89 protein-coding genes, 2 tRNA genes and 1 pseudogene are annotated in these 94,245 nt (G+C 45.2%); 45 read left to right on the forward strand and 47 right to left on the reverse strand.

Annotated features, from left to right (window positions below; genetic code table 11):
• The 7 genes from QUB66_RS04115 to QUB66_RS04145 form a co-directional block, all read right to left on the reverse strand.
• Window positions 1-1,941 (reverse strand): tetratricopeptide repeat protein (locus tag QUB66_RS04115; RefSeq protein ID WP_332971204.1); only part of this gene is annotated, 1,941 nt, incomplete at its 3' end.
• Between the two features lie 345 nt (window positions 1,942-2,286).
• The gene (locus QUB66_RS04120) at window positions 2,287-2,646 is read right to left on the reverse strand and encodes a hypothetical protein (RefSeq protein WP_332966455.1); all 360 of its coding nucleotides are present in this window, start codon (window positions 2,644-2,646) and stop codon (window positions 2,287-2,289) included.
• A gap of 49 nt (window positions 2,647-2,695) precedes the next feature.
• A complete protein-coding gene (locus QUB66_RS04125) occupies window positions 2,696-3,124 on the reverse strand; it encodes a type II toxin-antitoxin system VapC family toxin (protein WP_332966458.1) in 429 nt (142 codons plus the stop codon).
• Window positions 3,121-3,390 (reverse strand): hypothetical protein, encoded by a 270-nt coding sequence (locus QUB66_RS04130; RefSeq protein ID WP_332966460.1) that lies wholly within the window; start codon window positions 3,388-3,390, stop codon window positions 3,121-3,123. Before QUB66_RS04130 ends, QUB66_RS04125 begins: the two co-directional genes overlap by 4 nt.
• A 221-nt stretch (window positions 3,391-3,611) precedes the next feature.
• Window positions 3,612-4,010 carry a hypothetical protein gene (locus QUB66_RS04135; protein ID WP_332966461.1) on the reverse strand — a complete coding sequence of 133 codons (399 nt, stop codon included), beginning with the start codon at window positions 4,008-4,010 and terminating at the stop codon, window positions 3,612-3,614.
• A 310-nt stretch (window positions 4,011-4,320) separates the two neighbouring features.
• Window positions 4,321-4,998 (reverse strand): DNA-binding response regulator, encoded by a 678-nt coding sequence (locus QUB66_RS04140; protein ID WP_332966463.1) that lies wholly within the window; start codon window positions 4,996-4,998, stop codon window positions 4,321-4,323.
• A 339-nt stretch (window positions 4,999-5,337) separates the two neighbouring features.
• Window positions 5,338-5,730, reverse strand: a complete 393-nt coding sequence (locus tag QUB66_RS04145; RefSeq protein WP_442923276.1) for a hypothetical protein — start codon at window positions 5,728-5,730, stop codon at window positions 5,338-5,340.
• A gap of 91 nt (window positions 5,731-5,821) precedes the next feature.
• Here QUB66_RS04145 and QUB66_RS04150 point away from each other — a divergent pair, with 91 nt between their 5' ends.
• From QUB66_RS04150 to QUB66_RS04175, 6 genes are all read left to right on the forward strand, one after another.
• Window positions 5,822-6,034: a helix-turn-helix domain-containing protein gene (locus QUB66_RS04150; protein ID WP_332966464.1), complete on the forward strand. Its 213-nt coding sequence runs from the start codon at window positions 5,822-5,824 to the stop codon at window positions 6,032-6,034.
• A gap of 143 nt (window positions 6,035-6,177) precedes the next feature.
• On the forward strand, window positions 6,178-6,318 hold the full coding sequence (locus QUB66_RS04155; RefSeq protein WP_332966466.1) for an EF-hand domain-containing protein: 141 nt from the start codon (window positions 6,178-6,180) through the stop codon (window positions 6,316-6,318).
• Window positions 6,319-6,394: 76 nt separating this feature from the next.
• Window positions 6,395-8,788 (forward strand): EF-hand domain-containing protein, encoded by a 2,394-nt coding sequence (locus QUB66_RS04160; RefSeq protein WP_332971205.1) that lies wholly within the window; start codon window positions 6,395-6,397, stop codon window positions 8,786-8,788.
• A 706-nt stretch (window positions 8,789-9,494) separates the two neighbouring features.
• Window positions 9,495-10,715: a DUF924 family protein gene (locus tag QUB66_RS04165; RefSeq protein ID WP_332966470.1), complete on the forward strand. Its 1,221-nt coding sequence runs from the start codon at window positions 9,495-9,497 to the stop codon at window positions 10,713-10,715.
• 597 nt (window positions 10,716-11,312) lie between these two features.
• Window positions 11,313-14,099, forward strand: coding sequence for a phospholipase effector Tle1 domain-containing protein (locus tag QUB66_RS04170; RefSeq protein WP_332966471.1), 2,787 nt, complete (start codon window positions 11,313-11,315; stop codon window positions 14,097-14,099).
• Between the two features lie 23 nt (window positions 14,100-14,122).
• Window positions 14,123-15,328, forward strand: a complete 1,206-nt coding sequence (locus QUB66_RS04175) for a catalase (RefSeq protein WP_332966472.1) — start codon at window positions 14,123-14,125, stop codon at window positions 15,326-15,328.
• Between the two features lie 165 nt (window positions 15,329-15,493).
• Here QUB66_RS04175 and QUB66_RS04180 read toward each other — a convergent pair whose 3' ends face one another.
• From QUB66_RS04180 to QUB66_RS04200, 5 genes are all read right to left on the reverse strand, one after another.
• On the reverse strand, window positions 15,494-16,765 hold the full coding sequence (locus tag QUB66_RS04180; protein ID WP_332966474.1) for an FAD-dependent hydroxylase: 1,272 nt from the start codon (window positions 16,763-16,765) through the stop codon (window positions 15,494-15,496).
• 54 nt (window positions 16,766-16,819) lie between these two features.
• On the reverse strand, window positions 16,820-16,972 hold the full coding sequence (locus QUB66_RS04185) for a hypothetical protein (protein ID WP_332966477.1): 153 nt from the start codon (window positions 16,970-16,972) through the stop codon (window positions 16,820-16,822).
• A gap of 4 nt (window positions 16,973-16,976) precedes the next feature.
• Window positions 16,977-20,483, reverse strand: coding sequence for a PAS domain-containing sensor histidine kinase (locus tag QUB66_RS04190; protein ID WP_332966479.1), 3,507 nt, complete (start codon window positions 20,481-20,483; stop codon window positions 16,977-16,979).
• A gap of 465 nt (window positions 20,484-20,948) precedes the next feature.
• The gene (locus tag QUB66_RS04195) at window positions 20,949-22,082 is read right to left on the reverse strand and encodes a serine/threonine-protein kinase (protein WP_332966481.1); all 1,134 of its coding nucleotides are present in this window, start codon (window positions 22,080-22,082) and stop codon (window positions 20,949-20,951) included.
• Between the two features lie 449 nt (window positions 22,083-22,531).
• Window positions 22,532-23,197 carry a glycoside hydrolase family 108 protein gene (locus QUB66_RS04200; protein ID WP_332966482.1) on the reverse strand — a complete coding sequence of 222 codons (666 nt, stop codon included), beginning with the start codon at window positions 23,195-23,197 and terminating at the stop codon, window positions 22,532-22,534.
• A gap of 99 nt (window positions 23,198-23,296) precedes the next feature.
• On the opposite strand from QUB66_RS04200, the gene QUB66_RS04205 reads away from it, so the two are divergent.
• The 3 genes from QUB66_RS04205 (at window position 23,297) to QUB66_RS04215 (ending at window position 26,886) form a co-directional block, all read left to right on the forward strand.
• On the forward strand, window positions 23,297-25,471 hold the full coding sequence (locus QUB66_RS04205) for an O-linked N-acetylglucosamine transferase, SPINDLY family protein (RefSeq protein ID WP_332966483.1): 2,175 nt from the start codon (window positions 23,297-23,299) through the stop codon (window positions 25,469-25,471).
• Window positions 25,472-25,726: 255 nt separating this feature from the next.
• Complete coding sequence (locus QUB66_RS04210) at window positions 25,727-26,311, forward strand: tRNA-(ms[2]io[6]A)-hydroxylase (protein ID WP_332966486.1); 585 nt, start codon at window positions 25,727-25,729, stop codon at window positions 26,309-26,311.
• A gap of 92 nt (window positions 26,312-26,403) precedes the next feature.
• A complete protein-coding gene (locus QUB66_RS04215; protein WP_332966488.1) occupies window positions 26,404-26,886 on the forward strand; it encodes a GNAT family N-acetyltransferase in 483 nt (160 codons plus the stop codon).
• Between the two features lie 90 nt (window positions 26,887-26,976).
• On the opposite strand, the gene QUB66_RS04220 is transcribed toward QUB66_RS04215, so the two are convergent.
• Both QUB66_RS04220 and QUB66_RS04225 read right to left on the reverse strand, forming a co-directional pair.
• Window positions 26,977-30,819: a PAS domain S-box protein gene (locus QUB66_RS04220; RefSeq protein ID WP_332966490.1), complete on the reverse strand. Its 3,843-nt coding sequence runs from the start codon at window positions 30,817-30,819 to the stop codon at window positions 26,977-26,979.
• A 196-nt stretch (window positions 30,820-31,015) separates the two neighbouring features.
• Entirely contained in the window at window positions 31,016-32,407 is a 1,392-nt protein-coding gene (locus QUB66_RS04225) for a malic enzyme-like NAD(P)-binding protein (protein ID WP_332966491.1), read from the reverse strand.
• Window positions 32,408-32,802: 395 nt separating this feature from the next.
• Between QUB66_RS04225 and QUB66_RS04230 the strand changes: the two genes are divergently transcribed.
• Complete coding sequence (locus QUB66_RS04230; RefSeq protein WP_332966493.1) at window positions 32,803-32,970, forward strand: hypothetical protein; 168 nt, start codon at window positions 32,803-32,805, stop codon at window positions 32,968-32,970.
• Between the two features lie 76 nt (window positions 32,971-33,046).
• Here QUB66_RS04230 and QUB66_RS04235 read toward each other — a convergent pair whose 3' ends face one another.
• On the reverse strand, window positions 33,047-33,442 hold the full coding sequence (locus tag QUB66_RS04235) for a hypothetical protein (protein ID WP_265234653.1): 396 nt from the start codon (window positions 33,440-33,442) through the stop codon (window positions 33,047-33,049).
• A 291-nt stretch (window positions 33,443-33,733) separates the two neighbouring features.
• Here QUB66_RS04235 and argS point away from each other — a divergent pair, with 291 nt between their 5' ends.
• Window positions 33,734-35,491, forward strand: coding sequence for an arginine--tRNA ligase (argS, locus tag QUB66_RS04240; protein WP_332966496.1), 1,758 nt, complete (start codon window positions 33,734-33,736; stop codon window positions 35,489-35,491).
• Between the two features lie 216 nt (window positions 35,492-35,707).
• On the opposite strand, the gene QUB66_RS04245 is transcribed toward argS, so the two are convergent.
• The 6 genes from QUB66_RS04245 to QUB66_RS04270 all read right to left on the reverse strand — a co-directional run bounded on the left by QUB66_RS04245 (window position 35,708) and on the right by QUB66_RS04270 (window position 38,767).
• On the reverse strand, window positions 35,708-36,121 hold the full coding sequence (locus QUB66_RS04245; protein WP_332966498.1) for a hypothetical protein: 414 nt from the start codon (window positions 36,119-36,121) through the stop codon (window positions 35,708-35,710).
• 17 nt (window positions 36,122-36,138) lie between these two features.
• Complete coding sequence (locus QUB66_RS04250; RefSeq protein ID WP_332966500.1) at window positions 36,139-36,543, reverse strand: type II toxin-antitoxin system RelE/ParE family toxin; 405 nt, start codon at window positions 36,541-36,543, stop codon at window positions 36,139-36,141.
• On the reverse strand, window positions 36,533-36,751 hold the full coding sequence (locus QUB66_RS04255) for a hypothetical protein (RefSeq protein WP_332966501.1): 219 nt from the start codon (window positions 36,749-36,751) through the stop codon (window positions 36,533-36,535). Before QUB66_RS04255 ends, QUB66_RS04250 begins: the two co-directional genes overlap by 11 nt.
• A gap of 62 nt (window positions 36,752-36,813) precedes the next feature.
• A complete protein-coding gene (locus tag QUB66_RS04260; protein ID WP_332966504.1) occupies window positions 36,814-37,656 on the reverse strand; it encodes an ATP-grasp domain-containing protein in 843 nt (280 codons plus the stop codon).
• Between the two features lie 81 nt (window positions 37,657-37,737).
• Window positions 37,738-38,427, reverse strand: a complete 690-nt coding sequence (locus QUB66_RS04265) for an ImmA/IrrE family metallo-endopeptidase (RefSeq protein WP_332966507.1) — start codon at window positions 38,425-38,427, stop codon at window positions 37,738-37,740.
• 16 nt (window positions 38,428-38,443) lie between these two features.
• Window positions 38,444-38,767, reverse strand: coding sequence for a helix-turn-helix domain-containing protein (locus QUB66_RS04270; RefSeq protein WP_172189318.1), 324 nt, complete (start codon window positions 38,765-38,767; stop codon window positions 38,444-38,446).
• A 252-nt stretch (window positions 38,768-39,019) separates the two neighbouring features.
• Between QUB66_RS04270 and QUB66_RS04275 the strand changes: the two genes are divergently transcribed.
• The 6 genes from QUB66_RS04275 to QUB66_RS04300 all read left to right on the forward strand — a co-directional run bounded on the left by QUB66_RS04275 (window position 39,020) and on the right by QUB66_RS04300 (window position 43,598).
• The gene (locus QUB66_RS04275; protein WP_332966511.1) at window positions 39,020-39,286 is read left to right on the forward strand and encodes a hypothetical protein; all 267 of its coding nucleotides are present in this window, start codon (window positions 39,020-39,022) and stop codon (window positions 39,284-39,286) included.
• Between the two features lie 128 nt (window positions 39,287-39,414).
• Complete coding sequence (locus QUB66_RS04280) at window positions 39,415-40,116, forward strand: hypothetical protein (RefSeq protein ID WP_332966512.1); 702 nt, start codon at window positions 39,415-39,417, stop codon at window positions 40,114-40,116.
• Between the two features lie 61 nt (window positions 40,117-40,177).
• Window positions 40,178-40,546, forward strand: a complete 369-nt coding sequence (locus QUB66_RS04285) for a hypothetical protein (RefSeq protein ID WP_332966515.1) — start codon at window positions 40,178-40,180, stop codon at window positions 40,544-40,546.
• A gap of 57 nt (window positions 40,547-40,603) precedes the next feature.
• Complete coding sequence (locus tag QUB66_RS04290) at window positions 40,604-41,581, forward strand: hypothetical protein (protein ID WP_332966517.1); 978 nt, start codon at window positions 40,604-40,606, stop codon at window positions 41,579-41,581.
• Window positions 41,582-41,743: 162 nt separating this feature from the next.
• Window positions 41,744-42,823 carry a hypothetical protein gene (locus QUB66_RS04295; RefSeq protein WP_332966519.1) on the forward strand — a complete coding sequence of 360 codons (1,080 nt, stop codon included), beginning with the start codon at window positions 41,744-41,746 and terminating at the stop codon, window positions 42,821-42,823.
• Between the two features lie 493 nt (window positions 42,824-43,316).
• Window positions 43,317-43,598, forward strand: coding sequence for a YiaA/YiaB family inner membrane protein (locus QUB66_RS04300; protein WP_265234666.1), 282 nt, complete (start codon window positions 43,317-43,319; stop codon window positions 43,596-43,598).
• Between the two features lie 78 nt (window positions 43,599-43,676).
• Here QUB66_RS04300 and QUB66_RS04305 read toward each other — a convergent pair whose 3' ends face one another.
• The 3 genes from QUB66_RS04305 to QUB66_RS04315 form a co-directional block, all read right to left on the reverse strand.
• A complete protein-coding gene (locus QUB66_RS04305; protein ID WP_332966523.1) occupies window positions 43,677-44,144 on the reverse strand; it encodes a ferredoxin in 468 nt (155 codons plus the stop codon).
• Window positions 44,145-44,222: 78 nt separating this feature from the next.
• On the reverse strand, window positions 44,223-44,609 hold the full coding sequence (locus QUB66_RS04310) for a DUF1257 domain-containing protein (protein WP_193974477.1): 387 nt from the start codon (window positions 44,607-44,609) through the stop codon (window positions 44,223-44,225).
• Window positions 44,610-44,649: 40 nt separating this feature from the next.
• Window positions 44,650-44,859, reverse strand: a complete 210-nt coding sequence (locus QUB66_RS04315; RefSeq protein ID WP_332966526.1) for a DUF2997 domain-containing protein — start codon at window positions 44,857-44,859, stop codon at window positions 44,650-44,652.
• Window positions 44,860-45,066: 207 nt separating this feature from the next.
• Between QUB66_RS04315 and QUB66_RS04320 the strand changes: the two genes are divergently transcribed.
• Window positions 45,067-45,288, forward strand: a complete 222-nt coding sequence (locus QUB66_RS04320) for a hypothetical protein (protein ID WP_332966527.1) — start codon at window positions 45,067-45,069, stop codon at window positions 45,286-45,288.
• Here QUB66_RS04320 and QUB66_RS04325 read toward each other — a convergent pair.
• Complete coding sequence (locus tag QUB66_RS04325; protein ID WP_332966528.1) at window positions 45,236-46,108, reverse strand: ABC transporter permease; 873 nt, start codon at window positions 46,106-46,108, stop codon at window positions 45,236-45,238. The two genes, QUB66_RS04320 and QUB66_RS04325, sit on opposite strands and share 53 nt — an antisense overlap.
• Window positions 46,109-46,240: 132 nt before the next feature.
• Here QUB66_RS04325 and QUB66_RS04330 point away from each other — a divergent pair, with 132 nt between their 5' ends.
• Both QUB66_RS04330 and QUB66_RS04335 read left to right on the forward strand, forming a co-directional pair.
• The gene (locus QUB66_RS04330) at window positions 46,241-47,569 is read left to right on the forward strand and encodes a M16 family metallopeptidase (RefSeq protein ID WP_332966529.1); all 1,329 of its coding nucleotides are present in this window, start codon (window positions 46,241-46,243) and stop codon (window positions 47,567-47,569) included.
• Between the two features lie 246 nt (window positions 47,570-47,815).
• A complete protein-coding gene (locus tag QUB66_RS04335) occupies window positions 47,816-48,844 on the forward strand; it encodes a C39 family peptidase (protein ID WP_265234671.1) in 1,029 nt (342 codons plus the stop codon).
• On the opposite strand, the gene QUB66_RS04340 is transcribed toward QUB66_RS04335, so the two are convergent.
• Complete coding sequence (locus QUB66_RS04340; RefSeq protein ID WP_332966531.1) at window positions 48,785-49,078, reverse strand: hypothetical protein; 294 nt, start codon at window positions 49,076-49,078, stop codon at window positions 48,785-48,787. The genes QUB66_RS04335 and QUB66_RS04340 overlap by 60 nt on opposite strands.
• A gap of 126 nt (window positions 49,079-49,204) precedes the next feature.
• Window positions 49,205-50,497 (reverse strand): hypothetical protein, encoded by a 1,293-nt coding sequence (locus tag QUB66_RS04345; RefSeq protein WP_332966533.1) that lies wholly within the window; start codon window positions 50,495-50,497, stop codon window positions 49,205-49,207.
• Between the two features lie 85 nt (window positions 50,498-50,582).
• Here QUB66_RS04345 and QUB66_RS04350 point away from each other — a divergent pair, with 85 nt between their 5' ends.
• Entirely contained in the window at window positions 50,583-53,186 is a 2,604-nt protein-coding gene (locus QUB66_RS04350) for a dynamin family protein (protein ID WP_332966534.1), read from the forward strand.
• Window positions 53,187-53,273: 87 nt separating this feature from the next.
• Here QUB66_RS04350 and aroF read toward each other — a convergent pair whose 3' ends face one another.
• The 5 genes from aroF to QUB66_RS04375 form a co-directional block, all read right to left on the reverse strand.
• Window positions 53,274-54,335 carry a 3-deoxy-7-phosphoheptulonate synthase gene (gene aroF / locus QUB66_RS04355; protein ID WP_332966536.1) on the reverse strand — a complete coding sequence of 354 codons (1,062 nt, stop codon included), beginning with the start codon at window positions 54,333-54,335 and terminating at the stop codon, window positions 53,274-53,276.
• Between the two features lie 367 nt (window positions 54,336-54,702).
• Window positions 54,703-55,179, reverse strand: a complete 477-nt coding sequence (locus tag QUB66_RS04360) for a PAM68 family protein (RefSeq protein WP_332966538.1) — start codon at window positions 55,177-55,179, stop codon at window positions 54,703-54,705.
• Window positions 55,180-55,349: 170 nt separating this feature from the next.
• Entirely contained in the window at window positions 55,350-55,619 is a 270-nt protein-coding gene (rpsO, locus tag QUB66_RS04365) for a 30S ribosomal protein S15 (RefSeq protein ID WP_265234678.1), read from the reverse strand.
• Between the two features lie 225 nt (window positions 55,620-55,844).
• On the reverse strand, window positions 55,845-56,465 hold the full coding sequence (ruvA, locus tag QUB66_RS04370) for a Holliday junction branch migration protein RuvA (RefSeq protein ID WP_332966539.1): 621 nt from the start codon (window positions 56,463-56,465) through the stop codon (window positions 55,845-55,847).
• A 168-nt stretch (window positions 56,466-56,633) separates the two neighbouring features.
• Complete coding sequence (locus QUB66_RS04375) at window positions 56,634-59,264, reverse strand: AAA-like domain-containing protein (RefSeq protein WP_332966541.1); 2,631 nt, start codon at window positions 59,262-59,264, stop codon at window positions 56,634-56,636.
• Window positions 59,265-60,233: 969 nt separating this feature from the next.
• Between QUB66_RS04375 and QUB66_RS04380 the strand changes: the two genes are divergently transcribed.
• From QUB66_RS04380 to QUB66_RS04400, 5 genes are all read left to right on the forward strand, one after another.
• Window positions 60,234-60,443 carry a hypothetical protein gene (locus QUB66_RS04380; RefSeq protein ID WP_332966542.1) on the forward strand — a complete coding sequence of 70 codons (210 nt, stop codon included), beginning with the start codon at window positions 60,234-60,236 and terminating at the stop codon, window positions 60,441-60,443.
• 254 nt (window positions 60,444-60,697) lie between these two features.
• Window positions 60,698-61,270 (forward strand): hypothetical protein, encoded by a 573-nt coding sequence (locus tag QUB66_RS04385; protein ID WP_332966543.1) that lies wholly within the window; start codon window positions 60,698-60,700, stop codon window positions 61,268-61,270.
• Between the two features lie 17 nt (window positions 61,271-61,287).
• Window positions 61,288-61,428 carry a hypothetical protein gene (locus QUB66_RS04390; RefSeq protein WP_332966545.1) on the forward strand — a complete coding sequence of 47 codons (141 nt, stop codon included), beginning with the start codon at window positions 61,288-61,290 and terminating at the stop codon, window positions 61,426-61,428.
• Between the two features lie 66 nt (window positions 61,429-61,494).
• The gene (locus QUB66_RS04395) at window positions 61,495-62,211 is read left to right on the forward strand and encodes a GUN4 N-terminal ARM-like repeat domain-containing protein (protein ID WP_332966547.1); all 717 of its coding nucleotides are present in this window, start codon (window positions 61,495-61,497) and stop codon (window positions 62,209-62,211) included.
• A 222-nt stretch (window positions 62,212-62,433) separates the two neighbouring features.
• Entirely contained in the window at window positions 62,434-62,994 is a 561-nt protein-coding gene (locus QUB66_RS04400) for a Uma2 family endonuclease (RefSeq protein WP_332966548.1), read from the forward strand.
• Window positions 62,995-63,049: 55 nt separating this feature from the next.
• Here QUB66_RS04400 and QUB66_RS04405 read toward each other — a convergent pair whose 3' ends face one another.
• On the reverse strand, window positions 63,050-63,367 hold the full coding sequence (locus tag QUB66_RS04405) for a hypothetical protein (RefSeq protein ID WP_332966550.1): 318 nt from the start codon (window positions 63,365-63,367) through the stop codon (window positions 63,050-63,052).
• A 218-nt stretch (window positions 63,368-63,585) separates the two neighbouring features.
• Between QUB66_RS04405 and QUB66_RS04410 the strand changes: the two genes are divergently transcribed.
• Together QUB66_RS04410 and QUB66_RS04415 are read left to right on the forward strand one after the other, a co-directional pair.
• Window positions 63,586-64,980 carry an NB-ARC domain-containing protein gene (locus QUB66_RS04410; RefSeq protein WP_332966552.1) on the forward strand — a complete coding sequence of 465 codons (1,395 nt, stop codon included), beginning with the start codon at window positions 63,586-63,588 and terminating at the stop codon, window positions 64,978-64,980.
• Window positions 64,981-64,988: 8 nt separating this feature from the next.
• A complete protein-coding gene (locus QUB66_RS04415; RefSeq protein WP_332966553.1) occupies window positions 64,989-66,566 on the forward strand; it encodes a tetratricopeptide repeat protein in 1,578 nt (525 codons plus the stop codon).
• 69 nt (window positions 66,567-66,635) lie between these two features.
• Here QUB66_RS04415 and QUB66_RS04420 read toward each other — a convergent pair whose 3' ends face one another.
• The 6 genes from QUB66_RS04420 to QUB66_RS04445 form a co-directional block, all read right to left on the reverse strand.
• The gene (locus QUB66_RS04420) at window positions 66,636-66,971 is read right to left on the reverse strand and encodes a DUF5615 family PIN-like protein (protein ID WP_332966554.1); all 336 of its coding nucleotides are present in this window, start codon (window positions 66,969-66,971) and stop codon (window positions 66,636-66,638) included.
• Window positions 66,968-67,201 carry a DUF433 domain-containing protein gene (locus tag QUB66_RS04425; RefSeq protein WP_015174497.1) on the reverse strand — a complete coding sequence of 78 codons (234 nt, stop codon included), beginning with the start codon at window positions 67,199-67,201 and terminating at the stop codon, window positions 66,968-66,970. The genes QUB66_RS04420 and QUB66_RS04425 overlap by 4 nt, the downstream gene beginning before the upstream one ends.
• A gap of 70 nt (window positions 67,202-67,271) precedes the next feature.
• Window positions 67,272-67,991, reverse strand: coding sequence for a DUF2786 domain-containing protein (locus QUB66_RS04430; RefSeq protein ID WP_332966555.1), 720 nt, complete (start codon window positions 67,989-67,991; stop codon window positions 67,272-67,274).
• 204 nt (window positions 67,992-68,195) lie between these two features.
• Window positions 68,196-69,410 (reverse strand): DUF790 family protein, encoded by a 1,215-nt coding sequence (locus QUB66_RS04435; protein WP_332966556.1) that lies wholly within the window; start codon window positions 69,408-69,410, stop codon window positions 68,196-68,198.
• A 15-nt stretch (window positions 69,411-69,425) separates the two neighbouring features.
• A complete protein-coding gene (locus QUB66_RS04440; protein WP_332966558.1) occupies window positions 69,426-69,887 on the reverse strand; it encodes a DUF3598 family protein in 462 nt (153 codons plus the stop codon).
• A gap of 235 nt (window positions 69,888-70,122) precedes the next feature.
• Complete coding sequence (locus QUB66_RS04445) at window positions 70,123-71,658, reverse strand: DEAD/DEAH box helicase (protein ID WP_332966559.1); 1,536 nt, start codon at window positions 71,656-71,658, stop codon at window positions 70,123-70,125.
• 352 nt (window positions 71,659-72,010) lie between these two features.
• Here QUB66_RS04445 and QUB66_RS04450 point away from each other — a divergent pair, with 352 nt between their 5' ends.
• The 6 genes from QUB66_RS04450 to QUB66_RS04475 all read left to right on the forward strand — a co-directional run bounded on the left by QUB66_RS04450 (window position 72,011) and on the right by QUB66_RS04475 (window position 78,086).
• Window positions 72,011-72,856 carry a class I SAM-dependent methyltransferase gene (locus QUB66_RS04450; RefSeq protein WP_332966561.1) on the forward strand — a complete coding sequence of 282 codons (846 nt, stop codon included), beginning with the start codon at window positions 72,011-72,013 and terminating at the stop codon, window positions 72,854-72,856.
• Between the two features lie 105 nt (window positions 72,857-72,961).
• Window positions 72,962-74,050 (forward strand): alanine dehydrogenase, encoded by a 1,089-nt coding sequence (gene ald / locus QUB66_RS04455; RefSeq protein ID WP_332966563.1) that lies wholly within the window; start codon window positions 72,962-72,964, stop codon window positions 74,048-74,050.
• A 320-nt stretch (window positions 74,051-74,370) separates the two neighbouring features.
• Window positions 74,371-74,452: transfer RNA gene (locus QUB66_RS04460), tRNA-Leu, on the forward strand.
• 74 nt (window positions 74,453-74,526) lie between these two features.
• Window positions 74,527-75,309, forward strand: a complete 783-nt coding sequence (locus QUB66_RS04465) for a TrmH family RNA methyltransferase (RefSeq protein WP_265234695.1) — start codon at window positions 74,527-74,529, stop codon at window positions 75,307-75,309.
• A 72-nt stretch (window positions 75,310-75,381) separates the two neighbouring features.
• Window positions 75,382-76,659, forward strand: a complete 1,278-nt coding sequence (locus QUB66_RS04470; RefSeq protein ID WP_265234696.1) for a glycosyltransferase — start codon at window positions 75,382-75,384, stop codon at window positions 76,657-76,659.
• Window positions 76,660-76,760: 101 nt separating this feature from the next.
• On the forward strand, window positions 76,761-78,086 hold the full coding sequence (locus tag QUB66_RS04475) for a condensation domain-containing protein (protein WP_332966566.1): 1,326 nt from the start codon (window positions 76,761-76,763) through the stop codon (window positions 78,084-78,086).
• A gap of 88 nt (window positions 78,087-78,174) precedes the next feature.
• On the opposite strand, the gene QUB66_RS04480 is transcribed toward QUB66_RS04475, so the two are convergent.
• Entirely contained in the window at window positions 78,175-79,530 is a 1,356-nt protein-coding gene (locus tag QUB66_RS04480; protein WP_332966567.1) for a cytochrome P450, read from the reverse strand.
• 110 nt (window positions 79,531-79,640) lie between these two features.
• Window positions 79,641-79,742, reverse strand: a pseudogene (locus tag QUB66_RS04485) (cytochrome P450); the annotation flags it as partial.
• A gap of 506 nt (window positions 79,743-80,248) precedes the next feature.
• Between QUB66_RS04485 and QUB66_RS04490 the strand changes: the two are divergent.
• The 3 genes from QUB66_RS04490 to mutT all read left to right on the forward strand — a co-directional run bounded on the left by QUB66_RS04490 (window position 80,249) and on the right by mutT (window position 82,392).
• Window positions 80,249-81,208 carry an RNA polymerase sigma factor, RpoD/SigA family gene (locus QUB66_RS04490; protein WP_332966568.1) on the forward strand — a complete coding sequence of 320 codons (960 nt, stop codon included), beginning with the start codon at window positions 80,249-80,251 and terminating at the stop codon, window positions 81,206-81,208.
• A 223-nt stretch (window positions 81,209-81,431) separates the two neighbouring features.
• The gene (locus QUB66_RS04495) at window positions 81,432-81,773 is read left to right on the forward strand and encodes a DUF760 domain-containing protein (protein WP_172187001.1); all 342 of its coding nucleotides are present in this window, start codon (window positions 81,432-81,434) and stop codon (window positions 81,771-81,773) included.
• 214 nt (window positions 81,774-81,987) lie between these two features.
• On the forward strand, window positions 81,988-82,392 hold the full coding sequence (gene mutT, locus QUB66_RS04500; protein ID WP_332966571.1) for an 8-oxo-dGTP diphosphatase MutT: 405 nt from the start codon (window positions 81,988-81,990) through the stop codon (window positions 82,390-82,392).
• 116 nt (window positions 82,393-82,508) lie between these two features.
• Here mutT and QUB66_RS04505 read toward each other — a convergent pair whose 3' ends face one another.
• Window positions 82,509-83,747 carry a histidine kinase gene (locus QUB66_RS04505; protein WP_332966573.1) on the reverse strand — a complete coding sequence of 413 codons (1,239 nt, stop codon included), beginning with the start codon at window positions 83,745-83,747 and terminating at the stop codon, window positions 82,509-82,511.
• 88 nt (window positions 83,748-83,835) lie between these two features.
• Here QUB66_RS04505 and QUB66_RS04510 point away from each other — a divergent pair, with 88 nt between their 5' ends.
• Window positions 83,836-85,524 (forward strand): DUF2079 domain-containing protein, encoded by a 1,689-nt coding sequence (locus QUB66_RS04510; RefSeq protein ID WP_332966574.1) that lies wholly within the window; start codon window positions 83,836-83,838, stop codon window positions 85,522-85,524.
• Here QUB66_RS04510 and QUB66_RS04515 read toward each other — a convergent pair.
• Window positions 85,481-85,654 (reverse strand): hypothetical protein, encoded by a 174-nt coding sequence (locus tag QUB66_RS04515; RefSeq protein ID WP_265234704.1) that lies wholly within the window; start codon window positions 85,652-85,654, stop codon window positions 85,481-85,483. The two genes, QUB66_RS04510 and QUB66_RS04515, sit on opposite strands and share 44 nt — an antisense overlap.
• 100 nt (window positions 85,655-85,754) lie before the next feature.
• Between QUB66_RS04515 and QUB66_RS04520 the strand changes: the two genes are divergently transcribed.
• Together QUB66_RS04520 and QUB66_RS04525 are read left to right on the forward strand one after the other, a co-directional pair.
• Window positions 85,755-86,942 carry a glycosyltransferase family 4 protein gene (locus QUB66_RS04520; protein ID WP_332966576.1) on the forward strand — a complete coding sequence of 396 codons (1,188 nt, stop codon included), beginning with the start codon at window positions 85,755-85,757 and terminating at the stop codon, window positions 86,940-86,942.
• Between the two features lie 284 nt (window positions 86,943-87,226).
• Window positions 87,227-88,471 (forward strand): MFS transporter, encoded by a 1,245-nt coding sequence (locus QUB66_RS04525; RefSeq protein ID WP_332966578.1) that lies wholly within the window; start codon window positions 87,227-87,229, stop codon window positions 88,469-88,471.
• Window positions 88,472-88,709: 238 nt separating this feature from the next.
• On the opposite strand, the gene QUB66_RS04530 is transcribed toward QUB66_RS04525, so the two are convergent.
• Window positions 88,710-88,783: transfer RNA gene (locus QUB66_RS04530), tRNA-Arg, on the reverse strand.
• A gap of 105 nt (window positions 88,784-88,888) precedes the next feature.
• On the opposite strand from QUB66_RS04530, the gene moaC reads away from it, so the two are divergent.
• The 3 genes from moaC (at window position 88,889) to QUB66_RS04545 (ending at window position 90,120) form a co-directional block, all read left to right on the forward strand.
• Complete coding sequence (gene moaC, locus QUB66_RS04535) at window positions 88,889-89,410, forward strand: cyclic pyranopterin monophosphate synthase MoaC (protein ID WP_265234707.1); 522 nt, start codon at window positions 88,889-88,891, stop codon at window positions 89,408-89,410.
• 88 nt (window positions 89,411-89,498) lie between these two features.
• A complete protein-coding gene (locus QUB66_RS04540) occupies window positions 89,499-89,756 on the forward strand; it encodes a 2TM domain-containing protein (protein WP_265234708.1) in 258 nt (85 codons plus the stop codon).
• Between the two features lie 61 nt (window positions 89,757-89,817).
• Entirely contained in the window at window positions 89,818-90,120 is a 303-nt protein-coding gene (locus QUB66_RS04545; protein WP_332966579.1) for a DUF3181 family protein, read from the forward strand.
• 75 nt (window positions 90,121-90,195) lie between these two features.
• Here the strand turns inward: QUB66_RS04545 and murJ are convergent, their stop codons facing one another.
• The gene (gene murJ, locus QUB66_RS04550) at window positions 90,196-91,812 is read right to left on the reverse strand and encodes a murein biosynthesis integral membrane protein MurJ (protein WP_332966580.1); all 1,617 of its coding nucleotides are present in this window, start codon (window positions 91,810-91,812) and stop codon (window positions 90,196-90,198) included.
• 292 nt (window positions 91,813-92,104) lie between these two features.
• On the opposite strand from murJ, the gene QUB66_RS04555 reads away from it, so the two are divergent.
• Both QUB66_RS04555 and sfsA read left to right on the forward strand, forming a co-directional pair.
• Window positions 92,105-92,764: a glutathione S-transferase family protein gene (locus QUB66_RS04555; protein WP_332966582.1), complete on the forward strand. Its 660-nt coding sequence runs from the start codon at window positions 92,105-92,107 to the stop codon at window positions 92,762-92,764.
• A 93-nt stretch (window positions 92,765-92,857) separates the two neighbouring features.
• Window positions 92,858-93,592, forward strand: coding sequence for a DNA/RNA nuclease SfsA (gene sfsA / locus QUB66_RS04560; RefSeq protein ID WP_332966583.1), 735 nt, complete (start codon window positions 92,858-92,860; stop codon window positions 93,590-93,592).
• 5 nt (window positions 93,593-93,597) lie between these two features.
• Here sfsA and QUB66_RS04565 read toward each other — a convergent pair whose 3' ends face one another.
• Entirely contained in the window at window positions 93,598-93,756 is a 159-nt protein-coding gene (locus tag QUB66_RS04565; RefSeq protein WP_332966584.1) for a hypothetical protein, read from the reverse strand.
• Window positions 93,757-94,060: 304 nt separating this feature from the next.
• Window positions 94,061-94,245, reverse strand: a 185-nt coding sequence (locus tag QUB66_RS04570; protein ID WP_332966586.1) for a DUF4351 domain-containing protein, incomplete at its 5' end; no start/stop codon positions are given.

Consider the following 94,245-nt stretch of genomic DNA (forward strand, 5'->3'; position numbering starts at 1 on the left):
CTTATAAACAGTTAAAGCAGCTTGATAAAACTCGATCGCCTTTTCTAAATTATCCGCCCGCGAACCGTTGATTCTGTTACTGTAGGCAATAGCTAGGTTATTTTGAGTCCCTGCCCAATCTTCGGGGAAATCCTCAAGGGTACGAACAGTTAAAGCAGCCTCATAAAAGCCGATCGCCTTTTCTAAATTATCCGCCCGCAAACCGTTGATTCTGTTACTGTAGGCAATAGCTAGGTTATTTTGAGTCGTTGCCCATTTTTCGGGGAAATCCTCAAGCGTAAGAACAGTTAAAGCAGCTTGAAAAAACTCGATCGCCTTTTCTAAATTATCCGCCCGCGAACCGTTGATTCTGTCACTGTAGGCAGCAGCTAGGTTATTTTGAGTCGTTGCCCATTTTTCGGGGAAATCCTCAAGCTTATAAACAGTTAAAGCAGCTTGATAAAACTCGATCGCCTTTTCCAGATTATCCGCCCGCGAACCTTTGATTCTGTCACGGTAGGCAATAGCTAGATTATTTTGAGTATTTGCCGATTGTTGGGGGAAATCCTCAAAATAAACTGTTAAAGCAGCCTTAAAAAAGCTGATCGCCAGTTCCAGATTATCCGCCCGCGAACCGTTGGTTCTTTCTTTGTAAGCAATAGCTAGGTTATTTTGAGCCATTGCCCATTTTTTGGGGAAATCTTCAAAAGTATAAACTGTTAAAGCAGCCTGACAAAAACCGATTGCCAGTTCCAGATTATCTGCCTCCGAACCGTTGATTCTGTCAGTGTAGGCAACAGCTAGAGTATTTTGAGTATTTGCCCATTCTTTGGGGAAACCCTCAAAAGTAAAAACTCTTAAAGCAGCTTGACAAAATCCGATTGCCTGTTCCATATTTTTTGCCCGCAAACCGCTAATTCTGTCTTTGTACGCATTAGCTAGGTTATTTTGAGTCATTGCCCATTTTTTGGGGAAATCATCAAAGGTATAAACTGTTAAAGCAGCCTGATAAAACTCGATCGCCAGTTCCACATTTTCGGCCCGCGAACCTTTGATTTTGTCAGTGTAAGCAGCAGCTAGGCTATTTTGAGTATTGGCCCATGTTTCACGGAAATCATCAAAAGTATAAACTGTTAGAGCAGCCTGATAACAGCTGATCGCCAGTTCCACATTTTCGGCCCGCGAACCATTGATTCTGTTAGTGTAAGCAGCAGCTAGGCAATTTTGAGTATTTGCCCAATTTTTAGGGAAATCCTCTAGGGTATAGACTGTTAAAGCTGCGTCATAAAACTCGATCGCCCGTTCCAAATTATCCGCTCGCGAACCTTTGATTCTGTTACTGTAGTCATTAGCTAGGTTATATTGAGTTTGAGCAAACTTTTGGCTTCCCGGTTCCCGATTACTTAAAACTATTTGATAACCAGTAATTGCAATTTCAAGATTATTTTCTCTATTGCCATAGGGATATTCACTAATATGAATACTCAAGTTTTCAATAAGGGCGACAATCAATTCAATTGTTTTTGGGTTTTCCGTAATTAATCTCTGGGATACTTGCTGTAAACTCTGGGCAAAACGACTATCGAGGAGATGTTGCCGTCCTTCGAGCATGGGGTATGTTACTTTAGTATAGCTAATATCGCCATTGCTAGCTTCTGCTTGCAATAATTCTAGGATAAATTTTGCATACTCTTGGGGATTTTCTCCTTCAGAGCGATCGCTATCTCCGTCATCGTTCGTATCCATGAATTGCGCTAGGTGACTGACCAGATTTCGGAGGAAGTTAGCTGCATTTTTGCCTCCTTGCTGTGTCAAGTTTTCTGCTACTAACTCGCAAGCTTCCAGAAATCCGCGATCTAATAATTCGGAGTTATCCTGTAATATCTGCGGTTCGTCTCCGTTGGGGCAATTCAGCAGGGTGTGAATTAGTTGCAGATAAGCTTGGGCGCGGGTTTCGTCCATTGTGGAGAGTTGTGAATAACACTGGAATTTATTTTATCATGATTTAGATGGGCTCGGTGGCCAGAAACCGGGTTTTTTTGAGATTCTTCGTTACTGTCGGTAAAAATCGTAAAAACCCGGTTTCTTATACCATTTTTCTAAAATCGTGCAACACTCTTCGACCCCCCCTAGCCCCCCCTTGTAAAGGGGGGGAACAAGAATACGCATTCTTTTTTAAAATTGGTATTAGATGGTGCGCGGGTGGCCAGAAACCGGGTTTTTTTGAGATTCTGCGTTATTGTCGGTAAAAATCGTAAAAACCCGGTTTCTTAGATCGTGCGCGGGTAGCCAGAACTTGACAAGTCACTATCCAGTTGTTACATTACCGACTTTTTCCTTAACTTGCTCTACTTCTGAATGGCTATCTCGCTGCAAAAACTCATCAAGTAACTCATAAAAACGATAAAAAGCTCGTTCTTGATTGTTAGTATAAAACTCGATTATTCTTGCCCACGAACCTGATGTTGATACTTCATATCGCTTTTGCAACCAGGGTTGAAAATCCCCATAAAATTCCATTTCTTTTTGTGTTGGTTCAAATCCCAACTCCCGTCTCGCCGTTCTATAACCGACTATAAACATAAAAAGATCGCTTGCAGAAGCGCGTCCGATATACATTCCTGGTTTTTTATGAATTTTACTCAATATCTCAAAAAGTCCGCTCATCTAAATACTCTCCATAGATAGATAGATAGATAGATAGATACAAATAACTTCAATCTTCAGGTCTAAACACTCGTTCAAAACCCTGATTTCGATAACGTCGATAAACATCAAAATCACTATCCAAAGTAGCAATTGCCGGAATATTCAGCCGTTCAGAAATAGCAATTAGAGACAAATCAGCAAAATCTCCCGGCAAATCTGCATACCGTTCATTCAGTTCAGCAATCCGCGAAAAATCTTCAGGAAGCAATGGGATACATTCATAAAGTTCCGTCGCAAAATCGCGAAGAAATTCATTTTGTGTACGCCAATCTTGACTAAGTAGCCACATAACCTCAGTGGCACAACTAGCAGTAGTTACCAGATTACTTGTACATCTTTCAAAGAAGACTCGCACCTGTTGATGATAGCTATCTTTTACACTGTAGTAAGCTACTAGAACTCCGCTATCTACAATAATTATGGGATAATAAGTCATTGGGGATGATATTCAGGATGTTTTTTCTCCAAATAAGCTGCGATCGCTTTTTTCCGATTTGCCCTTTCTGACAATCCGGGCGGCGCATCTTCTAACAGATGTTCGGGATGTCCCCCACGCCTTTCTACAATAGTTTGACGCGGTTGTAAACTCAGCCAGCGATCTTTAACTAAGCTTTTAATTAATTCATCGCTTGTAGTTTTCTCCATTCCTAGAATTTCTACTAAATAAGCTTCCGTTTCCTTGTCCAACTCTATACTCAGCATGACAATCTCCGAATTAATTACCCTAAATTATACATTCTCCCAAGCCCTGTTGCTGATATTCTTGTATCCATTGACGATACTTTGGAGTCAGTCTGTTATCAACCCACCACACCCAAATACGTTGTCGCGCTAAAGCGCCAGCTTTTATTATGTTTCATACTTCTTGTAAAATGCGACTATTCAAACGCTCATATTCATCCTCTAAGAGCCACATTTTAGCATCACAGGATCGCTTCATCATCCTCATCCAAGTCTAAATTCTCTGGAACTAATCCATCGAAGCTATTGCGGGTAGGAAGCTCAGGCAAATCTCCCAGCATAGCAACTGCTTCAGCAAGTAGATTAAGATTCTCTGGATCGGGGTGTTTTTGTGCCGCACGCACAGCCAAGATGACGACACGCAATCCTCCCCTTAGCCGATCGACATCACGGGCTAGTCCATACATTGCTTGAAAGTCACGTTCCTCAATAATGCGGTACTGTCCTGTTTTTGTCTGGAGGGTAGCAATGACACCATTGGCGATCGAACTGAGTGCTTCTGCGCCCTGCAAACGAAACTTCTCAAACGATGTCCAATTTGCACCGCTTCGCAACCTAAATTTTTTATTTGTAATCTGCATAGTTTCACCTCTTTACTATATCCTAACGTAAACCCAACGAAAAAACAACGGCTCTTGATTTAGATGGGCTCGGTGGCCAGAAACCGGGTTTTTTTGAGAGACTTCGTTACTGTCGGTAAAAATCGTAAAAACCCGGTTTCTTAGATGGTGCGCGGGTGGCCAGAAACCGGGTTTTTTTGAGATTCTGCGTTATTGTTGGTAAAAATCGTAAAAACCCTGACGGAATCGAAATATTTCGATCGCGCGCGGACACTAGGAATATAACCGCTGATTTTATACCTCTTAGGGATTAACTGAACCGTATCAATTTCTACCCAATCCCGTGCAAGAAATCGAAATTACCGTTTCCCGCAGACTTTTTGAGCGCATTGATAATTTTCGTTGTATTATCGTAAGGCCCTTCAATATAACAAGGTTTTCCATTACGACCGAATTTCAAGCCAATTTCGCTGGTTGATTCTCCTAAATGAGCCTTCGACTCCTCGAAATCGCGATGCGGTTCAAAGCCTAATTTTCGGGCATAGGCGATCGCACCCCAAACCAGGGCTTGTGCTTGCTCTAAACTAATCTCCTCGTATTGTCCCCCAAACGGCGAGTAACAATGCTCAATGAAAGTTTTATATTGGCTATCGTTGCAGTTACGTGGCGGCATGGTATCCTTAACTCCCAAACACCAGTAGTCGATCAAATAAGAGGTTGCAACAAAACGATTGTATCCCTTGGAACGGGTAACCATCACTAAACCCAAACCGCTCGCTTCAGAGGTTTCATTCCCTAACAATACCTTCGCAAAATTTACATCCACGAGACATTGAGCAACGGGCAATAACTCTCCTTTTTCGGCGCTAGCGAGGGCTGTTTGTTCTGCCTGAGATATCAGAAAGGTACTGACTTCGGATGCTTTCAATCCTAACTTTCGGGCAATTTGTTTGGGCGTTAATTGGCGATCGCGCAGGTTGAGAATCTCTTGTTCTTGTTCGGGTTGCATGGTTTTTTTACTGCTGTCAGGGCAGGGTTCGATCTGAGTGGATCATTGTACCGCGTTTTTGCGACCAACTTCGCAACATTGCAAAGATTGAGGAAAAAACCCGGTTTATTTGATGGTGCGAGTGGCGAGAAACCTCGGTTAGCACGATAGTCCGCCAGGGGTTTCAACCCCTGTCTCATAGCAAAAGTCCTCTTAAAGAGGACTAAAGAGTTTTTCATTTTTATCTTGGATTTTCAGTCGGTTTCAACCGACTTTCGCTATTAGCCAGGGGTTGAAACCCCTGGCGGTTGTGGCAACACCACTAGAAGACAAGCAACATAGGAAAAAACCGGGTTTCTTCTAATTTTGCGCTAATTCCGGCGGCCGCCCCATCAAGCCTGTCATCAAGCGCAAGGCTAAAAACCTAACTGGGGAAATTTTCCGCAAACACCACAATCCGAAGCGGCGAAATGCTACAATTGGCAGCCAAGTATTAGAAAATAATCTATCTAGAAAATCGGTAAATCCTAACACGATTAAATTTTCTTTTTTGCGCCAGTTGTGATACCGTTTTAAGACTCGCAAATCGCCGATGTCTTCGCCTTTTTGGTGGGCTTGCTGCAAGATTTGGGCGATCGCCCTTTTATCAAATCTCAGGGCGATCGTCTTTGTTACTAAAAATATTAAACGATAGATAAGCTGTTGTGCATTTAAATTGTATATTTTGATGACAATCAAAAATCCGATCCCCATCGGACCCTCTCCCTTTCTCCCCCTCTCCCCCTCAATCGCCATACACAATCTATATGAGTAACAGCTTACTTATCGTTTGTCAATAGGCAGAATGGGATTAGTTAGGTTCCGAATTCGAGAATTGGCTGATCAAAAAGGATTGACGCTCAAGGATGTGGCCGATCGCCCGGACGTTCCGTACAGCACAGTCAGGCACTATGCTCGTTCTGAAGGGCTGGCCGCGGTTGACATCACATCGATTCAAAAAATAGCTCGCACCCTTGATGTTTTGATTGAAGAGTTAATGAATGTTGTCAAAGAGTAATTTGGTGTTTGATAGGGCAGCAGTATTTTGAGGCTACTAATCAGAAAGCAATCCGTCAATATGCAGAAATTATCGCCATGACGCATGATGTGGATCGAATTGCTACTTATCTAGAGGTTTCAGAACCCGCTTTATAGAAATCTATGGATCGCGATCGAAGTGGAACGATCGATTTTGCAGAATTTGGCGAATTAATCCTTCATTGTGGCCTCCTGTCGGGATACACTGAGTTGGTCAGTTATGTTCTACCGATCGATGTTGACGATCGGCATTTCCGGCAATGAATACGGCAATCTCTGGTTTAGGAGAACCGCCTCGATCCAATAGTGACCCAATTAAAACATTAGGGAGGATTGATTCATGGTACCTGTGGGCCTTGAAAACAAAGTTGTGACTGAAGAAGAGGTGGCGAAGCTCTGGGAAGCTTTCAAAGTATTTGATGAAGATGGTAGCGGCGCCATTTCAACTGAGGAACTGGGGCAAGTGATGCGATCGCTCGGCCAGAGTCCTAGCGACATCGAACTCCGTGATATGGTCAAGGAGGTGGACATTGACTTGTCGGGTAGTATCGATTTTGAGGAATTTAAAACGCTAATTTTGTCCCAGCAGGGCGATCGCAAAAGCCGTCTCAAGCTGGCATTCAGTGTGTTTGACGAAGACGGCAGCGGTCAAATTACAACAAACGAGCTGCACAGCGTCATGAGTCAGTTTGGGCTGACTAATGAGGAACTGAAAAAAATGATCGAAGAAGTCGATGGTGATGGCGATGCCTCAATTGACTTTGAAGAGTTCATGAAACTCGTCCCCCATGAATCAGAAATAAGTAGTTCTCAAGATTCGCCAATTACCCTAACGAATCCTACTTCAAGCGATGCAGCCACCCTCACCGAAGAAGAAATACTGGCTGCCACTAACACAACCACTTTAACAACCGCCGAATCTCCAGTACAGGAAGCACTAAGCGACGATCCGGAGGTAGCGCGACTCAAAGAACTGCTCGCGCAACATCCACAGGAGGAAAAAGAGCGCGTTACCTCGCGCCTGCAAATGCAAATCGGTATGTTCCGTCTGATTCAAGGATCTGCCTACCGCTGCTTCCGCGAGAGTTTCTCCGCCAACCACGAAACTCACCTGCGCGTGAGAAACCTACCCTATAGAATCACCGACTTTGTGCAGTTTGTGAAGCAAGCGATCGCGCTTTACAAAGGCTTAGATATCGTAGAAAAAGCTTGCCATCCCCTGCTAAATGCAGTCGTTGAATCGATCGATTCTGAGTACGATCGACTGCAAAACCGCATCAAAAACTGGAACACCATCGAAAAAACACCAGAGATGCGGGCTGAAGATAAAGCGATGCTGGAGGCCAGTCGCAATTCAATCTCAGTCAAAGAGAAGTTTGCCGCAGGTGTCGAGTTCGCCATCACCATGAAGAAAAAGCAGTTCAGCTTTCGTGACATCGCTGAAGGCGTGCTGGCAATCAACGAACTCAACCGCTTGAGGCAGATGGAACTGAATGCAGAGCTTGCCCCACCTCCCCCCAAATCTGAAGGCGATCCCAAAGATTATTTGAAGCAGTGGAACCGCGTGATCATTTCCGATGCCTCAGAAGCAATCAAAGGTGCGATGATGCCAGTCGCATATTGGTATGAGGATTTTATGCCGAAGCTGCTAGCGGCATTCAGTGTCAGTACGGCGGCTGACATCCAAAGCAACACCGTACCTGACGAAGCGGCATTAGCTCAATGGTACGAAAACACCAAATCCGTTGGAGGATTTGGCCACTATGGGGCGGATGTGGCAGAAAACTTTCCTAAATGCAGCCCAAAACAAAAGCTGGCTATCATGCAGGCATGGCGTTTAACCCACCACTATCTGAATGGGGTGCAGAAACGGCGCGAACGCCAAGAGTTTGGGCGCGAGTCTGGGGCGCTTTCCCAGTATGTGTCATTCATTGATGTGTATTTGGGTCGAAGTGACATCAAAGACGCCCAGATGCGCGTCAGTTTCCCCTACTATATCGGCCCTGGGGTATGGCGCTTCTTCCACACTGCGGCGGAAATTGTCTGTACCAAGCCCCTAAAGCAGCAAAAAGCCTTAGTAGCAGTCTTCAAGGACTTCTTTAAGCTGTTTGCTACCATGTATCCCTGCCCTTACTGCCGCCACCACCTCAATATGTACGTTGTGCAGAACAAAGAGGTTGATATGTACCCGGTGGAGTATCTTTTGCTGGGGCGCGATCGCCAGCTTAATAACTTTGAGGTATCGATGGATGCAAAGCTGTCTACAGTTGTCGATGGTTCTGCCCTGCGTTTATTCTTCTGGAAACTACACAACACTGTCTCGTCATCGATCGCTCGATCGGAAGAATGGTATCACAAGGATGAGAAAGCGTTCTACACGACCCGCTACTGGCCTAGTCTGGACTCGGAACTTGCGCGCAGCAAAGCGCTCAAACACCTCAGCATCTCGATCGATCGCTTATCCCGCCTCTACGGGCTTCTCAAGCCAGCATCGCGTTTAGCAGGTGTCAGAGCAACGCTGCAAAAGCTGTTGGAGAAGGGCGACGAGCAAGGTATGAGAGAAGCTTGCACCCTAGCCCAAGATTACATCAAGGATTTGGAGGAAGCTGCGATCGCCGGACAATTCCTTCAGGAGACATACCGTTTTGACCCTGAGATTGCAGATAAAGTGCCCCACTTCACGCCTGAAGAGGAAGAGTTTGCCCGTAGCGGTGTGTTCGTAGAAGTCGCATAACTGTAGCGACCTGCCATACTAATCGCGATCGTCTGCAATCAAGACATTTTATAACCAGGATTATTTGCAACTCTAATTGTGCTTCAGCCAAGATTTATTGCAAATAATCCTGGATTAAATGCAACCAACTTGCATTCATCCCTTTTGACCCGGATTATTTGCAACTAGAAGAGTCAAGTAAACGAATGCTTTCTTGACTTTTCCGAAAACCTCTGTAAGCGATTCAGAATCTTCTATTTTCGTGTCAAGAAAGTCGTCAAAATTTTAAATGCAACCTCGCCTTGCATCACCACGAGTTTCTTGACCTGTGACAGGAACTATTACCTTGTTTCCTTTTCCCATCAGTGCTTTCAGCTTATTTGCAACTAATCCTGGTTGAGATGGATGATTGCGCTCAGTTGCGGCGTTGCGGAATATGGGTATGATTTCTCAAAATTTAGAGCGAGACTTCAACCTTTGAGCGGATTATGTTAAACTTGCATTCAGTAATGCCCAATTAATCCTGCGAAAAGGGTCGTGGTGCACAAGTAAGGATTGTTGCATTCTCGATCTTTATACAGCAAGGGTTATATCAAATTTTATCATTGCTTTTGCAGGACTATCGGCACCCTGAATCACTAAATCAAATCAATGCTTTCTTAGCTATTACAGCAAAAAAGGAGAACCTAAAATGAATCAAGATATACAGCAACAAATCATCCACTATATGTTCCTTCGGGATGCCACAGGCAAGCTCGATCCTATGGCGTGTCTGCAACTATGGTTTGGCAAAAGTCATGACACGGATAACGAAATTCGCAATCGGTATGGAGAACTGGTAAAGCAGGCGATCGCAGGTCAGTTAGACGATTGGATAGAAACCCCTCGCGGTTGTCTTGCCTTGATGATCCTGCTGGATCAATTTCCCCGCAATCTCTATCGCCACACTATCCATATGTACGACGGGGATAAAAAAGCAATGGAGCTTGTCGAGCGGGGACACGACTGGCAAGCGGAACTAACTCCAGAGGAGTGCCTGTTTATGCCTTGTCTAATTCTGACTCACCAGGAAAATCTCGACGCTCAGAAACATTGTGTAGTCTACTACGAGAAAATAGAGCCACATTTGCAGTCAGAATTCCACATCTTTCGCACTATCTTTGAAGAGCATCTGAAAATCATCAACATTTGCGGCGTCTTTCCCCATCGAGACCACTACTACGGACGAGAAACCTCCCCAGCCGGACGGCTGCTGATGGAAGATTCAACGCTGCGCTTTGATTTACCCCTCGTTGCCGAAAACGGCAGCGTGCGGTTTGGTACCGATTCAAACCGACTTTGGCAAGCGACGGCCCATGCCTATGATGTCCTCGATCGCCTGGATTCCATCGCTACTCAGCGCCAACTCACCCGTGAAGGTGCAGACACACCCATCAATATTGACTGGATGAGCGACGAGCAGATTGCTTTTTGCAAAGACACCTTCAGGAAATTTGATAAAGATGGTAGCAATTCCCTGTCTGCGGTAGAACTGGGCTCTGTATTGAAAGCCGTGGGTCGCCCGTATTCGCCCCAACGAGTTCAGGAAGCGATAGAGATCATCACAGGTCGCCCCAATAGCAACAGCATCAGCTTTGAAGAGTTTGCTACCTTGCTGGAGTCGGATCTGATGGACGATCAAGATAAACGGCTTTTAGAACGCTTTAAAGTGTTCGATCTCGATAGTTCTGGTTACATCAGTTTGGAGGAGTTGAGCATTTGCATCCGCAGCCTTGATGCATTGGTCACGAATGCCGAGGTTGAGGAAATGTTGAAGCGAGCTGATACCAGTGCTGATGGACAAGTTAGCTATGAAGAGTTCTACGAACTTTTTCAGACCTTCCAATCTCAAAAGGCTGTACGACCGCAACTTGACGTGGATGACAATGAAACCGTGGATTCTCCCTAATTGCCAATGAAAATTTTCTGGTTCTGTGCTTGTTTGTCATTACGTCACTCACATTGAATAAACAAAGGCGTATTCAAACAATTTGTGTTTTCTGTGGAGCCAAACCGGGTGTCAATCCTAATCGAGGTTGATGTTTACTTGAAATCCTCCCGTGTGATCGGCTTGCGCGATCCCAGGGTAGGACAGCCGTTGACCTGGAATCGGTTCATACTTACTATGCAGGACTACCATTGCAGGCTCAGTTGCAGTTAATCCTGGGAAAAAGAATGCGACGATCGAAGGATTGACCGTTTACGATCGCAGTGTAATACCATTTTAGATCGCAGTGTAATACCATTTTAGATTTTGGATTTTCGATGGGAGATAGGGAATGATCTATCACATAAGGGTTTGCAGCTTTCCTACAGTTGCATGGTTTTTTTGAACTGGTATAAATAGGGATTTAGACTATTGCGGTCAGCCCGTCATCTTTCAGGTTTTAAAGTTTTTCTTAAAACAGTTAATTACTTGGTAAAATAAATAGGCTGACGCAGCTACTCAACTTGTAAGATGCGTGGCAATGTACGCTACGCCGAGTTAAAGCTTTTGAGGTGGAACATGAAACGTCTGGTTATTTGCTGTGATGGAACTTGGCAACAGCTATCGAGTCCTTACCCAAGCAATATAGTTAAGCTGGCTCAATCTGTGAAACCGATCGCAAGTGATGGAGTTCCACAGGTAGTGTTTTATGACGAGGGCATTGGCACCGAGAGTCAAAAGATTTTAGGCGGAGCCACGGGACTCGGAATCGATCGCAACATTGAGGATGCCTATCGGTTCCTCAGTCTCAACTATGTAGATGGTGACGAAATTTATCTATTCGGGTTCAGTCGCGGTGCTTACACCGTCAGAAGTCTAGCGGGAATGATTTATTGCGCCGGTCTTCTATCGCGTCCTCACGTGACTAAAACCCACGAAGCTTACGAGCTTTACCGTCATCGAGAGGTTAAACCGCGAGATAAAATGGCTGCCGATTACCGCGACACCTATGGCGATCGCGTCCCGATTACCTTGATTGGTTGTTTCGATACCGTCGGTTCCCTGGGGATTCCTGGTTTACCTGCCTTCAAGCAGGTTCACGAACAACTCAACAAGCGCTACAGATTTCACGACACAACTTTAAATAAAGGGATTCAGAATGCGTTGCACGCCGTGGCGATCGACGAAATCCGCGAAGCTTTCGACGTAACTCCCATGAAAAAGCATCCTGATACTGAGAACCAGCGGGTAATTCAAGTTTGGTTTCCCGGCGGACATAGCTGCGTAGGCGGTGGAACGAAAGAATACAGTGGGTTATCAGATGCCGCCTTGCAGTGGATGTTGGATTCAACCCGTAACCTTGGACTGGGGCTAGAATTCGATCCTAGCGTCATTCCAACAGGTATCAATCCTAATTATGAGTGTGATTTTAATAACAATCCAGGGGTTTTTAAATTAGCAGGCATCAAGTTGCGTGAAGTGAGCGATGCAATTGAAGAACTGCATGAAAGCACGATTTTGCGGTTGCAAACCCGCCAGGATTACCGCCCCAAAAATCTACAACGACATCTCCCAAAACTTGATTCCATCCAGCAGGCTGAAAAGACTGCATCACAATCTGAAAAATTAGCAACATCACCACCTAGAACCGAGCAATACCGAGAACCTCAAAAATTAGCAGCATCACCTCCTAAAACCGGAAAATACAGAGAAAGAAAAACCATCATGGCAACCAAAAGAGATACTTCACGGGACGGATTTAAAAACAAACTGGAGACGGCAGCTTTAACTGGTTTAAAGCCAATTTGGAGCTTTATTCAAAACAATTCAGGTCTTGCAAAAAAAGTCAATAAAACGCTGATTAACAATGCCATCAATAAAATTCCGGTTCGTCCCTATCAGTTTAGCACGATGTCTCCCTACACATCTTGGGATTCATTGATCGATCGCTCCTACTCTGGGCTCCAGTTGCCGCCTTTAGATTGGAAACCCTTGACTAATGAAAATTACGTCGGCATTAATTTAGCGCCTACCGAAGAGTTTGAGAAAAATCTGCCGCCGATTAAGGATTTGGAAATTTTGTATCGCAAAGACGGGGAGACACAATACTCGCCCAAATCTTCACTGATGTTTCCCTATTTTGTGCAGTGGTTCACCGACAGCTTTCTGCGTACAGCCCGCGAGGATCACCGTAAAAATACTTCCAACCACCATATCGATTTGTGTAATGTCTATGGGTTGAACCCAAAGATTACACAGATGCTGCGATCGCACAAAGGCGGCAAGATGAAAAGCCAATTTATTAATGGCGAAGAATATCCTCCGTTTTACTACGATGAGGATGGACGAGCCAAAGAAGAATTCGCCGAATTACCTCATCTTTACACCGAAAATTCCATCCCAAAATCCGAGACATTCTCTCACGAAAAAAAACAAAGTTTATTCGCGATGGGGATTGAATTAGAACGGGCAAACGTGCAAATTGGCTATGTCATGCTGAACGTTCTTTGCTTGAGAGAACACAATCGCGTCTGCGACATCTTAGCAGAAAACTATCCAGCATGGGATGATGAACGTCTGTTCCAAACTGCCAGAAACATTGTAGTGGTTGAATTTCTCAGGATTGTGTTAGAAGATTACATCAACCACATTACTCCCTATCACTTCCAATTCTTTACCGATCCGCAGGCCTTCACTAATGAAAAATGGTATCGCCATAATTGGATGTCGGTAGAATTTAGTTTGGTATACCGCTGGCACAGTATGCTGCCTGATACTCTCATTCACAACGATCAGACAGTTCCCATGCCTGCCTCCATGTGGAACAACAACATGATTATCAGCAAGGGGTTAGGAGGCATCTTTGAAGAAAGTTGTTCCCAACCCGCCGCGCAACTGAGTTTATTCAATACGCCTGAATTTCTGTTACCAACCGAGTTAGCTAGTATTCGCATGGCTCGTCAATCAAAACTGAGAAGCTACAACGATTATCGCGAGTTGTGCAAGTATCCGCGCGTCACCGATTTCGATCAGATTAGTGGCAATAAAAGAGTTCAACGAGAACTGAAAAATTTGTACGGACACGTAGACAATCTTGAGCTTTATGTCGGACTCTATGCCGAAGATTTGCGTCCCAACTCAGCCCTACCTCCTTTAGTGGGACGATTAATCGGAATTGATGCGTTTTCTCAAGCATTCACCAATCCTTTATTAGCAGAAAATATCTTCAATCCAGAAACTTTTTCGCCGGTGGGCTGGGAAATTATTCACAATACCAAAACGCTTTCTGAGGTAGTACACCGCAACATTCCTCAAGGTCAAAATTATCGAATTTCGTTTTACCGCTACAATTGGAAACCCGTTTAATCAGCAAACGCATCAAGGCAAATATGAGCAATAAGTTGTTTACAGAATATCCCGAACAGAATGAACGCGAATATTGCGATCGCCTAGTCGAGCAAACCAATATCCGCATGGATAATCTTTATAAGGACAAGGAACGGGCGCTGCGAGATACCCACACCAAAAGCCACGCTGCTGTTAAAGGAACTCTCGAAATCTTTGACTTTGATGAGGAAGCGATTAAACGCGAGTTGAACAAACGCGCCTCGTTGACTTCTTCGCAACTCAATGCTATTTCCCTGAAGCAAGGCTTGCTCTCTTTGCCCAAGCAATATCCTGTTTGGCTGCGATTTGCCAACGGGGCTTTCCAACCTAAAAATGATTGCGAACCCGACACCCGCTCAATGGCAGTGAAAGTGATGGGAGTTGAAGGGGAACGACTGCTGCAAAGCTATGAGTCGAAAACCCAGGATCTGATTGTTCATAATTCAGCGTTTTTCTTTGTTGAAAACATCAAAGATTACTACGGCTTTTTTTCTGCCGTCGTTGAGTCGAAGGAGGCAACAAAGAAGTGGTTGTATCAACATCCGAGGCAATTCTTAGCACTCCTCAAGGGTACGAGTTCGACTCCAAAAAGTTTACTAACAGAACGATATTGGAGCAGTTCAGCCTCTGCTTTGGGTCTCAAACCCGATTTTGATGCTTCCAAAACGAGTCTAGTTCCTGTCGAATATCCGGCTGTGATTAAATATGCGTTTACTCCAGTTTCAGGCGAACCGCCGCACAACAAGATTGCATCCCAGTCTCGACCTGGGATTCCTAAACTTCCTTTTAGCGATCGCGCCAAAGCTTTAGGTTTAGATCCCAATAAACTCGACAATTACTACCGGGATGACATCATTCAAGCCCTTTTCCAACCTGATGCTCAATATTGTTGGGACTTTGGCATTCAATTCCAAACTAACTCCAAGATGTCGATCGACGATACCACGATTCTCTGGAAGGAAAGCGAATCTCCGTTCTTCACAGTAGGTCGTCTCACCGTCAAGCATCAAATCATTAATTTTGAGAAACAATACGATTTCTGTGAAAACCTGCGATTTTCTCCTTGGAACGGTCTAGCAGTCCATCGTCCGGTTGGTGCAATAAATCGGCTGCGTGGCATTGTTTACCCCGTTGTCGCCTCCTATCGCTATCAGAAGCTAGGTCTGAGCGACCCAATCCCAGAACCAACTGGAAACGAGACTTTTTGAAGAAGACTGGGCGGCATGGGGCATGGGGCATGGGGCATGGGGCATGGGGCATGGGGCATGGGGCATGGGGCATGGGGCATGGGGCATTGGGCAGACCTCACTTTTTTGAGAAGCGCTATAGACGCGCTGTAACAAATTTTGAGGGCTGAAGCCCTGACTGCGAACCTAGTTTTGCGCTAATTTTGGCGGGCGGCCCATTAAGCCGGTCATCAAGCGCAAGGCTAAAAATCGGACTGGGGGAATTGTTCGCAAACACCATAATCCGAAGCGGCGAAATGCGACAATTGGCAGCCATGTATTGGAAAATAATCTGTCTAGGAAATCGGTAAATCCTAACACAATTAAATTTTCTTTTTTGCGCCAGTTGTGATACCGTTTCAATACTCGCAAATCGCCGATGTCTTCGCCTTTTTGGTGGGCTTGCTGCAAGATTTGGGCGATCGCCCCAGCGTCACGAATACCCATATTTAAGCCCTGTCCGCCGACAGGATGGCAGCAGTGGGCAGCGTCGCCAATTAGCGCTAATCTGGGCAACACGTAGCGATCGCTCTGCATTAACTGCACCGGGAACAAAAAGCGATCGCTCTCCAACTTCAAGCGGCCCAAAATCCCGCCCGTGCGTTGTTCCAACAAAGTCAAAAACTCTGTTTCGTCCATTGACTGCAAATCTTTTGCCTCCGCGTGGGGTGCTGTCCAAACTACTTGACAACGGTTCCCCGGTAATGGTAAGACTCCCATCGGGCCGCTCGGCCAAAAGCGCTCAAAAGCAATATCATTGTGCGGTTTTTCTGCTTTAATGGTGATAGCAATGCAGGATTGCCAGTATTTCCAGCCGCGCGTGCTGATGTTGGCTTCGGTGCGGATGCGCGATCGCGAACCGTCGGCGGCAACTAATAATTTGGTGCGAATTGTCCGAGTTTCGCCGTCTTGTTTGATTAGAATTGCAGCCGAATTAGTTAAATATTTTACCTCGACTACTTCCGCAGGACAAACCCAATTAAAATTAGGGTTTTTTGCCAAAGATTCCTGCAAAGCTGATAGCATGACTCGGTGCTCGCCAACGTAACCTAAAGCTGTTTTTGGTACCGGCAATTTGCCAGTATTTCCCAAGTCTGGGCGGTGGAATTCGACGACACCGGGATAGTCGCCATCGCAGAGGCTAATTTGCTCGAAGGTGGTGATTTGTGGCAATATTTGCTCCCACACGCCGATACCTTCTAAAATCATTCCCGACAGTAGGGTAATTGCATAGGCTTGTTTTTTGGCTGCTGCTGCTGCGGGGAGTTGGGTTTCAATTATGGCGATTTTTAATCCTGAATCTTTGAGGGCGCAGGCTAAGGTGGCGCCGACTATGCCGCCTCCGACGATCGCGATATCATAGTCGAGTGTTGGTGTTTGGGTGGAGGCTGTGGTTGCAGAAAGTTGGTTTACAGGCATTTTCAAGGGGTTTTTTTAAGTTAATAATTATATTTACTATTTTATTGTAAAGAATTATTTCGATTTTGGGCGATCGCGCGACGGAGACGGGAGATGGGGAGATGGGGAGACGTTGAGAAATTTATGATTAATGACAACCATCAACTGCCAACTGCCAACTGCCAACTGCCAACTGCCAACTGTCAACTGCCAACTGTCAACTGTCAACTGTCTAATGACTAATGACCATTTCCTTTATATTTTCCGCAGCCAGGGCTAATACTTTCTGGGAAATCGGAATCTCTACGATAAACTCTGCACCTTCTCCGGGAGCGGAAACACACTGCAATTGGCCTTGGTGTTTGTCAACTATAATCTGATAGCTGATTGACAGTCCCAATCCGGTGCCTTTACCGACGGGTTTAGTAGTGAAAAATGGGTCGAACAACTTGCTAATGACTTCTTGATTGATTCCGCTGCCGCTGTCGGCTATCCGAATTGTTGCTGTGTCTGAATTCGCGCTGGTGCTAATCCGAATTGTGTTGGGATGAGCATATATTTCTTGGGAAGAACGCTGGCTGTTGTATTCTTCCAGGGCGTCGATCGCATTTGCTATAAGATTCATAAATACTTGATTGAGCTGACTTGGATAGCACTCGACTTTTGGAAAGTTGCCGTATTCTTTGATAATTTTAATAGCCGGACGACCTGCATTAGCTTTGATCCTGTGCTGCAAAATTAGCAAAGTGCTTTCCATTCCTTCGTGAATGTCTACTAGCTTCATCTGCGATTCGTCGAGTCGCGAAAAGTTCCGCAAGGATACAACTAAGTCGCGGATGCGATCGGCTCCTACTTTCATTGATTCCAAAATCTTCGGAAAGTCTGCCATTAAGAAGTCGATTTCAATATCTTCCGTTACTTCGGCAATTTCCGGGAGGGGATTTGGGTATTTTTCCTGGTAAAGGTGGAGCAAACTGAGCAAGTCTGTGGCGTATTCGCTGGCGTGGGTGATGTTGCCGTAAATGAAGCTAATCGGGTTGTTAATTTCGTGGGCGACTCCGGCGACTAGCTGGCCGAGTGAAGAGATTTTTTCGGTTTGGATTAGTTGAGTTTGAGCTTGGTGCAAGTCGCGGAGAGCTTTTTCGAGCTGGACTGCTTGCGATCGATATTGTGCGGCTGATTGTTCCATCGTTGCCAAAACTTGCACTCGATCGCTAATATCGGTGTGAGTTCCCACCCATTCGCGAACGATACCGCCGGCTTCCAAAACGGGGACGGCGCGCACCCAAAAGTGTCTGTAGCTGCCGTCTGCTGCCCGCAAGCGGTGTTCGATTTCGTAGAGACTTTTTGTTTCTATGGTGCGCGTCCAAGCTTGTATTGTGCGATCGCGGTCTTCTGGGTGCACTGCTTCTATCCAGTTGTCCGTCATCTCTTCCAAGCTCATGCCCGTGTAAGCCATCCAATCCGGCTGAGGTTTGTCGAAGAATCCGCTAGCGTTTGTCGTCCAAACCATCTGTGCGGTGGCGATTGCTAGCGATCGATATCTTTCCTCGCTCAGACGCACCAATTCTTCGGCTTCTCGGTTGGCTGTCACGTCGCGCAAAATAGCTGTGAATATGATTTCGCCTGCAACTTCGAGTTTGGAAATAGAAGCTTCGGCGGGAAATTCTGTACCGTCTCGGCGGCGTCCTAAAATTTCTTTGCGGTTGCCCATTTTTCGGGCTTGTTTAACGCCAGCCCCGAAATTACTGACGAGGTGGCTGTGACTGACGGCGAAAGCTTCGGGCAACAGCAGGCTTAAGGATTGCCCGATCGCCTCAGCAGCATTCCATCCAAAAATCTGTTCTGCACCTTGGTTAAACAGGATAATTTTTTGATCAGCATCCACGGAAATAATCGCGTCGTCGGCAATTTCTACAATGCCGGCGAAACGAGCTTGAGAGAGTTGCAGCGCTTGTTCAGCTTGTTTGCGATGGCTGATGTCGCGGACGATCGTGGAAATGTATCCGAGTTTGTCGCCGGATGCGGAGTGGGAGATGATGACTTGGCTGACGGGAATTTCCAGGCCCGATGCTGACACAAAGGTTGTTTCTCCGTTCCAAACGCCCCCGGAAGCTACAGTGGCGATCGCTTCATTCAAAGTGCTACGGGCTGACGCTGCTGTGAATTCTGCAATTTGTCGGTGGGATATATCTGCGTCTTCGTCGATACCCACCATTTTTCTGCCTGCTTTGTTGATGTAAACTGCGCGTCCTTCGAGGTCGCCGATACCTACAAAATCCGGCGTTGCTTCCAGAATTGCTACCAGATTGTTTTTGGCTACTTCGGCTTCTTTGCTCTCAGTAATATCCCGCGAAATGCTAACTATACCGCTGATATTTCCTTGCCAGTCCCGGTAAGCGTTTTTTGTAGAAAGAAATGTCCGCAAATTGCCTTTAACTGGCAGTTCTTCTTCTATAACTTGCGTTTTTCCTGCTGCCACTATCTGGCGGTCTATTTTCTTAATATTGCCTGCAATTTCCGCCGGAAATAACTCGCTATCATCTCTGCCGATAATATCATCTTCTGACTTGCCAATTATACTCGCTCCCGCAGCGTTTAGCATCGTGTAACGGCCATGAATATCTTTAACAAACAGGGCTGTTGGCATACTGTTGATGACTGTCAGGAACAGGTTGTAGTTTTTTTGGAGCGCCTGCTTTGTTGTTTGAGAATCGAGAATTTGTTGCTGCAATTGCTCGTTGGTAATTTGCAGTTGGAGAGTCCGTTTTTCTACTTGAGTTTCTAGGTCTAATTTAGCTTTTCTCAATCCCATTTCTGCTCGATGGCGCTTCCGGTCTGCCGTGCAAAGAGTCTTCGCATTCTGCCAAATCAAAACTGTAAAAATAATTACGTTTAATACACTTAATAGCGATAGTCCTAGCTCTGGTTCGTAGGCTTTAAATCGATCTCCTGAAATGATGAATAAACCCGCTAAAGGCGGGATAACAATCGCTTGGGGCAATAAGCGCCTCGCCATAACGCCGCCCGCGCGATCGCTGGCAATTACTGCTATAAATCCTCGCTCTGGATTGGCAAATAAAATTCCGAGGCTCAGCAACATAAATGCTACGGAAGTGTGCAAAGCCATTCCTGTATTATCGCCAATTTGGTAAAATAAAGCTTTGCCGTAGATGTAGCCTATCAAACCCAGAAATGCAATTAAAAATGCACAACAGCTTAAGATTTGAACCCGCAAGTATTTAGGCCGCCGTTCTGACAGCAGCAACTGGGCTGTTCCCAGCAATAAAAAAGCACCAGCAGTATTCGGCGCCATGCGTCCCGGTGTTGAGAGGCTTGTCAGGGTGTAACCTTCTTTAAATAGTAGTTGGTCAATGCCTAAGTCTAAATTAAAGCTATATTGAACGAGGGTGAGTAGGCTAATTAATATAAGTAAAAATGAACTGCTATAACTTAAAAAGTTATAGTTTTTTTGATATTTTGTTGTTGTTAATTCGCTGTGGCTGCGCTGTTGGAGGAACAGAGAAAGCCCGCCCAAAATAAAGCAGACGGCTGTATTGGCTTTCATTGTCACGAGTCCGGGCAGAATGCTTTTTAAGAGTTGGAGGTCGAATATCCAACCCAAAATGACTGTACAGCCGATCGCGATTACTGCAATTCCAGCTTTTTTGGCAAAAGACTGGAGTGCAACAATTGTGGTTGAGGGTGACTGCGCTGGTGCGGGTAAAAAACGTTCCAATTTCTCGATACCTCAAATTATTTGTTTTTCTACGTATCTAAGGTAGCAATAAACACTATAGTTATATTGTTGCCCCTTATACAAAGCTGCTTAAGATATTGTTAAAACTGCATAGCATAAAATATTAATTATCTTATCTAACTTGAGAGAGAGTGTCAACTGAAAATCAAAGGTTCTGGTGTAGAAGGTATTTGGCAGAATTCCATAATTTTTCTTGATTGTTAGTTAGAACCAAAAATTCCTTGTTCTTTGTTCCTTCTTGCGGGGAAATTAGCGATCGCCCGATTCATCCGTCCAAATAAGACTCAGCGGTTGAAACCGCGTCTACACAAACAAAGTCCGCCTTCGCGGACTCAAGAGGTCGTATTAAAACCGGATTTTGGTATCAAATCTTACATCAATGGTCTTGGGTTTCGTTCTTTAACTAATGACTAATGACTAATGACCAATGACCAATGATTACTGTCAACTGTCAACTGTCAACTGTTGAAGTGCTTCCAAAGCTTCGGTTGCTGATGGGTAACGTTGCGGGAAAGCGTACAGCACCATCTGGTCTAAAATGCTAGCAAACTGCGGGGTTACAGTTGCATTTTTCTGCCATATAAGATTGCCTAAATTATCGACTTTGAGTTGTTTGGGCCGCATCCCTGTCAAGGCTTGAATCCCGATGATTCCGACAGCATAGATGTCGCTGCAAAATTTCGGCGAGCCGATGGCTTGTTCGGGGGGAATGTAGTCTTGCTGAGTGCCTCCGCGCGATCGCGTTTGACCTGTGCTATTTTGGGAGCTGTTGATTTCTTTGACTGCTCCAAAGTCAATTAATACAATCTTGCCGTCTGATGCGCGCTCGATTAAGTTTTGAGGGTGAACGTCGCGGTGAATTACATTTTGTTTGTGAACGAAGGCTAGCACTTCTAAGATATCTTTTAACAAAGCAATAACGCGCTGTTCTTCCCAGGGTTGACCTTCGATTAATTCTTGATATAGGGGTTCTCCTTCGATGAATTGATAGACCAAATAAAAATATCCATCTTCTTCAAATCGAGCTAACAGTTCCGGTATCCGATCGTGTTTTCCCAAGCGATATAACACTCGCGTTTCTCGATCGAATAGCTGGCTGGTTCTGTCTGACTGGCTTTTTAGGCGCTTGACGAGACACAAAGGTCGATCGGGCAAATTTTCATCTTCAGCGAGATAGGTATCGCTGTACTCGGTGCTCGCCAAATGTTCTCGGATTCGGTAACGCATCCGCAGTAGCTTTCCCAATATCGGATCGAGAGATTGAGCTGGTTGCGTGTCTTTTTGTACACCTCTGATGATGCAGTCCCAAAGATTTGCTCCGACTACTCTTTCTTCTGGTTCAATAATTCCTGCTTGCTTCAGTACCTTGGTGAGGTCTTTCCACAAGTTGTAGCCGACATAGCGGCCCAGGTAGCCCACTGTGTAGCCACGGGCGATCGGATCGTTGTGCTGAATTTCTTGGTATGTCAAACCCCCTAAAACGCCTCGCGCGATCGACTGTTGCAACCGAGTTAGGCGTTTTTGGGTTTGTTCGTAAACCAGATTGTCTAAAAAATTTATTGCTTCTTCTACTGTCATAGTTTTATGGCTTAAGTTATACCAATTTCATAAAGTAGCGCTAGATATTACCCCCCCCAACCCCCCCTTACTAAGGGGGGGCTTCGGACTTCATCTATAGCACATATTTAGAAAAATGGTATTACTCGTGCTTGCGCTATAGGTTTTGTTTTTATATTTCTGTTATAGGCGGTTTAGTTGAAATTTACTGACCTTTTAATTTATTGAAATATATCTTGATAAATCTGACTTTTAGAAATCAAAATTATCACTTTTCTGAACTCGATTGACTTGACAAATGGTTGATGTATTAGCAAAATATAGGACGGCGGTTTCAACCGCGTTTTGTCTAACAAAACCTGTCGAAACTGGTTGAATATAATAAAAATCGGCGGTTTCAACCACCCTTTTATTTTCTTCGTCCGCGGAGGCGGACATCGTTTGTGTAGACGCGGTTTCAACCGCCGTGCTTAATTTTTCATCTTGTTAACGTAGCCCCACAAACTGTAATCGCGGCTCAGCCAACCCCGGAAAAAAGCCATTTGACTCGGATCTTCTTGCACCCGTTTGTAGCGGTAAATAATCCGTTCGTTAATCATTTGCAGCGCTGTATTTTTGTTATTAGCGGCTTTCAACGCTTCCCTGGTGCGTGAATCAAAAACGCCGCTTTGTGGCAATCCTAAAGCTTGCTGGAGAAATGTAATAGAATTATTAATACCGAAATTAACTGCGGTGTCAAACATGACGATCGCCAAAGCAGGCTGCATAGTTCCCGAAAGACTAGAATCCCAGTAATATTTATAAATTTCTAGGAGCTCTGCTTCCGACATTTGCGTCACGTCGAGGGGCGGCAGCCCGCGACTGTAGCGGTACGAGTTGTATTCTGTTTGGAGAACGCCTCGATAGGTTCTGCCGCCCTTATCGGCTGGGTGATTGCTGAATCCGCCCTCAAAATATAAGGTGAAATAAAGAGCAGTTTGAAATACTCGCTGCCGAAAGTTCGCTGTTTGCTGCTGTGCCAGAGTCTTTTGGGCAAAAGGCAAGGGGATTGCTAAGGCTAACAAGAGTATCCCCAGCAGGAGGTTTGGCTTCCACTTGATGTTAGGTTGGTGCTGTGTCGCTTGCTTGTCGCTCATAAATTCTCTGTGACGATCGCGCGTAATTCCGGTAAAACTGGTACTCTGCAAAATAATATAGATTCAACCTTTAACTTGATAGCACACATAGGCCGCCAAATGAATTCCGATTTTCGCAACCAATCCGAAACACCCCAATTTGAAGATGCTGCATCGCTGACTGTCGTTGCAGAAATGTATTACTCTGAAGGCAATTTAGCAGCCGCCGTCGCTGCTTGTCGCCGAGCTCTGGAATTGCAACCGGATTGGGCGGCGGCTTACGTGACAATGGGTAATGTGCAGCAAGCCAGCGGCCAAATTGAGGAGGCGATGCGGTTTTATTCGGAGGCGATCGCCCTAAATCCCGATTTTGCTGAGGCCTATGCTAATTTGGGCAGTATGCTCTACAAGCAAGGGCGTTTGGTGGAGGCGATTGTCAATTACCAAAAGGCGATCGAACTTAAACCAACTTTGGCTGCTGCTTACTGGAATTTGGCAAGCGCACTGAAGCAGCAGGGGCAATCGGATGCAGCCGTAGCCTACGAGCAAAAAGCCCTAGAACTCAATCCCCATCTGGCTCAGGTAGATTTTCACATAAATTTAGGCGATAAATTAGCGCGGCAAGGGAAGTTAGATGAGGCTGTAGCTGCATGGCAGCGGGCGATCGCTTTCAAACCCGATTTACCCGAAGCATACTGTCAAATTGGCATAATTTTGCGCCACCAAGGCAAATTTAAAGATGCCATACCCAACCTGCAAAAAGCCCTAGAAATTAAACCAGATTTTATTGCCGCCCACCAACATTTGTGCGGCATCCTCCGAGATACTAGCGATTTAGCTGCCGCGCGCCTCGCCGTACACGCATACAGCCAAATGTGCGCCGAAACCGATCCAATTATGACGGCGATTTACTACGTCAGCACCTATCAAGTGTCGGGATTGAATCAAATTGCAGGCGATCGATTTTTAGAACTAGAATCGTACTTGCAGAACAACTTAGAAACGGCTAGCCCGGTAGAAATTAAATCGCTTTATGCAAACTTGTTATTCAGCACGCCCTATCTGCGAGATGACTTGGCAGCTAACTCTCAACTTTACAAATTAATTGCCCAAAAGTACACCGAAAAATGTATCAAACCTAATTTTTCTCAACCCGCAAATTACAGTCTCAAGCCAACAAATAGCAAATTAAAAATCGGCTTTTTATCCAATCACTTCAGCCGCCATTCTGTAGGTTGGTGCAGCGCTGACATCATTCGCGAATTGTCGGAGCTCACACCCAATGTGTATTTATACGCTTCCGAAAGAATTGTTCCTGACGATCGCACTCAGCAATTTGACAGCTTAGGTAAACTGACTTTCCCAAAAACTTACCCCAACGGACTTGCCAATTCCGCAGAAATTATCAACCAAATTCAGCAAGATGAATTGGATATTTTAGTCGATTTAGATTCTCTCAGCGTACCAGTTCACGCAGATATTCTTCATCAAAAACCCGCGCCAGTTTGTGTTTCTTGGCTCGGATTTGATGCACCTTACATATCACCGGAAAATTACTTTCTAACAGACTGGTACTCGCACCCAGCAGGTAGGGAAAAATATTATGACGAGCAACTAATTAGGATGCCGGATTCCTTTGTAGCGGTATCAGGTTTTCAGAGGTATGGAGTCGATCCGGTGGCATTGAGAAAGTCGAATCGGATCGGTTTGGATCAGATAGTTTACCTGTGCGTCGCTCCGGGCAGAAAATTTAATCGCGACTTAGTAAAAGCACAAGTTGCGATTCTCAAACAAGTTCCGAACAGTATTTTAATTCACAAAGCTTTGGGCGATGCTGCGGTGTTTGAGGGTGCGTATCATCAAGCTTGCGAAGCTGAGGGAGTTAGCCGGCATCGAATTAAGTTTTTGCCGAGGTTTGCTACGGAGGAAGAGCACAGAATTATCTATTTGCTGGCTGATGTTTTGTTAGATTCTTATCCTTACAATGGAGGTACTCACACTTTAGAGGCTTTGTGGTTTAATTTGCCTGTGGTGACTCGCACAGGAGAGCAGTTTTTGTCGAGAATGGGTTATTCGTTTTTGCAGGCTTTGGGAATTGAAACTGGTGTGGCTTGGTCTTGGTCGGAATATGTGGATTTGGGTGTAAAATTGGGTAAAGATGGTGATTTGAGAAAGGCAATTAAATCACAGTTAGTGAAATCTAAAGACGCAGCTAATTTGTCGCCGCTGTGGAATCCGAAAAAGTTTGCTGGTGATATGTATGGGGTGTTTGAAAAGTTGTGTAAAATGGTTTGACGCGCTACCCGACTTATAGAATCTTGGAAAGAGTCGGCGGTTGAAACCGCCCCTACACAAACGATGTCCGCCTCCGCGGACTGAAGAAAAGAAGGGTAAGGTGCGTATCCTACTAACACGCCCGTAGGGTGCGTCAGACGAAAAATCAGCAATGCGATCCAATATGCAATCCTGACGCACCCTACAATGACTAACTACAATGACAACTGACAACTGACAACTGACAACTGACAACTGACAACTGACAACTGACTAATGACAACTATTAAGTTTTTGAAACAGCCGACTTCGGAAGTTTGGGTCGAACAGGCGATCGCCCATTTGGATACAATTTTGTTAGATCATTCTCACTGCGAGCGGAAAGCGGCGGGAGTAGCGTTAAATTTAATGTTTCGCTACCCAGCGCGGGAAAAGTTGGTGAGGATGCTAACAGCGATCGCCCGCGAAGAATTAGAGCATTTCGAGCAAGTCAACCAGCGGTTAGAAGAGCGCGGTATCGCTTTGGGGCCTTTGGCTGCGCCTCCCTACGGTGCCGGTTTGTCCGCCCAAATTCGCAAACAGGAACCGGAGAGACTTTTGGATTCTTTGCTGGTTTCTGCTTTGATTGAAGCGCGGAGTCACGAACGGCTGGGGCTGTTGGGCGATCGTTGTCCTGACGCAGAATTAGCTAAGTTTTACCGCAGTTTGATGGCTTCGGAAGCGCGCCATTATGGGGTATATTGGATTTTGGCAACAACTTATTTCGATCGCACTCTGGTGATAGAACGACTGGAGGAATTATCATTGGTAGAAAGTCAGTTGCTGGCAACTCTTTATCCTGAACCGAGAATTCACAGTTAAAAGTTGGGTGCATTTAACGACTGTCAAATGCGAGAAAATCAGTAATTTTACGGTTGCTAAAGTCAAAAAAATAATGTAAGTTGCAACAACTAATGAAAACCCAACATCTCGATTTTTTGATTCGTTCATGGGAAACGCGCGATCGGGCGGAGGCCTTCAATTTAATTAAAAATATTTTAGCAGAATACGGTTTAAACTGTGAGCCTTGCGGGGCCGATCGAGATGTCTATGATGTCGAATTATTTTATCATAAAAAGGGTGGAGAATTTTGGGTAGTAGAACGGCAAGCAGAAATCGTGGGTACCGCAGCTTACTATCCCATTGAGCGCGGTAAAAATGCTGTGGAAATTCGCAAAATGTATATTTTGCCGGCAGTAAGACGAAAAGGTTTAGGGAAGTTTTTACTGCAAGAGTTGGAAAGTATAATAATGGCTCGCGGCTTTGATGAAATCTGGATCGAAACTGCTAGCATTCTTAAGGAAGCTGTTATATTGTACGAAAATAATGGATATCTACCGACGACGGGTGTGGAAACGCCAAGGTGCGATCGGGTTTATGTTAAATCTTTAGGTTAGAAGCAAAGTCTAAAAAACCGGGTTTCTGAGAAAATCTCAGGGCAAAATATCTCGGAAGAAACCCGGTTTCTGGGAATTTTGCATTGGGTTTTAATTCGTTTTTTGCCGCAGCGGAATCTCGATCGCAAATTCCGAACCTTCTCCCAATACAGAATTGCAAGAAAGCTGGCCGCCATGTTTTTCTACGACAATAGAGTGCGAAATTGCCAATCCTAAGCCCGTGCCTTTGCCGACGGGTTTTGTGGTAAAAAATGGGTCAAACAAGCGCAGTTTCACGTCTTCGCTGATTCCGGGGCCGCTGTCAGTTATACGCATCGCCACGCAGTTATTGTCGGTTACTTCGGTGCGAATCGTAATTGTGAGATTTTTGCCCGTGCGAGAGAACTTATCAATTTCCATTTCCACAGCGTCGATCGCATTAGTCAACAAATTCATAAATACTTGATTTAACTGACCGGGATAACATTCTACTAAAGGCAATTTACCGTATTCTTTGATAAGATTAATAGGCGGGCGATCTGGTTTATTTTTCAGGCGGTTTTGCAAAATCATCAGCGTGCTTTCGATGCCTTCGTGAATGTCAACTTGTTTCATTTCGGCTTCGTCAAGTCTTGAGAAAGTCCGCAGGCTCAAAACAATGTCGCGGATGCGATCGGCTCCGACTTTCATAGATGTGACAATTTTTGGTAAATCTTCAATAATATAATCAATTTCCAAGTCTTCTCTGGCATCTAAAATTGCTGCGGTAGGCTGCGGGTATTCACGCTGGTAAAATTGCAGCATTTTTCGTAATTTTTGAGTGTATTCGCTAACGTAGCTGAGATTACCGTAGATAAAGTTAACTGGGTTGTTGATTTCGTGGGCGACACCTGCTACTAATTGTCCCAAACTTGACATTTTTTCACTTTGAATTAATTGAGTTTGCGTGCGTTGTAGTTGGTGCAAAGTTTGTTCTAGCTGTTGGGTTTGAGCTTGGGCTAATTGGGCGGTTGTGCGGCTTTGGGTGTACAATTCGGCGTGCTCGATCGCGATCGCAATTTGAGCAATTACTGCTTGCATCAGCTCGACTTCCGAATCGCTCCAATGGCGCGCGGACAGAGCCTGATAGCAGCTAATCGTGCCTATATCGCCGGAAGTAGTATGAACCGGCAGCGACAGCACTGAGTTAATTTTAAATGCTTGGAAAATTGCGCGCACTTCTACATCTTCAAAAAAGCTAACATCATCAACTCGCATAATTTGTCGGCCCAAAATCTGCTGCACTGCGGCACTAGATTGGTCATCTACAGCATAAGTACCAAGCAAACTAGGCAAATTTGCATTCTTTGCTTCGCAAACTATTTCCCACATTGGAGGATTGCTGTTGGGGCGATACCAAATGAAGATGCACCAATCTAGCTGCATCAGATTGCGAATTTCTTGAACGGCGGTTGCTAAAATTGTGTCTAAATCTAAAGAATTGCGGATTTGGTTGGCAATTTGATTCAGCAGTTGTTCTCGCTGAGCTTGCTGTCTCAGTGCTTGTTCCGATCGCACTAATGTTTCTTCGGCAAGTTTGCGATCGGTTAAATCTTGGACGACTGCTTGGATAATTTTTTCATTTCCAACTTCGATGACTGTCAGCACGACTTCTGCGGGAAAATCCGTACCGTCTAAGCGCTGGTGAACCCACTCAAAACGGTGGTTTCCCCGCTCAAAGGCGATCGCCATCATTTCGTCGGCTATGCTCAAAGAATCTCTGCCATTGGGTTGGAAAAAAGGCGACAGTTGGCCTGGTTTTTTGCTGTACAACTGTTGCGGGGCGGTGCAGCCAAATAGTTTTAGGGTGGCTGTGTTGGCATCTGCGATGCGACTGTCATATAACATAAAAACAGGCAAACTGGTTAATTCGTAGAGCGATCGAAATTTGGCTTCCGACTGTTGCAATGCCGCTTCTGTTTGTTTGCGATCGGTAATGTCGGCAACCATTGCCAAAGCGCCGACATAGCGCCCTTCTTTGTCTGACAAGGAATTAGTAGAAACCATCGCCCACAAGTCGCTGCCGTCTCGACGAAGGAACTTAAAATCGTGCTTTTCGCTAATTCCTTCACGGCGGCGGTTGAGATTGGCTTCGGCGATCGCCACGCCTTCTGCATCCATGAAAGCAAATAGCGACTGCCCGATCATTTCGTTGGCGGTACAGGCGAGCATATCGACCATTTTTTGGTTGACAAAAGTAGTTTTACCCTCCGCATCGATCGTCCAAATTCCTTCATCTGCTGTCTCGACAATGCACCTGTATTTTTCCTCGCTTTCCCGGAGGGCTTCTTCTGCTAAGTGACGCTCCGTAATGTTTTGAGCCATTAACAATCCGCCGCTGATTTCTTGCCGCTTGTTTCTGACTGGCAAAGTGTAACCGAGGTAAATGCGATCGCCGTAAGTAAATTCTGAAACAACGGTTTCTCCTGCGAGCGCCGCCCGATAATTCGGCTCGAAGATACTGCAAAAATCCGGCTCGAATACTTCCCAGATTGTCTTGCCTTCCATCAACTCTTTGGAAAGTCCCACAGCGGCTAATTCTGTACCTTCTACCAGGGTGTAGCGCATTTCTTTGTCAAACAGCATCACTGCACCGTTAGGAAAGTTGCTTGCCATAGTGCGGTAAAGCTGTTCGCTTTTTTCCAGTGCTACTTCAGCTTGTTTGCGATCGCTAATGTCAACTACAACTGCACCGATGCCGATCGCCTCACCGTCTTTGTCGAGCAGAGGAAAATAAGAGCCTGTAATATCTCGAACAACCCCAGGCTGCTTTGGACTTTCACCGCTCATATCTATGTTAATTAGGGGCTCTTTCGTTCTCAAAATTTGTTCGTACAAAGGCTCTACCATTGGAGCCAAATTCTGCAATATTTCGCTTACAGTCTTGCCAATATGTTCTGCTGGGTTCAGGCAATTTATTTCTGCTAGGTATGGATTAATTTGCACGTACCGCAATTGGGAGTCCAAAATGCAAAGTCCCACCGGCGCATCATTGAAAAAAGCATCAAAACGATCTTGTCTCTGTGCTAATTCTTGTTCTAAAGCTTTGCAATCGCTAATATCCCTGATGCAGCCCACACTCCCAAAGACTTCGCCACCAACATCTTTAACCAGAGAAATTGATAAGTGCGAGTAGAAGTCTTCTCCAGACTTGCGCTGCATAGTAATTTCTAGTTCACACTCGCCTGTTTTTTCTAGCGGTTTTGTCACCAATTCTAATACTAATTCCCGCTGTTTCGGCGGATATATTAGACTAACATCTTGACCAACAACTTCACTTGTTTCGTAGCCGTAAAGCCTTTGAGCCTCTTTATTCCAACTGGTGATTGAGCCGTTCGTATCCGTGCAAATTACGGCTTCGCGAATTTGATCTAAAATCTGATTTTGCAGCTCCAGTTTCGATTTTGCTTGTTCCAGTTCGGCGATTTTTTGTTGGAGTAGTTCCTGAGTTTTTGTCAGTTCGGCAGTCTGGTTTGCCAGCAATTTTTCTAGATGTGAATTGCAGTGCGGCGGCGCTGATTCCCGTGGCTGACTGTTTTCATCCCGATGATTTAAAATCTTTTCAGCACTCAGCCAAATCACGCATTCTCCATCAGTTGCAATTGCCCGCTCGGAAACTCGCACGGATACGAAATGGTTATTTTTATGTTTGTATGCTGCTTCGCACGGGCTAGTACAGCTATTTTTTGCTGGAATTTCTAAATATTTTTCTCTACCAACGCAATCTGTTTGCAGAATTTCCCAGTAATTGAGGTTGAGAGTTTCTGCAACTGTGTAACCGATAATACTTGCAAAAGCTGGATTGATGTCTAGAAAACTCCCGTCTGTCCGGCACAATGCCAGCCCTAGCGGGCACAGTTGTAACAATTTGCGGTGGGAGCGATCGCGCTTGGCTTTTCCTAACTGGCTTTGCATCTGACATAGCTGGACTTGGGTTATTTAATTATATCTTTTTATCTTGTTTATTGCTGTAACTTTTATAACTCAGTAAGGAAGTTCGGCAACGAGGCCGAACTTCCTTCTATCCCGTACATTGTTCGTTGGCCGAACATCTCTCTATCCGTTACATCCGTTAAATCTGTGATAGAATCCGTTGCTGAACTTCCTGCAATTAATCGCGAGCGATCCCTTCGGAGCGGGCGGCCAACTGCACTGCACCGGCGACGGCAATGGCAACTCTTTCGTCAAAAACAGACGGTATAATGTGCTCTTTGTCAAGCTGAGAAGAGCTGACTAAAGAGGCGATCGCATAAGCTGCACCCAAATACATACTTGTGGTAATCGTGCGAGCTTTGCAGTCCAAAGCACCTCGAAATATCCCCGGAAATGCCAAAACATTGTTAATTTGATTGGGGTAGTCGCTGCGTCCAGTGGCAATGATCGCCGCATCCTCCATAATTAATTCTGGCTGAATTTCGGGAATGGGATTTGCCATTGCAAAAACAATCGGATTCTCGGCCATCGATCGCACCATAGAGCGAGTGACCACCCCGGGCGCACTGACACCTAAAAATACATCAGCACCGGCCATCGCATCTTCCAAAGTACCGCCCGAAGCCACAGCAAATTCTAGTTTTTCTGGGTTCATATCCGTGCGATCTTTGCAGAGAACGCCTTTGGAGTCGCAAATGATGATGTTTTCGGCACCTGCTTTCCGCAACAAACGGGCGATCGCGATTCCGGCCGCACCAGCTCCGTTAATTACGATACACACTTCTGCGATCGTTTTTTTGACGATTTTTAAGGCATTAATTAATGCTGCCAAACTAACAATCGCCGTGCCATGTTGATCGTCATGAAAAATTGGAATATCTAAGGTTGCCCGCAATCTGGCTTCGATTTCAAAGCAACGGGGAGAAGAAATATCTTCCAGGTTAACGCCACCAAAAACCGGGGCGATATTCTGCACGGTGCGAATAATTTCCTCGGTATCTTGCGTGTCCAAACAGATAGGAAAGGCATCAATTCCGGCAAATTCTTTAAATAGCATGGCTTTGCCTTCCATGACTGGCAGTGCGGCGGCTGGGCCGAGGTTTCCTAGTCCCAAAACTGCGCTACCGTCGGTAACAATCGCAACAGTATTTTGTTTAATTGTCAGGTTGTAAACTTGTTGGGGGTCATTGGCGATCGCAGTACAGATGCGGGCGACTCCTGGGGTGTATGCCATTGCCAAATCAGATTGGCGTTTGAGGGAAATTTTGCTAATTACGCTGATTTTTCCACCACGGTGCAAGTCGAAAGTGCGATCGTACACATCGATCACTTTGATATCCGGTAGCGCTTTCACTGCTTGGACGATTTCTTCGTTGTGTTCAATGCTGTAAGCATCGACGGTGATATCGCGAATGGTAGTGGCGCGGCTTTGCTCGATTAAGTCGATTTGGCCGAAGTTGCCGCCCACAGATGCGATCGCGCTGGTGACGCTAGCCAGCATTCCCGGCTGGTTCGGCAGAGCAACACGAATCGTTAAACTAAAGCTGGGGTTCGGTGTCAGTTTTACCATAATGGCTTGATTGTAGATTTGAGAATTGCAATCTTTGATTTTATCGCCAATATTAGACAGAAAATTTAATAATTAAAATTTTCAACTGAAATTTTTAACAAATTCTATCAACTGGTGATGCGATCGCACTATATTTCCCCGTAGGGTGCGTCAGTTTCAATATGTTTAAATTGTGTCAAAACTTGGGACTGACGCACGATACTAACTACTAACTTTTAAATCCGTTACATCCGTTACAAAATCCGTTGCCGAACTTCCCTCTTTCTTCTTCCTTCGGTCAACTGTCAACTGTCAACTGAATCAACGCCTAATTCCTGCTGCTGTCTTTTGAAGGGAGACATTCAGGAGAGTTAGTGCGACTTGTTAGTGGCTGTGATTGGGGAGGTAAAAAGTAGATGCAACACTGTTTGATCGAGCAGGTAAAAATTAGATCGACTCACAAGCGGGCATTTCCTATGTATTCTGCTTGCTTGTTTAACACTTGCCAAGGATTGCGAGTGCAACCGGGCAAACGATCGAACTACCTGCACGCTTTGCTGGAGAATTCCAGCGACTGTTACTAATAAGGAATTTACCCCGCGCCAGTAAAAACAGAGGTTTAGCGCAGCACAGCGAGTTGCTGGTTGCTAACTGTCAATTTTAGCGATCAGTCGCAGCATCCGCACACATAATTGTAAAGAATTTGCAAGCGATACAATCGGGGGGAACTTTTTCTGAGTTTGGGAGATCTACAGGTTGTTCGTCTTCGCTGCCGGCGGGAAAGATGCACAGGCCCACTTGTTTGACTCCAGCCATGAGTTCGACAACTCGATCTAAAATGCTGTCGATTCTTTCAATTAGTTCATCTGCTACATCTAGACTCGGCGCGATGATGAAAAAGGTTTTGACTCCTTCGGGACAAGGGGCGAAGCCGAGGGTGCACTCTTCTAATAGTGCTTGAGTCGAGAGACTCAGAGGCTCATCGAAGCGAGCGATTACTGCTCGATCAAAGGCTTGTGTCAGGGAACGATCGCCAAAAACAGGTTGAGATAACATAACTACTTCCTTTCGTAGAATTTTTGGAGCATTGAAAAAATATTAACATACCTTAATGTAACTGATTTAACTAAATTGTATGGCGATCGCGATCATGACTAGATGTGATATTTTTTGATGTGTAGAGCGATCGGCATTGTGATAATCTGTAATCTCAGATACAAAACCCTGTGATTTAGATCAGGATGGAAAATATTTTCGAGGGGGTAATCCCCGGAGAAGTACAGCTAAAAGTTGCGATCGACCTCAACCTCTAGCGTTTAAAATAAATATCCAATCAAAATATTAAAGATGAACTCGATCGCCCAACAGTTAAAAACCAGATTTGAAAAAGCCTTCACCTCCGCATTCGGCGAGAGTTATGCCGATACGGATCTGATGCTAGCCCCTGCGGGAAATCCCAAGTTTGGGGACTTTCAGTGCAATGCGGCGATGAGTTTGGGCAAAAAGTTAGGTAAGCCGCCGCGGGCGATCGCCTCTACAATCATCGAAAACCTCGACATCGCCGACATCTGCGAAACCCCAGAAATCGCCGGCCCGGGTTTTATCAATTTGAAGCTCAAACCGGCGTATTTGGAAGCGCAAATAAGTGAGATCGCCGCCGACACCCGTTTGGGGATTGAACCGACAGAAACGCCTCAGAGAGTGGCGATCGACTTTTCGAGCCCGAATATCGCCAAAGAAATGCACGTCGGACATTTGCGATCGACAATCATCGGAGATGCGATCGCCCGCATCCTCGAATTTCAAGGCCACGACGTACTCAGAATCAACCACATCGGCGACTGGGGCACCCAATTCGGAATGCTGATCGCCTACCTGCGCGAAGTTTACCCCGAAGCCCTCACCACCGCAGACGCCCTAGACTTAGGAGATTTAGTCGCATTTTACCGCCAAGCAAAACAGCGCTTTGACACAGACGAAACCTTCAAAGAAACCGCCCGCCAAGAAGTAGTAAAACTGCAAGCAGGCGCAGAAGACACCCGCCGCGCCTGGAAACTGCTGTGCGATCAATCCCGCCGCGAATTCCAAGTAATCTACGACTTACTAGACATCAAACTAACCGAACGCGGCGAATCATTTTACAATCCATTATTACCCGCAGTAATCGCAGACTTAAACAAGTTAGGTTTGCTAGTAGAAAGCGACGGCGCGAAATGCGTATTTGTAGAAGGTTTCACCAACAAAGAAGGCGAACCATTACCGCTCATCGTGCAGAAAACGGACGGCGGCTACAACTACGCCACAACAGATTTAGCAGCCATCCGCTACCGCATCCAAAACGACAAGGCAAAACGCATAGTTTACGTCACAGATTCAGGACAAGCCAACCATTTCGCCCAAGTATTTGCAGTAGCCAGAAAAGCCGATTGGATTCCCGAAGATGTCGAAATTGTCCACGTTCCCTTCGGTTTGGTATGCGGAGAAGATGGCAAAAGATTAAAAACTCGTTCTGGGGATGCAGTGCGCTTGCAAGATTTGCTCGATGAGGCGATCGTCCGCACCCGCCAAGATTTAGAAGACAGATTAATAAAAGAAGAAAGACAGGAGACTGAAGAGTTTAAAGCTAACGTAGCTCACGTAGTTGGTTTGAGTGCAGTCAAATATGCCGATTTGAGTCAAAACCGGGCGAGCAATTACACTTTTAGTTACGACAAAATGCTCGCTTTGCAAGGAAATACAGCACCTTATATGCTCTATGTTTGCGCGCGCGTGCGGGGAATCGCCCGCAAGGGCGAGATTGATTTTGATAATTTAGATGCTGGTGCAAAGGTAATTTTGCAGTCGGATGCAGAGTTAGTTTTAGCCAAGCATTTATTGCAATTTAGTGAAGTTATCAATGCTGTTGGTGGCGACTTGTTGCCGAATCGGATTTGTCAGTATTTGTTTGAATTGAGTCAAAAATACAATCAATTTTACGAACAGTGTAAGGTGTTGGATGCTGAGGAACCGTTACGGACTTCGCGGCTAATTTTGTGCGATTTGACGGCGAGGACTCTGAAGTTGGGTTTAGATTTGTTGGGGATTCAGGTATTGGAGAGGATGTAATAAATTGTACTGCATTTAATATTTGTAGGGTGTGTCGCCATCAAAAATTCCTAAAGTGAATCGACAATCTCATGGCGACGCACCTTACACTTCGGGTTAAGAAAACAAGCAAAAACAATGTTAACTGGTAACGAGTAACTTTTTCAAGAGTACAGATGTTCGCGTAGGGAAACGGCACTGGCGTGTCCTCTATTTCGTGCCAAAGAAACGCAGATTTCATAACTCATTCAGTTTCATTTCCTGTGCCTTTCCTTCAGCAATTTCTTGTTTTGCGCGTTTGGCAGCAGCCACAAGTTGCTGTTGCGTTTTCTCGAAAGATTCGTCCCATTGAAGCTCATCTTTTAATTCTGCGATATACTCTTTCAAGTATGCTGCTACTTGCTGCTGTAAAGTTTCTGGCAGAGAGTGCATCATCTCGATCGCTGCATCAATGCCTTCCCACAGTTCAGAAAGCGGTACAGTTTCTCCTGTCATTGCTTCGTGCCACCCTTGACGAAAACAGTCTTCGGCTGACTTCAGCGGTTCCTCATCAGCAAGAACAATAACGCGGACTCTGTGTCCAGAAAATTTGGCTGCTTGGGCTAGAATTTCTTCCCACGTTCCCTCTACTTCTAGCAGTTGTGTTGTCATTTTTGTGATTTTAATTTTTAACCGTCAGGGCGATCGCTATCTTCTTCATCTTGTATTTCTTTAGGAATAGTGGCATCATTCAACTGACTAATAATTTGTAAAATTTGCTCTACAGAAATATCCACTTGTTCTGATTTTGCATAAATACTCATCAAGAAGATTGCTGTAGGCATCTGAACGTAATATATTAGTCGATAGCCAGCACTTTTACCCTTTTTGATATCGCTGTTTTTGACTCGCATCTTAAACACAATATCATTAATTCCCGGTATTCGATTTCCCGGCAATTCTCCCGCTTGAAGTTGTTCAACAATCGGCTGAACGTCAGAGCGAATGTGGCGGTACTTTTTGGACAGTGCGCGTAAATTGCGCTTAAATTCATCGGCAAAGTACACCTTAATTGAAGGAGAATCATTCTGCATCAATACCTTCCCACAGTTCCGATACAGGTCTAGTTTTTCCGGTTTTTATTTCCAGCCATGCTTGCCTAAAACTTTCTTCTGGAGATGGGAGTGCTGCTTCGTCTTCATCAGCAAGAACGACGATGCGAACTCTGCGTCCAGCGAATTTTGCCGCTTGGGCGAGAATTTCTTCCCACGTTCCCTCTAGTTCTAACACTTGTGCTGTCATTGCTTTTACTTTTTTAAAGAGTTGGATTTAGTTAATTATAGCGCATTCCTCAAATCGAGCATTCATGGCATTTTGTTAACAACCAAGCTATCCAGAATACCTTTAAACATTGTTACCACAATTTGGCGATCGTTATCTCTGACAAAAATATCATAATTGGGACTTGAGTTAATTTCAATCAGCCAATATGCTCCGTTTTTATCTAGCGCGATGTCAAGCCCCGCATAATTAATCGCAATTTCCGCAAAAACAGGTTTAACAAAATCTTCAATCTCAGATATGAGATTTGGGTTAATTATATGTTTAGCTTTTGCACCTTCCCAGTGCAGCGGGCTTAAATTCCCCGCAAATTTTGCCTGAGATTTGTCTTTTTCGTACAGCAAAACTAGCTTTTCTTTGCAGAATACAGCCCGATATTCGTGGGCAATTTCGATGTATTCTTGAGCGAGCGCCACATAGTCATAATCTTTGCTGTTGACGTTAAATATAATTTCTAGCGCTTCTTTAATTTGCTCTATCGTTTCACACAAAAAAACATTGTTGCCACCAGCACCGCGATTTCTTTTGAGAATCACCGGGAAAGAGAAATTTTTGTAGACTTCTAAAACTATTGATTCAATATCTGGGAAACTCAAATACTTTTTATACTTCTCCTCGCAGTGAGGCGAGACAAAACCGAGAGTTATGGGAGTATTTATTTTGCCGTTTAATAGTTGATAGGTATATTCTTTGTCTTTAAAAATCTCTGCTACTGACGCACTATTAAATGGCGTTATGTAATTGACAAAATAATATTCTTCGCCGCCCTGTTTGAGTCTAATCAAGTTTTGGCAATTATGCAGGATTTCGTAAGGGATCTTTAATTCCTCACAAGCTGCCAGCAGGATTTCAATATTGGTTAGCATAAAATGTAACTTAATTAGAAAGTAATTTTAACAATTTGAGAAGCGCGATCGCACTTCTCAAACTTCAAATTCAATCAAATTCTACCCAAACAGCCGCTGTTGCCCATTTGCCGCATCTTTCCCGGCATAAATCTCGCGGGTTCCCTTGGGAATATAAATCCAGCCAAACTCTTGCAAGCGGTTTGTTAAATTGGAAATGCTGACTCCCAATTCATCTCTCATTTTGTATAAATGCGACCATTTTGTTAAATCGCGTCCCTGTCTTTTATCTTCCAAAACACCTCGGGGCATTAACAAACAGCTTGCAAAATATTGGGCTTGCCATTCGATCGACGCAATTTTGGTATTCGCGATCGCACCCCGACACACAAACGGTTCTTCGACATCAGACGCTGTTTTTCCTCGATCGCCCAAGTTGAGTTCCAACTGTTCCACAGTACCGTCTGCTTCGTCTTGATTGACGTGGAGCACCCAGTGGCCGATTTCGTGGGCGATCGTCGATTCGATGAACCCCGGCGGTTTTTCGAGAATCAATTCGTTGATTTCGATTAACCGCTGCTGGGGTAAAATCCTGGCGGCGATCGCACCTTCTTCATCCGGCTCAATGTAGTCCCAAACTACGCCCAAGTCCAGAAAATCAGCAACAGTTGTCGCTTCAAAAGGCCATTTCGGAGCAAACTTTTGCGTTTTCTGCATCTGCATCAGGATGTCATTTGCCAAACGCTCGATCGATTCTTTGGGATAGAAGCAATACGGTTTAAAAATACTCACGCTTCAGGGGCCTCTCTTACGCTTCAAAAGATTGTTTGAGCCAATCTGGATTTTCTTGCATCCGGCGAAAAAGAGCCTGCATTTCCTTCGGATTCTGCTTCAGCAGCGCTTCGTACTGCTGAGGCAGTCTACCGGCAAGAAAAATCAATTCCTCTTCGTTGATGTCGAGATTCCGCGCCAATGCTCGAATTACGTCTTCTTTTGGCGCATAATCGGCGCGATCGTTCTCCAACTTCGACAAATAAGTAAAATCCACACTTAGCATAGCAGCAAGCTCACGTTGTGAGTAAGCCTTATCCTTGCGAGCTTGACGGATCAGTCTTCCAAATGTTTGTTCCACGGTTTTTCGCCTCCTGACAAGCATTCTAGCCTGTTTTGATGAAAACTTCAACAAAATACTTGACGGGAAAATCAACATACGTTACCATAAATTTAGTTGACGCTTTAGTCAACTCCTTTGACCACACTGCTGTGGTTGAAAGTGGAAATCAGCTAAAAAACACGTACATATAGCGTAGTTAAATTGAGAGGAGCGATCGCCACCCGGCATCTAAACCCTTGTACGCAGCCAATAAGGAGGAACAGATAGCAAATGCTGAGAACCTGGACAGACACGCATTACAAGCTCGAAGACGATGATTGGCTATACATCGCCACCCACGAAGAACAAAGCTCAGCCTCACTGGTTTGTCCGGGCTACGCGCGGGATGGCGAAGGCTTTAGCATCCACTTCACCCCAGCGCACCTAGAAACCTTAGAGCATTTGCTCACCGCGTTGCGGATTATTAAAGCTCAACAAGAGGCGATGCTTGAGTATACCTATCCAGAACCAAAAGCGACAACACATCTTATTAGGTAATCGGAAGGGGAGATGGGGAGAGGGGGAGAGGGGAAGAGGGGGAGAGGGGGAGAATTAGCCAATTACCGATTCCCAATTACCAATTACCAATCCTCAGTAAATCAATAAATAAGAAGGAAAAACTAACCATGACTACCACAAAAGAAAGACCTACATTTTCAGTATTTGGAGCCAAACCTAGCAACGCTTTGCTAGTACCAGAAATCCCGATCGCCGTTCGCAACAATTGCCAAAGTGGCCAGTGGGCGATCGGCGATACAGATTACGGTTCCAAATGTTCGATCACCATCCTCAAATTTGCCAAATTTTTCGGTTCCCTCGGTCAAACTTCCCACACACTTTGGGGTCAACTTTGGTTCGTCGCAGAAACAGGCGAACTCCCCCAAGGAGTTGTCATGGTGACATACATCAAAAACCGCAGCTTGAACGACTTTAACCGTTTAGTCGCATCAGTTCAATCGCGCGGCGTAGAGCCTGCTACCGGAATTTTTGTTCCCGAATTCGTAAAACATTCCGGTCAAAAACCAGACGACAGCGGAGTAGTCAAACCCATAAATTACTACAGTTTAAAATGGTCGTGGATGGAGCGAAAAGACTGGGCAGTTATCGACCAAGCAGCAGCAGTTTTGTCCGATACAAGCAATCAATCGCGGATGATTGACTTAGAAGGAACCAGGGCTATGATCTGTTTAGATAACCTACCAGCAGCACAAGTTGCGTCCTTGATGGCCGCTCACACTAGCGGTGAAAACGATGCGATTGCTTTGAATTCTAACGGCGGTATGTCGCTACCGTCAGCGGAAGACAGAGCAACTGCTGACTTGTTCTAATATTGTGGAAAAGGCGCGATTAAATCGCGCCTTTTCCGTAACTGTGACAACGAAGAGTAAAATGAAAAAAATTACTAAAATTCAAACCAAACCAAACCTGCAAGAAAGCCGTTTGAGAGAGAATTTCGAGATGCTCGATCGCATTCGGGATGATACAGTTAACGACATCGAAAGTCTTACCGAAGACTTCCAGCACATGACTTTAGTTGCCGAATCTATCCGGCGGAATTACCGAGCTTTGCTTGCGGAAAATCAACTGCTAAAAAACACGCTTTTAAGTATAGTTGAGGAGTGCGAATGCTGGCAAAGTAATCGGTGCGATCGCTGTCAAAAAATCCTCAAATCTCTAGACAGCAATAATCCAGAATTTCCACCGAATGCAGCCAAAGAATACCGAACTATTCTCAGCCAACTCAGGAACTTAGGATAGCTCAAAACGTCTCACCAACCAAGCCTGCAAAAGTTTTAATCAGGAGCCAAAAACCCTATGACACTAGCAACAGCAAAAGATAGCAAAACTAAAATTTTGCAAAGTTTTCAGCAGATTTTAGCAGACAAGAAAAAGATTGAATCTAAGGTCGAAACTAAGGAACAGTCAGCCGAAAAAGCCAAAAGCAAACAACTCCTCGAAGTTGCTTCTACCTACACAATTGACAGCATTGTTAAAGGCTTGGCAGATTTGCAATTAGATTTCGGTAGCATCACCAGCGGACTTTCGGAAAAACTGAAGGCGGAATCTTCAAAATTAGATGAATTAAAACGGGCGATCGAAATTGAAGCCGAACAATTGCAGGAGTTGCAGCAAGTTAGAGTTGTAGCAGATGCCCTCCACATTTTAACTCAAGAGCATCGAGAAAAATTGACCCTGCTGGAACAAAACAGCGCCAACCAGCGCGAAATTCTCGAAAAAGATACAACCCAAAAACGCAAGATTTGGGAAAAAGAACAGCAAGAATTTGATGCAGCAGTTCAAGAAGAGACTGCACTCACAACTAAACAGCGCCAGCAGGAAGCAGCCGATTATCAATACGAATTGCAGCGCGGACGCAAAATTGAAACCGACGAATATGAAGAAACGAAGCGCAAACTAGAACGGCAATTGCAAGAATCTTCCCGCGAAAAAGACAAAAACTGGGCGGAAAGAGAAAAAGCCCTCAGCGATAATCAAGCGGAGTTTGAAGAGAATCAAACTAAAGCCACCGGATTTGAAGAAGAACTCAAACAGGCTTATACGAAAGCCAAAGAAGAAGCAATTCAAGAAGTTTCCCGCGAGGCTAAAGTCAAGGCAGATTTAGCAGACAAGGAATGGGAAGGAAGCAAGCAGGGATATGAGTTGAAAGTGCAATCTTTACAGCAGACAATTGCGCGCCAAACTGAACAAATTGCTGAGATTTCGGCGCAACTGCAAGCTACGATGAAGCAAGCGCAAGATTTGGCAATGAAAGCTTTTGCAAGCAAAGCTTAAAACTCGGTTCGTAGTGAGGACTTTAGTCCGCATCCGAGTTCGTAGTGAAGACTTTATTCCTTATTTTCTCAAAACTTTCGGAATTCAGTCCGAACTATCGAACCTGGAAGGACTGAAGTCCTGACTACGAACCTAATTCAAACTATTAACAAATCAAAAGCCATGAACAAAAAAGTTAGCGACAAAAGCACCAAGGCTCAAATCTTAGAAGCGTACAAGGAAGCCGCAGAAGAAAAAGCTGCATTAGAATTGCAAATCAAACAGCTAAATGCTTCCCCAAAGCAAATAGCAGTTACTGAAAAACTTATTGTGGAGGCAAAGAAACCAATGGCTTTAACTGAAAATCAACAAAAAATGCAGTCCACAATCGATAATTTGATTTTGCTGCAATTTGGCTTTGGTGGCGCTGTCAGCGAGTTGTCTGAGAAGTTAACTTCCGAAGCTACTAAATTGGAAGAATTGCGGCGCGTTGTGGGCGAAGAAGTTCAACAACTGCAAGAGTTGCACAGTTTAGAAGATGTTGCGGAAGATACGCTGGATAATTTAATTCAGCAGTACGAAGAAAGTGCGAAAACTTTTACTGACGAACTCAGCGAAGGGCGCGAAACTGTTGAACAGGAGTTGTTGGAACTGCGGCTGGCTTGGGAAAAAGAGCAGGAATTGCAAAAGTTGGCAGTTAAAGAACGTAATGAGAATGAGCAAAAAAATCGCGATCGCGATGAGGAGTTGTATGATTACGATTTGAATCTTCAGCGAAATCTTGATATCGAAGAATACGAACAGCGCCAGCAAAGGCTTTATCAAGAAATTGAAGAGTTTCGTCAGGAACAGGAGAAACAGTGGGCGGAACGCGAAAAAGCTATTTCAGAACGGGAAAAACTGTCTGCGGATGTTAAGGCTAAGGTGGAAGCTTTCCCGAAGGAACTGGAAGCTAATATCAAGAATGGGAAGGATACTGGTCGCAATATTGGCAATTATCAAGCTAAGATTAAGGCGGATTTGTTGGCTAAAGATATTGAAGGACAAAAGCAAAATTATGAACTGCAAATTCAAGGGATGTTGCAGACTATTCAAAATCAAGATGGGCGGCTTGCTAGTTTGTCACAGCAACTTGATTCTGCTTTGAAACAGGTTCAAGATTTGGCGGTGAAGGCGATTGAGGGTTCGTCGAATTTGAGTTCTTTCCAAGCTGTGAGGGAAATTGCGATCGAACAAGCTAAGACTCAGCAGAAAAATAAGTAGCAGTTAACCTACCCGATTGATTAACCCAGTGAATGGAATTCGGGGAGTTTACGGGCACACAAATAAAGAAGCCCGCCGAATGGAATTCGGGGCTACAAAAACGAAGCACACAAATAAAGAAGCCCGTCGAATGGAATTCGGGGAGTTTACGGGCACACAAATAAAGAAGCCCGCCGAATGGAATTCGGGGCTACAAAAACGAAGTCCGCCTCCGCGGACTGGGAGAAGTAGGGTGCGCGTTGCATTTCATGTAACGCGCACTTTACGCTATTTTGAGCAAAAAGTCGCTTTCTTTAGTGAAGTTTCTAAATTGTCCACTCGCTGCGTGTCTTCTTTGACGGTCAAACCCTATTTACAGCGTTGTAGTTTGTAGTCAAAAGCCCGATCGCCCCGTGCACTTTTATAAACTGTCCCTAGCCTTCCTGAATCCTCGGATCGAACTTCTTATTCTTGAAGTTAATCAACCAAAAGATATATTTGGGGCTTAAAGATTATGTCACAACAAATTATACGTCAAAAAGATACTAATGCTTGGATTCTTCAGTGCTGGGTTTCTTTTATTGTTGCCATTTCTGCAACTACTATTGGTGTGATTTATTTACAGGTAGATCCCTGGCAAAAAGCTTTTATGGGTATGGGTTTAACTTTTTCGGTTGGCTCGTCTTTTACTTTAGCAAAAACCATTCGCGATAACAATGAGTCAACAAGATTGACTGCTAGAATCGACGAAGCGAGGGTTGAGAAAATTCTCGCGGAACATCATCCTCTCAAATAAACTTGAATTATACAATGTATATAAAAAACAGCCCGCGCGGGCTGTTTTTGTTGAGCTTGAGGTGAAAACCTGCGGATTTCAATGGCTACCTTTGAACTTACGATCGCCCTTAGCCTTCTGACGCTGGCGAATGCCGGCCTGAACCGTAGCCATATCTACGGGAAAACCAACGACAGGAATCACCTGATCCTTGCGTTCTTCTTCCAGATTCTTGAGTTCGGTGTAGTCAACCCAGTGAATGCAATTTACCGGACAAGTGTCGATCGCCTCAGCAATCAACTCTTCAGAATCACCGTCTTGTCGGACTACGCGCGATCGCCCATAATCCGGCTCAATGTAGAAAGTATTGCGAGCAACATGAGCGCAATGCTTGCAGCCAATGCAGGTAATCTCATCAACATAGACACCTTTTTGGCGAAACACACCGCCTAATTCCGGTTCCAAACCAGAGCGATCGGGCGAATCCCGCAAAAATCCGCCCAACTCCGGTTCCAAACCAGTGCGATCGCCTGCTGTATCTATTCCGAGTCCAGAAAGCTCAGACATTTAGATCCCTCACAATAGTAAATAAGTCCGCCCAAGCGGACTTGAAAGAGACAAGATTGCAAAAATCTCGAAAAACTCTTAAGCACACCAGCGCTGAACCACCAAGCGGATCGAACCGTCTTGATTTTGTTTTTGCTCAGAAACTTGGAAACCCTGCTTAGCGCTTTCATTTACCACAGTATGGTAAGCATAGCGCTGAGTCACCTTATTCAGAAAACGGTCAACAGACCAAGCTTGCTGCCAAAATTGCAAATCAGCCACCAATTCATACTCAGTCCCGTTCCAGCTAAAACCTAAGTCATAGCCGTTTTCTTGCTCAATTACAACCTCAGCAGTGCTGGTGAGGCCGCGATAGCCGCGCACCTCAGTCGGGCCCGACTTCCAGTCGATACCCAAATCAGTTAAAGCAGCTTCCAAAGAATTCAAATTGCGGATCTGGGTCTTAATTTGGCTAAAGTGTGACATGGTGGTTCCAAAAAAATTTAAGTGAACTAAACAAAAAAGATTACCAATCGCTAAAAGCCACTTGGGCCGTCGCTTCGGCTGACTGATTCAGCGCAAGCGCGAAATATTCAGATGTTGACTCTTGATGAAGCACCACGCCAAGCTGGGCTTCAATAGCAGCAGTTACCTCAGCGCAGGAAGCACCGACAATGCCGGTGACTGTTTCCTGTACGCGGCCATCTGGATAAATCACAAATTCTAGTGTTTCCATAATCCGGGCTGACTGAATAGGAACGATGAAATCAGACACCGACGCCAGCAAGCTTGGTACGATGCCTCCTGAAGTCGCTTATTGAGAGTTGGCTGACTCGCCACTATATCAATTTTGACTAATTGATAGGTTTTGAGTCACAACTTAACAGAACTTATTAATAGGTGGGATCAATACGTCAGTGTTATGTAAAGTTTCGCGTACATTGTGACATCAGTCAAGTCATCTGAAGGAAGAAAGAAGGAAGAAGGAAGAGGGAAGAAGGAAGAGGGAAGAAGGAAGAAGGAAGAGGGAAGAGGGGATGAACCGCAGAGGGCGCAGAGGGCGCAGAGGGAAGAAGGTAAAACGAAAAAGTATAAATTCCCCCACTCCCCCTCTAATTCCCTCTGGGGTCTAGAACGTCTCGCAGGCCATCGCCCAAAAGGTTGAAACCCAGAACTATCAAGGTAATCAGCAAACCGGGAAACAAAATAGTCCAAGGAGACGAAAGAGCGTATCCGCCTTTGAAAGCGTCCGAAAGCATTGTCCCCAACTCCGGGGCTGGTGGCTGCGCGCCCAAACCGAGAAAACCTAAACCGGCGGCTTCTAGTGTGGCTGTACCAGTGGAAAGAGTTGCTTGTACTACTAGCGGTGGGAGACTTCCCGGCAAAATGTGGCGAAAAATAATCCGTAAGTCGCCAGCGCCCAAGGCTTTGACTGCTAAGACAAATTCTTGTTCTCGCAGCGATAACACCATGCTGCGTGTGAGGCGGATGTAAATGGGAATTTGTACGACGCTGACGGCGATAATTACGCTTTGCAGGCTGGGGCCGGTGACGGTGACAATGGCGATCGCCAGTAAGATTGAAGGAAACGCTAGCAAAATATCCGCTAAAGTGCCGATCGCCACTTCAGCCCATCCGCGAAAATATCCGGCGAAGAGTCCCAACAGCCCTCCCACAAACAATCCCGCAGCCACAGAAACCAGGCTGACGAGCAAAGATATCCCCAATCCGTGCCACACTCGCACCAACAAATCTCGCCCCAAACTGTCGGTGCCGAACCAATGTTGGGCGCTAGGAGCCACTAATCGGGATAAATAATCGCGATCGACCGCCGGATTGTAGGGGGAAAGTAGGGGAGCTAACAGAGCCGAGAAAATCAGCGCTACAGTCAAAATTAAGCCGATTTTCCCGGAGGTCGATCGGGCGAATCGCTGCAAAGCAGGCTGTCGAAATATTAAATTTTGATGCAATTTGGGATTTTCCATCTTTAAATCCTGTCAAAAAAACTAACAGTTGTGCCCGATCGCAGTTTTTATACCAATGGCAGATGCCCAATGACCGATCCCTTCGTTAAAGACGCTTTAAGATAGAAAAGAAAAGATAATTTTAAAACCCTAATGACATCAACCCTGCTCAAATCATCCTCCCGATCGCCCCTGAACGCTCCAACAGTGCGCCATTTCCCCAACGGCCTCACAGTTATAGCCGAACACTTACCAGTCGATGCCGTCAACCTCAGCGTGTGGATGAATTTAGGCTCAGCCGTAGAATCCGACGAAATCAACGGTATGGCTCACTTTTTAGAACACATGATTTTTAAGGGAACTCCCAGTATTCCCAGTGGAGAATTTGAGCGGGCGATCGAGCAACGTGGCGCTGTCACCAATGCAGCCACCAGCCAAGATTACACTAACTATTACATCACCACAGCCCCTAAAGATTTTGCTGAACTAGCCCCGCTGCAAGTCGATGTCTTGCTCAACGCCAGCATTCCTGACGATGCTTTCGATCGCGAACGGCTGGTAGTATTGGAAGAAATTAGACGATCGGAAGACAATCCGCGCCGGCGCACCTATCAGCGATCGGTGGAATTAGCCTTTGAAGTCCTGCCCTACAAGCGACCGGTACTAGGTCCGACTTCCGTCATCGAACAGCTTACCGCCCAACAAATGCGCGATTTCCACAGCAGCAGATATCAGCCAGGGGCGATGACAGCAGTCGCTGTAGGTAATTTGCCGGTCGATCGACTAATTGAAATTGTCGCCGAAAGTTTTGCCACCAAAAGCACAGCACAAAACAGCACCATAAATTTACCCGCTGTCAGCAACTTTCACCCAGAATCCGAAATTCTGAACTACGGGAAAGAATCGCCATTTACAGAAACAGTCCGCCGCGAATTTGTAGACTCAGCCCTTCAGCAAGCTCGACTGATCGTGATGTGGCGAGTCCCCGGTTTTGTGGAAATGTCCGAAACCTATGCCCTCGATGTGTTAGCGACAGTATTGGGCCACGGGCGCACAACTCGTCTGGTTAAGGATTTGCGCGAAGATCAAGGGCTAGTCTCGTCAATTTCCGTCAGCAACATGACTCAGCGACTCGGCGGTGTATTTTCGATTTCTGCTCAACTAGCGACAGAAAACTTAGCAGCAGTCGAAGCAGCCATCGTCGGACATATTCGTACTCTGCAAACCGAATTGGTGACAGATGCCGAAATTTCGCGCATCCGCACCCAAGTAGCAAATCGGTTTATCTTCGGTAACGAAACTCCGAGCGATCGAGCAAGTTTGTACGGTTACTATCAGTCGATGGTAGGAGATATCGCTCCCGCCCTCAACTACGCAGCCTGCATTCAAGCGCTGACTGCGGAGGATCTCCGGGAAGCCGCTGTCAAATACCTATCTCCCGATGCGATGGGTGTTGTGATAATTCGCCCCGAAGCAGCATAAACCCGACTGCTTCCTTTCCAGGCGCAATCCTTTGCTTGTCAAGCTAGGGAGACTTCCCACAGCACAAAGAAGGTAAATCATCGCCTTCTTTGATTTGAGAATACTGTGTCAAAGTTCGATCGCTCGCAGCCTTAAAGGTTTTGTATCGAATCATGAATTTAAAGCTTTTAAGGTACGGGCGATCGGTAGAATTGCCATAAATTTCTCATAGTATAAACTTGGAATCGTTGAAGTGTGCAGGGAAGCATGAAATTACAAAACTTTCTCAACTCAAAAATTAGGTACGATGTCAAAGCAATCGCTGCCGACAACGAACTCAGCCGCCAAGTTCAAAGCCGCCTCATTGACCTGGGTTTACTGAAACCTCCAGTAGACGGCGCTTTTGGCCCACTTTCTACCGCCGCCCTCCACCGATTTCAAACCTTGATGAAGTGTGGCGAACCGGGTTTTTTGGGAGCAATTACAGCCAAAAAGCTGATCGAAGCCAAACCGGCGGACATTCCCACACCTCGCCCGATCCTGAAAATCCTCAAAGACACCATTTTTAAATCAAAACCGCTGGCGTCTTCTCAACTTCAGGAATCAGAAAAACAAGTAATCCCAGCGGGAAAAGAGTTTGAACTCCTGGCTTTTGTTCCAATTCGCGGTCACATTAGGGTTGCTCTCCGCAATGAATCTTTCAAAGGTTCAGGGATTTGGTATGTTTACGGAGGACACGCTCAAGTGACTCTAGATGGCGTTTTGCTGTATCCCAAACCGAATCCGCCCACTGTCAGACTTGGCATTCCTTATCGATCGCAATTAGATAATTTTTACAATCCTACAGGTGCTTGTAATGTAACTTCCATAGCGATGTGTCTGGACTTTTTGAGAGTGCCGCGGCGCAATAGAAGCGGACAATATGAAGATGAACTCTACGAATATGCGATCGCCAAAGGTTATAGTCGCTGGGATCCCTATGATTTAGCAAAGATTGTTAAAGATTACGGCGCTCAAGATTACTATACTGAGAATGCAACGATTGATGATGTTCAAGATTGGCTAGCTAGCGGAAATCCGGCTGTGATCCACGGATACTTCACGTCTTTCGGTCACATTATAGTTGCGGCAGGTTACGACAGCGAAGGATTCTTTGTTCACGATCCCTATGGCGAGTGGTTCCCAAGTGGTTATGACACAAGTGTCAGCGGTTCTTATTTGCACTATTCCTATCGTTTAATCCGCAGCGTTTGTATGGCTGATGGGAATTTTTGGGTGCATTTTATCTCCAAGTAATAATTGGGAATCGGGAATCGGGAATCGGTAATCGATAATATCGTTTCCGTAGGTTACTTGTTCTCTATTTGGATTGATTTGTTCTACTCGGTAAAAATCCTCTAGGTAGTAGACTCGGCGACTGTTACGCAGTTCGACTTGCCCAATAAACTTAATCAATGGTTCGTCCTGATTTAGTTTAGCGATCGCACTTTTGTAACTTCTCCCTGTAGCATTAAGGTGGGCAATGCCCACCTACCTACAGATAGAGTTTGCGCGTAAGTTCTGTTCGTGTTTAGTAGAAAGAGAAGGGTTACGAAGTCTCCATAGTTTATAGATTGAGAAATTGAAAATCTGATCCTGAAATTTGCCGATTCAACTTCAGGCGTTAACTAATTCTGATTCTTCCGATTCTTCCGATTTATCCCGGACTCGGAAGTAGTAAAAGAGATTAGCAACAGCCAAATCTGAGGCTTTTTCCAAATTCGACGCTACTAAACTTTTATGACCTGCTATTTCCCCTTGCTCAATAATATAATTTTCATGCTCTTTTCGTTGCTGCGGATCGAGCATAAATTCCAGTTGAGTGCGAAGCGCATAAAAATGAGACTTCGGCCTCAAATTTTCATAAAATAACTGTTCGTCGGGTATTGCTAAAGCTATTGTTGCTGATTTTTTATCTTCAATAACCCCCAAGTTTGATTTGCTGAAATCAGCATCCTGCAACTGATTGAACTCACTTGGTGGCAAAGCTTTAGTCCATTCAATCTGATTAAGCCAAATGTCTAAAGCGGCTAAATCGTGATTGTGAATTCGCGTGATTTCAGGAAAGAGAAAATCAAGCTCTTCATCGGAGTCACAGCATTGTATGATATCGAGGCCATCTTGACGGATTTGTTGTTGAAGTTGAGAAATGCGATCGCCCGCAGCACCAAATTCATTCTGCACCTGATACGTGCCAATGATACTTTGCTCGATCGCCCAACTGCACTCTAACCGGCGCAACTGTCCCGCCGCACAAGTTTCTGCTAATAACTGCGGATTTTTGTAATCTGCCAAAGCCTCAAACAACATCCCCCGCGCCGCATCAATTTCAGCATTGCGGCGGTTGATATCTTGGAGTTGCAAAGCCGATCGCATTCGTTGAATTGCTTGCGTAAATAACCCGTAAGCCCGCACTAATACTAGGCGATGATTCTCAAATGTCATCTTTTCGACAACTTCCGAAATTTGTTGCTTAATATCCGCGCCTTGGTATTTTAAAAGTTGTTCTAAATTGATGAAACCGTTTTCTACTTTAACTTCCAGCCTTTCTACAGCTTTTTTTAGTTTCAATGTCTGGTGCAAGTTCACCGCTGACAAGGCTACCCCAGCAACAGTTCCCACACCTATGACGGCTGTAGTCGCTTGCAGTACCCCCAAAGTGGCTTGGATGCCTTGAAAGCCCATGTGCATTTGCTGCATCTGCAAGCCGCCCATGACGAACTGCATAGGAGACACTAAGGGCGATAAGGGGCTGTTGTTGACAGCCGCGCCAACCGCGTGGGCCATAAACTGTCCCGTCACTGCATCCCTCGCCATGCCGATCGGCACTCCGGCAGAGTTAACAACTTGTAAATACTTGCCAGCCTCGATCGCAGCCTGTACCGCTGCGGGAAATACAAAGTTCATCATTGATTTTTACCCCGGTAGCATACCCAAGAATAACTTATCTATTATGATAGGTTAAATAAAAAAAAATTATCAGTGGGCTCCGCAAATGGACACTTCGCTAATTAGTTCGCAAACGGTTGAGCTTGTTTCGCGCCTGACAGGGCAAAGACTTCGTAGGGAGGATATTAGTCCCCCGATCCTGTTTCTGGCGGGGCTGATAACGGTGTTGCTGGGAGTCATTCATGCCGACGGTACGGTAAGTGCTGAGGAAATCCAGCACCTGCGGACAACTTTGACGGAACTTATCCCCGCTAACAACAGTTTGCGACAATTAGCGATGCTGATGGCTAAGGGCGTGCGGGAACATAAAATTTACGATAAATTGCCGGCGTTGCCGATGCTGACAGCCTGTTTTTCCGAGGAGGAAAAACTGCTATTAATTAGTTTTGGGTATCAAATGTCGGCGGCAAATGGGACAATAGAGGAACCAGAAAAAGAGTATTTGACGATCGCCGCTAATAGACTCGGAGTTGATGCGCGATATTTGACTGTTTTGGAGGCTAGTTTTAGCAGTAGGGCGATCGCAGATACAGCAGCTTTAGCAGAAGTACACAGGTTACTCGATCCAGCGCAATTTCAATCTCTCGATTCTATGTTTGTCCGTGCTGCCAGTCACATTATCGGACATTTACCAGCAAAACCGAAACACAAAACAACTCAAAACAAATCAGTTTCGTCCTATCAGGAGTTGAAAAAGTTTCAGGAGTATCGGCAACAACTGAATGCTGTTTGTCACCCACTATATTTAACTCTGCAAAATGGAAGCGATCGCAACGTGCTATCTCCTACTTTAGCAGAAGAAATAACCAAAGTATCTCTGAGATTGCAATCTCCATGTTTTCGCCTTGCTGTTGTCGGTGAGTTTAGTAAAGGCAAATCAACCTTACTAAATGCTTTACTCGGTGAGGAAATCCAACCAGTGCGCGATATTCCCTGTAGCGGTAATGTGACTATTTTGAAATATGGTTCGCAGCGCCGGGTTATTTGTCGCTACAAAAATGGACGTGAGGAAGAAATTTCACCTGCACAGTATCAAGAGAAAGCTTCGATGTCGGAAGAAGCAGCTTGTGGTTCTTATACCGATGAAATTGCCTCGGCAATTGCCGAAATTGTTTTTGAACATCCCGAATTAGAGTTGTGTCGCAATGGGGTAGAAATTATTGATTCTCCTGGGTTGAACGAACAAGCCGAACGCACATTAGTCACCCAACAGGTTCTCAAAACAACTGATGCCGTTATTTTCTTAACTCATGCTCAAAATGCTTTAACCGAGAAAGAGCGGGAACTGCTTTTGTATTTGAAAAAAGAACTAAACTATGGTGATAACGAAGGCGCGAGTAATATTTTTATGGTTGTTAATTTTTTCGATTTGGTGCGGCGGGAAGAGAGTCGCCAGCAGGTACGAAAAAGAGTGGAAAAGATTGTTAAGGATGAAAATTTGATTGCTGGTGAAAACCGGATTCATTTTATTTCTGCTCAATCTGCCTTGGAAGCGATTTTAGAAGGCAATGAAAATGATGGTTATCTAAAATCTTTTCAGGATTTTACAGATTCGATTGAGAAGTTTCTGACAGTTGAACGGGGGGCGATCGCACTTCGGCAGTCCGCCGCCGGAATTCAGCAAATTATTGACACTGGTTGTGAGGAATTGAATCAATGGCGGAAAATATTAGAGGGAAAATTGACAGTTTCTGAAGGAGATAAGCCGAAAATATTTGAACAAATGGCGGAAGTCAGCGGTCGCGAGGTTAAAATTAGATTGTTAGCTAATGAATTGAGGGATCAGTCTTTAGAAGAATCTCTTGAATCTTGGCATGAATGGGCGGAAGAATTGGCAGAACGTTTGCTATCAAAAAGTCATCGCTGGACTTCCGAACACGGACACATCATGAGTCAAGACAAGTTGACTAAAGATTATGCCGATCAATTTATACGAGACATCACCAAAGAAATTGATGACTGGGGCAATCAAAAAGTACAGTCTATTTTAAAACAAAATATGGGAGTGCTAGACCGCCAAATCGGTGAAGATATTGATGCAATACGGCAAGAATTTCAACAGTTTGACCAGCAACTCAGCACTAGCCTTGTCGCTCAATTCAATAACTTAGCAACAGCACGTAGCTTAGGCGGATTTGGCGCAAGTGGAAGTGGAATTGCTTCATCAATTAACGCAAATATTGGTAGTGATGAAAGTTTAGGCGTTGGTTTGGGTCTCGGTGCATTAGTAGGTGCTGGGTTGCTATTTTTTACAGGACTTGGTTTTATAGGAGTTATTTTAGGTGGCTTAGCTGCTGGCGCTGGTGGCGGTTTTGGCTTTAGTTTTTTAGATGGCGATGCTGTTAAAGATCAGATTAAGGAAAAAGTCGTTGAATTAGGCTTTGAGAAATTTGCCGAATCGGCAGAGTCTATTTTTGAGAAGGTACAAGAAAGGATTATTGCAGTATTTGACGATCGCACTAACGCGAATAGCGATGCGATGTCAAAAGCGATCGCGCTGTGGGAGAATTTGTTAGAACAGGAAGAAAAGCGCGATCGCCAAAATCAAGCAGAATGCGAAGCCGAAAAGGTTTGGCTGGCTGAAAAACGCCGGGAACTTGAACAAGTACAGAGTCAAATTGAAACAATCTTAAATCAAAGTGCTGGCTAACTCAATGAGTAGATGGTAAACGCAAAAAAACCATAGTACCTTGTAGATACTACGGTTTTTTGGGCGATCGCCTACTGATTGATATTTCTATGCCAAAACTGGCACAGGTTGCGGCCAACGTTTCATGACTTTGCCAATTACAGCCAATTCTTCCATCAACTTGTCGAACTGATCCGGTGTTAAAGATTGCGGCCCGTCAGACAAAGCTTTTTTCGGATTCGGGTGCACTTCTATCATCAGCGAATCTGTACCAGAGGCGATCGACGCAAACGCCATCGAAGGTACAAACTGCGCCCAACCAGTCCCGTGACTGGGGTCAACCATAATTGGTAAGTGAGTCAGGGTTCGCAGCACTGGAACAGCCGACAAATCTAGCGTATTCCGCGTATACTGCCTGTCATAGCCGCGAATTCCGCGCTCGCACAAAATCACGTTGGGATTGCCCGCAGCCATGATATACTCGGCAGCCATCAACCATTCTTCAATAGTTGCGGAAATGCCGCGCTTCAGCAAAATCGGTTTGTCTTGAGCTCCGACTTTCTTCAATAGCGAGAAATTCTGCATATTTCGGGCTCCGACTTGAACCACGTCGGCTACTTCTACGATCGCACTTAAGTCCGCCGCATCCATAACTTCGGTAATAATTCCCAAACCGCTAGCTTCCCGCGCCGCCGCCAGCAACCCCAAAGCACTCTCGCCGTGTCCTTGGAAAGCGTAGGGAGAGGTTCTCGGTTTGTACGCTCCACCGCGCAAAAATTGAGCGCCAGCAGCTTTGACGCGCATTGCCGTTTCAACAATCATTTCTTCGTTTTCGACCGAGCAAGGGCCTGCTACGACGGCGATCGGGTGATTTAAGCCGATCATTACAGTTCCTAAAGGAGTCGCAACCGCTACAGAGCTCGGTTCACCTTGGCGGTATTCCAGACAAGCGCGTTTGTAGGGTTTTTCCACTCGCAGAACTTCCTCAATCCAGGTGCTCATTTCGCGCAGTTGCATCGGTTCGAGCTCGGCGGTGTCGCCTACTAAACCCATGACGACTTTGTAACGCCCGACGATTTTTTCTGGTGTCAAACCCCAGTTGGTGCGGAGTTCTTCGTCTAGTCGATCGATCTCGGCTTCTGGAGTGCCGGCTTTCATGACAATAATCATATTTTTTTCTGTTGTGTTGCGCTCAGACACGCATTATGACACGGATTTAGTGCTAAAAATAGATGCCGTGCGATCGAGCTTCTATTTATAGTCTTGGACGTAAGCGTAATTAGAAACCGGGTTTTTTTACAAAAATCCTGCGTTGTAGCCTTGAGATTAGGTGAAAAACCCGGTTTCTTTAGTCTTCATACGTCCATGACTGAACTATTGCAAAAATATCTAGGACGGGCTAGAAGCCCATCCCACAAAAATCATTTTTTCTTGTGGGGTGGGCTTCGACGCCGCCCGAAAATTTGATTAAAAGGACTTTTGCAATCTTGTCCACTGAACTATTAAATGTTGACTAATGACTGATGACTAATGACTTCTAACTTTTGGGTTTAGCCGCGCGCCACGCTTCTCGCATCCGTCCAAAATTAGTATTAAATTCTTCCCACCCCAGAGTGCTTCCTGAATTGTCTTCATCCCAGGAAGCCGAGAGAACTCCGTAGCTTAATCCCAGTACACCTAAACCAAAACAGCCCATGCTTACCAGCAATACTGCTGTGTTGGGTAAGTCAAACAGGCCTTTGCTGACTATCAAATAACTCACAAAAAATGTGGAAATTCCCAGGAGTGTCGGCGCGCCACAGAATACCGCTATGCGGGAGATCATGCGTTTGCTGACTGCTTCTGGGATGGATTGCGCCTGCGGGCCTGTTTTTTTTGTGGCTTTGGGCTGCTTGTCTGGTTTTGGTTCTTCTGTGACTGGCTTTACTTCGGTTTCTGGGGGCTTTTTAGCTATTTTTTTCCGATTTGAGGCAGGTTCAAAGGGTAGGCGCTGGGTGGGTGGTTCGGAGGACATATTTTTTGTTTAACCTGAAATCTCGAACAATTATTCAATAAATCTTGGCGAGGGTTTACGCAACTCTGATGGTTAATCAACGGTTTGAAACGGATTTGTGATCAGTGCGTAAATCCTGCTGGCGATTGTCCAAGATTCTTGAATATTGTCGCAAATTTTCGCTTGGCTGTTTAGCCGCGAATGCCTAGACGGGCAATTAATGCTCTGTAACGATCGACATTTTCCTTTTGCAGGTATGCTAGCAAGCGCTTGCGGCGGCTGATCATCATCATCAAACCACGCCGGGAGGCGAAGTCTTTTTGGTTGATTTTCAGGTGGGCGCTGAGTTTGCTGATGCGATCGCTCAGCATGGCGACTTGGACATCTGCTGAACCTGTGTCGGTTTCATGGGTTTGAAAATCGCCCATGATTTCTTGTTTGCGTTGTTGTGTAAGAGCCATGAATTGATTTTATGCTTTTTTGTACGATTGTCACAATCCCATATAGTATCACAGGGGAACCGTGAAGGATCAAATTTTTCGCACGGATGAGTTTATTTTTTTGAGCAGCATAGACTTGAATTGCCAACAGACTTAGGACGGGCTGGACATCCCACAATTTTTTTTCCTGTGGGATGTCCCGCCCATCCTGGGTGTTTATTCCCGGTTGCTGGATGTAGTAGGTGATTATCGGCTTAAATGCCCGATCGCCTCACGAATCCAATCTTCCGCACCTTTACCCGACAAACTATCGTCTTGACAGAGATTTTGCAGCGCATCCAAGACTTCCGCCCCAGTGTATCCCATCGCCAGCAAGACCATCTCCACTTCTTCTTGAATAGCTGGGGGGACTCCGGCGGCCATTGAAGTTGTCAAACCTGCTTCCTGTCTCCATTCCGAGAGTTTGTTTTTGAGTTCGAGGACAAGGCGTTCAGCCGTTTTTGCGCCCACACCGGGGGTTTTGGCGAGGACACGGGTGTTAGCGCCGACGATCGCCTGTACTAAGTCTTGCATTCCTAGAGTATCAAGAAGTGCGATCGCCAATTGAGCACCAACACCGCTAACACTCGTCAACTGCCGAAACAAATCGCGTTCTGCCGCGCTACCAAAACCATACAATATGATTTGGTCTTCCTTAACTTGCTGGTGAGTAAAGATTTGGGCGACTTCGCCGGATGTTGGCAATTGACCAGTCACACGGGGCAAAATCTGGATTGCATAGCCAATTCCATTGACTTCGAGAATCAAGATGACGCGGTTGCTGCCTTTGCTGATATCGGCGACTGTCCCTTTGAGATAGCTGATCATATTGTTTTTGACTGAATACTACTATACTTCTGTATCGCTCTCATTGTTTTCTAATTCAAAATAAGCACAATTAGTAGGGTGCGTCAGTCTGGAAAACCCTAGTTTTTGATAGTAACCTGAAAACAGACGCACCCTACAACTATACTTCTGTATCGCTGTGCTGATTTTTCAATTCAAAATAAGATGCTCTTTAACCAAAGACAAATCAGTATTGCTAAAATTCACCACAAAAGCCACATTTAAATTTTCCAACGATTTGACAAACCACATAATTTCATCAGAAGCTTTACCTTCATAGTGGTTGAACAAAACAGAAAATCGCTTTTCCAACTCAGGTTTAACTTTACCCGAAAGCAGTAATATTTTCAGCAGTAAACCCATTGTCCGGCTGGGGCCGAGGTTGTATACCAAGTCGTAAAAAACATAGTGGCTGGGATGTTGAGGATTTTTCACTACCAAAAAATTGAACAATTGGTTGCAAGTCCGAGCTAACAATATATGATTTAATTTCGCCGAGTCGTTTTCGGGAAATATATTTTTGATGAACTTGTACAAGCGTTCGTTAAATTGACGCCCGCCATATTCTGGCTCGATCGACGAGATTAAATATTCATATAATGCTACTTTAAATGAGCCGTAAGATGGAATTTTTCTAGCATCTCTCAGAAAATATTGAGCCGATTCTTTGTAACTGCGATCGCCTGCTACTTTCCCGGCAAATTCTCTAACAGCTAAGTGCAGTTCCGCATCATTCAAAAGTGTGGGATTTGGCGCCGAATGCACAATTCCTATTTCTGTATTTCTCGGTTCAACTAAATAATTTAAATATTGAGACAAGTTTTTTTCAAATTGTCGCTGTCTTTGAAATTCCAGTTTTTTGATAGTTTGGTGGTCTTCCTCAATGCTGCCTTTGCTCAGCAAAGAATGCCCGTACAAATAAGGATACCGACAAATTAATTCACCCAAGGGAGCATGACTATCTTTTTCCTGCGGTTGCGGCTCTTGCTCTACGGCTTTTACTAAGCGCTCTAGAGTCTGAAATTCTTCACTTTGAGTAAAGAATGTTATTTGTTCTTGCAAGCGCTTGACTATGTAAAATTCCATCCCGAATCGGGGAGAAGTCTGCTTAAATAAAGCTACTAGATTGGCGATCGCAAATTTGTGCTGTGAGTGCAATTGCCAACGGTTGATCGGGATGTAGCAGCAGCGGTGGAGGATATATTTAAACTCCCGATCCGATCGCTTGACGGAGATGATATTATACAAAGTTGCTTCAATTTCGCGATCGGGATAGCCCATGCCGTCGATAAATAGCTTGCGGAAGCGCTCGATCACCTGTGCGGGTGATTCTTGTTCCACGCAGGAGACGATGTGATCATACAATATCTGTTCGTTGCTGCCCGATAAAACAGCATCTGAGGGCGGGGTGAGAATACTCTCTGCACCACTGTCTGAACTGCTTTTTACAACTTGTGCGACAGCGACTGTGGGTTTATTTTGAAAATTCCCGGGATTCAAGAACCAATAATGTTCTTGGCTTAATTGTTTGTTTGCGGCCCAATCCAAAGCTGACTGCAAACTTTTCCCGGTCAACAACTGCGATTTATCTTCGCGATCGGAAGCCAGCCATGCTGCCAGCGCTTCGCGGTACGGAGCGAGATTTCCCAGTTCTTTTTCCACCCAAAACTGATTGAAAACAGATTGATAAATTAGGTTGGCAACTATTAATTTACCCTGAATTTTTACCACCAATCCTGACAGTTGTAATTCGATTTTTTCGGGAGCATAATCGGCAGCAACTCCCGGCGCTTCTTCCGGCTTTTTGGGATCGGGCGGTTGCAAAATTTGCTGGTACAGCGTTAACAGTCTGGTGAGATCACAGCGGTTGTGGAAAAGGCGATCGCGAATTGCTGTCAAATGCTGGGGTTCGTCCCATTCTTCCCAATTTGTAATAATTCTGTGTTTGAGCAGTTGTTCCACCTGCTGGGCTTCGCAATTTCTGCCAATGAAATTCCCGTATTCAAGTACCAATTGGCACAGTCTTTGAGTCAAAAAAGGTTGACCGTCCGTCCAAGCTAATATTTCTTGGAGCACTTTTTGCGGGCGAAAAGCTTTGAGTGCCAATCCTTTTGTTAGTGGAAAACTTTCGTCCAGTTGCAATCGACTTAAATTAATTGACCGTCCAATATGAAAAGGGTTGCAGCTTGGATCTCGGATCAATTGTGATGGGGTTGCTACTCCGAAAACTGCAAAATTCAGGCGATCGTATTCTGGTTGCTCTGCCCGCTTGGAGTAACAACCCCGGATCAATGCGAAAAAATCGCTGGTACTGAAATTTAGGCTACTGGTGCTGTCAATGTCGTCTATCAAAATTACCAGATTTTGCCGCAGAGACTTGAGCAGAACTTTTTCGATGAATATCTCCAATCGCTGCACGGGTGATAGCACTTCGCGATCGTTCCACCATTTGAGGGCATCAAACCTATTTGTGAGGCGTAAGCTGCTGGCGATGCGGTACACGATCGCGGCATACCATTTTTCGAGGGAAATTTCTGGGCTGCTGATGCTTCTCAAATTGATGGCGACAAAAGCTGTACCTTCTGCTTGCAACCTTTTGGCAGTTTGCACTAGCAGGCTGGACTTTCCCATTTGTGGCGAACTCAACACGTAGCAGAATTGTCCGGCTTTTAGTCCTTCGTAGAGTTCGCTATCTGCCGATCGCCTGACATAGGTGGGCGCATCGGCAGGCAAATATCCTCCGACTTGATATTGGTTGGTTGAGTTGACGTATGCTGTCATCTGCGAATTCATCAAGATCCTGCGCCCCTATACTGTGCGATCGAAAGGTTACAAATTGCAATAATTATTATTTCCAGCTTCCTATTATGGAAAATTTTTGTGCATCTTTCTCTATTGTCTACTAACTGACCTTTCTGTTGCTCAATCTTTACCGTATCTTTGCAACTGTTGACCTCAAATCTGGTTTCGCGGGCGATCGGACTCCGACACTTGATTCTTTACACTCGTTCACATAACGATATCAATTTTTGCTCGATCGGATTGAGAACACCAAAACGCCCTTGAGTTCATATTTTTTTACAATAATACTTTAAAATTCACCCGATGGTATGATGTTGCCAGGGAAACTCATAACCGCAATGGCGTCAACCTTCTGCCTCCGGCTGCGGAATGCCGCAGAAAAAGGCTCAGCAATGAGTAGCAATAAAAAACCTCAGCGTTTGGCTGAGGACTGCTTGAGTGGGAGATATCGTTAATCTGCGTTTTTTTTGTTGACTTAGATTGCATGAAATTCCATGCTGCTGACACTTCCCCAGCTTTCGCGTGCGGGAATCTTTAAGGACAAACTTTTGGGGATGAATCCACAAAAAGTTTAATTCTTAAAAGCGCTGTCAGTGCGCTGCTAGCCACTGGCTCAACGATAAAAGTTAAGTCTGTGGCTAATTTGTAGAAGATGCGCCCTGATGAATTAACTACCCGATAGATGAGCACCCTGATGGCATAACTCCCTGATGGATCGACGCCCTGATGGCCTTAGCCCCACTACCCAAAAAAATCTGGTTGGTGGATGATCGTGGACATTAGTAACACGTCACTTCCGGCGTTTCCGATCGCAAGCGGGTGTGCCTGTCTGAACTGATTATGGCAGGCAGATTTATCAGAAGACAAGTGGGCTATTGCATCAACCCACTTCTCACAGATCGGGTTAGCCAAAAAGGTGTCTATCTACTCAAATCAGGGTCATCGAACATGAAAAACAGCATCTTAGTATTAGCGGTAGTTGCCACCGGTGGCATGAGCCTTTTCCATACGGGCAGCGCCCGCGCTTCTGCGATCGTCCCACAATCTTCATCAGCGAGCAGTTTGACTGCGGGGGAGAGTCGTCCCGACTTTAACTACACTGGAACGAATGAGGATGGGGAGCAAGAAGACGTAAAGACAGGTAAAGGCAGGAAATAATTGGCGCTGTCACTGGTTCGCTCATAGCGGTTGTGGTTGTGGTTGTTGTCGCAACAGCCTTGGCTCAAGGGGGTGAAAACTCGCTCGGAATATTCATTCTACCTAATCCGAGGGGTTGAAGTCAGAACGGTGAATGGGAAAATAAACAGGTAAGGCGAGTCTGTCGGTGGAGTTTCCCCGCCTATGAACTTCCTTATCTTCTGATGTTCGGGATTCGGATCTGGCACAATCGTATTTCATCTCGTAAAAACCCAATGGAAAATATTCTCGAAACTACCCGCAGACAGCGCGTATTGACAAGAACCCAGGAACGGCGTCAGGCGACACCAAAAGAAAAACAGTTAATTCACCTGCTGGCCAATATGGCTTGCAGTTTGATTAAATACGACTACAAACACGCAGCGGGGAAGGGAACCATCCCGCCTTCGGAAAGCAAGCGTTTAGCGGAATGGCACTACCTGCGAGTTCAGCAAATTCGCCGGATCGAACGCTCATTGGAGCCCGTAGCGACCCTGAAGCGCGTCTACTACAAGAGCATTCTCAGTCCGAGGGATCTGAAGTCTTTGAAGCTTTTGTGGCTTGAGGAGGACAAAAACCGCGTCAAACGGGTCGATCCTGAGTTGGATGACATCCTCAGCGAAGCTTTGGATCGGGGGGATACTTTGAAACAGCTATTTCACTCGATCGAGTCCAAAGAACGGATCTTTGCAGAAACTCCTCGCCCGGGCGTTGTACCGCTGTGGGTGAAAGAGTGGGAAGACTCGGAATATGACATCAACTATTTTCCGCCTTCTTTCTCTGCATGGGTTTCCATCGTGGACGATTAGGTTCGGCAAGAAACTCTTTGACATGGCATCGATCGCAAAAATCAGATGGTAAAGCTATTTGCGATCGCTGCGATTGGCGAGGAGTGCACGGGCGATCGGCATTAGGTCGGCCTTGCGCCCAGGCATCGGAGTACAGAGAAGTGAATCAGAGTCAGTAGCATTGTACAATGGGGGAAAACCAGGGCTTCAGCTAATAGCTGATAGCTGATAGCTGATAGTGTCCCATGACTGACTCGATTTCTACTTCTCCTTTAGACTCGGCGGCCGATACAGCCGAACTACGCTCTCAGTTGAGGTCTGGTTCGGAAAAAGCTCAACTGCAACTGCTGCAACAACACATAGCAGATGCCGGTTGGGATGTATTGATGGAATTTTTATTAGAGCGCAAGTCGCAGGAACCGACGGCGGTAATGGGTAAGGTTTACCAAATTCTTTATAGTGCTGACTCTTCGAGGGCTACGGAGTTTTTGCAGGCGAATTTTCCGACTGGAGTTGTGCCGTTGCGATCGGACTCTAACATTGACTACACTCCGCTGCAACAATTATTGGCGATACAGGAATTTCAAGAAGCCGATCGCTTGACATTAGAGAAGCTTTGTGAATTGGCAGGTGGAACAGCTTCGGTGAGAAAGTGGCTATATTTTACCCAAGTTGAGAGTTTGCCGGTGGCAGATTTGCAAACAATGAATACTTTGTGGAAAGTTCATTCCGAAGGCAAATTTGGCTTTTCGGTGCAGCGGGAAATTTGGCTGAGTTCGGGCAAGAATTGGGATAAATTGTGGCCGTTAATTGGCTGGAAGAAGGGCAATAATTGGACGCGCTACCCGCAAGAGTTTATTTGGGATTTGAGCGCGCCGAGGGGTCATTTGCCGCTGTCAAATCAGTTGCGGGGAGTGCAGCCGTTTTCGGCTTTGATGGCTCATCGGGCTTGGGCGAAGTAAGACGTACGGTTGAAACCGCCCGGTTTTCTTTTGAGGAATGTTGGGAAATTTTGTATAAGATTGTGTCCGGTGTACGATCGTAACAAAAACGGTTCGTAGTGCGGACTTCAGTCCGCTCTTATTGCGGACTGAAGTCCGCACTACGAACCAATCTTAGATATGTCAATCGATCGGACACGATATAATTGATATTTGAATTAATTAGCGAGAGGGCTACGAGTCATGGTAGGCATCGGAACCAAACTCACTTTAGAAGAATTTCTAGCTTTACCCGACGGAGATGTATATTATGAGTTTGTAGATGGTGAAGCAATCCCCAAAGTGTCTCCTAAATATTTTCATTCGACTTTACAGTTTGCTTTATGTCGCCTGATTGGTGTGTGGTGTAAAAGTCGCGGGCGAGTTCTTCCAGAATGGGCAATTCTGTTAAAGCGTCTGGGTAAAGATTGGGCACCTGTTCCTGATTTGACGTATATTTCCTATGAACGTCTGCCGAAAAGTTGGCGGCGGAATGAAGCTTGTCCTGCAATTCCTGAATTGGCGATCGAGATTATCTCTCCCGATCAAACCATGAAGGAATTTGAAGAGAAGGCGCAGGATTATTTGGCGGCGGGAGTTCCGCGAGTTTGGGTTATAGATCCCGAATTGATCTTAATTAGAAGCTTTTTCGCTGATGGTTCTAGTCAGGTGTATACGGATAGAATGGCGATCGCGGATGAGTTGTTTCCTGGTTTGGAGTTGACGACTCGGCAAATTTTTGAAGAGGCCCAGTTGATTGACTGAGGGCGATCGCTCTTTTTGGGTAGGTGGAGCGATCGCAGCTAGTGTAAGATGTCACTTATACTTCCATGCGGATTTTGACGGTAGTACCAAAGGCTTTGCTGAAGGCTGATTCAATTTCGGGTAGTTTTTGAATTGCCATTAGCAAAAGTGGTGTTGACGAAACTTGAATCCAGGCTTCCCCATCATTGAGAGCTATCAGTTTACCGTGCTGTCGCATGAGTTCTTTAGTGCTGCGTGCTGATATGTGACGCAACACAGTTTGCCATGTCGGACTTAGCATTCCTTGGATTGCTTCTTCCATTTGTTTGAGGGTGTCCATTTTTTTAGGTAAAACGCCTGGTAGTTCCAGTTGAACGAAATTTTGTGCTTGCATAGTCTTACTCCTGATAAAGAAGTGATTGTTTTAAGTGGGAAATGAGCGATCGCCCTGCGCTTGCTTCCTATCTCTATATTCCTTGAACTGCAAAGGCTTGACAGCTCAATTTCAACGCACCTCTGGCGCTGTCTCCAAAAGTGAGCCAAAATTGAGCCGCGCCAGAAATGGGCAGATGTTATAAGTTAAATATGGTTAATGAAGGTTAAAAAATCAGCATGGCAGCTACTCTTAGAGCATCGGAATCTGGGCTGGAAATTGTCGATATGGCAAGAAATAAGAAAGGCTGGAACAAAGACGCTCTTAGCTGGTACGACAAGGCCCAAACTTCAAAAGCAACTTTAAAGCGGTTTTGGCGGGGAGAGGCTATTCAACAGGGGGTTTTTGTCGAGATTTGCGAGGCTGTAGGAGTGAATAACTGGGAAGATATTGTTGATAATAATCCCTTGTCTCAGACAGATTCGAGAGTAGAGTTTTTTGCTTGTGACGATGCCTGGGTAGGTCGAAAAGACCTGATCGCTCAACTCGCAGAGAAAGTTCAGGGGTCGTGTCGCTTGTTAATTCTTCTTGGCATACCGGGAATTGGTAAAACGGCTTTAGCTGAAAGATTAGCGGTAGAGTTGCAAGACGATGGTCGTAAGTTTCATCAGGAGAATTTTGAAAACGAGCAACAAGCTTCGGATTTTGCTAGTGTCGCGATTCGATGGTTGGAAAAGTGGGGAGAACGGATTACGCCAGAAGACCGTAAAGATACACAGCGGTTGCTGAATCGATTGGTCAAGCGATTGCGAGAAAATCGGTATTTAGTGGTGATAGATTCTCTGGAACTGATTTTAAAAGGAAATGAAGAAACAGGCTGGAATGGTTTTCAGGATGATTGGTGGATAAAATTTTTTGAAGTTTTTTTGGCAGTAGAATCTTGCCAAAGTCGGATCGTCGTAACATCGCAGGATTTGCCAGAGCAAATTCCGCCTCGTTATCAAAATTTCTGGTATTGTCAAGAATTGAGGGGACTGACAGCATCAGAACAGTTAGACTTGTTCGATAAAACTGGACTAGAGGTTGAAATAGATTCACCAAACAGACCCTATTTAGAACGAATCGGGGCTGCTTATGAAGGGCATCCATTGGCTTTGCGGGTGATTGCTGGGGAAATTGGCAGTAAGCCTTTTGATGGCAACGTGGCGGGTTATTGGAAGAAATACGGGCATGAAATTGAAGAAGTGGAGAAGGCAATTGAGGAAGCTAAAACCAAAGGAATAACGGCATCAGCAGATGACAATTGGCGACTCGATCGATCTACTCGCGGACTGCGAAAAAATGTGCGATTGCGGCTGGAAAAGACGTTTGAGAGATTGAAAAATGATGTGCTGAATTCCTATCGATTGCTTTGCGAAGCTTCGGTGTATCGCTGTGCAGTACCGGAGGAGTTTTGGCTGAGTCATTTGGAGGATTGGGATTGTGATGAGGAGAAGCAAGAGTTGGCGTTGGATGCGTTGCGCGATCGCTTTCTGGTAGAAGATGAATTAATTGACGATGAGATACACTTGCGGCAGCACAATTTAATTCGCAGTGTAGCATTAGAGCATTTGAAAAATTTGACAGTGAGGTAGTGGACAATATGAAGAGTTATTTTGCTGAATTTGATTTAAAAAGTCAAAATGGTTTGGAAGTTGACATCACGCCACCGGGAGATTTGGTGCTGGCTAATCTGGGAATTGATCTAGCAGCACCGGAGTTTAGGGAACTTCCCCCTTGTAAACGCGCTCAGTACAGAGCAGTTAAAAATTGGCTGACGAAGTACAAACCGAAGCGGGATGCTTCCAATCTTGAGAAAGTTCGGGGATACTTGGAAGCATTTCACCATCTCTGCGAAGTGGAAGACTGGGAAAGAGCTTGGGTAATCCTTTTGACTCGCCTCAATACTCCTACTAAAGAACAATTACATAATCATTTGAATACTTGGGGGTACTATCAGGAACAAGCGGATATATACGATACGCTTCTAAAAAAAATTAACAATCCTAATTTGATGTGGGATTCTAATTGGCTTGAATTAGGTAGCTCCATTAATATTATTTTAACAGGATTAGGCAATTCTTACCTTGGGATTGGCGAATATGAGAAAGCAATTGAATATTATCAACAGCGTTTGAGACTAGCACCAAACACCAGAGATTCTAAAGGTGAGGCATGGGCTTTGGCAAATATAGCCCTGGCTTATAAAGGTATGAGCAATTACAACGAAGCTATCAATTGCTTACAGCAATCTTTAGAAATTGTAAAAGAAATCGGAGACGGGCCAGGAGAAGCAGCGTGTTTGAGGAATTTAGGGCTTGTATACAAAGATATTTACGAGTATGATGAAGCGATTAAATATCTACAAGAAAGTTTAGAAATTTCGGAGGATATTCCCGACAGTCATGGACAAGCTGCAACCCTAATAGCCTTGGCTAATATTTATAAGGTTCTCGGTAAATATTTTGAAGCAACTGACCACTTGAAAGAAAGTCTAAAAATTGCACGAAAGATTGGATACAGACAACTGGAAGGTACAGCTCTGGGAAATATGGGTAATATTTATTATGACCGTGGAGACTTCTTTAAAGCATTAGAATACCATGAGCAACATTTAACAATCACAGAAGAAATTGGCGACCTTCATGGGAAAGCGAATGCACTGGAAGCCTTGAGTAATGTCTCCTTCTCTCAAGGAAACTATGCTCAATCAATTGATTATCGTCGGCAGCAGTTGACGCTCGCAAAACGAATTGGTGACAGAAAAGGAGAAGGTAATGCCTTTGGCGGTCAAGGAATTGCTTACGGTTGTCAAGGTGAATATGACCAAGCCATTGAATATCATCAGCAGCATTTAGTAATTGCAGAGGAAATAGGCGACTTGAGAGGACAAGCAACCGCTTTGTGCAATTTGGGATGTGGTTTATTCCAACTTGAGCAATATTCTAAAGCTGAACTCTACTTTTGCAGAGCATTGAAAATCTCTCGAAAAATCCGCGATCGGTCTCTGGAAGCTTACGCTTTCAGGAACTTAGCTGGCATTTATCAAAAATTAGGGAATAGCCTTCTAACTCTTGAGTATTGCGATCGCGCTTTATCCATCGCTACAGAATTAGACATCCCGCTAGCCAAACACTGTCAGGAACTGAAGGAACAATTACTGAGCAAACATAACCTATGAGGTATCGGTATCTAAAATGTGTAACGTATCTGTGGTAAGCGCTCGATGAGCAACGCTTTTTCACTTCCATTAAAACAAAGTGATAATTGCCGTATTAGGAGTCTCACTTAAAGTTGCGATCGCACCATAGTTTTCTCTTAGCATTCTCTCTATATCCCCTGTTGAACAATTTCCGCGACGTATCCAAATTACCTTTGGGGGAAATCCCAACAATAGACTCAATTCACTAAAATCCGCATCCTTGGTAACAATAATATAGTCATGCTGACGAGCATAATCCCAAACCTCGCGATCTGGTATAGTAGCTAATCCAATCCCATCAACATGAACTGAACCAGGGTAGATATCTGCGAGGCGATCGACAAGACGAGGAGAGAGATTTTGGTCAAACAAAAGTAGTCTCATGACCCAACGACTAACATAAACTGTTCGCGTTTAGCGGCGAAACTCAAGCAAGCTAAAATATCCTGTTGGGTGAGATAGGGAAAATCATCTAGAATTTCTTGATAAGTCATCCCAGAAGCAAGATATTCCAGCACGTCATAGACTGTAATTCTCATGCCTCGAATACACGGTTTACCACCTCGTTTACCGGGTTCGATCGTAATTATATTAGCGATATCTTGGTCTGACATGGCTCTCTTCTGTTAGTTTCTGTTTTTAATTCTAACCTAGGAAGCTGATTTTCACGATCGCACGCCCTACTCAAACACATTCATTAAGCTGTTTTTGTTCCCCTTCCGGCTGCACTTGCTTTTGCAAACTAATTTTGTCGCCCACTTCATACCCAGAATTAAAGCCAGCCTCACTGCTGACTTGAGAATCTGTTCTAGTTTTAACTTTAACCCCTCGGCCTTTTAAATAATCGGCGATCGCCAGTTGATTCTTCTCAAACATCGATCGCACTACAATAGCAGGAGTAGCCCCCGTATCAGCCGAACCCGGAATCCCCGACTCCTCCATCTCCCGCTTTTGTTCCAGCAATCGCTGTCTCAGCCTTGTGGCGCATCCCACCCGAAAAGCATTCAGATACGCCAATCCCCGGCCATTTCCCTTGCGGTATTTCGCCCTTTTCTCGATCGCAGAACTCAAATACTCGTAAAGGTGCTTGCAAACAATCAGATTTGTAGAGCTTCCCACCAAAAACATACTACCAGTATAAGTGTTCCGCATACCAGTACAACCGTTAGCTTCGGCAATTCCCGACAGCAGCATCATTTTCCAAGTGACAAATTTGGATGTTGTTTCGACTCCGCTTTCATCAATCTCTTCTTGGTGATTCGGGCCTAAATCGGCGAGGCCCAGATTGTACTGCGCCAGTAAAACCGAAGCTTTTTCGGCCGCCGCCGTCGATTCGTTTTCATTGGATGAGGTGGCGAGGGCTAGCAGCTTTTTGATTTTTTCGACAATACTTGTGTCTGCCATTGTTCGATGGGTTGTGGGTGAGGGTAGGCGGTGGTATGGATTTGGGGATATTTGTATTTTACTGGAGTTTGGAATGTGCGATCGTCTTTTTAGGATAATTTAATTGATAGAAGAGGTTTTTTGAACCGCAGAGGGCGCAGAGTTCACAGAGGAAGAGAGGAAGAGAGGAAGAAAGAAGTTTGCAATTGATGGAATGATGGCATACTATTCGAGGACTTCTAGGACTGATTTAGGCTGCAATTTATCTTTAAACCAGACTATTTTTGCAGGAACATCTTTGATATTTACCCCAGCTTTTTCTAAATTCAGCCGTTCGGAAATAGCTAAAATCAAGTTATCACATCCAGATTTATGTACTTGTGCAAATTTCTTTTGTAAATACTCCGGCCGCCAATAGCCGACTATTTCTAAGATAAACACTCGCCCGTCGGGATGTACTAACCGAAAGTCGGGAATCATCACGCTTCCTGGAATTGGGATCAAATCAACTTCTCGTTCGAGTTTCCACTCGCTTTTTAAGCTATCCCACCTACTAGCAAATGCTGCTTCTAGCATACTATCATAGGGTTTGCCGGGGGGATAGTGGCTGACTAAACCGCAGTCGGAATTTAGGGTGAATTTACCTATTTTTACAACCCCGCTAAAAGGATCTTTGGTTTGCAGGGTTGAGTGCATACTCCACTTGGTGACGTGCAGCAGTGCGGGCAGCATTTTTGCGAGGGCTAAGCCGTAGCGGGTGCTGGGTTTGAACAAGCTTGTAGGGCCGTCTATTGTCAGTGTAAAACCGTGGTCTGCATCGCCTTCAATATAAGTCATTAATTGAAATAGTTTCAGATAGCGAAATAAGAGTTTGTATTCTCCTGGATCGTTGCGGTGGGCGGTCAATTGGACTTGACTCGCTCGGTAAAATATGCCTTGAACTTGAGAAAGATTGTATCTGTGAAGCAATTTTTCGGGTGTTGGTGCGTCAAATTGGGTGAGGATTTTGTTTTCGTTTAAATCGGCGTATAAACCTGTTTTGATTTCCTCGGTAACAACTTCTCTGTTTAAGTCTTGGCTGAGCTCTGTGGCTACTGTTTCGAGGGTTAATTGGGTGGATTGCGGGCTGGGAGTCGATCGCGCGGACAAGGCAAATACTCGCTGTCTCAAGTCCGAGGGTTCTAGGGGGCTGATGACTTCCAAGGTGCTGAAACCGCCTTTGAGGAGGTGCGCTAATCCCCGTTTCAGCCGATAGTCGGGGCTGTCGCCTTCTAATTCTAGCAAGCGTCCGTCGAGTTCGCCTTGGGTTTTGCCGATCGCCTCTTGGAAACAGTCGATCGTTTCCTTAGCTGCTTCTAAGTTTTTTGCATCTATCTTTAGGCGGAGAGGAATGATTGATTCGCCGTTTTGGCGGTGACTTAGTAAGTCGGTTGGTAACATAAGCAGTAAAAACTTTTACTCAATTTTTTGTTCTACAATCACCATAACTCCCCTAAGTTTTCCCTCTTCTGTCAAGCTTTGGGTAGTCCGAATTCGCCGATTGTCAGTGACGAGATTGATTGTTTCAACGGCTCTGAGAATGTTAGTTGCTTTATCCCATATTTGAAAAACTATCAGATGATCTCCAACTTCTGTCGCTAGTGTCTTGTAGTTAGAAAATATAGAATCAGGACTTTCAATTTCCACTTGTCCTTCACCGACAACATGACCCACAAAAATTTGGGTTTCAGTCTTGCCATTGGCATAGGTTTGAACGTTAGTTTGCCTCCACTGGTTGTCAACAATTTCCTGGGTTAACACTGCTGTAAACTTCTGCATTTCTTTGCAGTCAGCATCTAGTATTGTCCAGCTTCCCTCCCAAATTCCAGTATGTTTTGGAAAGACTTTAAAGTTTCTTATTTGTCTGGTATCGCTCATTTGTAGGTAATCTAAATTAATTGATTATGAGATCATACACTAAATTGGCTATATTCAATATTTATTTTGGTCATCAGTTTTGACCTATTTTCTTGCTGGTTCTGCTGATTTTTTTGTCGCCTCTAGGTTGACTTTGTAAATTGATTTAAAATTTTAAAGAAACCTAGAAGTGATTTAATTATATAGCAATCCTTTCCTTAAAACTGCCATCCCACAACTAACTTCTTTAAGCTTGTTACCAGGGAATGTCATCATCATCTCCCCATTTTGCGGGTGATTCTGCGGCTTTTTTTGTGGTTTCTCGGTTGACTCCGTAAATTGGTGTTGGTTTGACAGTTTCTAGTTTCGGATATGCTGTGGGCGGCGGTTCTATTTGTGTTTTTGGTTGGGCTTTTTGAACTTGCATTCCGCCTCGGCGACGCTGCGATGTTCTTTCTTCACTGGTGTCTTCGGTGACGACTTCGTAGAGAATTGCTAACTTATTTGCATCGCTGCTTTTGCGGAGAACTCGACCTAATCTCTGGATGTATTCGCGTTCGCTTCCCGTACCTGATAATATGATCGCAATTCTCGCGTCTGGTACGTCAACTCCTTCGTTGAGGACGTGGGAAGCGACGAGGGTTTTGTATTCGCCGCTGCGAAATCTATCGAGGATTTCGTGTCTTTCTTTGACTGGGGTTTGGTGGGTGATTGTGGGGATGAGAAATTCTTGGGAAATTCGGTAGACTGTGGCGTTGTCTCCGGTGAAGATTAAGGTACGCTGGGGAGAGTGTTCGGCTAATATTTGAGCTAGGATTCTCAGTTTGCCTTCGGTACAAAGAGCGATTTCTTTGGCTTGGCGGTGGGCAATCATGGCGCGTCTTCCTAATGGCGATCGCGCGCTGGCCATGATAAACTGTTTCCAACCTTCGAGGCTGGATATTTTGATGTTAGACTGTTTTAAGAAGTCGTTGCGAATGTTCATGGATTCGGCATAGCGATCGGTTTCTTCTTTTGACAGTTTGACCATGATTTGAACTATTTTATGGTCGGCTAATGCGTCGCCTGCTAAATCTTCTGGTTTTTTGCTATATACTGTCGGGCCGACGAGGAAATGTAAGTCGCTGTGGCGGCCGTCGGTGCGATCGGGTGTTGCTGTTAATCCGAGTCGAAAAGGCGCGATCGCATATTCGGATATTACCCGATAAAAGTCCGTTGGTAAATGGTGGCATTCGTCAAACACCAACAAGCCGTATTTATTGCCCAAGGTTTCGGCATGAATGCTGGCGCTGTCGTAAGTTGCGACTAAAATTGGCGTTTTGTCCCGCGAACCTCCGCCCAACAATCCAATTTCGATGTCGGGAAAAGCTGCTTTTAAATTAGCGTACCACTGGTGCATTAAATCGAGAGTCGGTACTACAATTAGTGTACTGCGACCTGTGACTTGCATGGCTAATTGTGCCAGATAAGTTTTGCCGGAAGCGGTGGGGAGGACGACTACTCCTTGGCTTCCCGCTTCCTGCCAAGCTGCGAGGGCTTCTTGTTGATGCTGGTAAGGCTGCATTTCAAGGCTGGGCACGAGTTCAAGTAGTTCGTATCCCCTGGCTTCGTCGGTGAAGTTAGTACACTCGGCTTGGAGCGATTCTACCAGCGGGCGGTAGTGAATGGCCCGAATGCGGAATTTTTCCACGCGATCGTCCCACGTAGCAAAGTCCGCCCAGTCTCTGCCTTTGGGCGGCGGGTGCAACAGGAGCGTTCCGCGATCGAATGTTAGGGTTGGTATGCGGGGCATTTGTTTTTGAGACGCGCTGAGTGCAAGCCTGTTAAATTATAGGCGATCGATCAAATATATTGACAGCAGACTCTCTATAAGTTATTTTTTTTCTAAGCAAATCTATAGAAGCACAATCTACTTTATACTGTTACAGGTTGTTTGTTGAGATTTTTACCCTTTTTTTGGCAAACTTATTTGCCAAAGTGTCAAAATTTTGTAGTAGGGACTTTAGTCCTTGCCGCTGACGGGGAAAGAAAAGAATGAAGTCCTGACTGCAAACGGCTTGGGAAAGAAAAAACTGAAGTCCTGACTAAAAAGGGGTTTTTATCGAGTTTCTCCATGCTTTGAGCTCACTTACCCTCTGAATAATATGTTAGACTTTATCAAATACAAACAAAATTTCTTAGAATCGACTAAAGACTGGGATAACGAGAAATGGAATAATTTTAATGACAATCCATTGGTGCTTGTTTCCCCAATTCTTGACAATTGTCATGTCAAAAATTGCCGCGTGGTTAATAACCGTTTCAAAATGTTGGAATATTTACCTAAAAATGCTGTGGTTGCTGAGGTTGGCACTCAATACGGTCAATTTGCCGAGGCAATACTTTCTATTACAAAGCCCAAAAAGCTGCATTTGCTCGATTATAACTTTGATTTATTCAAAACAGAAATCAGCCAAAAAGAAAAAACGATATTGCAAGAAGGGATAGCCAATGGAACGGTAGAGCTTCACGAAGGCGATTCTTCGACAATTTTAAGCAGCTTTCCTGACGAATATTTCGACTGGATATATATCGATGCCGACCACGCTTATGAAGGTGTATGTAAAGATATTCAGCAAGGTTATCCTAAAGTCAAGCCCGACGGAATGATGATTTTTAACGATTATACGAATTGGTCGGTATGCGAGGTGATGCCTTACGGTGTGGCGAAAGCAGTCAATGAATTTTGTATTGCAAATAACTGGGAAATAGTATTTCTGGCGCTTCATGGTCTAGGTTATCACGATATTGCGCTCAAGAAAAACACTGGGGAAAAGGAGGTGCGAATTCAGTTGCAGGAGGCTAAGTCGGAATTAGAAAACTCGCAGCTTCAGATGCAGCAGCTTGAGTTAAAGTTGGAACAGGCTAAAAGCGCGATCGACTTTATGGAAAATGATAAATTTTGGAAATTGCGATCGCACTGGATGAAAATCAAACAAATATTCTCCTAGCCCCGCCCGATTCCCAAATCTAAAATCTCCAAGAGTATTGTCCCGGTGGGGCTGGTTTTTAGGTTAAATTCGATCGACATAAGCCTGAGATTTAGAGTATCACGTATGGAAATAGGCGTCCCCAAGGAAATCAAGGATTTGGAGTTTCGAGTCGGGCTCAGCCCCACCAGTGTCCGGGCTTGTTCGGACAAAGGCCACACAGTTTTTGTGGAAACGAATGCTGGTGCTGGGGCAGGTTTTACCGACGAGGACTACGTTCAAGCCGGGGCGAAGATTGTCTCCAAGGCTTCAGATGTCTGGAATCGGCAACTAATTGTTAAAGTTAAAGAACCGCTGCCCGCTGAGTATCCGCTGATTGAAAAAGAGCAGTTGCTGTTTACATATTTGCACTTAGCAGCCGATCGTACATTAACCGAGCACTTAATCAGCAGCGGAGTCCAGGCCATCGCCTACGAAACCGTCGAACTCCCCGACAGGAAATTGCCGCTGCTAACGCCGATGAGCATTATTGCAGGGCGTTTGGCCATGCAGTTCGGTGCTCGGTTTCTGGAACGGCAGCAAGGCGGCAGAGGCGTACTTTTGGGCGGCGTAGCGGGGGTAAGACCGGGCAAAGTTGTGATTTTGGGCGGCGGAATCGTTGGCACAGAAGCAGCCCGTATTGCTGTCGGAATGGGCGCTAGAGTCCAGATTTTAGATGTAAATGTCGATCGACTCGCTTATCTAGAAACTCTGTTCGGTTCCAGAGTAGAATACCTCTACAGCAGTCCTTTGCAAATTGAAGCAGTTATCCCCGATGCTGATTTATTAATCGGTGCAGTTTTGGTGTTGGGCAAAAAAGCTCCGGTGTTGGTTTCTCGCGAATTTGTTGCCAAGATGCACCCCGGTTCTGTGATTGTTGACGTAGCCGTTGACCAAGGCGGCTGCGTGGAAACTTTGCGAGTAACTTCTCACACAAATCCTACTTATGTTGAGGAAGGAGTTGTGCATTACGGTGTACCAAATATGCCCGGTGCCGTGCCTTGGACTGCAACTCAAGCTTTGAATAACAGCACTTTGCCTTATGTTTTGCAGTTGGCAAATAACGGGATTAAAGCTTTAGAAATTAATCCGAGTTTAGCGAAGGGATTGAACGTGCAGAATCACCGATTGGTGCATCCGGCGGTGCGCGAGGTTTTCCCCGATTTGCCTGATTAAATTTAGTAATCCTGTAGGGTGCGTCAGGTCGTAGTTTCTCGATTAATAAACTAACACTTTGCTGACGTACCCTACAAGATTACTAAATTTTGTAGTTATTGAATAGCCTGGTGCGTCGCTGTTAGATTGTCGCTCTTTCTTGAGGATCGAGGGTTAATGGCTGACACATAGGTAGCCGAGGTGAGAACTATCTGCCAAGACAATTTTAACATAATGGGCATGGGGCATTTAAATTAATCGCATCCCCGAATTAAAATTTAATTGCAAAAAACACTTGACAGATTCCCGAAGATATGGGACAGTAGTGATTCGTGACCAATGCGGAACTGGCGGAATTGGTAGACGCGCATGATTCAGGTTCATGTGGTGCAAGCCTTCCGGGTTCAAGTCCCGGGTTCCGCATTCCCAAGGCAGAAAAAAGTTTGGGGTTAACCCGATACAGGCAATTAACCCCATTCGCTCTGCTGAATTAAACAATGATTACAAGTATTCAAAATCCCCTAGTTAAAGAAGTCCGCAGGCTGCACAGCTCGAAGGGACGCAGGGAACAACAATTATTTTTACTAGAAGGGACGCATTTGCTCGAAGAAGCTTGCGCGGCAAAGTACCCGTTAGAAACAGTTTGCTGTACTCCCGAATGGCTGGATCAGCACGAAAAACTGTGGGATCAAATTCTTAGTTTAGCCGATCGCACAGAATTAGTAAGTGCAAAAGTCTTAGAGTCGATCGCCACCACAGTTCAACCAGACGGCATTATCGCCACCGCACCCCGCACCGCCACCGCGCCCGCAGAAATCTCAAATTTAGGAATAGCCCTCGAAACCATCCAAGATCCCGGCAACTTAGGGGCGATCGTCCGTACGGCTGCGGCTGCTAATGCCGACGGTTTACTGCTGAGCGCAGACAGCGCAGATTTAGACCATCCAAAGGTGCTGCGCGCCTCAGCAGGAGCTTGGTTTAAACTGCCCATAGCTGTCACTCCAGATTTAACCGCCGAAGTCTCCAGGTACAAAAATCGGGGAATGCAAATATTAGCAACCGTCGCCGACGCCAGTTTAACTTATTGGGAAGTAGATTTGCGAGTGCCAACTCTGATAGTTTTGGGTAACGAAGGTTCTGGATTGTCGCCAGAATTGAGAAGTTTGGCCGATCGACAAATCCAAATCCCCCTCAGTCGCAGTGTAGAATCATTAAATGTGTCGATCGCCTCTGCCCTAATCTTGTATGAAGCTCAACGGCAAAGAAGTCAGTCGATGTGAGATTTGAGACTTCGATTTGAGATTTATCTGATGTCCGGTGGATTGACCTTTATCGCATCTGGCTATTTATTTATGACTCATTTTGGTCTGATTTGTCCCGCATCAACTGGTCATCTCAACACTATGTTGCCCTTGGGGAAAGAACTGCACCGGCGAGGTCATCGCGTCACCCTATTCGGGATACTCGATGCTCAAACCAAGACACTAGCCGCAGGATTGGAATTTCAAGCGATAGGTGAATCTGAATATCCCCTTGGATCAGTAGCGCAAGTGCTTACCCAGCTAGGAAAACTGAGCGGCATGACAGCATTGCGATATACCCTTAGCTGGATAGGGAAAACGGTGACCTTGTTTCTGCGAGAACTTCCGCCAGCATTGAAAGCCGCTGGCGTAGAAGCCTTGCTAATAGATCAAATTTCACCAGGCGCAGGGACGGTGGCAGATTTCCTGGGGATTCCCTTTGTTACCATTTGCAGTGCCGTAGTTGTGAATCGAGAAGCAACAATTCCGCCTTTTTTCACAACTTGGGGCTATAATCCGGCTTTGTGGTCAATATTGCGAAATCGAGCAGCTTATTCTTTTTTCGATCGCATGGCGCAACCAGTTCAAGATTTAATAGATGAATATCGCAGAGAGTGGAAGTTGCCTCTACAGTCACACCCCAATCAAGGTTATTCGCAACTGGCTCAAATCAGTCAACAGCCTGCTGAATTAGAATTTCCCCGCCAGCAGTTGCCCCAATGCTTCCATTTCACAGGGCCTTACCATAGCGCAACAGGTAGGCAAATCGCCGATTTCCCCTTTGAAAAGTTGACTGGGCAACCGTTGATTTATGCTTCAATGGGGACGATCCAAAATCGCCTATTAGAAACTTTTTATAATATTGCTGAGGCTTGTGTGGGTTTAGATGCTCAATTAGTGATTTCTTTGGGCGGTTCAGCCACTCCCGACTCGCTGCCTAATTTGCCTGGTTCGCCGCTGGTTGTAGAATATGCACCGCAATTGGAATTGCTTCAAAAAGCTACACTTACTATTACCCATTGTGGCATGAATACTACCCTAGAATCTTTAACCAATGGTGTACCGATCGTAGCAATTCCAGTTACTAACGATCAACCCGGAATAGCAGCGCGTGTTGCTTGGACGGGTGCGGGTGAAGTCGTTCCCCTTGCTAAGTTGAACGTTTCTAGATTGCGAACTGCTGTTAAGCGGGTGCTGACGGAAGATGCTTATAAAAAGAATGCTTCCAGGTTACAAGCAGCTATTCGTGGGGCTGGTGGGGTTAGTCGGGCTATTGATATTGTGGAACAGGTGATATCTACAGGAAAAACTGTATTATTTCAAAAATAGAAAAACAGGAATTTTTCACCCTTAGTCATCAGGCATTTGTATAATGGGCTTGAGCGCTGTGCGTAAGTCCTGATTATTTTACATTCTCCCATTCCACTAATATGAACATCCTAAATAGAAAACTTGGTCTGCTCGAAAATCTATTTGAAATTATCCACGAGTTGGGTGGAATGATCGATGTAAATGTTGCTAGAATCGAAGGTGAACTTACACCTGATATCCTGCAACAGGCTCTCGATTTGATACAGAAGCGTCATCCAATGTTGCAAGTTCATATCGTTAATGCAGAAGATGGCAATTATTTTAAATCGGAAGGAACACCGAAAATTCCTTTGCAGGTTATAGATAAGCAATCTGAGAATCAATGGATTGAGATTGCTGAAGAAGAATTGCACAAAAAATTCCCTGGTGGCACAAATCCTCTTTGTAGAGTGACGTTTATTCGTGCTGCTAAAAGTAACGAATTCAGTGAAATTATTGCCACATTTCATCACGCTATCATTGATGGTATGTCTTGCATGAATTTCATCAATGAACTATTGTCCTATTGTCACAAAATTCCAGATGGAGAAAATATATCTGAAATCCCTACGATGAAACTTCTACCGCCACTAGAAGAGATGCTAAACAGGAATCTCATCAGTCCAAATAACCTTGATGAAGCTGAACAAAAACCACTTCAAGAATTTCCCAAACCTCAGTTAATTATTGAAACCGAAGCACCTCCAAGTCAGCGACGCACAAATCTTGTGACTCGAATTTTCAGTAAAGAGATGACTCTAAGACTGAAAGAACGTTGTAAACAAGAACAAACTACCATACATGGTGCTTTATGTGCAGCAATGTTATTGGGAACAGCAAAAATTGCTTTTAAGGATACATCTCTGAGTTTATCCTGCGGCTCAAATGTAAGTTTAAGAAAGTCTTGTCAGCCTGAAATAACTCCTGAATCTATTGGTTGCTTTATCTCGATCGTGGAAGAAATTCACACCTTAGAAGAAAATACTAGTTTTTGGGATTTGGCAAGGGAATGTAAATCAAAAATCAGTAAGTCCATTAGTCTAGGAATTCCGATAGCTCGTTTTTGTAATGAAAGTTTGCAATATGTAAATGAGGATATGATTATCCAACTTTCTAATCAGAATATGGGACGAAAAAATACAATAGAGATATCAAATCGTGGTCAATTTAATTTAGCCGACAAATATGGCGAATTAAAACTGAAAGAGTTATACTTTGCGACAGGACAGCATTGGCTTGGTGGTTCTTTTTGGTTAGGTGTAGTAACTTTCCATGAAGAGCTATTTTGTAGTTTTGCCCATGTAGTTCCTTTAGTAAGTGCTCAGACTGCACAATTGTTAGCAGATTCTTTTATAGACACTGTTGAGCAAGCTTGTATATCGGAATCAAATCATAAAATAACTTGATTAGCCTTTGAATCTAATTACACCATTGCTCACGGATTATTTTAACATCTTTAAAAACAATCGAGCTAGTTTTGAGAATTCCCTGATTTTAGGATCGCATCCCATTTGCAACCATCTTAACACCTTCTGACGGTCTTAATAGAAAGCCCCCACGAACCGGCTGCACAGGCTTAGTATTTGCAAGTTCCATCTGCCAACTAGATAAAACTTTTGCCAGCACCACTTTCATTTCAAATTGGGCAAATGCCATGCCAATACAGCGCCGATTGCCGCCGCCAAAGGGAAAATACTCATAGGTGGCAAATTGACGCTCTAAAAAACGTTCTGGTTTAAACTGTTTTGGCTCAGGATATAAATCTTCCCGATGATGGGTGAGATAAATACAGGGAATTACCAAAGTACCTGGTTCTAAACAATACCCCATGATTTCTAAAGGTGATTTCACAACTCGATTTAATGCCAACATTACTACTGGGTAAAGACGCTGTGTTTCTTGGCAAACAGCATTCAAATAGGGCAGCTTTAAAATGGCATTAGAATCTGGATTTTCACCCAGGGAATCTAATTCTTGCAGCAGTTTCTCGCGTACTTCTGGCAGATAGTGAATCCAGTATAATGCCCAGGCCAAAGAAGTCGCCGTAGTTTCGTGACCCGCAGCTAAGAGGGTAATCAACTCATCGCGTAATTCCACATTCGTCATCGCTTCACCAGCTTCATCACGAGCCGCCATCATCAAAGACAAAATATCAGTCCGAGAGGGATCTGGTTGTGCTTTGCGTTCCTGAATTTCAGCATAGATTAGATCGTCAATTTGCTGCTTTAACACTATGAACTTTCCCCAAGGACTCCACGGGCCTAAATCCCGTTGTAATGACGGGAAAAGTAGCATTAATCCCATCACAAAAGGTTGTTTTGGATTCAGGATTTCGATCAGAAGTTCTTTAAGTTTTTCATAACGTAGCCCTTCCTCCAGACCAAATACAGCTTTTAAAATCACCTGAAAGGAGATTTCTTGCATGGAAGAAAGGACTGAAAAAGGTGCGCCGATCGCCCATTGCGCCGTCACTTGCTGAGTGATATCAGCAATTAACTCACCATAAGCCCGCATCCGTTCTCCATGCAAGGGAGGAGTCAACAGCTTGCGCTGGCGTTGGTGCGGTTCCCCCGCCAGAGCAAGCATTGATTGCTGTCCCAACAAAGGCGATTTAATACCCGCCGATTCCCCAGAGTCTAATTGTTTGGGATCGGTGCTAAAAATCTCCTGAATTGCCTGGGGGTTGCTAACGAATACTTGAGGCGTAAAAACAGGGCCAATGCGGAGGGTGAAAATATCACCATAGCTTTGGGAACAGGCTTCCATATATTCCAGAGGTTTAGTCATCCACTGGAATGTCTGTCTTAAGGGGGATGTTTCGGGGCCTTCAGGCAGTTTGTTGTAGGGCATTTTTTATTTATTTTAAAATTCTTTGTTTTAATAATAAACTATAGCATCTGTCCAAATTTATGGTACATAACACCTAAACAGTCAGAAAATTTGTCAGCGATTACTTACTGAGCAAATCCCATGCCAATAGAGCGCCGGTTGCCGCCACCAAAGGGAAAATATTGGTATGGGGAAAATTGCCGTTCCAGAAACCGCTCTGGTTTAAACTCCTCATCTCCCCCTCACCAGATCCTGACTGGTGTAGGTTTTTTGGTAAACGTCTTATCCCATAAAAGTTTAAAATTTGTGCGAAACCAAAGCTTAAAACCGTTGCAATATCTAGGTTTGCAGTTTTTTTTTGCAAAAAACTTACACCTGTCATTCCCCCATTTCCCTCTCTGATATTTCCGGGATTTTGTTGAATACGATGCAACTGTGAAGCTAGTTTGCCGGTACTCTCGTACCAACAGTGCAGGCTTGCAAGAAATAAATGTGAAGAAATGTAGCCAAGCGCTCTCACAAATGTTAAGATTCTTAACACAAGTAGTATTTTGCACCCCCCAACCAAAACCTAACCTGAGACGGTGCTGAGTGGGAGTAGCAGCTAGCTACCATAAAACGAAGCCTCTTTAAATGGAAGGAAAGCGCAAATCCCCGCCCGCTTTCCTTCCTTACTAAAACTAAAGGTTTGCGGTAGTCGCAAACCTTTAGAGGCAAAGATCCTCAGCGGGAAAAGCTCATGAAAACTCTTAAGTCCTCAGATACAGATTCTGTTCGTGCTTACTTGCGGGAAATCGGCCGCGTTCCCTTGTTGACCCATGAGCAAGAAATACTCTACGGGAAACAGGTACAGCGATCGGCGGCACTGCATCAGGAGAAAAAGATTTTAGCCGAAGAGTTAGGCCGCGACCCGACGGCGGCTGAATGGGCACAGGCAGTCGGGCTGTCTGAGGCACAGTTGCAGCGGACGATCGACCACGGGGACAGGGCAAAGCGCCAAATGGTGGAAGCAAATCTCCGCCTGGTAGTGTCTGTCGCCAAAAAATATATCAAGCGCAACGTAGATTTACTCGACCTCATTCAGGAAGGGACGATCGGGATGCAGCGGGGAGTCGAAAAATTTGACCCTACAAAGGGCTACAGATTTTCAACTTATGCTTATTGGTGGATTCGTCAGGCAATTACGCGGGCGATCGCCGAAAAAGGTCGCACCATCCGCTTGCCGATCCACATCACCGAAAAGCTCAACAAAATTAAAAAGGCTCAGCGCCTGCTAGCTCAACAGCTCGGCCGCGCGGCTACTGCTGCTGAGTTGGCGTCGGAGTTAGATTTGACTCCCAAGCAAATTCGCGAATATCTCGATCGCGCACGCCTGCCACTTTCCCTAGACTTGCGTGTGGGAGACAATCAAGATACCGAGTTGGGCGATTTGTTGGAAGATACGGGTACTTCTCCGGAAGATTTTGCCCTGCAATCTTCCCTGCGGACTGACTTAGACCAACTAATGGCAGAACTGACTCAGCAACAGCGAGAAGTGCTCGCCTTGCGGTTCGGTTTAGAAGACGGGCAAACCTTAACTTTGGCAAAAATAGGCGATCGTCTCAACATCAGTCGGGAACGAGTGCGACAAATAGAACGGGAAGCTCTGACTAAACTCCGCAAGCGCAAGCAAGATATCAACGATTATCTAGCCAGCTAGGTAGATTGGGGATTTGGCGATCGGGCTGTTGCCCGATCGCCATCCCCAATCTAAAATCGTAAAAACCGCCGCCTTTAATTCGGTTGTGCCCACTCGGTTGCTAGGACTGTCCTGCTACATTAGTAATTACTTAGTAATAAAGATCGGTAGCGATCGGATAATGGTTATTTAATTTAACCACCCGCGTCTAAAATAACAAGCTGTCTCTGAAACGGAGGTACTCGTGAGTAATTCATCTAATAAATCCCCAGAATTCTTTGAAGAAGATGGAGAAAATGCCAATTTATTATGGCAATACGTGCAGTCAATGGCTCCCGACACTGTTTCTCAGTTGTCTAAGCCGACTTCTCACGAAGTGTTTCAAGTAATGGAGCGAAATATTGTCGGGCTGTTGGGGAATTTGCCTTCGGAACATTTCGGGGTGACAGTGACTACCAGTCGCGAACATTTGGGTAGATTGCTCGCCTCGGCGATGATTAGCGGTTATTTTCTCAAAAATGCCGAACAGCGAATGACTTTTGAAAAGTCGATCCAAGCCAGTGAGAGACACGGCTCGGACGATTAGTAGATTCTTAACATTTAAGTTGTAAAAGTGTCAAGCCCCCCTCGGAAGATGGGGGCTGAATATTTGAGATTTGAGATTTGAGATTGTTGATTTGAGATTAAATTACTCAATAATTATTGATATTATTCTTAAATTAGCAATTAGCAATTAGCAATTAGCAATTACCAATTACCAATTACCAATTACCATTCCCAATTACCCATTCCCAATTAATATGTCTCTTACTCCTGTGGCCCACAAAGTTATCGGCGTTGCTGCGATCTGGAATGACCGACAACAAATTTTGATTGACAAGCGCCGACAACACGGACTGCACGGGGGTTTTTGGGAGTTTCCTGGCGGTAAAATAGAGCCTGGGGAAACGATCGAAGCTTGTATAGAACGGGAAATTATGGAGGAGTTGGGGATTGTCGTAGAAGTGGGCGATCGCTTGATTACAATTGACCACGACTACACTAAATTTACAATTAGGCTCTACGTGCACCACTGCCGCCACGTCAGCGGGGAACCGCAAACGATCGAATGCGATGAAATTCGCTGGGTGACACTCGACGAAATTGACCAATTTACTTTTCCCAAGGCAAACGAACAGATTATTGCTGCACTGCGGCAAAGTTGAACTGTGATGTCAAATTCGGTTGCTACTGTCAACTGTTAACCGTCAACTATCAACCGTTAACTATCAACCGTCAACTGTCAACCGTCAACTGTCAACCGTCAACTGTCAACTGTCAACTATTTTTGAATAGGCAGAACAAAGTGAAAACAACTGCCTCGATCGGGTACGGAGTCTACCCAAATTTGACCGTAGTGGGCGCGGATGATGCCTTGACACAGAGACAGTCCAATGCCGTAACCGTCTGTTGATTTATCTCGCTGCAAGCGAAAGCTGTCTTCAAAAATGCTCGCGCAATTTTCTTCAGGAATTGCCGGGCCACTGTTGCAAATGCTGACTTGAACTTTGTAAGCGGTGCGGTGGAGCATGGAAATACTAACAGTTCCTCGCTCTGGCGTGTACTTGCTGGCGTTGTCAAGCAGGTTGACAATGACTTGTTTGATGCGATCGGGATCGGCATAAACCAAGGGCAAATCTGTGGGAATGTCTGTTTCCAAGTTGAGACTTTTCGCCTGAAATTTGTCTTGAAATTGCAGGATTACATCTTGACAAATCGCCCCCAGTTCGATTTTTTGGGGTTGAATGTGGAGTTGAGCGTTTGTACCCCGGGCTGCTTCCAGGATATCTGTAATCATCCGATCGACAATCCGGATTTGGCGGCGGGCTTGTTTCATCAAATGAGCCGCCAGAGTCGGTGTCAAACGGGACTTTTGCCCCTCCTTCACCTTCTGATTTGACTCCAAAGTCTCCAAAGCCAAAGATGCGGCTGTCAAGGGATTGCGCAAGTCGTGAGCTAGCATCGCAATAATCCGGTCTTTCAACTGCAACTGCTCTTGCAGGTGTTCTTTTTCCTGTTTGAGGCGAAAAACTTCATCGGCAAGCTGCACGAGTTCGGTGGCGCAAGCAACCGAATAGATAGGTTTTGGGTCGGGCAGAGCTGCAGCCAGAGCTGGGGCAGACTCCTGCTGAGCTGCATATTCTTCTACAGAACGCTGCCAGCGGGGCCACCAGTGTTCGAGTTGGGCGATCAAATTGCTGCCGGCGAGAGTTTGTCGCGGCTCAGGATGAATTTTGAGCAGCGAGGGAGTGGCTACAAGTTTAAAGTGTTCGGCTAAATCCGGCTGTTCTCCTACATCGATGACTTGAAGATCAAAGTCGCACTCTGCCTTCAAATCCTGTAGAGACTTGCGGATGTGTCTGGTCTGTTCCCGGGAAGAGGAACGCTTGTCTACGAACAGCAAAAGCTGTAAAAGCGGTGGGGAATTGGCCGGCTGTTCGGGAGAACAGTCGGTGTCGCTGGTGCCGGATGTTGGATGGACGCTGTTGAGCTTTTCGATCGGGTGAAAATAATTGACCATTGCCGAGCCGAGTTATTTCACTTCTACTTTAATTTAATAGTTACTTTAGATTTATGCTATTGTCCGATGATTTCATTACGGCGGGCAGATGATATTTTTGAGATGGAAGAAAAATGAGTCGCTGCGGGTGGTGATTCAAGTAGCGATCGCCTTTTTTGTGCTGTGCCTGTTACTGACGCTACACCGCTACTACAGCTTTTACGCTACATACGACCAAGGCATTTTCAATCAACTTTTTTGGAACGGCACTCAGGGTCACTTGTTTGAGAGTTCCCTCTCTTCGGCTTTATCCACCAATGTCGTCCATCACAACCAGCTCCCGTCCGTATCTTATTACCGGTTGGGGCAGCATTTCACCCCGGCGCTAATGCTGTGGCTGCCAATTTACTCGCTATTTCCCTCGCCCGTGACTCTGACTGTGTTGCAGGTGACTTTAATTACGGCGGCGGGAGGAGTGCTCTGGGCTCTCGCCAGACACTATCTAGAGCCACGCTTATCGGCGACAATTGTTGTCAGCTATTACTGCGCTAACGCGGTCATCGGCCCGACTTTGGGCAATTTTCACGATGTTTGTCAAATTCCGCTTTATGTCTTTGGCTTGCTGCTGGCGATGGAGAAGCGCTGGTGGTCGCTGTTTGGGATTCTGGCAACTTTAATTTTGGCTGTGCGAGAAGATGGGGGAGTTGTTTTATTTGGCGTGGGAGTTTACCTGATTTTCAGTCGGCGCTACCCTCGGACTGGTTTGGCCGTCTGCGCGCTCAGTTTTGGTTACATGATCGTCCTGACCAATCTGATTATGCCTTTGTTTTCTGCTGACATATCCCAGCGGTTTATGATCGAGCGCTTCGGTCAATATGCAGATGGAGATGAAGCTTCGACTCTGCAAATTATTTGGGGAATGGTTAGCAATCCCGGGCGGTTGGTGGCTGAACTATTTACGCCGTTTTTTGGTAAAATCAAATACTTACTAGGTCAGTGGTTGCCGTTAGCTTTGGTTCCTGCCGTAGCGCCCGCCTCTTGGATGATAGCTGGCTTCCCGCTGCTGAAGCTATTTTTAGCGAAAGGAGAGTCGGTGCTGGCGATTAATATTCGCTATGCGATGACTGTGGTTCCAGGGCTGTTTTACGGGGCAATCCTGTGGTGGGCCGGGCGCCAAAAGGAAGAGGATAAAATTAAAAGGGGAGAACAAACAATCTTGCGTTTTCCGAATGCCGTTTTGCCTTTCCCTTCGTCTTCAAAGTTTCGCCGCTTTTGGGGGTTTTGCATCTGCTTATCGCTATTTTTTACCTTCACGTCTAACCCAAATCGGACTTTTTCGTTTATTTTACCGGATGCGATCGCCCCTTGGGTGCAGGTTCCTCTGATCAGACAGTGGCAGCACGTTTCTCAAGTCCGGCCGCTGTTGGCTGAAATTCCTGCTGATGCTAGCGTGGCTGCAACGAATACTATTGTGCCGATTTTGTCAAGCCGCCGCGAAATTCTCCGGTTTCCGATGTTTGAACTGCGGAATGATGCTGGGAAAGCGGTGAAAATGGAATATGTGATTGCCGATATGTGGCAGTTGCAGCAGTATCAGGCTGCGTTTCGCCGGGAACGGGGACAGTTGCAGGCGATCGTCCCGCAGATCGATCGACTATCGAAATCGGGCGAGTATGGCATTGTTGGCTTTGAAGACGGCGCGATTTTGATGCGTAAGGGTGCTGTGTCTGACTCTGCATCGGTGGCTGGTTGGGCTAGTTTTCGCCGTGAATTGGAGCCGATTTTGAAGCAAGGGTAGCGCTGCGCGATCGCCCGAAACTGACGGTGTAGCCCAAATATTTTAGTTTCGGGCGATCGAGCAATTGCCTGCAAAAACCCGGTTTCTGCATAATTTTCCGTCCTGGTTGCTGCCAAATGTCAGCCTTCACGCATAAATTTGCGATCTACCAAAATTTCAGGCTAGTTATTATACAATAAAGTAGTCAACAATACACATAAAGATTTATAAATTTTTGTGAGGGGGAAAAAATGAAAATTTTGGTATTGGCGTGGGAGTTTCCTCCCAGAATAGTAGGCGGTATCGCCCGCCACGTATCGGAACTGTATCCAGAATTAGTGAAGCTGGGCCACTCGATTCATTTAATTACAGTAGAGTTCGGCCACGCGCCGATGTACGAAGTGGTGGAAGGAATACACGTGCATCGGGTGGTTGTGGGACACGCCAGGGACTTTTTTCACTGGGTGGCGAACCTCAACCAAAGCATGGGCCACCAAGGTGGCAAACTGATGCTGGAAGAAGGCCCCTTCGATCTGATCCACGCTCACGATTGGTTAGTGGGAGATGCGGCGATCGCCCTCAAGCATACCTTTAAAGTACCCCTAATTGCCACCATCCACGCCACCGAATACGGGCGATTCAACGGCATCCACAATGACGGACAACGCTACATCAACTCCAAGGAAAATAGCCTAGCTTACAATTCTTGGCGAGTAATTGTGTGCAGCGATTATATGCGGCGGGAAGCCGAACGGGTACTATCGACTCCCTGGAACAAAATAGAGGTAATTTACAATGGAATTAGGTCAGAAAAAAAGCCCCGCAGAAACGAATTTGACGCGATGGGTTTCCGTCGCCAGTTTGCAGCCGATGACGAAAAAATAGTTTATTATGTAGGAAGAATTAGCTATGAAAAAGGCATTGCTGTATTTCTGAATGCTGCACCTAAAGTTATTTGGGAAATGGGGGGGAAAGCCAAAATAGTAATTGTTGGTGGCGGCAATACAGATCATCTCAAACTTTTGGCTTGGAATTTAGGAATTTGGCATAAGTGTTATTTTACGGGCTTCATGTTTGAGGAACATCTGGACAAATTCCAGACGGTGGCTGACTGCGCGGTTTTCCCCAGTCTTTATGAACCTTTTGGGATTGTGGCGTTAGAAAGCTTTGCTGCTAGGGTGCCGGTGGTGGTGTCGAATGCGGGCGGCTTGCCGGAGGTGGTGCAGCATACTAAAACTGGCGTTGTTACTGAGGCAAACAATCGGGATTCTTTGGCTTGGGGAATTTTGGAAGTGCTGAAAAATCCGGGTTACGGGCGGTGGTTGGTTGACAATGCTTATGAAGATTTGGAACGCCGCTTTAGTTGGCCGAAGTTGGCGATGGAAACCGAGTGGGTTTATCAGCGGGTGGTGGAGGAAAGGGCAGAAGTTGAATGGTGAAACTGACAGTTGACAGTTGGCAGTGGGTAGTTGACAGTGGGCAGTTGACAGTGGGAGATATGGCAATTCTCAAGTTAGTGAATTGGTAATGGGTAATGGGTAATTGGTAATGGGTAATTGGTAATGGGTAATCATAAAGTATAGCAACCGCCACATCGGTGAGGACATAAATAACTTCATGAATAGAGCCGATACCCGTACTGCATTAATGGTTTGATTCCCGTTATGCAACTGTCCACGGTCCACTGTCAACTGTCCACTGCTATACAAAGGGAATTTGCATCTTGAATATTTTTAGGGACATCGAACCCCAACGCAAACGCAGCTTGCTGATTTTATTTACCGCAGGCTTGCTATTCTGGTGTAGTTTGGCTTCGCTGCTGCCAACTTTGCCACTTTATGTTCAATCTGTGGGCGGTACAAAACAGCAAATTGGCTTTGTGATGGGTGCATTTGCGATCGGGCTTTTGCTATCGAGGCCGCAGTTGGGTAAAATAGCCGACAGCCGGGGGCGAAAACAAGTTTTGCTGCTAGGCGTGTCAGTGGCTGCACTTGCCCCCATCGGCTACGTGTTCGCTCAATCTGTCCCCTTACTGTTAGTTCTTCGGGCTTTTCATGGGATTAGTATCGCCGCTTTTACTACAGCTTACAGTGCTTTGGTCACAGATTTGTCGCCCCCAGGAAAGCGGGGTGAATTAATCGGTTACATGAGTTTGGTAAGTCCTATCGGTTTGGCATTTGGCCCGGCGATTGGTGGATTTGTGCAAGCTGGGGTTGGTTATACAGCTTTGTTTGTGATGTCGGCGGCTTTCGCCACAATAGCTTTATTTATTACCACCAAAATTGCGGAACCGAATTTTGCTGAGTTAACAAAGTCTGACTCGCTATCTGAGGACAAAAATACCCAAAAATACTGGCAAATGCTGTGGAATCCCAGGGTGAGGATTCCGGCTTTGGTGTTATTGCTGGTTGGTTTGATATTTGGAACTTTGAGCACTTTCATGCCTTTGTTTATCCAAGAAACTCAGGTTAATTTGAATCCGGGATTATTTTATTCTACGGCGGCTGTGGCTAGTTTCGGTGTGCGGTTGTTGACGGGGCGGGCTTCGGACAAATACGGGCGCGGTTTGTTTATTTCTGGCGGCTTAATCTGTTATTCTGTGTCGATGTTATTGTTGTATTTTGCTAATACCAGCAATGCTTTTTTACTGGCAGCTTTGTTTGAAGGTACGGCGGGCGGTACTGTTATGCCGATGATGGTGACGCTGATGTCGGACAGGTGCGAACCTCAAGAAAGAGGCAGATTGTTTTCGCTTTGTATTGGCGGGTTTGATTTGGGGATTGCGCTGGCTGGCCCGACTTTAGGCTTTGTGGCTGAACAAGTCGGTTACAGAAATATGTTTGGTTTGGCTGCGGGACTTGCTGTCTTGGCTTTGTTGATTTTCGCTACTCGGTGTAGCAAGGATTTTTCTCATTCGATGAGATTTGCGATCGGGCGTGGCAAAGATGTTTATGCTTTGAATGAGTGACAGGATGGGGCCGGAGAGCCCGTTTTAGCTATTTTTGCAATCTTGTCTATTGTCCGATACAGTTTAGATCAGACCGTCAAGCGAGTAAAAGCAATGTGAAAAATAGACTCTGCGATTGCTTCGTTCCTCTCTGCGGACAATTCTAACTGAAAAGTATTGGTCTATTGTCGATCGCACTTTGCAATTTTAAACAACAACGCACCCTACAAAATATTGTAGGATGCGTCGCTTTTGATAATGGGCTTGGAGGGATTCGAACCCCCGACCTCATGGTTCGTAGCCATGCACTCTATCCAACTAAGCTACAAGCCCGTGTTGTTTTTACTGTTGCTTTAAGAGTTAAAATTTCAGATTTAATCTAAAATTGAACAATCTCTGTCCCGCACAGAATCTAACACTAACACCATTCTCAAAATAATGCAAGACATTTCCGAAACTTTTTCTAAATTGCCCGATCGCGCGCAGCTAACTCACCTCGACAACAGCGGGGAAGCTCAAATGGTGGACGTTTCGGCAAAAGTGGCAACTGTGCGGCAAGCTGTGGCTGCGGCGCGGGTGCGGATGCTGCCGGAGACATTCGCTGCGATTGAAGCCGGGAATGCGCCGAAAGGTGATGTGTTGGGTACTGCAAGGCTGGCTGGAATTATGGCCGCGAAGCAGACGGCTAATCTGATTCCTCTGTGTCACCCTTTGCCCATTAGCAGCGTGGAAGTGCAGGTGATTCCGGATGCTGGGTTGCCGGGATATCAAATTCGGGCGACGGTGAAAATTAAGGGGGAAACTGGGGTGGAAATGGAGGCGCTGACGGCGGTTTCGATCGCGGCGCTGACTCTGTACGATATGGCTAAGGCTTTGGAAAAGTCGATCGTCATTGAATCGATTCGACTGATCAGCAAAAGTGGTGGCAAGTCAGGAGACTATGAAAATTTAGAGGACTAAATTTCCTGTCTTGAGAGGGATGCAGAATTCAAAAAGCTGCACTTATGATTAAAATAGGCAGAGAACTACTAACATCAAGTGAAAAACTATGCCTCCTCGTTGGCCCCGCAAACCCGATCGCCAAGACCCAGAGTACCGCCAATTAGACGATCGCATGAATTTTGCGATTCACGTCGGTCTTTTTTCTGCTACCAATTCTGGTTTGTGGTTTGTTCAAAATTTGCAAAAGGCTGATTGGCCTTGGGCAGTTACAGTAACGGGTGTCTGGGCTCTAGTAGTTTTAGCCCACGCAATTTTCATTTTTGCGATCGCCAATTATTCGCCCCTCACCAAAGATTCTGGCTGAAGGGAGTTATCGGCGATTTGTTAACTGTTTTGATTGATAACAAATAAGTTTCTTTTTTAATATGGCTAATACTACGCTGGCGATCGAATCCTTAGCAGCCGAAATCGGCGAAAATGTCTACATTGACATTGCTAAGTGGCATTTGTATCTGAGAGATGCTCACCTGCATACCGTTCTTGCCGAACAACTTTACCCGATGATGGCAGATGGCAATTTAGATGATGACAAAGTTGGACAAGTTTTGCAAGGTATTTCAGTTAAGTTGGGCGGTGGTAAGCGGGAAGTGCCGCTGGCAGATTTGATTCCGATGCAGTCTCTGGTTCATTTGATGGATGTGCTTGAGGAATTTCAGCGGAAGATGTAAAGTAAAGGGCGGGTTTTGTGCGTGGATTGTGGGCGCTATGTCTGGTATTTCATGCTTAATCCGCCCCCTTAAATTTTATTTTTTACCAAAACGGCCGCGAATGCGATCGACAAACATATCAACTTCCGGCAACTTCATCTGACTCACAAAAATGGCAAAAACTCCCAACCCCGTGAAACTTGCCACACTCAACTGCACTAATTGAATTACCAACCCTTCAGTACCCAAAACTCTTTGACAGCCTTGCAGAGTAGCCAAAGACACGAAAGCAGTGAGAGAACTTCCACAAGCTAACCCCAGAAATGGCAAACTCCACTCCCCCCAAGGCAAGCCACCCAGCTTTTTATCTAATAAGTACAAAAACATAATCATCGAAACCAGATTCACTCCCACCGTCGCCAAAACTAATCCGGGCGCGCCGAAAGCTCCTACTAACAAATAATCCAGAAGTCCGTTCAAAAAGATATTGATAATACTGACGCGAAAAGGGGTTTCTCCATCTCCTAAAGCGTAAAATACCCGTACCAAAACATCGCGGGCCAAATAAACAAACATTCCAATACTGTAAGCCATCAATACCGGCGTGACAAACTGGGAAGCTGACTGATTAAAAGCATAGCGTTCGTAAACAACGCGGACGATCGGCCCGGCAAGTGTTAGCATTAAAGCACTTAGCGGTAGCATCGTAATCCCGGTCAAAATTAAAGCTTGACGAATTTTATCTTTTAATTCCGGCCAGTCTTTGGGTTCGGCAAGGCGAGAAAAAATTGGCAAAAATGGTACTAAAATCACATTAGAAACAATGCCTAAAGGAGTCATTATCAACAAGCCGCTGTAGCCCATTGCAGATGCAGCTTGAGGGATGTACGATGCGAAAAATAGGTCAGTATAGACATTAATTTGCAGCATTCCCGATGACAAGGTAGCAGGAACCATCACCTTAATTACTTCTTGTACTCCGGGGCGTTTAAAATTAAACCGCAAACGCAATTTTCCCAAGCCCGCCCGCCACTGCGCCACCAGTTGCACCAACCACTGCAAAACTGCTCCCGCTAAAGTTCCCCAAGCTAACACTAAGCCGCCCATTAGTGCGTATTTTGGCTGAGTAATTTTGTCTCCGAGTTGCAGTGCGAGAATGCCCAAACCGCCGACAAGTGCAACGCTGGAAAATAAAGGGCTAATCGAAGGAAGCCAATACATATCGGCGGCGTTGAGAGTGCCGAAACCAATGCCGATTAAGCCTGAAAGTAATGCCATCGGTGCCATAATCCGAAATTGTTGGACGGCAATTGCTTTGATTTCTAAACCTTCTGCTGTTCTATTTAATCCCGGTGCTACCAAATCGATCGCCTGATCTGCAAAAATAATTAAAGCGATTGTTACCAACAGCAATATGCCGCCGACTAAGGTGGTGATAGTTTCGACTAAGGGTGCAGCTTCTTTTTTGTCGCGGCGGGCTAAAACGCTGACTATGGCGCTGTGAAATGGCCCGTTAATACCTCCCAGCAAAATAAATAGGAAACCGGGGATGACGTAGGCGTAGTTGTAGGCATCGACGGCGACACCGACTCCAAAGGCTGCTGCGATCGCAATTTGGCGCACCAATCCAAAGACTTTGCTAATCAGAGTGGCGACTGCGACAATGCCGGCAATCCCTGCTAGGGAACGAGAGGGCTTCTGGGTTTCAGACACAAATGGTTACTAACGCTAGTGCTAAAAGGCTTCACTAAGTTTAATAGCAAATCTGGAAAATCATAACATGAATTCAGATTTTTTCTATGTGTCTGGGTTTCGTGCTATGATTTTTGGGCGTTAATTCGCTCTAGTAACTCAATACGGTTCAGTTAAGAGCGTCCGGTCAATAAAACGATGTGAAAAATAGACACTGCGATTGCTTCGTTCCTCGAAATGACAACTGCTAACCCAAGCGTATAGTCTAATAACTACCAAGAGTTTAGTAATTTGACCATTAGGAGATTTGATTTTGCTGAAACTTTATTATAATCCGCTCTCTACTAATTCTCGCCGCGTCTGGATTCTTTTGCTGGAAAAGGAGATTGAGTTTGAGTTAGTGCCACTTCAATTAAACGGGGATCAGTTTCAACCGGATTTTTTGGCTATTAGCCCTTTTCACCACGTTCCGGTTTTGGCTGATGGTGATTTTCATTTAATAGAAACTCTGGCTATTCTTGATTATCTGGAAGCTAAGTATCCGGCGATCGCACTATTGCCGAAGAATGCTCAGGATTTGGCGATCGCCCGCATGGTACAAATGGTCACAGTCAACGAATTGTCACCGGCAATGAGTCCTTTGGTACGCCAGACTTTCGGCGGCGCAGGCGACCCGGAAAAGCTGGAAAAAGCTGGGCAGCAAGTGGCGACGGTACTGCGGTTTTTTGAGGAGTTGTTGGGCGATACACCTTTTTTTGGTAGCAACACGATTACCCTCGCGGATGTTGTAGCTGGCGTTTCCGTGCCTTGGCTGCCCGAACTAGGTCTGTCTTTGGAAAATTACCCCAAATTGCAGGCTTGGTGCGATCGGCTAAATTCCCGCCCTTCTTGGCAAAAAACCCAAGCTAGTCCCGAACTGGTGGAAGCTTTTAAAACGCAGATGAAACAGTTGATGAAAAGTAAGACAAATTAGCCTTTAAATGATGAGATAAATGAGTTGATAAAAGAAGATAAAAATTTGTATAGTACAATTTGCAAATGCCAACTGCCAACTGACTAATGACTAATGACTAACTTAATTTACAAATATCCTCCTCTTTTGCCCGGAACTCTCATCAAGCGGTACAAGCGATTTTTCGCAGAAATCGAACTAGATTCGGGAGAAATCATCACCGCCCACTGTCCGAATACTGGCCCGATGACTGGTGTTTTGATTCCCGGCAATCCAGTCCTAGTATCTCCCAGCGACAATCCCAAACGCAAACTAGCTTATACTTGGGAATTAATTAAAGTTTGTGATACTGTGCCAACTTGGGTGGGAGTTAATACTGGGCTGCCAAATCGAGTAGTTAAATTAGCTTTGGAATTGAGATTGTTTCCCGACTTGGGTAATTATACTGCGATCAAGCCGGAAGTTGTTTATGGAAAAGACAATAAAAGTCGAGTTGATTTTTGGCTGACTGGTGAGGAAAGACCGATTTTTCTGGAAGTTAAAAATACAACTTGGGTCAAAGATACATTAGCTTTATTTCCTGATACAGTAACAGAGAGGGGACAGAAACATTTGAGAGAATTAATAGAAGTGGTACGGCAGGGTTCGAGGGCTGTAATGCTGTATTTTATTAATCGCGGGGATTGTACGGATTTTGCTCCGGGAGATCGTGCCGATCGCCTTTACGGAGAATTGTTCAGACAAGCTATGAGTGAAGGTGTCGAAGTTTTGCCTTGCCGGTTTGATGTAACTCCCGAAGGCGTGCGGTATTTGGGCTTAGCAAAACTGGATTTACTAACCTCTAAATGATTGGTTTAAATTGCCTGCATTTCTCCATCGCTCTCGACACTAGCAACGCCCGTTACACTCTTTAGTCCTTCTAGTTTCGACTGAGAAACTTCTCCAGTAATGATGCCAGTCACAGGTAGCACCCCATTGACTTTCATTCCCGCCGACTCGCTTGGCAGTGACAACAGATTGAATTACCGATAAGTGTTGGTCGTCAACAGTCACTATGATGCGCTCTACTTGTTCATCAGACATATTCAGCCTCCTTTGGGCTAAATCTCTTGAGCTATTGTCCTTACTGTATCGTTAAATGAGAGTGAATTGTGTTTGTAGAAGGAGGTTTGCGATCGCACACTTAACGTCATCCCAGCCACGGCGGATGCAACAAATACCGCCCCAAAACCCAGGAAGCTGAGGGGAGTTCGTTTCAAGTATTTGTTGGCGTTTGGGGGTGCGATCGCCTCCTAAAGCGTAATCTCTAACATCACCTCAATCTTCTTGCGGCAAATTCTCCAGCCAAACCTCTAAATCTGCGATCGACTGAAAATCTAACAATTCCTCTGCTAGAGTTTCAATTTGCTCGATCGACAAATCAGCAATTTTAGTGGTGATAGATTCCGGCAAAGTTCCAACTCGCCGATTGAACAGACGGCGATTTAACTGACGTAAAATCA

The sequence above is a fragment of the Microcoleus sp. A2-C3 genome, assembly GCF_036706065.1.
In the GTDB taxonomy this organism is placed as follows: Bacteria; Cyanobacteriota; Cyanobacteriia; order Cyanobacteriales; family Microcoleaceae; genus Microcoleus.

Bases quoted from the DNA above. Each gene is read 5' to 3' on its own strand.
- QUB66_RS04120 (WP_332966455.1), bottom strand. From the start codon at position 2,646: ATGAGCGGACTTTTTGAGATATTGAGTAAAATTCATAAAAAACCAGGA.
- QUB66_RS04125 (WP_332966458.1), bottom strand. From the start codon at position 3,124: ATGACTTATTATCCCATAATTATTGTAGATAGCGGAGTTCTAGTAGCT.
- QUB66_RS04130 (WP_332966460.1), bottom strand. From the start codon at position 3,390: ATGCTGAGTATAGAGTTGGACAAGGAAACGGAAGCTTATTTAGTAGAA.
- QUB66_RS04135 (WP_332966461.1), bottom strand. From the start codon at position 4,010: ATGCAGATTACAAATAAAAAATTTAGGTTGCGAAGCGGTGCAAATTGG.
- QUB66_RS04140 (WP_332966463.1), bottom strand. From the start codon at position 4,998: ATGCAACCCGAACAAGAACAAGAGATTCTCAACCTGCGCGATCGCCAA.
- QUB66_RS04145 (WP_442923276.1), bottom strand. From the start codon at position 5,730: ATGGGGATCGGATTTTTGATTGTCATCAAAATATACAATTTAAATGCA.
- QUB66_RS04150 (WP_332966464.1), top strand. From the start codon at position 5,822: ATGGGATTAGTTAGGTTCCGAATTCGAGAATTGGCTGATCAAAAAGGA.
- QUB66_RS04155 (WP_332966466.1), top strand. From the start codon at position 6,178: ATGGATCGCGATCGAAGTGGAACGATCGATTTTGCAGAATTTGGCGAA.
- QUB66_RS04160 (WP_332971205.1), top strand. From the start codon at position 6,395: ATGGTACCTGTGGGCCTTGAAAACAAAGTTGTGACTGAAGAAGAGGTG.
- QUB66_RS04165 (WP_332966470.1), top strand. From the start codon at position 9,495: ATGTTCCTTCGGGATGCCACAGGCAAGCTCGATCCTATGGCGTGTCTG.
- QUB66_RS04170 (WP_332966471.1), top strand. From the start codon at position 11,313: ATGAAACGTCTGGTTATTTGCTGTGATGGAACTTGGCAACAGCTATCG.
- QUB66_RS04175 (WP_332966472.1), top strand. From the start codon at position 14,123: ATGAGCAATAAGTTGTTTACAGAATATCCCGAACAGAATGAACGCGAA.
- QUB66_RS04180 (WP_332966474.1), bottom strand. From the start codon at position 16,765: ATGCCTGTAAACCAACTTTCTGCAACCACAGCCTCCACCCAAACACCA.
- QUB66_RS04195 (WP_332966481.1), bottom strand. From the start codon at position 22,082: ATGACAGTAGAAGAAGCAATAAATTTTTTAGACAATCTGGTTTACGAA.
- QUB66_RS04200 (WP_332966482.1), bottom strand. From the start codon at position 23,197: ATGAGCGACAAGCAAGCGACACAGCACCAACCTAACATCAAGTGGAAG.
- QUB66_RS04205 (WP_332966483.1), top strand. From the start codon at position 23,297: ATGAATTCCGATTTTCGCAACCAATCCGAAACACCCCAATTTGAAGAT.
- QUB66_RS04210 (WP_332966486.1), top strand. From the start codon at position 25,727: ATGACAACTATTAAGTTTTTGAAACAGCCGACTTCGGAAGTTTGGGTC.
- QUB66_RS04215 (WP_332966488.1), top strand. From the start codon at position 26,404: ATGAAAACCCAACATCTCGATTTTTTGATTCGTTCATGGGAAACGCGC.
- QUB66_RS04220 (WP_332966490.1), bottom strand. From the start codon at position 30,819: ATGCAAAGCCAGTTAGGAAAAGCCAAGCGCGATCGCTCCCACCGCAAA.
- QUB66_RS04225 (WP_332966491.1), bottom strand. From the start codon at position 32,407: ATGGTAAAACTGACACCGAACCCCAGCTTTAGTTTAACGATTCGTGTT.
- QUB66_RS04230 (WP_332966493.1), top strand. From the start codon at position 32,803: ATGCAACACTGTTTGATCGAGCAGGTAAAAATTAGATCGACTCACAAG.
- QUB66_RS04235 (WP_265234653.1), bottom strand. From the start codon at position 33,442: ATGTTATCTCAACCTGTTTTTGGCGATCGTTCCCTGACACAAGCCTTT.
- argS (WP_332966496.1), top strand. From the start codon at position 33,734: ATGAACTCGATCGCCCAACAGTTAAAAACCAGATTTGAAAAAGCCTTC.
- QUB66_RS04245 (WP_332966498.1), bottom strand. From the start codon at position 36,121: ATGACAACACAACTGCTAGAAGTAGAGGGAACGTGGGAAGAAATTCTA.
- QUB66_RS04250 (WP_332966500.1), bottom strand. From the start codon at position 36,543: ATGCAGAATGATTCTCCTTCAATTAAGGTGTACTTTGCCGATGAATTT.
- QUB66_RS04255 (WP_332966501.1), bottom strand. From the start codon at position 36,751: ATGACAGCACAAGTGTTAGAACTAGAGGGAACGTGGGAAGAAATTCTC.
- QUB66_RS04260 (WP_332966504.1), bottom strand. From the start codon at position 37,656: ATGCTAACCAATATTGAAATCCTGCTGGCAGCTTGTGAGGAATTAAAG.
- QUB66_RS04275 (WP_332966511.1), top strand. From the start codon at position 39,020: ATGCTGAGAACCTGGACAGACACGCATTACAAGCTCGAAGACGATGAT.
- QUB66_RS04280 (WP_332966512.1), top strand. From the start codon at position 39,415: ATGACTACCACAAAAGAAAGACCTACATTTTCAGTATTTGGAGCCAAA.
- QUB66_RS04285 (WP_332966515.1), top strand. From the start codon at position 40,178: ATGAAAAAAATTACTAAAATTCAAACCAAACCAAACCTGCAAGAAAGC.
- QUB66_RS04290 (WP_332966517.1), top strand. From the start codon at position 40,604: ATGACACTAGCAACAGCAAAAGATAGCAAAACTAAAATTTTGCAAAGT.
- QUB66_RS04295 (WP_332966519.1), top strand. From the start codon at position 41,744: ATGAACAAAAAAGTTAGCGACAAAAGCACCAAGGCTCAAATCTTAGAA.
- QUB66_RS04300 (WP_265234666.1), top strand. From the start codon at position 43,317: ATGTCACAACAAATTATACGTCAAAAAGATACTAATGCTTGGATTCTT.
- QUB66_RS04305 (WP_332966523.1), bottom strand. From the start codon at position 44,144: ATGTCTGAGCTTTCTGGACTCGGAATAGATACAGCAGGCGATCGCACT.
- QUB66_RS04310 (WP_193974477.1), bottom strand. From the start codon at position 44,609: ATGTCACACTTTAGCCAAATTAAGACCCAGATCCGCAATTTGAATTCT.
- QUB66_RS04315 (WP_332966526.1), bottom strand. From the start codon at position 44,859: ATGGAAACACTAGAATTTGTGATTTATCCAGATGGCCGCGTACAGGAA.
- QUB66_RS04325 (WP_332966528.1), bottom strand. From the start codon at position 46,108: ATGGAAAATCCCAAATTGCATCAAAATTTAATATTTCGACAGCCTGCT.
- QUB66_RS04330 (WP_332966529.1), top strand. From the start codon at position 46,241: ATGACATCAACCCTGCTCAAATCATCCTCCCGATCGCCCCTGAACGCT.
- QUB66_RS04335 (WP_265234671.1), top strand. From the start codon at position 47,816: ATGAAATTACAAAACTTTCTCAACTCAAAAATTAGGTACGATGTCAAA.
- QUB66_RS04345 (WP_332966533.1), bottom strand. From the start codon at position 50,497: ATGATGAACTTTGTATTTCCCGCAGCGGTACAGGCTGCGATCGAGGCT.
- QUB66_RS04350 (WP_332966534.1), top strand. From the start codon at position 50,583: ATGGACACTTCGCTAATTAGTTCGCAAACGGTTGAGCTTGTTTCGCGC.
- aroF (WP_332966536.1), bottom strand. From the start codon at position 54,335: ATGATTATTGTCATGAAAGCCGGCACTCCAGAAGCCGAGATCGATCGA.
- QUB66_RS04360 (WP_332966538.1), bottom strand. From the start codon at position 55,179: ATGTCCTCCGAACCACCCACCCAGCGCCTACCCTTTGAACCTGCCTCA.
- rpsO (WP_265234678.1), bottom strand. From the start codon at position 55,619: ATGGCTCTTACACAACAACGCAAACAAGAAATCATGGGCGATTTTCAA.
- ruvA (WP_332966539.1), bottom strand. From the start codon at position 56,465: ATGATCAGCTATCTCAAAGGGACAGTCGCCGATATCAGCAAAGGCAGC.
- QUB66_RS04375 (WP_332966541.1), bottom strand. From the start codon at position 59,264: ATGACAGCATACGTCAACTCAACCAACCAATATCAAGTCGGAGGATAT.
- QUB66_RS04380 (WP_332966542.1), top strand. From the start codon at position 60,234: ATGAAAAACAGCATCTTAGTATTAGCGGTAGTTGCCACCGGTGGCATG.
- QUB66_RS04385 (WP_332966543.1), top strand. From the start codon at position 60,698: ATGGAAAATATTCTCGAAACTACCCGCAGACAGCGCGTATTGACAAGA.
- QUB66_RS04395 (WP_332966547.1), top strand. From the start codon at position 61,495: ATGACTGACTCGATTTCTACTTCTCCTTTAGACTCGGCGGCCGATACA.
- QUB66_RS04400 (WP_332966548.1), top strand. From the start codon at position 62,434: ATGGTAGGCATCGGAACCAAACTCACTTTAGAAGAATTTCTAGCTTTA.
- QUB66_RS04405 (WP_332966550.1), bottom strand. From the start codon at position 63,367: ATGCAAGCACAAAATTTCGTTCAACTGGAACTACCAGGCGTTTTACCT.
- QUB66_RS04410 (WP_332966552.1), top strand. From the start codon at position 63,586: ATGGCAGCTACTCTTAGAGCATCGGAATCTGGGCTGGAAATTGTCGAT.
- QUB66_RS04415 (WP_332966553.1), top strand. From the start codon at position 64,989: ATGAAGAGTTATTTTGCTGAATTTGATTTAAAAAGTCAAAATGGTTTG.
- QUB66_RS04420 (WP_332966554.1), bottom strand. From the start codon at position 66,971: ATGAGACTACTTTTGTTTGACCAAAATCTCTCTCCTCGTCTTGTCGAT.
- QUB66_RS04425 (WP_015174497.1), bottom strand. From the start codon at position 67,201: ATGTCAGACCAAGATATCGCTAATATAATTACGATCGAACCCGGTAAA.
- QUB66_RS04430 (WP_332966555.1), bottom strand. From the start codon at position 67,991: ATGGCAGACACAAGTATTGTCGAAAAAATCAAAAAGCTGCTAGCCCTC.
- QUB66_RS04435 (WP_332966556.1), bottom strand. From the start codon at position 69,410: ATGTTACCAACCGACTTACTAAGTCACCGCCAAAACGGCGAATCAATC.
- QUB66_RS04440 (WP_332966558.1), bottom strand. From the start codon at position 69,887: ATGAGCGATACCAGACAAATAAGAAACTTTAAAGTCTTTCCAAAACAT.
- QUB66_RS04445 (WP_332966559.1), bottom strand. From the start codon at position 71,658: ATGCCCCGCATACCAACCCTAACATTCGATCGCGGAACGCTCCTGTTG.
- QUB66_RS04450 (WP_332966561.1), top strand. From the start codon at position 72,011: ATGTTAGACTTTATCAAATACAAACAAAATTTCTTAGAATCGACTAAA.
- ald (WP_332966563.1), top strand. From the start codon at position 72,962: ATGGAAATAGGCGTCCCCAAGGAAATCAAGGATTTGGAGTTTCGAGTC.
- QUB66_RS04465 (WP_265234695.1), top strand. From the start codon at position 74,527: ATGATTACAAGTATTCAAAATCCCCTAGTTAAAGAAGTCCGCAGGCTG.
- QUB66_RS04470 (WP_265234696.1), top strand. From the start codon at position 75,382: ATGACTCATTTTGGTCTGATTTGTCCCGCATCAACTGGTCATCTCAAC.
- QUB66_RS04475 (WP_332966566.1), top strand. From the start codon at position 76,761: ATGAACATCCTAAATAGAAAACTTGGTCTGCTCGAAAATCTATTTGAA.
- QUB66_RS04480 (WP_332966567.1), bottom strand. From the start codon at position 79,530: ATGCCCTACAACAAACTGCCTGAAGGCCCCGAAACATCCCCCTTAAGA.
- QUB66_RS04490 (WP_332966568.1), top strand. From the start codon at position 80,249: ATGAAAACTCTTAAGTCCTCAGATACAGATTCTGTTCGTGCTTACTTG.
- mutT (WP_332966571.1), top strand. From the start codon at position 81,988: ATGTCTCTTACTCCTGTGGCCCACAAAGTTATCGGCGTTGCTGCGATC.
- QUB66_RS04505 (WP_332966573.1), bottom strand. From the start codon at position 83,747: ATGGTCAATTATTTTCACCCGATCGAAAAGCTCAACAGCGTCCATCCA.
- QUB66_RS04510 (WP_332966574.1), top strand. From the start codon at position 83,836: ATGATATTTTTGAGATGGAAGAAAAATGAGTCGCTGCGGGTGGTGATT.
- QUB66_RS04520 (WP_332966576.1), top strand. From the start codon at position 85,755: ATGAAAATTTTGGTATTGGCGTGGGAGTTTCCTCCCAGAATAGTAGGC.
- moaC (WP_265234707.1), top strand. From the start codon at position 88,889: ATGCAAGACATTTCCGAAACTTTTTCTAAATTGCCCGATCGCGCGCAG.
- QUB66_RS04540 (WP_265234708.1), top strand. From the start codon at position 89,499: ATGCCTCCTCGTTGGCCCCGCAAACCCGATCGCCAAGACCCAGAGTAC.
- QUB66_RS04545 (WP_332966579.1), top strand. From the start codon at position 89,818: ATGGCTAATACTACGCTGGCGATCGAATCCTTAGCAGCCGAAATCGGC.
- sfsA (WP_332966583.1), top strand. From the start codon at position 92,858: ATGACTAACTTAATTTACAAATATCCTCCTCTTTTGCCCGGAACTCTC.